At 72.8% G+C, this 113,317-nt stretch carries 99 protein-coding genes and 1 pseudogene (1 of these 100 running past the window's edge); 60 read left to right on the top strand and 40 right to left on the bottom strand.

The genetic code is table 11. The features are described 5' to 3' along the window. Positions 1-180, top strand: partial view of an ATP-binding protein gene (locus ACIRS4_RS21355; protein ID WP_404198109.1) — the final stretch only. The gene continues 1,149 nt to the left of window position 1, outside the view; only the last 180 of its 1,329 coding nucleotides appear in the window; its start codon lies off the left edge, out of view; it ends in the stop codon at positions 178-180. Positions 181-186: 6 nt separating this feature from the next. Here ACIRS4_RS21355 and ACIRS4_RS21350 read toward each other — a convergent pair whose 3' ends face one another. Next, on the bottom strand, positions 187-552 hold the full coding sequence (locus ACIRS4_RS21350; protein WP_404198106.1) for a CAP domain-containing protein: 366 nt from the start codon (positions 550-552) through the stop codon (positions 187-189). Between ACIRS4_RS21350 and ACIRS4_RS21345 the strand changes: the two genes are divergently transcribed. Further along, positions 536-868 (top strand): hypothetical protein, encoded by a 333-nt coding sequence (locus ACIRS4_RS21345; RefSeq protein ID WP_404198103.1) that lies wholly within the window; start codon positions 536-538, stop codon positions 866-868. The two genes, ACIRS4_RS21350 and ACIRS4_RS21345, sit on opposite strands and share 17 nt — an antisense overlap. 537 nt (positions 869-1,405) lie before the next feature. Here the strand turns inward: ACIRS4_RS21345 and serC are convergent. Next, positions 1,406-2,524, bottom strand: coding sequence for a phosphoserine transaminase (gene serC / locus ACIRS4_RS21340; RefSeq protein WP_404198100.1), 1,119 nt, complete (start codon positions 2,522-2,524; stop codon positions 1,406-1,408). Positions 2,525-2,645: 121 nt separating this feature from the next. Here serC and ACIRS4_RS21335 point away from each other — a divergent pair, with 121 nt between their 5' ends. The 9 genes from ACIRS4_RS21335 to ACIRS4_RS21295 all read left to right on the top strand — a co-directional run bounded on the left by ACIRS4_RS21335 (position 2,646) and on the right by ACIRS4_RS21295 (position 15,357). Then, the gene (locus ACIRS4_RS21335) at positions 2,646-5,555 is read left to right on the top strand and encodes an FAD-binding and (Fe-S)-binding domain-containing protein (RefSeq protein WP_404198097.1); all 2,910 of its coding nucleotides are present in this window, start codon (positions 2,646-2,648) and stop codon (positions 5,553-5,555) included. A gap of 180 nt (positions 5,556-5,735) precedes the next feature. Beyond that, positions 5,736-6,662, top strand: coding sequence for an EamA family transporter (locus ACIRS4_RS21330; protein WP_404198154.1), 927 nt, complete (start codon positions 5,736-5,738; stop codon positions 6,660-6,662). A gap of 143 nt (positions 6,663-6,805) precedes the next feature. Next, positions 6,806-7,615, top strand: a complete 810-nt coding sequence (locus tag ACIRS4_RS21325) for a TIGR03084 family metal-binding protein (RefSeq protein WP_404198094.1) — start codon at positions 6,806-6,808, stop codon at positions 7,613-7,615. Then, complete coding sequence (locus tag ACIRS4_RS21320; protein WP_404198091.1) at positions 7,612-9,291, top strand: acyclic terpene utilization AtuA family protein; 1,680 nt, start codon at positions 7,612-7,614, stop codon at positions 9,289-9,291. The genes ACIRS4_RS21325 and ACIRS4_RS21320 overlap by 4 nt, the downstream gene beginning before the upstream one ends. Beyond that, positions 9,288-10,886 carry an acyl-CoA carboxylase subunit beta gene (locus ACIRS4_RS21315; RefSeq protein ID WP_404198088.1) on the top strand — a complete coding sequence of 533 codons (1,599 nt, stop codon included), beginning with the start codon at positions 9,288-9,290 and terminating at the stop codon, positions 10,884-10,886. Before ACIRS4_RS21320 ends, ACIRS4_RS21315 begins: the two co-directional genes overlap by 4 nt. Positions 10,887-10,897: 11 nt before the next feature. Then, entirely contained in the window at positions 10,898-12,745 is a 1,848-nt protein-coding gene (locus ACIRS4_RS21310) for a biotin carboxylase N-terminal domain-containing protein (RefSeq protein ID WP_404198086.1), read from the top strand. 80 nt (positions 12,746-12,825) lie between these two features. Next, positions 12,826-13,956, top strand: a complete 1,131-nt coding sequence (locus ACIRS4_RS21305) for an acyl-CoA dehydrogenase family protein (protein WP_404198083.1) — start codon at positions 12,826-12,828, stop codon at positions 13,954-13,956. Positions 13,957-14,008: 52 nt separating this feature from the next. Continuing rightward, on the top strand, positions 14,009-14,752 hold the full coding sequence (locus ACIRS4_RS21300) for an enoyl-CoA hydratase family protein (protein ID WP_404198081.1): 744 nt from the start codon (positions 14,009-14,011) through the stop codon (positions 14,750-14,752). Next, on the top strand, positions 14,740-15,357 hold the full coding sequence (locus ACIRS4_RS21295; RefSeq protein ID WP_404198079.1) for a TetR/AcrR family transcriptional regulator: 618 nt from the start codon (positions 14,740-14,742) through the stop codon (positions 15,355-15,357). Before ACIRS4_RS21300 ends, ACIRS4_RS21295 begins: the two co-directional genes overlap by 13 nt. An 18-nt stretch (positions 15,358-15,375) precedes the next feature. On the opposite strand, the gene pdxH is transcribed toward ACIRS4_RS21295, so the two are convergent. Beyond that, on the bottom strand, positions 15,376-16,005 hold the full coding sequence (gene pdxH / locus ACIRS4_RS21290) for a pyridoxamine 5'-phosphate oxidase (protein WP_404198152.1): 630 nt from the start codon (positions 16,003-16,005) through the stop codon (positions 15,376-15,378). 324 nt (positions 16,006-16,329) lie between these two features. On the opposite strand from pdxH, the gene ACIRS4_RS21285 reads away from it, so the two are divergent. The 3 genes from ACIRS4_RS21285 (at position 16,330) to ACIRS4_RS21275 (ending at position 19,850) form a co-directional block, all read left to right on the top strand. Next, positions 16,330-17,430: a citrate synthase 2 gene (locus ACIRS4_RS21285; protein ID WP_404198077.1), complete on the top strand. Its 1,101-nt coding sequence runs from the start codon at positions 16,330-16,332 to the stop codon at positions 17,428-17,430. Between the two features lie 371 nt (positions 17,431-17,801). After that, positions 17,802-18,266, top strand: coding sequence for a GNAT family N-acetyltransferase (locus ACIRS4_RS21280; RefSeq protein ID WP_404198074.1), 465 nt, complete (start codon positions 17,802-17,804; stop codon positions 18,264-18,266). A 129-nt stretch (positions 18,267-18,395) separates the two neighbouring features. Then, positions 18,396-19,850 carry a PAS domain-containing protein gene (locus ACIRS4_RS21275; protein ID WP_404198071.1) on the top strand — a complete coding sequence of 485 codons (1,455 nt, stop codon included), beginning with the start codon at positions 18,396-18,398 and terminating at the stop codon, positions 19,848-19,850. Positions 19,851-19,964: 114 nt separating this feature from the next. On the opposite strand, the gene ACIRS4_RS21270 is transcribed toward ACIRS4_RS21275, so the two are convergent. Continuing rightward, positions 19,965-20,720 (bottom strand): SIS domain-containing protein, encoded by a 756-nt coding sequence (locus ACIRS4_RS21270; protein WP_404198069.1) that lies wholly within the window; start codon positions 20,718-20,720, stop codon positions 19,965-19,967. A 280-nt stretch (positions 20,721-21,000) separates the two neighbouring features. Between ACIRS4_RS21270 and ACIRS4_RS21265 the strand changes: the two genes are divergently transcribed. Continuing rightward, the gene (locus ACIRS4_RS21265) at positions 21,001-21,693 is read left to right on the top strand and encodes a metal-dependent transcriptional regulator (protein ID WP_404198066.1); all 693 of its coding nucleotides are present in this window, start codon (positions 21,001-21,003) and stop codon (positions 21,691-21,693) included. A 511-nt stretch (positions 21,694-22,204) separates the two neighbouring features. Then, entirely contained in the window at positions 22,205-23,140 is a 936-nt protein-coding gene (locus tag ACIRS4_RS21260; protein ID WP_404198063.1) for an alpha/beta fold hydrolase, read from the top strand. Positions 23,141-23,373: 233 nt separating this feature from the next. Here ACIRS4_RS21260 and ACIRS4_RS21255 read toward each other — a convergent pair whose 3' ends face one another. The 3 genes from ACIRS4_RS21255 to ACIRS4_RS21245 are packed head-to-tail and all read right to left on the bottom strand — an operon-like array spanning position 23,374 to position 26,473. After that, positions 23,374-24,960: a transporter gene (locus ACIRS4_RS21255; RefSeq protein ID WP_404198061.1), complete on the bottom strand. Its 1,587-nt coding sequence runs from the start codon at positions 24,958-24,960 to the stop codon at positions 23,374-23,376. Positions 24,961-24,965: 5 nt separating this feature from the next. Next, a complete protein-coding gene (locus tag ACIRS4_RS21250; RefSeq protein ID WP_404198058.1) occupies positions 24,966-25,757 on the bottom strand; it encodes an ABC transporter ATP-binding protein in 792 nt (263 codons plus the stop codon). A gap of 53 nt (positions 25,758-25,810) precedes the next feature. Continuing rightward, positions 25,811-26,473, bottom strand: a complete 663-nt coding sequence (locus ACIRS4_RS21245; RefSeq protein WP_404198055.1) for a bifunctional DNA primase/polymerase — start codon at positions 26,471-26,473, stop codon at positions 25,811-25,813. Between the two features lie 316 nt (positions 26,474-26,789). Between ACIRS4_RS21245 and ACIRS4_RS21240 the strand changes: the two genes are divergently transcribed. Continuing rightward, positions 26,790-28,175, top strand: coding sequence for a transcriptional regulator (locus ACIRS4_RS21240; protein WP_404198052.1), 1,386 nt, complete (start codon positions 26,790-26,792; stop codon positions 28,173-28,175). A gap of 214 nt (positions 28,176-28,389) precedes the next feature. Further along, positions 28,390-30,126 carry a hypothetical protein gene (locus ACIRS4_RS21235; RefSeq protein WP_404198050.1) on the top strand — a complete coding sequence of 579 codons (1,737 nt, stop codon included), beginning with the start codon at positions 28,390-28,392 and terminating at the stop codon, positions 30,124-30,126. A gap of 108 nt (positions 30,127-30,234) precedes the next feature. Here the strand turns inward: ACIRS4_RS21235 and ACIRS4_RS21230 are convergent, their stop codons facing one another. Then, the gene (locus tag ACIRS4_RS21230) at positions 30,235-31,551 is read right to left on the bottom strand and encodes an ABC transporter substrate-binding protein (protein WP_404198047.1); all 1,317 of its coding nucleotides are present in this window, start codon (positions 31,549-31,551) and stop codon (positions 30,235-30,237) included. 174 nt (positions 31,552-31,725) lie between these two features. Between ACIRS4_RS21230 and ACIRS4_RS21225 the strand changes: the two genes are divergently transcribed. Together ACIRS4_RS21225 and purU are read left to right on the top strand one after the other, a co-directional pair. Then, complete coding sequence (locus tag ACIRS4_RS21225) at positions 31,726-32,172, top strand: hypothetical protein (protein ID WP_404198044.1); 447 nt, start codon at positions 31,726-31,728, stop codon at positions 32,170-32,172. Between the two features lie 178 nt (positions 32,173-32,350). Beyond that, entirely contained in the window at positions 32,351-33,235 is an 885-nt protein-coding gene (gene purU, locus ACIRS4_RS21220) for a formyltetrahydrofolate deformylase (RefSeq protein ID WP_404198041.1), read from the top strand. 66 nt (positions 33,236-33,301) lie between these two features. On the opposite strand, the gene ACIRS4_RS21215 is transcribed toward purU, so the two are convergent. Beyond that, a complete protein-coding gene (locus tag ACIRS4_RS21215; protein ID WP_404198038.1) occupies positions 33,302-34,549 on the bottom strand; it encodes a zf-HC2 domain-containing protein in 1,248 nt (415 codons plus the stop codon). Further along, positions 34,546-35,112 (bottom strand): RNA polymerase sigma factor, encoded by a 567-nt coding sequence (locus ACIRS4_RS21210; protein ID WP_404198149.1) that lies wholly within the window; start codon positions 35,110-35,112, stop codon positions 34,546-34,548. The genes ACIRS4_RS21215 and ACIRS4_RS21210 overlap by 4 nt, the downstream gene beginning before the upstream one ends. 399 nt (positions 35,113-35,511) lie before the next feature. Between ACIRS4_RS21210 and ACIRS4_RS21205 the strand changes: the two genes are divergently transcribed. Both ACIRS4_RS21205 and ACIRS4_RS21200 read left to right on the top strand, forming a co-directional pair. After that, entirely contained in the window at positions 35,512-35,892 is a 381-nt protein-coding gene (locus ACIRS4_RS21205) for an STAS domain-containing protein (RefSeq protein WP_404198036.1), read from the top strand. 185 nt (positions 35,893-36,077) lie between these two features. Then, a complete protein-coding gene (locus ACIRS4_RS21200) occupies positions 36,078-36,590 on the top strand; it encodes an EF-hand domain-containing protein (protein WP_404198033.1) in 513 nt (170 codons plus the stop codon). A 22-nt stretch (positions 36,591-36,612) separates the two neighbouring features. Here ACIRS4_RS21200 and ACIRS4_RS21195 read toward each other — a convergent pair whose 3' ends face one another. Then, on the bottom strand, positions 36,613-38,142 hold the full coding sequence (locus tag ACIRS4_RS21195; RefSeq protein WP_404198031.1) for a class I adenylate-forming enzyme family protein: 1,530 nt from the start codon (positions 38,140-38,142) through the stop codon (positions 36,613-36,615). Positions 38,143-38,362: 220 nt separating this feature from the next. On the opposite strand from ACIRS4_RS21195, the gene ACIRS4_RS21190 reads away from it, so the two are divergent. The 4 genes from ACIRS4_RS21190 (at position 38,363) to ACIRS4_RS21175 (ending at position 42,666) form a co-directional block, all read left to right on the top strand. Continuing rightward, positions 38,363-39,580 (top strand): amidohydrolase family protein, encoded by a 1,218-nt coding sequence (locus ACIRS4_RS21190; protein ID WP_404198028.1) that lies wholly within the window; start codon positions 38,363-38,365, stop codon positions 39,578-39,580. Between the two features lie 5 nt (positions 39,581-39,585). Further along, positions 39,586-40,722 carry an acyl-CoA dehydrogenase family protein gene (locus ACIRS4_RS21185; RefSeq protein ID WP_404198026.1) on the top strand — a complete coding sequence of 379 codons (1,137 nt, stop codon included), beginning with the start codon at positions 39,586-39,588 and terminating at the stop codon, positions 40,720-40,722. 1 nt (position 40,723) lies between these two features. Then, entirely contained in the window at positions 40,724-41,605 is an 882-nt protein-coding gene (locus ACIRS4_RS21180) for an acyl-CoA dehydrogenase family protein (protein ID WP_404198023.1), read from the top strand. Between the two features lie 557 nt (positions 41,606-42,162). Beyond that, positions 42,163-42,666 (top strand): ATP-binding protein, encoded by a 504-nt coding sequence (locus ACIRS4_RS21175; RefSeq protein WP_404198147.1) that lies wholly within the window; start codon positions 42,163-42,165, stop codon positions 42,664-42,666. A 378-nt stretch (positions 42,667-43,044) separates the two neighbouring features. Here ACIRS4_RS21175 and ACIRS4_RS21170 read toward each other — a convergent pair whose 3' ends face one another. After that, positions 43,045-43,980: a cyclase family protein gene (locus tag ACIRS4_RS21170; protein WP_404198021.1), complete on the bottom strand. Its 936-nt coding sequence runs from the start codon at positions 43,978-43,980 to the stop codon at positions 43,045-43,047. An 85-nt stretch (positions 43,981-44,065) separates the two neighbouring features. Between ACIRS4_RS21170 and ACIRS4_RS21165 the strand changes: the two genes are divergently transcribed. Genes ACIRS4_RS21165 through ACIRS4_RS21145 form a run of 5 tightly spaced genes read left to right on the top strand, consistent with a single transcriptional unit; the run spans position 44,066 to position 47,518 of the window. Beyond that, positions 44,066-44,977: an SDR family oxidoreductase gene (locus ACIRS4_RS21165; RefSeq protein WP_404198018.1), complete on the top strand. Its 912-nt coding sequence runs from the start codon at positions 44,066-44,068 to the stop codon at positions 44,975-44,977. Then, positions 44,974-45,159 carry a hypothetical protein gene (locus ACIRS4_RS21160; RefSeq protein ID WP_404198015.1) on the top strand — a complete coding sequence of 62 codons (186 nt, stop codon included), beginning with the start codon at positions 44,974-44,976 and terminating at the stop codon, positions 45,157-45,159. Before ACIRS4_RS21165 ends, ACIRS4_RS21160 begins: the two co-directional genes overlap by 4 nt. Then, positions 45,156-45,281, top strand: coding sequence for a hypothetical protein (locus ACIRS4_RS21155; protein WP_404198012.1), 126 nt, complete (start codon positions 45,156-45,158; stop codon positions 45,279-45,281). The genes ACIRS4_RS21160 and ACIRS4_RS21155 overlap by 4 nt, the downstream gene beginning before the upstream one ends. 36 nt (positions 45,282-45,317) lie before the next feature. Then, on the top strand, positions 45,318-46,469 hold the full coding sequence (locus ACIRS4_RS21150) for an acyl-CoA dehydrogenase family protein (RefSeq protein ID WP_404198009.1): 1,152 nt from the start codon (positions 45,318-45,320) through the stop codon (positions 46,467-46,469). Then, positions 46,469-47,518, top strand: a complete 1,050-nt coding sequence (locus ACIRS4_RS21145; protein WP_404198006.1) for a Zn-dependent alcohol dehydrogenase — start codon at positions 46,469-46,471, stop codon at positions 47,516-47,518. The genes ACIRS4_RS21150 and ACIRS4_RS21145 overlap by 1 nt, the downstream gene beginning before the upstream one ends. On the opposite strand, the gene ACIRS4_RS21140 is transcribed toward ACIRS4_RS21145, so the two are convergent. Continuing rightward, on the bottom strand, positions 47,508-48,509 hold the full coding sequence (locus tag ACIRS4_RS21140; RefSeq protein WP_404198004.1) for a GlxA family transcriptional regulator: 1,002 nt from the start codon (positions 48,507-48,509) through the stop codon (positions 47,508-47,510). The two genes, ACIRS4_RS21145 and ACIRS4_RS21140, sit on opposite strands and share 11 nt — an antisense overlap. A 71-nt stretch (positions 48,510-48,580) precedes the next feature. Here ACIRS4_RS21140 and ACIRS4_RS21135 point away from each other — a divergent pair, with 71 nt between their 5' ends. Next, a complete protein-coding gene (locus tag ACIRS4_RS21135) occupies positions 48,581-49,888 on the top strand; it encodes an MFS transporter (protein ID WP_404198001.1) in 1,308 nt (435 codons plus the stop codon). A 13-nt stretch (positions 49,889-49,901) separates the two neighbouring features. On the opposite strand, the gene ACIRS4_RS21130 is transcribed toward ACIRS4_RS21135, so the two are convergent. After that, positions 49,902-50,675 carry a maleylpyruvate isomerase family mycothiol-dependent enzyme gene (locus ACIRS4_RS21130; RefSeq protein WP_404197998.1) on the bottom strand — a complete coding sequence of 258 codons (774 nt, stop codon included), beginning with the start codon at positions 50,673-50,675 and terminating at the stop codon, positions 49,902-49,904. A gap of 91 nt (positions 50,676-50,766) precedes the next feature. Next, a complete protein-coding gene (locus tag ACIRS4_RS21125; protein WP_404198144.1) occupies positions 50,767-51,351 on the bottom strand; it encodes a flavin reductase family protein in 585 nt (194 codons plus the stop codon). An 81-nt stretch (positions 51,352-51,432) separates the two neighbouring features. Here ACIRS4_RS21125 and ACIRS4_RS21120 point away from each other — a divergent pair, with 81 nt between their 5' ends. Next, positions 51,433-52,353, top strand: coding sequence for a hypothetical protein (locus tag ACIRS4_RS21120; RefSeq protein WP_404197996.1), 921 nt, complete (start codon positions 51,433-51,435; stop codon positions 52,351-52,353). Between the two features lie 3 nt (positions 52,354-52,356). Here the strand turns inward: ACIRS4_RS21120 and ACIRS4_RS21115 are convergent, their stop codons facing one another. From ACIRS4_RS21115 to ACIRS4_RS21100, 4 genes are all read right to left on the bottom strand, one after another. Next, positions 52,357-53,202 (bottom strand): enoyl-CoA hydratase/isomerase family protein, encoded by an 846-nt coding sequence (locus tag ACIRS4_RS21115; protein ID WP_404197993.1) that lies wholly within the window; start codon positions 53,200-53,202, stop codon positions 52,357-52,359. A 7-nt stretch (positions 53,203-53,209) separates the two neighbouring features. Next, positions 53,210-55,435 (bottom strand): acetate--CoA ligase family protein, encoded by a 2,226-nt coding sequence (locus tag ACIRS4_RS21110; RefSeq protein ID WP_404197990.1) that lies wholly within the window; start codon positions 55,433-55,435, stop codon positions 53,210-53,212. A 144-nt stretch (positions 55,436-55,579) separates the two neighbouring features. After that, a complete protein-coding gene (locus tag ACIRS4_RS21105; RefSeq protein ID WP_404197988.1) occupies positions 55,580-57,106 on the bottom strand; it encodes a flavin monoamine oxidase family protein in 1,527 nt (508 codons plus the stop codon). Between the two features lie 207 nt (positions 57,107-57,313). After that, positions 57,314-58,513, bottom strand: coding sequence for a flavin-containing monooxygenase (locus ACIRS4_RS21100; protein ID WP_404197986.1), 1,200 nt, complete (start codon positions 58,511-58,513; stop codon positions 57,314-57,316). 190 nt (positions 58,514-58,703) lie between these two features. On the opposite strand from ACIRS4_RS21100, the gene ACIRS4_RS21095 reads away from it, so the two are divergent. From ACIRS4_RS21095 to ACIRS4_RS21075, 5 genes are all read left to right on the top strand, one after another. Next, positions 58,704-59,153: a DoxX family protein gene (locus tag ACIRS4_RS21095; RefSeq protein ID WP_404197983.1), complete on the top strand. Its 450-nt coding sequence runs from the start codon at positions 58,704-58,706 to the stop codon at positions 59,151-59,153. A 1-nt stretch (position 59,154) separates the two neighbouring features. Continuing rightward, positions 59,155-59,568: a Zn-ribbon domain-containing OB-fold protein gene (locus ACIRS4_RS21090; RefSeq protein WP_404197981.1), complete on the top strand. Its 414-nt coding sequence runs from the start codon at positions 59,155-59,157 to the stop codon at positions 59,566-59,568. Between the two features lie 4 nt (positions 59,569-59,572). After that, the gene (locus ACIRS4_RS21085) at positions 59,573-60,163 is read left to right on the top strand and encodes a GNAT family N-acetyltransferase (protein ID WP_404197979.1); all 591 of its coding nucleotides are present in this window, start codon (positions 59,573-59,575) and stop codon (positions 60,161-60,163) included. 165 nt (positions 60,164-60,328) lie between these two features. Continuing rightward, positions 60,329-61,426, top strand: a complete 1,098-nt coding sequence (locus tag ACIRS4_RS21080) for a hypothetical protein (protein ID WP_404197976.1) — start codon at positions 60,329-60,331, stop codon at positions 61,424-61,426. A 197-nt stretch (positions 61,427-61,623) separates the two neighbouring features. Continuing rightward, positions 61,624-61,962: a helix-turn-helix domain-containing protein gene (locus ACIRS4_RS21075; RefSeq protein ID WP_404197973.1), complete on the top strand. Its 339-nt coding sequence runs from the start codon at positions 61,624-61,626 to the stop codon at positions 61,960-61,962. Between the two features lie 119 nt (positions 61,963-62,081). Here the strand turns inward: ACIRS4_RS21075 and ACIRS4_RS21070 are convergent, their stop codons facing one another. From ACIRS4_RS21070 to ACIRS4_RS21060, 3 genes are all read right to left on the bottom strand, one after another. Then, complete coding sequence (locus ACIRS4_RS21070; protein ID WP_404197970.1) at positions 62,082-65,087, bottom strand: protease pro-enzyme activation domain-containing protein; 3,006 nt, start codon at positions 65,085-65,087, stop codon at positions 62,082-62,084. Between the two features lie 336 nt (positions 65,088-65,423). Further along, positions 65,424-66,122 (bottom strand): pyridoxal 5'-phosphate synthase, encoded by a 699-nt coding sequence (locus ACIRS4_RS21065; RefSeq protein WP_404197968.1) that lies wholly within the window; start codon positions 66,120-66,122, stop codon positions 65,424-65,426. A 56-nt stretch (positions 66,123-66,178) separates the two neighbouring features. Further along, entirely contained in the window at positions 66,179-67,354 is a 1,176-nt protein-coding gene (locus ACIRS4_RS21060) for a thiolase C-terminal domain-containing protein (RefSeq protein WP_404197965.1), read from the bottom strand. Between the two features lie 148 nt (positions 67,355-67,502). On the opposite strand from ACIRS4_RS21060, the gene ACIRS4_RS21055 reads away from it, so the two are divergent. Beyond that, positions 67,503-68,747, top strand: a complete 1,245-nt coding sequence (locus ACIRS4_RS21055; RefSeq protein WP_404197962.1) for an acyl-CoA dehydrogenase family protein — start codon at positions 67,503-67,505, stop codon at positions 68,745-68,747. Further along, positions 68,744-69,232, top strand: coding sequence for a nitroreductase/quinone reductase family protein (locus ACIRS4_RS21050; protein ID WP_404197959.1), 489 nt, complete (start codon positions 68,744-68,746; stop codon positions 69,230-69,232). Before ACIRS4_RS21055 ends, ACIRS4_RS21050 begins: the two co-directional genes overlap by 4 nt. A gap of 7 nt (positions 69,233-69,239) precedes the next feature. On the opposite strand, the gene ACIRS4_RS21045 is transcribed toward ACIRS4_RS21050, so the two are convergent. After that, on the bottom strand, positions 69,240-69,857 hold the full coding sequence (locus tag ACIRS4_RS21045; RefSeq protein WP_404197957.1) for a LysE family translocator: 618 nt from the start codon (positions 69,855-69,857) through the stop codon (positions 69,240-69,242). Between the two features lie 82 nt (positions 69,858-69,939). Here ACIRS4_RS21045 and ACIRS4_RS21040 point away from each other — a divergent pair, with 82 nt between their 5' ends. After that, entirely contained in the window at positions 69,940-70,392 is a 453-nt protein-coding gene (locus tag ACIRS4_RS21040; RefSeq protein WP_404197955.1) for an Lrp/AsnC family transcriptional regulator, read from the top strand. 176 nt (positions 70,393-70,568) lie between these two features. Here the strand turns inward: ACIRS4_RS21040 and ACIRS4_RS21035 are convergent, their stop codons facing one another. Continuing rightward, on the bottom strand, positions 70,569-71,204 hold the full coding sequence (locus ACIRS4_RS21035) for a TetR family transcriptional regulator (protein ID WP_404198141.1): 636 nt from the start codon (positions 71,202-71,204) through the stop codon (positions 70,569-70,571). Between the two features lie 134 nt (positions 71,205-71,338). On the opposite strand from ACIRS4_RS21035, the gene ACIRS4_RS21030 reads away from it, so the two are divergent. Further along, entirely contained in the window at positions 71,339-72,082 is a 744-nt protein-coding gene (locus ACIRS4_RS21030; protein ID WP_404197953.1) for a VOC family protein, read from the top strand. 204 nt (positions 72,083-72,286) lie between these two features. Then, positions 72,287-74,620 (top strand): PQQ-binding-like beta-propeller repeat protein, encoded by a 2,334-nt coding sequence (locus ACIRS4_RS21025; RefSeq protein ID WP_404197950.1) that lies wholly within the window; start codon positions 72,287-72,289, stop codon positions 74,618-74,620. Positions 74,621-74,630: 10 nt separating this feature from the next. Here ACIRS4_RS21025 and ACIRS4_RS21020 read toward each other — a convergent pair whose 3' ends face one another. Genes ACIRS4_RS21020 through ACIRS4_RS21010 form a run of 3 tightly spaced genes read right to left on the bottom strand, consistent with a single transcriptional unit; the run spans position 74,631 to position 76,985 of the window. After that, on the bottom strand, positions 74,631-75,404 hold the full coding sequence (locus tag ACIRS4_RS21020) for an enoyl-CoA hydratase/isomerase family protein (RefSeq protein ID WP_404197948.1): 774 nt from the start codon (positions 75,402-75,404) through the stop codon (positions 74,631-74,633). Continuing rightward, positions 75,401-75,817: a Zn-ribbon domain-containing OB-fold protein gene (locus ACIRS4_RS21015; protein ID WP_404197946.1), complete on the bottom strand. Its 417-nt coding sequence runs from the start codon at positions 75,815-75,817 to the stop codon at positions 75,401-75,403. The genes ACIRS4_RS21020 and ACIRS4_RS21015 overlap by 4 nt, the downstream gene beginning before the upstream one ends. Positions 75,818-75,827: 10 nt before the next feature. Then, a complete protein-coding gene (locus ACIRS4_RS21010) occupies positions 75,828-76,985 on the bottom strand; it encodes a lipid-transfer protein (RefSeq protein ID WP_404197943.1) in 1,158 nt (385 codons plus the stop codon). A 94-nt stretch (positions 76,986-77,079) separates the two neighbouring features. Between ACIRS4_RS21010 and ACIRS4_RS21005 the strand changes: the two genes are divergently transcribed. Next, a complete protein-coding gene (locus ACIRS4_RS21005; RefSeq protein WP_404197940.1) occupies positions 77,080-78,702 on the top strand; it encodes a FadD3 family acyl-CoA ligase in 1,623 nt (540 codons plus the stop codon). A gap of 116 nt (positions 78,703-78,818) precedes the next feature. Here the strand turns inward: ACIRS4_RS21005 and ACIRS4_RS21000 are convergent, their stop codons facing one another. Next, positions 78,819-79,067 (bottom strand): hypothetical protein, encoded by a 249-nt coding sequence (locus ACIRS4_RS21000; RefSeq protein WP_404197937.1) that lies wholly within the window; start codon positions 79,065-79,067, stop codon positions 78,819-78,821. Positions 79,068-79,270: 203 nt separating this feature from the next. After that, the gene (locus ACIRS4_RS20995) at positions 79,271-82,243 is read right to left on the bottom strand and encodes a BTAD domain-containing putative transcriptional regulator (RefSeq protein WP_404197934.1); all 2,973 of its coding nucleotides are present in this window, start codon (positions 82,241-82,243) and stop codon (positions 79,271-79,273) included. A gap of 242 nt (positions 82,244-82,485) precedes the next feature. Here ACIRS4_RS20995 and ACIRS4_RS20990 point away from each other — a divergent pair, with 242 nt between their 5' ends. From ACIRS4_RS20990 to ACIRS4_RS20965, 6 genes are all read left to right on the top strand, one after another. Continuing rightward, on the top strand, positions 82,486-83,739 hold the full coding sequence (locus ACIRS4_RS20990) for an amidohydrolase family protein (protein WP_404197931.1): 1,254 nt from the start codon (positions 82,486-82,488) through the stop codon (positions 83,737-83,739). Continuing rightward, the gene (locus ACIRS4_RS20985) at positions 83,736-84,692 is read left to right on the top strand and encodes a TIGR03619 family F420-dependent LLM class oxidoreductase (RefSeq protein ID WP_404197929.1); all 957 of its coding nucleotides are present in this window, start codon (positions 83,736-83,738) and stop codon (positions 84,690-84,692) included. Before ACIRS4_RS20990 ends, ACIRS4_RS20985 begins: the two co-directional genes overlap by 4 nt. A gap of 9 nt (positions 84,693-84,701) precedes the next feature. After that, positions 84,702-85,472 carry an SDR family NAD(P)-dependent oxidoreductase gene (locus ACIRS4_RS20980; protein ID WP_404197927.1) on the top strand — a complete coding sequence of 257 codons (771 nt, stop codon included), beginning with the start codon at positions 84,702-84,704 and terminating at the stop codon, positions 85,470-85,472. A 124-nt stretch (positions 85,473-85,596) separates the two neighbouring features. Continuing rightward, positions 85,597-86,715 carry an LLM class flavin-dependent oxidoreductase gene (locus tag ACIRS4_RS20975; RefSeq protein WP_404197925.1) on the top strand — a complete coding sequence of 373 codons (1,119 nt, stop codon included), beginning with the start codon at positions 85,597-85,599 and terminating at the stop codon, positions 86,713-86,715. 112 nt (positions 86,716-86,827) lie between these two features. Next, complete coding sequence (locus ACIRS4_RS20970) at positions 86,828-88,558, top strand: amidohydrolase family protein (RefSeq protein ID WP_404197922.1); 1,731 nt, start codon at positions 86,828-86,830, stop codon at positions 88,556-88,558. 35 nt (positions 88,559-88,593) lie between these two features. Next, complete coding sequence (locus ACIRS4_RS20965) at positions 88,594-90,045, top strand: aldehyde dehydrogenase family protein (RefSeq protein WP_404197920.1); 1,452 nt, start codon at positions 88,594-88,596, stop codon at positions 90,043-90,045. A 16-nt stretch (positions 90,046-90,061) separates the two neighbouring features. Here ACIRS4_RS20965 and ACIRS4_RS20960 read toward each other — a convergent pair whose 3' ends face one another. Together ACIRS4_RS20960 and ACIRS4_RS20955 are read right to left on the bottom strand one after the other, a co-directional pair. Next, on the bottom strand, positions 90,062-90,361 hold the full coding sequence (locus ACIRS4_RS20960; RefSeq protein ID WP_404197917.1) for a type II toxin-antitoxin system PemK/MazF family toxin: 300 nt from the start codon (positions 90,359-90,361) through the stop codon (positions 90,062-90,064). Beyond that, the gene (locus ACIRS4_RS20955) at positions 90,358-90,588 is read right to left on the bottom strand and encodes a hypothetical protein (RefSeq protein ID WP_404197915.1); all 231 of its coding nucleotides are present in this window, start codon (positions 90,586-90,588) and stop codon (positions 90,358-90,360) included. Before ACIRS4_RS20955 ends, ACIRS4_RS20960 begins: the two co-directional genes overlap by 4 nt. 45 nt (positions 90,589-90,633) lie before the next feature. On the opposite strand from ACIRS4_RS20955, the gene ACIRS4_RS20950 reads away from it, so the two are divergent. Beyond that, a complete protein-coding gene (locus ACIRS4_RS20950; protein WP_404197912.1) occupies positions 90,634-91,467 on the top strand; it encodes an endonuclease/exonuclease/phosphatase family protein in 834 nt (277 codons plus the stop codon). A 56-nt stretch (positions 91,468-91,523) separates the two neighbouring features. After that, positions 91,524-91,814, top strand: a pseudogene (locus ACIRS4_RS20945) (hypothetical protein); the annotation flags it as partial. Between the two features lie 79 nt (positions 91,815-91,893). Here ACIRS4_RS20945 and ACIRS4_RS20940 read toward each other — a convergent pair. The 4 genes from ACIRS4_RS20940 to ACIRS4_RS20925 form a co-directional block, all read right to left on the bottom strand. Continuing rightward, positions 91,894-92,439 (bottom strand): hypothetical protein, encoded by a 546-nt coding sequence (locus ACIRS4_RS20940; RefSeq protein ID WP_404197911.1) that lies wholly within the window; start codon positions 92,437-92,439, stop codon positions 91,894-91,896. Between the two features lie 78 nt (positions 92,440-92,517). Continuing rightward, on the bottom strand, positions 92,518-93,321 hold the full coding sequence (locus ACIRS4_RS20935; protein ID WP_404197908.1) for a hypothetical protein: 804 nt from the start codon (positions 93,319-93,321) through the stop codon (positions 92,518-92,520). 9 nt (positions 93,322-93,330) lie between these two features. After that, the gene (locus tag ACIRS4_RS20930) at positions 93,331-94,002 is read right to left on the bottom strand and encodes a hypothetical protein (RefSeq protein ID WP_404197906.1); all 672 of its coding nucleotides are present in this window, start codon (positions 94,000-94,002) and stop codon (positions 93,331-93,333) included. Between the two features lie 192 nt (positions 94,003-94,194). After that, positions 94,195-95,682, bottom strand: coding sequence for a CehA/McbA family metallohydrolase (locus ACIRS4_RS20925; protein WP_404198139.1), 1,488 nt, complete (start codon positions 95,680-95,682; stop codon positions 94,195-94,197). Between the two features lie 92 nt (positions 95,683-95,774). Here ACIRS4_RS20925 and ACIRS4_RS20920 point away from each other — a divergent pair, with 92 nt between their 5' ends. The 4 genes from ACIRS4_RS20920 (at position 95,775) to ACIRS4_RS20905 (ending at position 101,298) form a co-directional block, all read left to right on the top strand. Then, positions 95,775-96,641 (top strand): LLM class F420-dependent oxidoreductase, encoded by an 867-nt coding sequence (locus ACIRS4_RS20920; RefSeq protein WP_404197903.1) that lies wholly within the window; start codon positions 95,775-95,777, stop codon positions 96,639-96,641. Between the two features lie 68 nt (positions 96,642-96,709). Next, positions 96,710-99,322 carry a bifunctional FO biosynthesis protein CofGH gene (locus tag ACIRS4_RS20915; RefSeq protein WP_404197901.1) on the top strand — a complete coding sequence of 871 codons (2,613 nt, stop codon included), beginning with the start codon at positions 96,710-96,712 and terminating at the stop codon, positions 99,320-99,322. Positions 99,323-99,467: 145 nt separating this feature from the next. Next, positions 99,468-100,043, top strand: a complete 576-nt coding sequence (locus tag ACIRS4_RS20910; protein WP_404197898.1) for a hypothetical protein — start codon at positions 99,468-99,470, stop codon at positions 100,041-100,043. A 130-nt stretch (positions 100,044-100,173) separates the two neighbouring features. Beyond that, positions 100,174-101,298 (top strand): ADP-ribosylglycohydrolase family protein, encoded by a 1,125-nt coding sequence (locus ACIRS4_RS20905; RefSeq protein ID WP_404197896.1) that lies wholly within the window; start codon positions 100,174-100,176, stop codon positions 101,296-101,298. 70 nt (positions 101,299-101,368) lie between these two features. Here the strand turns inward: ACIRS4_RS20905 and ACIRS4_RS20900 are convergent, their stop codons facing one another. Beyond that, a complete protein-coding gene (locus ACIRS4_RS20900) occupies positions 101,369-102,931 on the bottom strand; it encodes a sodium:solute symporter family protein (RefSeq protein WP_404197894.1) in 1,563 nt (520 codons plus the stop codon). A gap of 139 nt (positions 102,932-103,070) precedes the next feature. Beyond that, positions 103,071-103,856: an SDR family oxidoreductase gene (locus tag ACIRS4_RS20895; RefSeq protein ID WP_404197892.1), complete on the bottom strand. Its 786-nt coding sequence runs from the start codon at positions 103,854-103,856 to the stop codon at positions 103,071-103,073. Between the two features lie 89 nt (positions 103,857-103,945). On the opposite strand from ACIRS4_RS20895, the gene ACIRS4_RS20890 reads away from it, so the two are divergent. Then, positions 103,946-104,785 carry a hypothetical protein gene (locus ACIRS4_RS20890; protein WP_404197889.1) on the top strand — a complete coding sequence of 280 codons (840 nt, stop codon included), beginning with the start codon at positions 103,946-103,948 and terminating at the stop codon, positions 104,783-104,785. 53 nt (positions 104,786-104,838) lie between these two features. Here the strand turns inward: ACIRS4_RS20890 and ACIRS4_RS20885 are convergent, their stop codons facing one another. Together ACIRS4_RS20885 and ACIRS4_RS20880 are read right to left on the bottom strand one after the other, a co-directional pair. After that, positions 104,839-106,758 (bottom strand): MFS transporter, encoded by a 1,920-nt coding sequence (locus ACIRS4_RS20885; RefSeq protein ID WP_404197887.1) that lies wholly within the window; start codon positions 106,756-106,758, stop codon positions 104,839-104,841. 172 nt (positions 106,759-106,930) lie between these two features. Then, entirely contained in the window at positions 106,931-109,504 is a 2,574-nt protein-coding gene (locus ACIRS4_RS20880; RefSeq protein WP_404197884.1) for a D-alanyl-D-alanine carboxypeptidase, read from the bottom strand. 238 nt (positions 109,505-109,742) lie between these two features. Here ACIRS4_RS20880 and ACIRS4_RS20875 point away from each other — a divergent pair, with 238 nt between their 5' ends. The 3 genes from ACIRS4_RS20875 (at position 109,743) to ACIRS4_RS20865 (ending at position 112,121) form a co-directional block, all read left to right on the top strand. Then, on the top strand, positions 109,743-110,498 hold the full coding sequence (locus ACIRS4_RS20875; protein ID WP_404197882.1) for a GPP34 family phosphoprotein: 756 nt from the start codon (positions 109,743-109,745) through the stop codon (positions 110,496-110,498). A gap of 322 nt (positions 110,499-110,820) precedes the next feature. Beyond that, positions 110,821-111,678, top strand: coding sequence for a helix-turn-helix transcriptional regulator (locus tag ACIRS4_RS20870; protein WP_358797350.1), 858 nt, complete (start codon positions 110,821-110,823; stop codon positions 111,676-111,678). Positions 111,679-111,929: 251 nt separating this feature from the next. After that, positions 111,930-112,121 carry a DUF397 domain-containing protein gene (locus ACIRS4_RS20865; protein WP_351091464.1) on the top strand — a complete coding sequence of 64 codons (192 nt, stop codon included), beginning with the start codon at positions 111,930-111,932 and terminating at the stop codon, positions 112,119-112,121. A 150-nt stretch (positions 112,122-112,271) separates the two neighbouring features. On the opposite strand, the gene ACIRS4_RS20860 is transcribed toward ACIRS4_RS20865, so the two are convergent. Then, on the bottom strand, positions 112,272-112,775 hold the full coding sequence (locus ACIRS4_RS20860) for a glutathione peroxidase (protein WP_404197879.1): 504 nt from the start codon (positions 112,773-112,775) through the stop codon (positions 112,272-112,274). Positions 112,776-113,317 lie beyond the last annotated feature (542 nt).

Below are 113,317 nucleotides of genomic sequence, written 5' to 3'. Positions count from 1 at the left end.
GCGCTCACGCGGGGTGTGAGCGTCGGAGGTTCGACGGGTCTGGGCCTGGACATCGTGGCCCGGGCGTCCCAGGCGGCGGACGGCGAACTGACGATCACCCGGGCGCCCTTGGGAGGCGCCCGGGTGCGGGTGTCGTTCGTGCTGGCCGACGCGGGCGGGGCCGGCGGCGGGGTTCGGTGAGCGGGGTCAGCGACGGGCGCCGAAGTCCTGCGTCCACCAGGGGCCGCCGTCGCCGAAGTGGACGCCCACGCCCAGCTCCTTGAAGGAGCAGTTCAGTATGTTCGCGCGGTGCCCGGGGCTGTTCATCCAGGACTTCATCACCGAGGCGGCGTCCGCCTGGCCCCGGGCTATGTTCTCGCCCAGGGTCGACCACTGGTACCCCGCGGCCTCGACCCGGGTCGTCATCGTCGAACCGTCGGGGCCGGTGTGGGACATCACGCCGCTGCTCGCCATGACGTCGCTGTAATCGTCGGCGGCCCGGGTGAGCCGGTCGTTCGCCGTGACCGGCGAGCAGCCCGCCGCGGCCCGCTCCTTGTTGACCAGCGCGAGCACCTGGGCCTCGGGCCCGCCACCGGACTCCGAACCCGACCCGGAGTCCGGTTGGGTGCTGTCCGGCCGCGCGCCGCCGGAACCGCTCGCCGACCCGCCGCCGCTGCTCTTCGCCGTCGTCCTCACAGGTGCCTTCGACACGGGGACGGTCGTCTTCCGTGGACGGATGGTCGGGCTCGCCGATTGCTTCCGCCTCTCCTTCGGCTTCGCGCTCGGCGAGCTGCTCGCCGTGGTGCTCGCCGTGGTGCTCGGGCTCGCCGAAGCAGAGACGAGCGGCGCCGCACTGTCGGCGGCGTCCCCGGCGCCCGGCGTCCTGTGAGTGCTGTTCGCAACCACACGGTCCGAGGCGTCGCCGTCCTCGCCGCTGACGACCGCCACGGTGATCCCGACGCCTACGAGCGCAGCGACGGCTCCCATGGCCAGCGCGGAACGCGTCTTCGGCCCACCGCGGGGGCGGGCGGGGATGCGGGACGGGCGAGCGGCTCGGCGGGAACCCATGCAGGACACCTCGGTCTGTCGGTCGGCTGACTCGGTCCCCTGACCGGTGGCCGCGACCGCGGCCACCGGACCTGTGAGGGGTGTTCGAGAGCCTAGGACCAGGCCGGGGCGGAGAGTTGTGTTCGAAGGCCATCTTCAAGAAGCCTTAAGAGAGCCGCCAAAGTCCGCTGAGAAACGGTGACCGTGGGCGCGCCGACAGGAGCGCAGGGCGGCGAGTTCCCTCTCCCGGAGGGAACGCCGTGGTGGCGCCGGCTGGGTGCAGAAGTGCGGCAGCGCCGTGTCCGCGAGACCCCCGCGGACACGGCGAAGGGCGCCCGGTGCCGTTCACCGAGCGCCCTTCGTCGTGGTGCCGTGCGGGTTACAGCTTCTCGATCACGTAGTCGACGCACTTCGTCAGGGCCTCGACGTCCGCGGGGTCGATCGCCGGGAACATCGCGACGCGCAGCTGGTTGCGGCCGAGCTTGCGGTAGGGCTCGGTGTCGACGATGCCGTTGGCGCGCAGGACCTTGGCGACGGCGGCGGCGTCCACCTCGTCGGTGAAGTCGATCGTGCCGATGACGGCCGAGCGCTTGGCCGGGTCGGTGACGAACGGGTCGGCGTACTTGACGTCCTCGGCCCAGCCGTAGAGCGTGCGGGCCGAGGTCGCCGTGCGGCGCACCGACCAGTCCAGGCCGCCCTGGCCGTTGATCCACTCGAGCTGCTGGTTCAGCAGGAAGAGGGTCGACAGGGCCGGGGTGTTGTACGTCTGGTTCTTGCGGGAGTTGTCGATCGCCGTCGGGAGCGAGAAGAACTCCGGGACGTGGCGGCCGGAGGCGTGGACGCGCTCCGCGCGCTCGATCGCGGCCGGGGAGAAGACGCCGATCCACAGGCCGCCGTCGGAGGCGAAGGACTTCTGCGGGGCGAAGTAGTAGACGTCCGTCTCGGCGATGTCGACGGGGAGGCCGCCGGCGCCGGAGGTGGCGTCCACCAGGACCAGCGCGCCCTCGTCGGCGCCCTGCACCCGCCGGATGGGGGCGGCGACGCCGGTGGAGGTCTCGTTGTGGGTGAAGGCGTAGACGTCGACGCCGGCCTCGGCCTCGGGCTCGGGGTGCGTGCCCGGGTCGGAGGAGATGACGGTGGGCTCGGCGAGCCAGGGGGCCAGCTTGGCGGCCTTGGCGAACTTCGAGCTGAACTCGCCGAAGCTGAGGTGCTGGGACTTGTTCTCGATCAGGCCGTGGGTCGCGATGTCCCAGAAGGCGGTGGAGCCGCCGTTGCCGAGGATCACCTCGTATCCGTCCGGGACCTGGAACAGCTCGGAGATTCCCTCGCGCACCTGGCCGACCAGGTTCTTGACCGGGGCCTGGCGGTGGGAGGTGCCGAGGAGTGAGGTACCGGTGGCGGCCAGGGCGTCCAGCGCCTCGATCCGCACCTTGGAGGGGCCCGCGCCGAATCGACCGTCGGCGGGCTTGATGTCAGCAGGAATCTGGATCTCAGCCACGCAGGCGAGCGTAGCCGTTTCCGTAAACGCGGGCGAAACGTCGTCCGTCGGGTGAGACGAGAATCCGGGGGCGAGCATGGTCCTTGGAACTCAGGTGCGGACGGGCTGATTGGCTGGGCGGATGTCGGATCTCGAGGACGAACTGCGCAGGGCCGTCAGGGGTGACGTCGGGTTCGACGTCGCCTCCCGGGCGCTGGTCACCATGGACGCCTCCAACTACCGCCGTGTCCCTCTCGGCGTCGTCGCCCCGCGCGACGCCGACGACGTCGCGGCCGTGCTGGAGGTGTGCCGGGAGCGCGGGGTGCCCGTGGTGCCGCGCGGCGGGGGCACGTCGATCGCCGGGCAGGCCACCGGAGTCGGGGTGGTGCTGGACTTCACCCGGCACATGAACCGGCTTCTCTCGCTGGAGGCGGGCGCGCGCACCGCCGTCGTCCAGCCGGGGCTGGTCCTCGACCGGCTCCAGGACGCTGCCGCGCCGCACGGGCTGCGCTTCGGGCCCGACCCGTCCACGCACAGCCGCTGCACGCTCGGCGGGATGATCGGCAACAACTCCTGCGGCTCGCACTCGGTGGCCTGGGGCACGACGGCGGACAGCGTGCGCGAGCTGGACGTGGTGACCGCGCGGGGCGAGCGGCTGCGGCTCGGGCGCGGGTGGAGCGGGGCGCCGGACGGCCTGCGGCAACTCGTCGACGGTGAGCTGGCACGGTTGCGCACCGGCTTCCCCGAGCTGCCCCGCCGTATCTCCGGGTACGCGCTGGACGCCCTGCTGCCGGAGAACGGCGCCGACGTGGCCCGCTCCTTCTGCGGCTCGGAAGGCACGCTGGGCGTGCTCACCCAGGCCGTCGTGAGCCTCGTCGAAGCGCCACGCGCGTGTGCGCTCGCGGTGCTCGGGTACGCCGACGAGACCGCCGCCGCCGAGGCCGCGGCCGGGCTGCTGGAGTACGGGCCGCTGACGGTCGAGGGCATGGCGGCCGACCTGGTGCCGTCGCCTGTGGGACTGCCGCGGGGCGGGGCCTGGCTGTTCGTGGAGACGGGCGGGGACTCGGCGGGTGAGGCACGCACGCGTGCGGAGGCCATCGTGCGGGCGGCGGACGTCGTGGACGCCGCGGTCGTGACGGACGAGGCCGGGCAGCGGGCCCTGTGGCGCGTCCGTGAGGACGCCAGCGGCACGGCCACCCGGATGCCGGACGGCTCGGAGGCCTGGCCCGGCTGGGAGGACTGCGCGGTCCCCCCGGCCCGGCTCGGCGCGTACTTGCGCGACTTCCGGGCGCTGCTCGCCGCGCACGGCCTGCGCGGCGCCCCGTACGGGCACTTCGGGGACGGCTGCATCCACGTCCGCATCGACTTCGACCTGCTCGGCGCGGTGGGCGTGGCGCGCTTCCGCCGCTTCTCCGAGGAACTGGCCGGGCTGGTCACGGCCCACGGCGGCTCCCTGTCGGGCGAGCACGGCGACGGACAGGCGCGGGCGGAACTGCTGCCGGTGATGTACGGCGCGGACATGGTCGCCCTCTTCGAACGGGCGAAGGGGGTGTGGGACCCCGACGACCTGCTCAACCCGGGGATGCTGGTACGGCCCGCGCCACTGGACTCCGGTCTGCGCTTCTCCGTCCTGCCCCGCGAGCCCGTCGACGTGGCCTTCGGCTACCCCGGGGACGGCGGCGACTTCTCGGCGGCGGTCCGGCGCTGCGTCGGCGTCGCCAAGTGCCGTACGACGACGGCGTCCGGGCCCGCCGTGATGTGCCCCTCCTTCCGCGTCACCGGCGAGGAACAGCACTCCACGCGCGGGCGTGCGCGACTGCTGCACGAGATGCTGGCGGGCGAGCTGGTGACCGACGGCTGGCGCTCTCAGGAGGTGCGGGAGGCGCTGGATCTGTGCCTGTCCTGCAAGGGCTGCCGCTCGGACTGCCCGGTCGGGGTCGACATGGCCACGTACAAGGCGGAGTTCCTGCACCACCACTACGCGGGCCGGCGGCGCCCCGCCGCGCACTACAGCATGGGCCGGCTCCCGGTGTGGCTGCGCTGGGCGAGCCGCACGCGCGCGGTGGCGCTGTTCAACGCGCTGGCCTCGACGGGGCCGGTCGCGTGGGCGGTGAAACGGGCGGGCGGCATCGCGCCGGAGCGGACGATCCCACGGCTGGCGCGGGAGACGTTCAGCCGCTGGTGGCGGCGCAGGCGTCCCGCTCCCGGCGCGGGCGATCTCGTCGTGCTGTGGCCGGACACCTTCACCGAGCATCTCTCGCCGTCCGTCGGCCGGGCGGCGGTCCGGGTGCTGGAGGCGGCGGGGCTGCGGGTCGTTCCGCCGCCGACGCTGCGAATGCGCGGCCGGCCCGTCGGCGACGCCCGCTCCCGCTCTGCCCTGCGGCTGTTGACGGCCCGCCGGGGGCGCGTCTGCTGCGGGCTGACGTACGTCTCCACCGGGCAGCTCGACCACGCGCGCGTGGTGCTGCGCCGCACGCTCGACCTGATGGAACCGGTGCTGGAGACGGCGGTTCCGGTCGTCGTCCTGGAGCCGAGCTGTGCGGCCGCCCTGCGCACCGACCTGCCGGACCTGCTGCCCGACGACCCGCGCGCGGCGCGCCTCGCCGCCCGGGTCCTCACCTTCGCGGAGACCTTGGAGCGCCACGCCCCCGACTGGACGCCGCCGCACCTGGACCGCCCGGCGGTCGGCCAGACCCACTGCCACCAGCACGCGGTGCTGGGCGACGCCCCCGACCGCCGCCTGCGCGAGGCCGCGGGCCTCACCGGCGAGCTGGCGGGCGGCTGCTGCGGCCTGGCCGGCGACTTCGGCTTCCAGAAGGGGCACTTCGAGGTCTCGGAGCGCTGCGCGCAGGAGCAGCTCCTGCCCGCCGTGCGCGAGGCTCCCCCGGGGGCGGCGGTCCTGGCGGACGGCTACTCCTGCCGGACCCAGCTGGAACAGCTGGCGGGAGTACGGGGGCGGCATCTGGCGGAGGTGCTGGCGGAGGCGTTGGAGGGGGCGTCCGGTGAGGGGATGTCCGGCACGTCCGGGACTTCCGAGGCGTCCGGGATCTGAGATGACGGAGTGACAGCGGCTAATCCGCTTCACACTCCTGTCCTGGTCCATTACCGTGGACTTGAAAGTACATCTTGCTGAACGCATGCGCCCCGTCGCCCCGTGTCGTCGCCGTCGGCGTCGGCGCTCTTCCCGAGCCGAGATCCAGGACCGCCCGTGAGCACCTCCGACACCGCCGCCATGTCGACCTCGTCGTCCCGGTCCGCCTCCGCCTCCCCGGGGGCGGGCGTCGGGCCGGGCGGGCGCTGGGGATCCTTCGGGCCCGTCGGGCTCGTGCTCGCCGGGGGTGTGTCCGTGCAGTTCGGGGGCGCGCTCGCGGTGACCTTGATGCCCAGGGCGGGTGCGCTGGGCGTGGTGGCGCTGAGGCTGCTGGTGGCGGCCGTCGTGCTGCTCGCCGTCTGCCGGCCGCGGCTGCGCGGGCACTCGCGGGCCGACTGGGCCACCGTCGTCGTCTTCGGTGTCACCATGGCCGCGATGAACGGCCTCTTCTACCAGGCGGTCGCCCGCATTCCGCTGGGTCCGGCGGTCACCCTCGAAGTCCTCGGCCCGCTCGCCCTGTCCGTCCTGGCCTCGCGCCGCGCCGTCAACCTCGTCTGGGCCGCGCTGGCCCTCGCGGGCGTCTTCCTGCTCGGCGGCGGCGGTTTCGGCGACCTCGACCCGGCGGGCGTCGCGTTCGCCCTGGGCGCGGGCGTGATGTGGGCGGCGTACATCGTCTTCAGTGCCCGCACGGGCCGTCGCTTCCCGCAGGCCGACGGTCTGGCGCTGGCCATGGGGGTGGGCGCGCTGCTCTTCGTGCCGCTGGGGCTCGCCGAGTCCGGCGCCAAGCTCCTCGACCCGGTGACGCTGGGGCTCGGGGCCGCCGTGGCGCTGCTGTCCTCCGTCATGCCGTACACCCTCGAACTGCTCGCCCTGCGCCGCCTGCCCGCCTCCACGTTCGCGGTCCTGATGAGCCTGGAGCCCGCCCTCGCCGCCCTGTCCGGCTTCCTGGTCCTCGACCAGGCGCTCTCCGCCGCGCAGGCCGCCGCGATCGCCCTGGTCGTCGCCGCGAGCATGGGGGCCGTGCGAACCCAGGTGGGGCGCGTCAAGACTGCTGTGCCGGAGGCGTGAGGCGCGGCTTTCCATGACCGGCGTGCCGCACGCGTGCGTGCGGCACGCCGTCCTGTGTCGGGGTGCCCCACCCGTGTGGGCGTGTGCGGCAAATAATGCAAGCATGCTTGCTTGTTTATCCGCCCGCTGCCATGCTCCTCCCCATGGCCGACCCCACGCCCGTGCTAGCCGACCTGCGTGCCGAGAGCGACGAACTCGACCTGATGGTGGCCGAGTTGACGTCCGATCAGTGGACGCTCCCGACGCCCTCCCCCGGTTGGACCGTCGCCCACCAGATCGCGCACCTCGCCTGGACCGACCGTTCCTCCCTGCTGGCCGCGACCGACCAGGCCGCCTTCGCCCGTGAGGTGGAGAAGGCGCTGGCGGAGCCCGGCGACTTCGTGGACAACGGCGCGAACGAGGGGGCCGGGAAACCGCCCGCACAGTTGCTCGCGGACTGGCGGGCCGGGCGGGCCGCCCTGCAGGACGCCCTGGCGGCGGTTCCCGAGGGCGCGCGTCTGCCCTGGTACGGCCCGCCGATGACCGCCGCCTCCATGGCCACCGCCCGGCTCATGGAGACCTGGGCCCACGCCCGCGACGTGGCGGACGCGCTGGGCGTGACGCCCGATCCCACCGACCGGCTCCGGCACATCGTCCGCCTCGGCGTCCGCACCCGTGACTTCTCCTTCGGCGTGCACGGGCTGTCCGTGCCGTTCGAGGAGTTCCGCGTCGAACTCTCCGGTCCCGGAGGAGAGTTGTGGACGTACGGCCCCGAGGACGCCGCCGACCGCGTCACCGGCCCCGCACTCGACTTCTGCCTCCTGGTCACCCAGCGCGCCCACCGCGCCGACCTGGCCCTGCGCGCCGACGGTCCCGACGCCGACCGCTGGCTGGACGTCGCGCAGGCCTTCGCGGGCCCGCCCGGCGCCGGCCGCCCGCCGAAGACGGACGGCGGGAAGGAACCGGTCCGGTGACCGCGCCGCTGCGCGTCGGCAACGCCTCCGGCTTCTACGGCGACCGCTTCGACGCCCTGCGCGAGATGCTCACCGGCGGTGAACTCGACGTCCTCACCGGCGACTACCTCGCCGAACTCACCATGCTGATCCTCGGCCGGGACCGGCTGAAGGACCCCGGCGCCGGTTACGCCCGCACTTTCCTGCGCCAGCTCGAGGAGTGCCTCGGCCTCGCGCACGACCGGCGCGTCCGCGTCGTCGCCAACGCCGGCGGCCTCAACCCGGCCGGACTCGCCGACGCCGTGCGCGAGCTCGCCGACCGCCTGGGCGTCCCCGTGCGGGTCGCCCACGTCGAGGGGGACGACCTCGGCGTCCGCCATCCCGACAGCCTCACCGCCCACGCCTACCTCGGCGGCTTCGGCATCGCCGCCTGCCTGAGGGAGGGCGCCGACATCGTGGTCACCGGGCGGGTGACCGACGCGGCGCTGGTCACCGGGCCGGCCGCCGCCCACTTCGGCTGGGCGCCGACGGACTTCGACCGGCTCGCGGGAGCCGTCGTCGCCGGGCATGTGCTGGAGTGCGGCACGCAGGCCACCGGCGGCAACCACGCCTTCTTCCGCGCGGGCGACGTCCGCCGCCCCGGTTTCCCGCTCGCCGAGCTCCACGCCGACGGCGGCAGCGTCATCACCAAGCACCCGGGGACGGGCGGCTTCGTCGACGTCGGCACGGTGACCGCCCAGCTGCTGTACGAGACCGGCGGCGCCCGGTACGCGGGACCTGACGTCACCGCCCGCCTGGACACCGTACGGCTCACCCAGGACGGGCCGGACCGGGTGCGGATCGACGGCGTGCGCGGCGAGGCCCCGCCGCCGGCCCTGAAGGTCGGCCTCAGCCGGATCGGCGGCCACCGCAACGAGGTCGTCTTCGTGCTCACCGGCCTCGACATCGAGGCGAAGGCGGCGCTGGTGCGGGAGCAGATGGGGGATGTGTTCGAGAAGGCGCGCCCGCAGGAGGTGGACTGGCAGCTCGTCCGCACCGACCGCGCCGACGCCGACACCGAGGAGGGGGCGAGCGCGCTGCTTCGGCTCGTCGTCCGCGACCCGGACGAGGCCGTCGTCGGACGCGCGCTGACCGGCGCGGCCGTCGAGCTCGCCCTGGCGAGCTACCCCGGCTTCCACGTCCTCGCCCCGCCCGGCAGGGGCTCCCCCTACGGGGTGTTCGAGGCCGCGTACGTCCCGCAGGACACGGTGTACCACACGGCCGTCCTCGACGACGGACGCCGCGTCCCGGTGCCCCCGCCGGCCCTCACCCTCGCCCTCGACGCCGTACCGCAGCCGCCCCTGCCCGACCCCCTCCCCGCCGGACCCGCGAGGAAGGCCCCCCTGGGGCTCGTCGCCGGGGCCCGCAGCGGGGACAAGGGCGGGGACGCGAACGCCGGGGTGTGGGTGCGCACGGACGAGGCCTGGCGGTGGCTCGTCCACACGCTGACCGTCGACCGGTTCCGGCAGCTGATCCCGGAGAGCGCCCGGCTGACCGTCACCCGGCACGTCCTGCCCGAGCTGCGCGCCCTGAACTTCGTCGTCGAGGGCCTCCTGGGCGCCGGCGCCGCCTCCCGGCACCGCTTCGACCCTCAGGCCAAGGCCCTCGGCGAATGGCTGCGCTCCCGCCACCTGGACATCCCGGAGGTCCTGCTGTGACCGTCCTGCCGTCGGCGCTGGATCCCCACGGCCCCGACTTCCGCGCCCACCGCGAGGCGATGCTCGCCAAGCTCGACCAGCTGACCGCCGAGCACGCCAAGGCGCTCGCGGGCGGCGGCGAGAAGTACGTCGCCCGGCACCGCGCGCGCGGCAAACTCCTCGCCCGGGAGCGCGTCGAGCTGCTCCTCGACCCCGACACTCCGTTCCTGGAGCTGTCGCCGCTGGCCGCGTGGGGCAGCGACCACGCCGTCGGCGCCTCGCTCGTCACGGGCATCGGGGTCGTCGAGGGCGTGGAGTGCATGATCACGGCCAACGACCCGACCGTGCGCGGCGGCGCGAGCAACCCGTGGTCGCTGAAGAAGGCCCTGCGGGCGAACGACATCGCGCTCGCCAACCGGCTGCCCTGCGTCAGCCTGGTGGAGTCGGGCGGCGCCGACCTGCCCTCCCAGAAGGAGATCTTCATCCCGGGCGGGGCCGTCTTCCGCGACCTGACCCGGCTGTCCGCCGCCGGCATCCCGACCGTCGCCGTCGTCTTCGGCAACTCCACCGCCGGGGGCGCGTACATCCCCGGCATGTCCGACCACGTGATCATGGTCAAGGAGCGGGCGAAGGTGTTCCTCGGCGGGCCGCCGCTGGTGAAGATGGCCACCGGCGAGGAGAGCGACGACGAGTCACTGGGCGGCGCGGAGATGCACGCGCGCGTGTCGGGCCTCGCCGACCACTTCGCCGTCGACGAACCGGACGCGCTGCGGCAGGCACGCCGCGTGGTGGCGCGCCTCAACCACCGCAAGGCGTACGAGGATCCCGGCCCGGCCGTCCCGCCCGAGTACGACCCCGAAGAGCTCCTGGGGATCGTCCCCGGCGACCTGCGCACGCCCTTCGACCCGCGCGAGGTGATCGCCCGGATCGTCGACGCCTCCGACTTCGACGAGTTCAAGCCCCTGTACGGGACGAGCCTGGTCACCGGGTGGGCCACCCTGCACGGCTATCCCGTCGGCATCCTGGCGAACGCCCGGGGCGTGCTGTTCAGCGAGGAGTCGCAGAAGGCCGCCCAGTTCATCCAGCTCGCCAACCAGCGCGACATCCCGCTGCTCTTCCTGCACAACACCACGGGCTACATGGTCGGCAGGGAGTACGAGCAGGGCGGCATCATCAAACACGGCGCGATGATGATCAACGCGGTGTCCAACTCGCGCGTGCCGCACCTGTCCGTGCTCATGGGCGCCTCGTACGGCGCCGGGCACTACGGGATGTGCGGGCGGGCCTACGACCCGCGCTTCCTGTTCGCCTGGCCCAGCGCCAAGTCGGCCGTCATGGGCCCCCAGCAGCTCGCCGGGGTGCTCTCCATCGTCGCCCGCCAGTCGGCCGCCGCGAAGGGACAGCCCTACGACGAGGACTCCGACGCCGCGCTGCGCGCCATGGTGGAGCAGCAGATCGAGTCGGAGTCGCTGCCGATGTTCCTGTCGGGGCGGCTGTACGACGACGGCGTCATCGACCCGCGCGACACCCGCACCGTCCTCGGGCTGTGCCTGTCCGCCGTCCACACCGCGCCGTACGAGGGCGCGCGCGGCGGCTTCGGCGTCTTCCGGATGTGAGGGGAACTCCAGTGATCGCTTCTCTGCTGGTCGCCAACCGGGGCGAGATCGCCTGCCGCGTCTTCCGCACCTGCCGGGAGCGGGGCATCCGGACGGTCGCCGTGCACTCGGACGCGGACGAGGACGCACTGCACACACGCGTGGCCGACGCGGCCGTACGGCTGCCGGGCTCGGCGCCCGCCGACACCTATCTGCGGGCCGACCTGATCGTGAAGGCGGCCGTGACGGCGGGCGTGGACGCCGTGCACCCCGGATACGGCTTCCTCTCGGAGAACGCCGGCTTCGCGCGCGCGGTCCTGGACGCCGGCCTGGTCTGGATCGGGCCGCCGCCCGAGGCGATCGAGGCGATGGCCTCCAAGACGCGCGCCAAGGCGCTCATGGGCCTGCCCCCGCTGAGCGCGGACGCGCTGACGGACGCCGACCTCCCGGTGCTGGTGAAGGCGGCCGCCGGCGGCGGCGGGCGCGGCATGCGCGTCGTACGCCGCATGGAGGACCTTCACGGCGCCCTGGAGGCCGCGCGCACGGAGGCGGCGAGCGCCTTCGGCGACGGCGAGGTGTTCGTCGAGCCGTACGTCGTCGACGGCCGTCATGTGGAGGTGCAGGTCCTCGCCGACGCGCACGGCACGGTGTGGACGCTCGGCACGCGCGACTGCTCGCTCCAGCGCCGCCACCAGAAAGTGATCGAGGAGGCCCCGGCGCCCGGCCTCCCCGACGCGCTCACGCGGGAGCTCGGCACCCTCGCCGTCCGGGCGGCGCGCGCGGTGGACTACGTCGGCGCGGGCACCGTCGAGTTCCTCGTCGCCGACGGCAGGGCGCACTTCCTGGAGATGAACACCCGCCTCCAGGTGGAACACCCCGTCACGGAGGCGTTGTTCGGGCTGGACCTGGTCGCCGAGCAGATCCGCGTCGCCGAAGGAGACGCCCTCTCCGCCGAGCCACCGCGCGCGCGTGGCCACGCCGTGGAGGCCCGCCTCTACGCCGAGGACCCGGCGGCCGGCTGGACGCCCCAGACCGGCGTCCTGCACCGCCTCGCCCTCCCCGACGCCGTCCGCCTGGACACCGGCTACGCCGACGGCGACACGATCGGCGTCCACTACGACCCGATGCTCGCCAAGGTCGTCGCGCACGCCCCCACGCGCGCGGAGGCCCTCCGCACCCTGGCGGGGGCGCTGGAGCGGGCCACGATCCACGGTCCGGTGACCAACCGCGACCTGCTCGTCCGCTCCCTGCGGCACGAGGAGTTCGCCTCCGCCCGCATGGACACGGGCTTCTACGACCGCCATCTCGCCTCGCTCACCGAACCGGCTTTCGACCCGCACGCCCCGCTCGCGGCGGCCCTCGCCGAAGCCCACGGCCGCTCCCGCTTCGGCGGCTGGCGCAACCTGCCGTCACAGCCGCAGATCAAGCGGTACGCGGTGGGCGGCGAGGAGCACGAGGTCCGCTACCACCACACCCGGGGCGGCCTGGCGGCGGACGGTGTGCGGGTCGTGCACGCCGACGCGGGCCTGGTGGTCCTGGAGGCCGGCGGCGTCCGGCGCAGGTTCGAGGTCGCCAGGTACGGCGACCAGGTCCACGTCAACGCCACGACCCTCACGGCCCTGCCCCGCTTCCCCGCCCCGACCGCCGACCGAGCCCCGGGCTCCCTGCTGGCCCCCATGCCGGGCACGGTCGTCAAGGTCGCGGACGGTCTCATCACCGGATCGAGTGTCCGCACCGGTGAACCGCTGGTCTGGCTCGAAGCGATGAAGATGCAACACGTCATCGCATCCCCGACAACGGGCACGGTGACAGCCCTGCAAGTGACGGCAGGGCAACAGGTTGAGCTCGGTGCCCTCTTGGCGGTGGTCGACAGCCCTTAGGGGCGCGGGGCCGTATCGATATGCGGCTCCGCCGCGCGAGCCCGACCAGCCACGACGACGCCGCACACGAAGGAGCCACAGTGACCGACCTCATCGAGTCCGAAGAGCACAAAGCCCTCCGCAAGGCCGTCGCGTCCTTCGCCAAGGACCATCCCGACGTGGGAAACCGGACCCTCTGGCAGGAAGCAGCCAAGCTCGGCTTCATCTCCGTCAACCTGCCGGAGGCATACGGCGGCGGCGGTGGCGGCATCGCCGAACTCTCCCTCGTCCTCGAGGAGCTCGGCGCCGCGGGCAACCCCCTCCTGATGATGATCGTCTCCCCGGCGATCTGCGGGACGGTCATCGCCCGCTTCGGCACCGAAGCCCAGAAACAGCAGTGGCTGCCCGCCCTCGCGGACGGCTCACGCCTCATGGCCTTCGGCATCACGGAGCCCGACGCCGGCTCCAACAGCCACCGCATCACCACCACGGCCCGCCGCGACGGCCCGGACTGGCTGCTCACGGGCCGCAAGGTGTTCGTCTCCGGCGTGGACATCGCGGACGCGACCCTCGTCGTCGGCCGCACCGAGGACGCCCGCACCGGCAGGCTCAAGCCCTGCCTGTTCATCGTCCCGCGAGACGCGCCCGGCTTCACCCGCCGCATGATCGACATGGAACTGCACAGCGAGGAGAAGCAGTTCGAGCTGGTCCTCGACGAGGTCCGGCTGCCCGCCGACGCCCTCGTCGGCGACGAGGACGCGGGCCTGCTCCAGCTGTTCGCCGGCCTCAACCCGGAGCGGATCATGACGGCCGCCTTCGCGATCGGCATGGGCCGCCACGCCCTCGCCAAGGCGATCGCCTACGCGCGCGAACGCACGGTCTGGGATGCCCCCATCGGCGCCCACCAGGCCATCGCCCACCCTCTCGCACAGGCCCACATCGAACTGGAACTGGCCCGTCTGATGATGCAGAAGGCGGCCCGCCTGTACGACGCGGGCGACGACGCCGGTGCGGGCGAGGCCGCCAACATGGCGAAGTACGCGGCCGGGGAAGCCTGTGTGAAGGCGGTCGACCAGGCCGTGCACACCCTCGGCGGCAACGGCCTCACGCGCGAGTTCGGCCTCGCCCGGCTGATAGCGGCCGCGCGCGTGGCTCGTATCGCCCCGGTGAGCCGGGAGATGATCCTCAACTACGTCTCCCATCAGACCCTGGGCCTGCCCAAGTCGTACTGACCAGCTCGCGGTCGCGCCGTCCGCGGCGCCGGCAGCTCAGGGAGGAACGCACATGACACCGCTGATCGGCCGCACCCGCGCGCGGGGCGTGGAGACCCTCAGCCTCGACTCCCCGCACACCCGCAACGCCCTCTCACACGCGCTGGTGGCCGAACTGACCGACGCGCTGAAGCGGTGCGGCGAGGACCCCGGCGTACGGGCCGTCCTGCTCACCCACACCGGCAACACCTTCTGCGCGGGCGCCGACCTGCGCGACCCGCCGCCCGCCGAGGCGTTCACCGGCCTGCTGGAGCTGATCGTCCGACTGCCCAAGCCCGTCGTGGCCCGCGTCGACGGCCACGTGAGGGCGGGCGGCCTCGGGCTGCTCGGCGCCTGCGACCTGGCCGTCGCCTCCGCCGCGGCGACGTTCGCGTTCACCGAGGTCCGCGTCGGCGTCGCCCCCGCCGTCATCGCGCTGCCGCTGAGACCCCGCGTCGACCCGCGCGCCCTGGCCCGCTACTGCCTCACCGGCGAGCGGTTCGACGCGCGGGAGGCGGCCCGCATCGGCCTCGTCACCGCCGCCGCGGGCGAGGAGGGCCCGGACGAGGCCCTCGCCCCCGTCCTCGACGGCCTGCGCCGGGCCGCCCCACACGCCCTGGCCAGGACGAAGGAACTGCTCACGGTTAAGGTGCTGGAGGCCTTCACCGAGGACGCGGGCGGGATGAGCCGGCTCACGGCCTCGCTGTTCTCCCAGCCCGACGCACGCGAGGGGATGACGGCCTTCCTCGAACGACGGGATCCCGCATGGGTGCTGTGAGCACGGCCGACCGTGTCCCGGGCGACCGCGCCCCCAAACAGGACCGCAGCCGCGCCACCCGGCAGCGGCTCCTGGAAGCCGCCGTGGCCTGCCTCGCCGAACGCGGCTGGGCGGGCTCCACGGTCTCCGTCGTCGCCGAACGCGCCGGCGTCTCCCGCGGCGCAGCCCAGCACCACTTCCCCACCCGCGAGGATCTCTTCACCGCCGCCGTCGAGTACGTCGCCGAGGAACGCTCCACCGCCCTGCGCGCCCTGTTCCCCGAGGGCGCGGCAGGCGACCGGCGGTCCGTCGTGGCCGCCCTCGTCGACCTCTACACCGGCCCGCTCTTCCGAGCCGCTCTCCACCTCTGGGTCGCCGCCTCCGACGAGGAACAGCTGCGGCCCCGTGTGACCGAACTGGAGGCCCGCGTAGGCCGCGAGACCCACCGCATCGCCGTCCAGCTCCTCGGCGCCGACGAGTCCCGCCCCGGCGTGCGCGAGACCGTGCAGGGCCTGCTGGACATGGCCCGCGGCCTCGGCCTGGCCAACCTCCTCACCGACGACACCGCCCGCCGCGAACGGGTGGTGGCGCAGTGGGCGGCGCTCCTGGCGGAGGCGCTGCGCTGAACGGGCCGCCGCGGGTGCTCAGGGGCTGAGCCGCTCCAGCCGCCAGCCGCCGTCCGCCTCCACGACGTACCGCAGGCGGTCGTGCAGGCGGTTCTCGCGGCCCTGCCAGAACTCCACCGACTCCGGCGCCACCCGGAAGCCGCCCCAGTGCGGCGGCACCGGCACCTGGTCGCCCTCGGGATAGCGGGCCGCCAGCGCGGCGTACGCGGCGTCCAGACCGGAACGGCCGTCGATCACCGAGGACTGGGCGCTGGCCCACGCGCCCAGCTGGGAGCCGTGCGGCCGGGTGCGGAAGTAGGCGGCGGTCTCGTCCCTTCCCGTGCGCCGGGCCACGCCCCGCACGATGACCTGCCGGGCCATCGGATGCCACGGGAAGAGCAGGGAGACGTACGGGTTCTCCGCGAGATCGCGGGCCTTGCGGGAGTCGTAGTTGGTGTAGAAGACGAAGCCCTGTTCGTCGAAGTTCTTCAGCAGCACCGTGCGGGAGCTGGGCCGGCCCTCGGCGTCCGCGGTGGAGACCACCATGGCGTTCGGCTCGAACAGGTGGGCCTCGGCCGCCGCCTGCTTGAACCAGCGCGCGAACTGCTCCACGGGCGTGGCGGCCAGATCGGCCTCGGCCAGGCCCTCGGCCCGGTACTGCTTGCGCATGGAGGCGGGATCGGGGGAGGCGGCGTCTGCTGCGTTCACATGGTCATCCTGCCGTATGACCGGCCGGCCCACAGGAGGTGGCACTGAGTGCCGTGAGGGCTCCCCAAAGGTGACACTCGGGGATATGGTGCAGATGCGCCCCGGTGGGGTGACCCGACGCCGCACGGGGCATCACCGGGGTGACCGCCCTGGACCGCGAGCCCCGCACGGGACCGTGGATCCGTCGGCGCCGCCGTCGCGCACAACCGCATGCCGTGCACACCGTCCGTACCGTCATCGCACTGCCGTCACCGCACTGCCGTCCACATCACGAGGAGCCGCCTGATGTCCGACTTCGTACCCGGGCTCGAAGGAGTCGTCGCGTTCGAGACGGAGATCGCCGAACCGGACAAGGAGGGCGGCGCCCTCCGCTACCGGGGCGTCGACATCGAGGACCTGGTCGGCCACGTCTCGTTCGGCAACGTCTGGGGCCTCCTCGTCGACGGCGCCTTCAACCCCGGCCTGCCGCCCGCCGAGCCCTTCCCCATCCCCGTCCACTCCGGCGACATCCGCGTCGACGTCCAGTCCGCGCTGGCCATGCTCGCCCCCGTGTGGGGACTGAAACCGCTCCTCGACATCGACGCCGAGCAGGCCCGCGAGGACCTCGCCCGCGCCGCCGTCATGGCGCTGTCCTACGTCGCCCAGTCGGCCCGCGGCCAGGGCCGCGCCATGGTGCCGCAGCGGGAGATCGACAAGGCGCAGTCCGTCGTCGAACGCTTCATGATCCGGTGGCGCGGCGAACCCGACCCCAAGCACGTCGCCGCCGTCGACGCCTACTGGACCTCCGCCGCCGAGCACGGTATGAACGCGTCCACTTTCACGGCCCGCGTCATCGCCTCCACCGGCGCCGACGTCGCCGCCGCCCTTTCCGGGGCCGTCGGCGCCATGTCCGGCCCCCTCCACGGCGGCGCGCCCTCCCGCGTCCTCGGCATGATCGAGGAGATCGAACGCACGGGCGACGCCGAGGCCTACGTCAAGCAGGCCCTCGACAAGGGCGAACGCCTCATGGGCTTCGGCCACCGCGTCTACCGCGCCGAAGACCCCCGCGCGCGTGTGCTGCGCCGCACCGCCCGCGAACTGGGCGCCCCGCGCTTCGAGATCGCCGAGGCCCTGGAGAAGGCCGCCCTGGCGGAGCTCCACGCCCGTCGGCCCGACCGGGTGCTCGCGACGAACGTCGAGTTCTGGGCCGCGATCATCCTGGACTTCGCCGAGGTCCCGGCGCACATGTTCACCTCGATGTTCACCTGCGCCCGCACGGCCGGCTGGTCGGCGCACATCCTGGAACAGAAGCGCACGGGCCGCCTGGTCCGCCCCTCGGCCCGCTACACCGGGCCCGGAGTCCGCGGCCCCCAGGAGATCGAGGGCTACGGCGACATCGCCCACTAGCGGGCGCCGCTCCCTGAAACGCAGACGACCCGCGAGTCTGGTCCTCCCTTGGGAGGGCCGGCCGGACGTACCGGCGACTCGCGGGTCGGGTGACTGCGTGGAACTGGCCGGCTGCGCGCGTCTCACACGCGCTGGTCCGGCACCGCACTGAAGCGGGGCGACGGGCCGCTAGCCCGCAGCCACCTCCGACGTCCGGTGTGCATACATGCTCCGAACCACCTCCTTTCCTCGGTGCGACCACACTAAAAAAGCGCCCGGTGCGGCTTCAAGTCTTTTTTCGAGAAGTCGACGGCGACGCCCTCCGACCGTCCTCCCTCCCGCGGTGGACCGAACGCGTTGACGCGCGGGGTGCGACGCGGTTCCCTACCGGGGTGAGCGATCTTCGAAGCGATGTCCTGCGCGTGGAGCCCGTCGAGGGCGAGGCCATGCTGGAGCAGTGGCGGCACGTCCACAACCTGATCGTGCCGCCCGCCGCCCTGACCCTGGACGAGGTACGCGCGCGTGCCGAGCGCTACCGGCTGGAGAACTCCTACGCCGGCGACGTCCTCGTCGGCTGCACGACCGTCCGCCCGCCCGCAGCCGGCGGTGAGGAGGCCGTGGCCACCGTCATCGCGCGCGTGCTGCCCCCGTACCGCCGGCGGGGGTACGGCGCCGCCCTCTACGACCGCGCGCTCGCCCACGCGCGCGAGCTCGGCGCCCGGACGGTCGAGACATGTGTGCTGGCCGCCAACGAGGACGGTCTGCGGTTCGCGCTGGCGCGCGGGTTCGCCGAGACCGAGCGGTACACGCTCGACGGCGAGAGCGACGTATGGGTCGACCTGAGGCTGGCCGGGTAGCGCGGGACGCTGGTGTGGCGGGGTCCTGACGCAGGCGGCGATTCCTCCGCGAACTTGCGGGAACCATATGTGCGCTGCGTCACGTTCAAGTTGAATGAGGGCACGTGAGCGAACCTGCAGGGGGTTCAGGTGAGTGCTTCCCGGCGTAGTGGGACCACCGACGAGTTGGGACCGGACGAGCCCGAGCGGCCCGGCCCGGACGGCTCCGACCTGCTCGCCGCCCTCCTCGACGGGATGGACGCGGCCCTGTGCGCCTTCGACGCCGACGGGGTCGTCACCCACTGGAACCGCGAGGCCGAGCGCATCCTCGGCTGGAGCGCGCGTGAGGCCGTGGGCCGTCGCGGCTTCGCCGGCTGGGCGGTCCGGGAGGCGGACGCCGCGGAGGTCGAGAGCCGTCTGACGTCCGCGATGCACGCGCCGGGCCGCCAGGTGCACGAGTTCGCGCTGCTGACCAAGGACGGCGGCCGGGTCCTCGTCCGCACCCAGTCCGCCGCCGTCCACGGCCCCGACGGCAAGCCGGCCGGCCTGTACTGCGCGTTCAGCGAGGTGCACGCGCAGATCGACCTGGAGCGTTCCATCGCGCTCAGCGAGGCGCTGCTCGAGGACGCGTCCTGGGGCGTCGTCCTCGTCGACGCCGATCTGCGTCCCGCCGTCGTCAACGCGCACGCCGCCCGCGCGCTCGGCACGGGCCGTACGACCGTCCTGGGCCGCCCGCTGGGCGACCTGCTCACGCGGGGCGTGGAGGAGCTGGAGAACGCGCTGACGCACGTCCTCGCCGAGGGCGCCCCGCCCGCCCCCGCCGAGATGTGGGTGGGGGTGCGCTCACCGGAGGGCGAGAAACGGCGCTGCTGGCGGAGCGGCTTCCTGCGGCTGGCGTCACCGCTCGCGGAGGAGCCGGTGCCGCTCGGGGTGGGCTGGCTGTTCCAGGACGTCACCGACGCCAAGCTGGGCGAGCAGGAGGCGGCGCTGCTGCGGTTCCGCTCCAACCAGTCGCACCGGGCGGCCCGCGCGGCCGCCGAGTGCGAGGACCCGGCGGAGGCGGCCACCGTGCACCTCGACTTCGCGCTCGCCGGGTTCGCCGACCACGCCGTGATCGACCGCGTCGAGGGGCCGCCCGCGGCCGACGGCGAGTCGAGCGGCGGCGGGAGCGGTAGCGGGGCTCTGCGACTGGTGCGGGTCGCGGCCACCCCCTCGGGCGGGCCCGGACCCAGCGCGCTCACCGACCACGCGGGGCTGCCCGTGCGCTATGCCGCCGGCCACCCGGCCCTCCAGTGCGTGGCGCGGGCCGGCTCGGTGCGGGCGTCGGCGGGGACGGTGGCGGCGGACGAGGCGCACGAGTGGGCACGCACGCGTCAGTGGCCCGAGGACACCGTCCACGCCCTGTGCGCGGTGCTGCGCAGCAGGGGGCGCACCCTGGGCGTCGTGACGTTCCTGCGGGGCGCGGGCCGCAGCCCCTTCGAACGCTCGGACGCGACGTACGCGGAGGACGTGGCCGTGCGGATAGCGGCGTCGCTGGACCTCGCGGGGGCGACGGGCGCGGGCGCCGGGGGAGCGGTGGGGGGCGTCGAGGACGGGATCGCCTGACGAGGCCGGCCACGCGCGGTCAGGAACGACCGGCCTGTGCGAACCGCGCAGCAACAACAGCCGCAGGTCCGAGCCCGGCCGACCGCGTGAAGGCGGTCAGGGGCGCGGGCGGGCTCAGCGGCGGTAGAAGATCCGGTCGCGATACTGCTCCATCACCCGGCTGTTCCACTCGTGGCCGCCGTCCACGTTCCCGGAGCGCAGCAGCGGGGGCTCGACACCGCGGTCGGCGAGGGCCGCGGCCGCCGTGGCCATGACGGCCTGCAGCAGGGCCGTGGTCACGACCGTGGAGGCGGGCGCGAAGGGCGCCGGGACGCTGTCGTGGGTCAGCTCGGCGTCCCCGACCGCGATCTTGGAGTCCAGGACGAGGTCGCAGTGGTCCTTCAGGAACGTCCCCGAGGCGTGCCGGGACTTCGTCTCCTCGGTGTACGCCAAAGAGGTGACGCCGATGACCTTCACGCCCAGGGCGCGCGCGTTGAGGGCCATCTCCACGGGCAGGGCGTTGCGGCCGGACAGGGAGATGATCACCAGGGCGTCGCCCGCGCGGACGGGCGAGGTGTCGAGCACGGCGGCCGCGAGGCCGTCGACGCGCTCCAGGGCCGAGCCGAGCGTGGCCGGGGTGACGTCGACGCTCACGGTGCCGGGGACGGCGAGCAGGTTCATCAGGGCGAGGCCGCCGGCACGGTAGACGACGTCCTGGGCGGCCAGGGAGGAGTGGCCCGCGCCGAAGGCGAAGAGGCGGCCGCCGGAGACGACGGTGTCGGCGAGGAGAGCGCCGGCGGCCTCGATGTTCGCCGCGTTCTCGTCGCGGACGCGGCGCAGCAGCGCGATCGCCGCGTCGAAGAACTGTGCGGCGGGCGTGCGGTCGCTCATCCGAGGGTCCCTTTTGCCGTATCGAGTGGTGCGTGGTGGTGCATGGCGATGCGTGGGGTGCGAGGCGCGGTGGACGGAGGTCGGCGCCCGCCCGCAGTGTCGCGGATCACGGTGCGGTCTGGACCAGTGCGGTGTCAATACGACGCGGGGAAGGCGGACGCGGGGTTCTCGTTTCGGGCTGGGCGGCACGGTTGTCGGTGGTATCCGGCAGAATTGAAGTCAGGGCCAGCGCACGCGCCGGAGCCGTCCAGCCTTCGGCAGAGTCAATCGAGGGGCACGTATGTCCGGACTGATCGACACCACGGAGATGTATCTCCGCACCATCCTCGAGCTGGAGGAGGAAGGTGTGGTCCCCATGCGCGCCCGGATCGCCGAGCGGCTCGACCAGAGCGGGCCGACGGTCAGCCAGACGGTGGCGCGCATGGAGCGCGACGGCCTGGTCTCCGTGGCCAGCGACCGGCATCTGGAGCTGACCGACGAGGGCCGTCGGCTGGCCACGCGCGTGATGCGCAAGCACCGCCTCGCCGAGTGCCTCCTCGTCGACGTGATCGGCCTGGAGTGGGAGCAGGTCCACGCCGAGGCCTGCCGCTGGGAGCACGTGATGAGCGAGGCCGTCGAGCGCCGTGTGCTCGAACTGCTCCGGCACCCCACCGAGTCGCCCTACGGCAACCCCATCCCGGGGCTCGAGGAGCTGGGCGAGAAGGACGGCGCCGACCCGTTCCTGGACGAGGGGATGGTGTCCCTCGCCGACCTCGACCCGGGCACGGAGGGCAAGACCGTCGTCGTGCGCCGGATCGGTGAGCCCATCCAGACGGACGCGCAGCTGATGTACACGCTGCGCCGCGCCGGTGTGCAGCCCGGCTCGGTGGTGAGCGTGACGGGGTCGGCCGGCGGTGTGCTCGTGGGCAGCGGCGGCGAGGCGGCCGAGCTGGCGTCGGACGTCGCCTCCCACGTGTTCGTCGCCAAGCGCTGAGGCACTGTCGGCGCGGGCCGTCGGCGAGTGCTGAGCCTTGGTCAATTTCTGGTGTCACAGGGGCCGTTGAGGCGCGAGTGGATGTCGCCGGATCGGGGATCGCCTGTGTCGAATCGCAGCGCGCCGACGCCGCGCGTGCCACCCTGTCGCGTGAGGCATGACCTGAGGGGGCGGGATGGTGTGCCGCAGTCGACAGGAGGGCCCCGGCGCCGTGTGGCGCCGGGGCCTGTCCTCCCCTGTTCTGACCCGGAGCCCCGAGCTCTCAGGGTCATTCCCCGCGGACCGTTTTCCCCGAGCGGTCCGCCCCCCCGCTGAAGATCTCCCCTCGGTCAGGGCGATCAATCCTTGAGCGAGGTCACTCGAACGAGGGGTGTTGCTCGCGGAAGAACCAATTCTCGAATAAGCATTCGATAATGTGCGGGTGACGGAGTGAATGACGGCGCGCAGGGTGATGCGTGAGGGTAGGCAGCGGTAGCGGCAGCACAGCGGAGCTAGGGGGGTGCCAGAACGTATGGCGCGACGCATCGACGTGACCGGAGCGGACGGCGTACGCCTGTCCGCCTGGGAGTTCGGTGACCCGCCCAAGGGCGACCCCCCGGACCATGTACCGGAACTCATGATTCCGGCCCAGTCGCCGGCCGCGACAGGTGTGGGCAAGGGGCCGGGGCCGGGGGCGGGCTCCGGGGTCCTGTTACTGCACGGCCTGATGGGCCGTGCCTCGCACTGGGCGTCCACCGCCCGCTGGCTGGCCGAACGGCATCGGGCCATCGCCCTCGACCAGCGCGGTCACGGCCGGAGCGAGAAGCCCCCGCAGGCCGCCGCCTACACCCGTGAGGCGTACGTCGAGGACGCCGAGGCCGCTCTCGAACAGCTCGGCCTCGCCCCCGCGGTCCTCATCGGCCACGCCATGGGGGCGCTGACCGCCTGGCAGCTCGCCGCCAAGCGGCCCGATCTCGTCGCCGGCGTGGTCATCTGCGACATGCGGGCTTCCGCGCTCGGCGCGGCCTCGCAGCGGGAGTGGGCCGACTGGTTCAAGTCCTGGCCCGTCCCCTTCGCCACCCTCGCCGACGTCCGCAAGTGGTTCGGCGAGGACGATCCCTGGGTGGAGCGCCCCAACCCGGCGCGGGGCGAGTTCTACGCCGAGGTGATGCACGAGTCCGCCGACGGCTGGGAGCCCGTGTTCGATCCCGAGCAGATGCTGAAGTCCCGTGAGACGTGGGTCTTCGACGCGCACTGGGAGGAGCTCACACAGGTGCGGTGCCCGGCCCTCGTGGTGCGCGGGCTCGACGGTGAGCTGGGGCGGGCGGAGGCGCAGGAGATGGTGCGGGTGCTGCCGCGCGGGGAGTACGCCGAGGTCGCCGACGCGGGTCATCTCGTCCACTACGACCAGCCGGCGTCCTGGCGGACGGCGATCGAGCCGTTCCTGGAAGGGGTGCTCACTCGGTAGCGAACGGGGGCCTTCTCGTGGGCGGGTGCGGTTCGGGTCGTGGGGGCTGGTCGCGCGGTTCCCCGCGCCCCTTGGGCGGTTGGGCTTGCCCTTTGTCGGGAGTGGTCCCACGTGCGGTGGGCGGGTGCGGGTTGTGGGGGTGGGGTCGCGTGGTTTCCCGCGCCCTTGGGTTGGCTGGGCTTGGCCCTTGTCGGAAGTGAGCCCGAGTACAGGGCGACTTCCAGTTCCCGGTTTCAGCCCTTGCTCACCGCCGTGAGGATCTCCGGCAGGCGGGCCGCCGTGTGGGGGGCTGCCAGGCGCAGGCCCAGCAGGGTGAGCGCCGTTCCGTAGGCCGCGCCTGCCGGCAGCAGCGCCCAGGTCCACGCGTCGCCGCCGGCGCTGACGTTCAGCCAGATCGTCGCCGCGATGACCGGGGCGCACAGCAGCGCGGCGGCGACCATGCCGCCGAAGACGGCGATCCAGGCCAGGCCCGTCTGCCCGGGGGCCACGTTCTTGTAGCCCTCCTGGGGGATGGAGTAGGGGAAGCGGGCGGAGGTCCACGCCCCGGTCGCCAGCATCGCGCCGAGCAGCGCGAACGACAGCCCCAGCGCCTCGGGCAGCTTCGCCCAGTCGCCGAGCAGCGCCGTCGTCAGGGCGGTCACGCCCGTCGCGTACGGCAGGGTGATCACCAGCAGCGCGAGGGCACGCCCGCGCAGCTCGACGTACGCGTCCCGGGCCGAGGACACGGTCATCGCGACCATCCAGAACGCGGACGTGTCCTGCCCGAACTGGTTGTACATCTGGATGCCGAGCATCCCGGCGGCGAAGCAGGCGAAGTAGATCGAGCCGGTGCCCTGGACCGCGTTGAAGACGGGCACGATCAGCCCGATGGCCAGCGAGGACACCCACGCCGCCTTCGTCTTGGGGTCGCGCCAGACGTAGCGCAGGCTGCGCTCCACGACCGCGCCGGTACGCCCGTCCGGCAGCACCCGGCCCGCCCTCGGGTCCCGCCCGGCCCGCCGGCCCCCGGCGGACGGCTCGGCGGCCTGGAGGGTGGAGCCGTCGGGCGCGGTCATCAGCCGGGTCAGGCTCCGCGACCACAGCGTCACCAGAGCCGCCAGCGCGCCCGCGGTCACCACGAGCCGCGCCGCCGCGACGCCGTACGAGCCCTCGCTCGCCGCGTCCACCGCGCCGATCGCGGAGGCGGGCGGCGCCCAGGCCAGCACCCGCGCCACCGGATCGAGCGGCCCGAGCCCGGCCGTGCCGAGCCGTTGTGCGCCGAAGTTGACGACCTGCGCCCCGACCGCGATCACCAGGCCGCTCAGCACCGCCAGATCGCGGCCCTTGCGGCTGGTCAGCAGGCGGATGTTCGCCGCGGCGACGGCCCGCGCCAGCGCCACGCACACCAGCAGCCCCAGTCCGACGCCGAGCACGGCCGTCCCGTACGCCACCGCCCCGTGCGCCACGGCGATCGCCGAGCCCAGCAGCGTCAGCGCCGTGAACAGCGGCCCGATGCCCACCAGGGAGGCCGCGAGCAGCGCCCGCACCAGTGGGCGCGGCCGCAGCGGCAGCATCACCAGCCGGGTCGGGTCGAGCGTCTCGTCGCCGCTGGGGAAGAACAGCGGCATCACGGCCCAGCCGAGTCCCAGCACGGCCACCAGCGACACTCCGAGCGACGCCGCGTGCGCGTGCCCCCGCAGCGCGATCAGTCCGACGAACTGGAGCACGGCGAACAGCAGCACGACGACCGCGGAGGCGACGTACGCGGCCCGCCGGCCCCCGGACTGCCGCAGCCCGTTGCGCAACAGCGACAGCTTCAGCCGTACGACGACGGCGGTCACGTCGGTCACCGTGCGCCGCCGCCCAGCCAGTCGAGGTCGGCGGCGGCGTCCCGGCCGTGTGCGCCGACGAGTTCGAGGAACGCCTGCTGGAGCGAGGGGGCGCAACCGCGCACCTCCTCCAGCGGGCCGTGGGCGCGGATCCGTCCCGCCGCCATCACGGCCACCCAGTCGCACAGCGACTCGACCAGTTCCATGACATGGGAGGAGAACACCACGGTCGCGCCGGAGGCGGTGTAGCGCTCCAGCACACGCCGGATGGTCTGCGCGGACACCGGGTCCACGCCTTCGAACGGCTCGTCCAGGAAGAGCACTTCGGGGTTGTGCAGCAGCGCCGCCGCGAGCCCGATCTTCTTCCGCATGCCCGTCGAGTAGTCCACGACGAGCTTGTGCCGGGCCCCGGCGAGGTCGAGGACGTCGAGCAGCTGACCGGCCCGCTTGTCCACCTCGGCGCCCGGCAGGCCACGCAACCGGCCGCTGTAGCCGAGCAGTTCGCTCCCGGACAGCCGCTCGAACAGCCGCAGTCCCTCGGGCAGCACACCGATCCTGGCCTTCACCTCGACCGGATCGCGCCACACGTCGTGTCCGACGACCTCGACGCTTCCCTGGTCGGGCCGCAGCAGCCCGGTGACCATGGAGAGCGTGGTGGTCTTCCCGGCTCCGTTGGGACCGACCAGTCCGATGAACTTCCCGGCGGGCAGATCGAGATCGATCCCGGCCACGGCGACCTGCTGCCCGAAGCGCTTCCAGAGTCCGCGCACACGGACAGCGGCGCCGGCGACGACTGCATCGGAGGTCATGCCAGAACTCTAGGCTGTGACAGCCGACTTCAGCGGACCGGAAGGCCGCGCCCTCAGCGCTCCCGCCCGCACGCGTAGGCCAGCGGCGAGATCAACTCCTCCGCGTCCGGCAGCCATCGGTTCGCCGGCGTCGGACGGCAGGCCCACTGCACGGCCCCGCGGGACCCGAACCGGGTGGGCGGCGCGGCCACGTACGTCCCCTCGCCCCACGCGAGGAGATCGAGCGAGGTCAGGGACCAGCCCAGCGCGCGGACCAGCCCCGGCACCTTCGCCGATGTACCCGGCAGGACGAAGAACTGCATCCGCCGGTCGGGCGTCAGCGTCACCGGCCCCAGCGTCGACCCCATCCGCTCCATGCGCGCCAGCGCCAGGAACCCGGCCGTCTCCGGCACGGAGATCGCGTCGAAGGTCCGCCCCGTGGGCAGCAGGATCGACGCCGCCGGCTGCTGCTGCCACATGCGCCGGGCGACGGTCGCGCTGCCCGTCGCCTGGGCCGCCCAGTCGGGGCGCGCGGGGTGCGCGCCGGGTGCCGGACACGCGGTGTCGGCGCAGGAACAGCGCTGCACCCCGTCGACGGCTTCCAGCCAGGTGCCGGGGGCCACGTCCCAGTGACGCTCCTCGACGTAGCGAACTGCGGTCTCCAGCAGCGATTCTCCGCGCTGCTTCGGGATCTGGGTGGCTTCGGCGCCCGCGATGGTCTCTTCCACGACGAGCACAACTCCGGGCGTCACCAGGGGTTACGCCCGCCCGCGTGCGCGGGGGAGGAGCACCGGCCCCCCGTTCGGGGCGCACAGGTGCATGTGCGGGGGCGCGCGGCAGGAACGGGCGCGGAAGCGGGTAGTGACGTTCGGGGGTCGGCTTCCGTCCGAAAGGGCCCCGCACCCGGCAATCCTCACATGCCTCGCATTTTCGCCGTGCGAGCGGGGCATCGATCTTCACGGCCGGAAACATCCGGTGGAAGAGACGTCAACTCGGAGCGCGGTAAGGCGCAGCCGCCGCACGCGAGCCGCCAAGACACAGGGGGTAGTGCCCATGGCCGCAAGGCCTCTCGTCGCACGGCAGCCGAACGAACGGCTGCAGGCGCTCATCCAGGAGGCGGGGTGCTCGAACGCCGGACTCGCCCGCCGCGTCAACATGTGCGGTGCGGAACACGGCCTCGACCTGCGCTACGACAAGACGTCCGTGGCGCGTTGGCTGCGCGGGCAGCAACCGCGTGGCCGCGCCCCCGCGATCATCGCCGAGGCGCTCGGCCGCAAACTCGGCCGTACGGTCACGATCGACGAGATCGGGATGGCCAACGGCAAGAATCTCGCGTCCGGCGTCGGCCTCCAGTTCTCCCCCACGGTGCTGGGCGCCATCGAGCAGGTCTGCGAACTGTGGCGAAGCGACGTGGGGCGCCGGGACTTCCTGTCCGGCGCGTCCGTGGCCGCCTCGGCGCTCGTCGAGCCCAGCCGGGACTGGCTGATCTCGTCCGCCGACGCCCAGGTGGCGCGTACGGCGGGCCCGCGGGTGGGCCTGTCCGACGTGGGGGCGGTGCGGGCGATGACCCAGGCGCTCGTCGACCTCGACCACCAGTACGGCAGCGGGCATGTGCGCCCGGTCGTCGTGCACTACCTCAACAGCGTCGTCTCGGGGCTCCTCGCCGGTTCCTACCGGGAGGCCGTCGGGCGTGAACTCTTCGCGTCGGTCGCCCGGTTGACGGAGCTGGCCGGCTACATGGCCGTCGACACCGGTCAACCCGGCCTCGCCCAGCGCTACTACATCCAGGCCCTGCGTCTCGCGCAGGCCGCCGGCGACCGCGGCTACGGCGGGTACGTGCTCGCCGCCTCCATGAGCCACCTCGCCGCGCAGCTCGGGAACCCGCGGGAGATCGCGCAGTTGGCACGGGCGGCGCAGGAGGGCGCACGCGGGCGGGCCACCCCGCGCGCGGAGTCGATGTTCCACGCCGCCGAGGCCCGCGGGCACGCGCTGATGGGCGACGTGCGGGCGGCCCAGACGGCGTCCGCGCGGGCGGTGTCGGCGCTGGAGGCGGCCGATCCGGGGTCGGGGGACGATCCGCCGTGGATCGCCCACTTCGATCAGGCCTACCTCGCCGACGAACTGGCCCACTGCCACCGGGACCTCGGCCAGGCCGAGGCGGCGGCGCGCTGCGCGGAACAGTCCCTGGCCGGGCATCCGGAGAGCCGGGCCCGCCGCCGGGCCATCGGCTATGTGCTGTTGGCCACGGCGCAGGTGCTCAAGCGGGAGGTCGAGGAGGCCTGCGCGACCGGCCTGAAGGCGGTGGAACTGCTCGAGACGCTCCGCTCCAACCGGGGCGCGGAGTACCTGGAGGACCTCCAGCAGCGGCTGGAGCCGTTCCGGGAGGAGGCGGTGGTCAGGGAGTTCGGAGCACGTCTGGACCTGCAGACCGCCGCCTGAACGGACGGGGCGCCGTGGCGTGAACGGGTCCTCGCCGAAAGGGGAAGCGGCCCTTCGTCGCGCGGGGCGCGGCGGACGCAGCGCACGGCGCTCCGGTTCTGTTACCGACGTCACTGGGAGGCACATCACGTTCTGAGCTGCGTGGCACGGGATTCCGGGAACCCGGTAGCGTGAGCCGACGATTGACGAAGGTCCCCCATTCGTAGGAGTCCCGGTGACGCAGAGTGGACAGGGCGAGGAGCCCTCGGCGCGGCCCGCGCACGAAGGCATCGTGCTGCCCTCCGACGGCGGGGAGCCCCTGCTGCCGGGAATGACGAACGCTTCCTATTCCAGACCCCGCCCGCACGAGCAGCAGCAGCCTTCGGCGTCCGCCCCGGGCGGCGGTCAGACCTGGGGCCAGCCCTGGGGCCCGGAGCAGCAGCAGGCGGGGCAGGGCTGGCCGCTCCCGGCGGACCAGCAGCAGTGGGGCGCGCCGCAGGGCGCCGGCCCCGACGCGTGGACGCAGCAGTCCACCGACGGCGCCGGCGCGTCCCGCCCGGCCGGCGCGGGTCCCCTGCCCCCGGAGGGCGCCCCGGCCCCGTCCTACGGGCACGGCATGCCCGGCGCCCCGCTGCCGCCCGCCTCCGCCGACGAGGGCGCGACGCAGTACATGCCTCCGGTCCCGGGCGGTGATCACCGAGCCTCCTACCCGCCGCCGGCTTCCGCCGAAGAAGGCGCGACGCAGTACATACCGCCGGTCCCGGGCGGCCACAGCGCATCCTTCCCGCCGCCCGCCTCGGCGGACGAGGGGGCGACGCAGTACATGCCTCCGGTCCCGGGCGGCGATCACCGCACCTCCTACCCGCAGCCCGCCGCGGCCGAAGAGGGCGCGACCCAGTACATACCGCCCGTCCCGTCCGGCTCCGCCGACGAGGGGGCGACGCAGTACATCCCGCCGGTCCGCCCGGGCGCCATGCCGCCCGAGACACCGTCGGAGTCCACCCACTACCTGGGCCGCGCGAGCGCCTCCCCGGACGCCGAGGCCACTCAGTACATTCCGCCCGTCACCGGCCAGGGGCCGTACGGCGGCGGCGCCGGCGGCGCGGACCGGCAGCAGCCGCCCGCCGGGTTCGAGAACCTCTTCCGGAACGGCCCCGCCGGCGACGACCCGGTCGGCGGCTCCACACAGCAGATGCCCCGCATCTCCGAGCCGGAGGGCGCCGGGCACGGCTACCCCGCCGCCCCGCAGCCCTCCTACACCCCGCCCGGCGACGGCTCCGGCGGCCGACGCGGCGGGCGCGACGAGGACCACGGGCGTGGACGTAGCAGCCGTACCGGCTCGCGGCTGCCGATGATCGCGGCGATCGGCGTGGGCATCGCCGTCCTCGGGGTCGGCGCGGGCGCGCTGCTCGGGGCCGGCGGCGACGGCGGCGGCGACAAGGGCGACGACAACAAGACCGTCGCCGCGTCCGCGCCCGCCACCGAGGGCTCCGCCTCGGCATCCGCCGACGGGGCCGAACAGCAGGCCATCGCGCTGGACAAGCTGCTCGCGGACAGCGGCAGCAGCCGGGCCACCGTGATCAGCGCGGTGGCCGACGTCAAGGCGTGCACCGATCTCGCGCAGGCGGCCACGGATCTGCGGGGCGCGGCGCAGCAGCGCAACCAGCTGGTGACAAAGCTGTCCGCCCTGAGTGTGGACCAGCTGCCGAACCACGCCGCGCTGACCGACGCCCTGACCAAGGCGTGGCAGGCGTCGGCGTCCGCCGACGACCACTACGCGGCCTGGGCCGACCAGGTCGCCGGCGACAAGAAGCGGAACTGCAAGAAGGGGCAGGCCCGCAGCACGCCCCAGACGCAGGCCGGCAACCGGGCGAGCGGCACCGCCAGCACCCAGAAGACGCGGGCCGCGAAGGTGTGGAACGAGATCGCGCGGAAGTACGGCCTGACGGAGCGCCAGCCCGTCCAGCTCTGAGGGCCCTGACGGCCCTGACGGCTCGACGGCCCTGACGGCTCGACGGTCGCGACGCCGGCGGGAGCCATGCCCCTGTCGGGGCCGACGGGCTCATGGGGCAGGCGCCCCTCAGTCCACCTCGGCCTTCTCCATGGTCGTCGTCACGTCGACGAAGCCGGGCTTCGCCGCGACCAGCCGGCCCCGCCGCACCGTCTGCAGGGTCACATGGGCGTTGACCAGGCGCGGAAGGCCGATCGAGGCGAGCTTGTCACTGAACTGCCACCGCAGCGTCGGCGTGAGCTCGCCGGTGTCGATCCTCAGCCCGTCGTCCAGGGCGCCCCGTACGGTGGAGGCGCTCACCTCGCCGTCGCCGAGCGACTCCACGACCGCGCGCAGCACCGCGTAGGCGATCCAGGTGGTCTGCACGCCGGTGTCCGCCGCGTCGATCCGGGTGTCGGAGAAGGCGCTCTCGCTGATCACCTTCTTCATGCCGTCCCAGCGGGGATCGCTCGCCGCCGGGTACCAGCCGGTGACGTAGGCCCCCTCGAACGCGCTGGACGCGCCGCCGGTGGAGTTGACGACCGTCTGGTCGACGCTGCCGAGCACGGTGGCGGTGCGCACGGCGGCGTAGTCGTCGCGGGTGCGGCGGAAGGAGTCCATGAAGGTGGCGGTGCGGTCGCCGAGGGCGGGGATCACACAGCCCTTCTCCTCCTTGCCGCCGGTCGCCTCCTTCAGCGCCTTCTCGGCCTGGGCGGAGTACTCGGCGGAGTCCTCGGGGGCCCGCTGGTCCTCGGCCGAGTCGTGTCCGCCCGTGGTCAGGCCGGCGTCGAGCATGGGCGGCAGGGCGTCGCCCGCGATGGTGTCGGGGCGGACCAGCGCGACCGGACCGCAGTTCCCGGCGAGTTCCTTGCCGAGCCCGGCGAGCAGCGCGGGCTGGCCTCCGTTGACCGGATAGGACAGAGGGCTGGTGAACTCGGCGTTCGTGACGCCGTAGCCGCCGATGTAGGGGATGCCGGCGCCTTCCAGATGCGGGAAGAAGGAGTCGGAGCGCTGGCTGTAGGAGCCGACGACGGCCACCGCCTCCTCCTTCACGGCCCGCCGGGCGCACTTCGCCGCGTCCACGGCGGTGTTGTGGTCGTTGCAGGTCAGGACGGTGAGCTTGCGGCCGCCGATGCCGCCGTTCGCGTTGACCCAACGGGCGTAAGCGAGGGCGAAGGCGGGCATCCCGGGCTTGTTGGTCGCGCCGGTGCCCTCGGGCGCCCAGGTCATGACGACGATCGGGCCGTCCCCGGAACCCCCCGTGGTTCCGGGGACCACCCCGCAGCCGGCGAGGAGCGACGCACAGCCCGCCAGGGCGCCCGCCGCGAGGACGGCGGCCCTGGTGGAGCCGGTGAAGCGGGGGAGCCTGGGGAGGAAGGTGCTTCGCGTGCGTCGCCTGCCGGTCATGGCTCCGCACGATTCCGTCACACGGCCAACCCCGGAGTGACCCTTGGTCGACGTCTGGTGACGCGGAGGTGAATTACAGGGGCCCGAGAAGCGCGGAGGACGGAGAACGTACGATCGACGACCGTGCAACAAGGTTCGGAGAACTCTTCCCGTCGCGGCCGTCGCTCCTCCACCATGGGCGGCATGCCACTGAACGACATGCCGTGGTGGCGCTGGCGCAGCAATGTGCGCTCCGCGCTGCACATGCTCTCCGACCCGGTGTTCCAGCGGGACGTCTGGCTGGCCGGGGTGGACGGCTACGGTGACGTCACCGACGCCGTGTACCGCCTGGTCGAGGACACCTGGCTCGACAACTGGTCCGCCGAGAAGTACGTCGGCACGATCTTCCGTGACTCCCAGGAGGCGGCGCTCGTCGACACCGCGGTGCTGCGCGTGCTGCGGATCATGCACCAGGTCGGGCCGGACGCGCCGGTCTCCGCGTACGTGGAGCACCCCGGCTGGCCGGAGGCGGTGCGGGCGGCACGCGACGCGCACGTCCGGATGGCGGCGGCGGACGGCGAGGACGCGGACGCGCCCCCGCGCACGCTCGAGGTGCTGCGCATCATGACCAGGTCGGCGTAGCTCCGCCCTGCCCGTCGGCTCCGCCCTGCCCGTCGGCTTCGCCCGGTCCACCCGCGGCTTCGCCCGGTCCCCCCACGGTTCGCCCGGACCGTCTGGTTCGTCCGGTCCGTCCCGCCCCTCCTGCTCGTCCTGCGGACGGATGCCGGGCCTTCCAGGCCCTCGTGAGACCCTGTGCTGCATGAATGAGCAGTCCACCCGAGCCTCGGCGAGCCTTGCCGACCAGTACGTCCTCACCCTGTCCTGCCCGGACAAGCAGGGCATCGTGCACGCCGTGTCGAGCTACCTCTTCATGACCGGCTGCAACATCGAGGACAGCCAGCAGTTCGGCGACCACGACACGGGACTGTTCTTCATGCGCGTCCACTTCTCGGCGGAGGCGCCGGTGACCGTGGACAAGCTCCGGGCGAGCTTCGCGGCGATCGGCGACTCCTTCCACATGGACTGGAAGATCAACCGGGCCGACGAGAAGATGCGCATCGTCCTGATGGTCAGCAAGTTCGGGCACTGCCTGAACGACCTGCTGTTCCGCGCGCGGATCGGCGCGCTGCCGGTGGAGATCGCGGCGGTGGTGTCCAACCACACCGACTACGCCGAGCTGGTGGCCTCGTACGACATTCCCTTCCACCACATCGCGGTGACGCGGGAGAACAAGTCCGAGGCGGAGGCCCAGCTTCTGGAGATCGTCCGCGGGGAGAACGTCGAGCTGGTCGTCCTCGCCCGGTACATGCAGGTGCTGTCGGACGACCTGTGCAAGCAGCTGAGCGGGCGGATCATCAACATCCACCACTCCTTCCTGCCGAGCTTCAAGGGCGCGAAGCCGTACCACCAGGCGCACGCCCGGGGCGTGAAGCTCATCGGCGCGACGGCGCACTATGTGACGGCCGACCTCGACGAGGGGCCGATCATCGAGCAGGAGGTCGAGCGGGTCGGCCACGACGTCACCCCGGACCAGCTGGTCGCGGTGGGGCGGGACGTGGAGTGCCAGGCGCTGGCGCGGGCCGTGAAGTGGCACGCGGAGCGGCGGATCCTCCTCAACGGCCGCCGCACGGTGGTGTTCGCCTGACACCCCGCCCACCGACCGGCCTCCGGCCTCCGGTCTTCGGCCGGTGCGGCCGGTGGGCGGCCCGTCCTACATCCGGCTCAGGCTCGCCGCGGCGAACAGCAGCTCCCTGATCGCCGAGCGGTCCCCCAGCTGCCCCGCCGCCGCCTCCTCCGGCGGCACATGGCCCGCCGCCAGCCGGCAGAACTCCACGTCGTCCAGCGCCACGTGGGCCACCTCGTGGTCGGCGGAGCCCACCGCCGCGGGGGAGTCCAGCGGGATCAGCCACTGCCCGCCGCCCTCGCCCTCGATCTCCAGGCGGAGGCTGCGGCCGGGACGGCCGGCGGCCACCAGGTGCCGTCGGGCGCCGGGGGCCGACAGCCCCGCCCGGCGGCGCGCGGCGAGGGCCTTCGGCAGCATCCGCGCCGCGAGGTCGATCATGCCGTGCAGATGGCGCGGCGCGGGCGGGGCGTACGGGTAGTCGACGGCGTCGGCGATGTCCTCCGCGTGCACCCAGCACTCGAAGGCCCGGTCGAGCAGCGCGTCCCGGATGGGCAGTTCGAAGTGGCCGTACGACACCGGCAGCGCACCGGGGGTCGGTCCGGTGAAGGAGACGGTGCGCACGACGGCGTGGGTCTGCTCCCGCCATGGGCCGCGCACCGAACGCGTCGGCGGGAAGTGCGAGGCCTCCCAGAAGGCCTCGGTCCGCGCGGCCGGGGTGCGGACGGCCACCCGGGCGCGGTCGGCGCCCGAGTCGGCCCTCGCGGCCGCCGTCCTGCGGTCGTGGTCCGGGCCGCCGCCCGAGCGCAGCGGGTCCTGAAGGCCGAGCGCGGCGGCGACCAGTCCGTCCACGGCGATCAGGTGGGCGATGACCCCGGCCACGGTCGTGCGGCGGCTGGTCGCGCCCTCGCCGCGGAACCAGCGCAGCCGCACGGGCGCGTGCCACTCGGCGTCCCCGAAGTCCTGGAGCAGCGCGTCCAGGCGCGCGGTCTCCGCGTCGTACGACGACGCCCAGACCGGCACCGGGACGCGGGGCGGCCGCCGGTCCAGGCAGGCGTCGAGGACGCGGGTGCGCAGGGCGGGGTCGAGGTCGAGGCTCTCGGGGCGCTGGAGCAGGCCGACCGCCTCGCGCAGCCGCAGTGCCTCGTCGGCGCAGGGCCCGCACTCGCCGAGGTGCTCCTCGACGGCCGCGGTCTCCTCCGCCGAGCAGGCCGCCAGCGCCCAGGCGCCCAGCATCGACTTCAGCACCGGGTGCTCCAGCGGCGGCGGGGGCGGCGACGCCCGGCCGTCCGGGCCGGGGCGCGTGCCGACGCGCGGGGCGTCGTGCGGGCCGGTCATGCCGCGCCCCCGTATCCGGGCGGCGCGCCGGGGGCGGTGACGTCCGGGGTGGTGGCGTCGTGCGCGGTGGACAGCAGCTGCAGGCCGAGGCGGAGGCGGCGGCGGGCCTCGTCCTCGGTGACGCCGAGGTCGGCGGCGGTCTGGTGGTAGTCACGGCGCTGGAAGTAGGCCAGTTCCAGGGCGGCGCGCAGCGGGGCCGGCATGGACTGGACGATGTAGTCGGCGCGGGCGGCGACGGAGGCGTGACGGACCTTGTTCTCCACGTCCTCCCGCTGCTCGGTGGTGCCGGGGCCGCCGTCGCCGAGGGCTTCTGTCTCGGTGGCGCGCAGCCGTCGCACGGCGAGGCGGTGGGTCAGGGAGGCCACCCAGGTGCGCAACGGGCCCTGCTGAGGGTCGTAGGCCTCGGGATGCTCCCAGACGTGGGCGAAGACCTCGCGGGTGATGCCGTCGGCGGCCCGCTCGTCTCCGAGCACGCGGTGGGCGAGTCCGTGCACGAGCGAAGCGAACCGGTCATAAAGCTCACCGAGGGCGGCGGCCTCTCCGTGCGCAAGTCGCTGCTGCATCGTGCGGTCCCAGCGGGGCAGTGTGTCCTTCTCCACCCTGCGACCCCCTCGCCCGTGCTCCGTTCGGCGTCCTTGCCGAGATGTTCTTGTCCAGCGTGCGTCCCCCGTCAGCCCGAATGTAGTCGGCACACCGGCCGACGCACGCCCCTTTGTCGCAATGTGCGCCCCCTGTCGCGCCGGGGGTGGTAAAGGGGCGTCAGCGGCTCGGGTCGGTCCCTCCCGCCTCTGATCGAGTTCGACCACACCTGCTGCAGTACGTTCGAACGGGACCCAAAGCGACTGAATCCGGCCTCTCTTCTTTATGGGCAGTTTTCTGTGCGGAGTTTCGGGGAACGGGCCGCTGGGCAGCCGCGCTGCGAGGAAGCGAAGGGACAGCTTCCGTTTCGGCGACTGAAGGGCGTGGTGGTGGCTTTCAAAGTGAGCGGCGTCGAGCGCGGCGGATGGGCCGTGCTCCATGTCTCCGGCGAACTGGATCTGGTGACGTCACCGGTGCTGCGTCAGCGGGTGCACGACGAAGTGGCCGAGGGCCGGCACAGCCTCGTCCTCGACCTCTCCGAGGTGCACTTCTGCGATTCGAGCGGCGTCGGAGTCCTGATCGCCTCCCGCCGCCTCATCCGCTCCTGCCGGGGCAGGCTGCGCCTGATCCTGCCGGCGCGCGGCGCCGAGGAGCACTCCCACGTCAACCGGGTGCTCGGCGCGCTGGGAGTGCGCCGCCTCTTCGACGTGTACGGCGACGTCCAGGCGGCCGTGGACGACGGAACCGAGCCCCTGTCCGCCTGACGCGCGCGCCTGAGGGGTCCTCGCGCCCGACGGTGAGTCACCTCACGGCGCTGCCACACGTTTGTCCCGAATTCACCCCGGTTCAGGCACAACCGCCGCCTTCCCGTACCCGGGGCGTCACCGGCGTCGTACGCTCCCTGCCGACAAGCACCCGCACGCGACGACGTAAGGCGGCCCGAGAAGACATGGTCAGCAGCGAGTACGAGCGCAGGATCGCCGGCCGGTTCGCCACCTTCGACCAGGACGGCAACGGCTACATCAGCCGCGAGGACTTCGCGGCGGCGGCCAAGGCGCTGCTCACCGAGTTCGACACCCCGGCCCGCTCCGACAAGGGGCAGGCCCTGTACACCGGCGCCGAGGCGTTCTGGCAGGGCATGGCGGGGATGGCGGACCGTGACGGCGACCAGCGCATCACGCGCGAGGAGTTCGTCGGCGGCGCGGTCAAGCGACTGCGCGACAACCCCGAACGGTTCGGCGAGATCGCCCGCCCGTTCCTGCACGCGGCCCTGGCCGTGGCCGGTGCCGACGCCGACGGAGCGGCCGCTGTGGAGGACACCGTGCGGGTGCTGACCTGCCTGGGCGTGCCCGGACAGGCCGCGCGTGCCGTCGCCGCCGCCCTGGACGCGGACACCGACGGCCGGGTCCTGGAGACGGACGTCGTCCCGGCCTTCGCCCGCTACTTCACGGTCCCCGAGTAGCCCCGGACGCCGGCCGCCCTCTTCACGGCGTGCGCGGTGCGGCCGAGAACCGCTCCCGCAGCTTGTACTTCAGCACCTTGCGCAGCGTCTCGTTGCGAGGCAGGGCGTCCACCACCTCCAGCTGCTCGGGCAGCTTGTGCGGCGACAGCCCTTCCGCGCGCAGGTGGGCCGTCACCGCGTCCAGGGTCAGCGCGCCCGCGTCCGCCGCACGGTCCGCCGCCGGTTCGACCACCGCGCACACCCGCTCCCCGCGTTCGGGGTCCGGCAGTCCGATCACCGCCACGTCGCCCACCGCCGGGTGGGTGTGCAGCAGGTCCTCGATCTCCTTGGCCGACACGTTCTCCCCCTTGCGGATGATCACGTCCTTCAGCCGGCCGGTGAGCACGAGATGGCCGCTGCCGGTCACCCGGCCCAGGTCCCCGGTGCGCAGGAAGCCCTCCTCGTCGAAGGCCTCGGCTGTCTGCGCGGGGTCGAGGTAGCCCCGGCAGACCGCCTCCCCGCGCAGCCGCACCTCCCCGTCGGGCGCGACCCGTATCTCCATGCCCCGCGGCGGCCGTCCCTCCGTCGTCGCCAGGTTCTCCGGGGTGTCGTCGGGCGAGCCCATGGTGATCATCGGCACCTCGGTCATCCCGTACCCGTGGGTGAGCTGGACGCCCATCTCGCGCACCACGGCGTGGTACAGCTCCGGAGGCTTGGGCGCGCCCCCGCCCGCGAGCAGCCGCAGCGAGGGGATCACGGGGGCGCCGGGACGCTTGCGCTGCTCGGCCAGGAACATCGAGTAGAACGCCGTGGAACCGCCCGCCACCGTCACCCGGTGCCGCCGGTACTCCGCCAGCGCGTCCGGCATCGCGAACTGCTCGAACATCACCGCCGGGAAGCCGTACAGCAGCAGCATGACCGTGTAGTCGGGGCCGGCGATGTGCGCGTACGGGAAGGCCATCGAGCCGACGTCGCCTGCGGTGAGGCGCAGCGCGTGGGCGAGGCAGGAGCCGCCCGCGATCAGCGAACGGTCGGTGTGCAGCACGCCCTTGGGGTCGGAGGTGGTCCCCGAGGTCCAGTAGATCCAGCGTACGGACGTGCCGTCGGAGGGTGGGGCGGGCAGCACGGCCGGGTCGCCCTCGGGCAGGTCGTCGTAGGCCTCGAAGACGCCCTTCGCGCCCAGGCGGCGCGCCATCTCGCCGTGGTCGAAACCCCGCCACACGCCGGGCACGGCGAAGTACTCCGCTTTGGACTCGCGCAGCGCGAAGCCGACCTCGCGGTCCCGGTAGAACGGGATGACCGGGCTCTGCACGGCGCCCAGCCGGGCCAGCGCGAAGGTCAGCACGGCCGTCTCGAGGCGGGTGGGGAGCTGCCAGGCGACGACCGTGCCAGGGCGTACGCCCATGCCGTACAGGCCGGCCGCGGTGCGCTCGGCGCGCTCGCGCAGCCCGCCGAAGGTCAGGGCGCGGTCGCCCTGGAGGAGGACCGGGCGGTCGGGGGTGAGGGCGGCGCGGCGGTCGAGCAGGTCCCAGAGAGTGCGGGACGCGCTCAGGGCGTGGGCGGTATCGGTCACGGCGGCCCCCTCAAGAACTGACGGACAGTCAGATTGTGGGCAGAGCGTAGGGCTCGTCGCCTTGTCGGTCCAGGGGTCGCGGACTAGCCTGCTGGGCAGAACAGATCTGACGGGCCATCAGATGACGTGCCCGCCGGACCACGCCCGTCGGACCACGGCCCGCGGACCCGGCCGTGGCACCTGCGGCCTTTCAGCACGCGTCCGCCAGGCGGAGGGGACCATGACCGAACTGCCCCGCATCATCAGCGTCGACGACCACGTGATCGAGCCCGCGCACCTCTTCGAGACCTGGCTGCCGCGCAAGTACCACGACCGCGGCCCGAAGCCCCTCACGGCCGGGATCGGGGAGCTGGCGTACGTGGGCGGCAAGTACCGGATCACGATGGACCCCGACGGTCCGCCCACCGACTGGTGGATTTACGAGGACCTCCAGTTCCCGTACAAGCGCAACATCGCCGCCGTCGGCTTCGACCGCGACGAGATGACGCTGGAGGGCATCACGCGCGCGGAGATGCGACGCGGCTGCTGGGACCCCGGGGCGCGGCTCGCGGACATGGACCTCAACCACGTCGAGGGCAGCCTCTGCTTCCCGACCTTCCCGCGTTTTTGCGGCCAGACCTTCGCCGAGGCGCACGACAAGGAGGTCGCGCTCGCCTGCGTGCGCGCCTACAACGACTGGATGGTCGAGGAGTGGTGCGGGGACAGCGGCGGCCGGCTGATCCCGCTGTGCCTGATCCCGCTGTGGGACGTCGAGCTGGCCGTGGCGGAGATCCGGCGCAACGCCGGGCGCGGCGTGCGCGCGGTGACCTTCTCGGAGATCCCCACCTACCTGGGCCTGCCCTCCATTCACTCCGGCTACTGGGACCCGTTCTTCGCGGTGTGCCAGGAGACAGGCACGGTCGTCAACATGCACATCGGCTCCAGCAGCCAGATGCCCGCCGCCTCACCGGACGCGCCGCCCGCCGTCCAGGCCTCGCTGAGCTTCAACAACGCCATGGCCTCGATGATGGACTTCCTCTTCAGCGGCGTGCTGGTGAAGTTCCCGGCCCTCAAACTCGCCTACTCCGAAGGCCAGATGGGCTGGATTCCCTACGCCCTGGAGCGCGCCGACGACGTCTGGGCGGAGCACCGCGCCTGGGGCGGGGTCCGCGACATCGTCCCCGAGCCGCCGTCGACGTACTACTACCGGCAGATCTTCTGCTGCTTCTTCCGTGACAAGCACGGCGTGGCGTCCCTGGACGTCGTCGGACGGGACAACGCCACCTTCGAGACGGACTACCCGCACGTCGACTCGACCTTCCCGCACACCAAGGACGTCGCCCTCGACCATGTGAAGGGCCTGGACGACGAGACCGTCTACAAGCTGATGCGGGGCAACGCCATCCGCATGCTCGGCCTGGACCTCGACCGCGACCGCCGTCCCGACCGCTCGGGGTGACGCCGATGGACCTCGCGGACACCCCGCAGGAGGCCGAGTTCCGGGCCCGGCTGCGGGAATGGCTGGCCAAGGCGCTCCCTACGCTGCCCCCCAAGCCCTCCCCGGACGACTGGCCGGCCCGCAGGGCCTACGACCTCGGCTGGCAGCGCATGCTGTACGACGCCGGGTACGCGCACGTGCACTGGGACGCCTCCCCCACCGTACGGCTGATCTTCCTGGAGGAGACGGAGGAGGCGGGCGCGCCCTACGTCGGCGCGGGCTTCGTCGGACTGCTGCACGCCGGGCCGACCATCGCCGCCGAGGGCACCGCGGCCCAGCGGGAGCGCTGGCTGGCGCCGATCCTGCGCGGCGAGGAGGTCTGGTGCCAGGGCTTCAGCGAACCCGACGCCGGCTCCGACCTGGCGGCACTGCGCACACGCGCGCGACGCGACGGCGACGTCTACGTGGTGAACGGCTCCAAGATCTGGACCTCGCACGCCGAGGTCGCCGACTGGTGCGAACTGCTGGTGCGCACCGACCCGGCGGCTCCCCGGCACCGGGGCATCACCTGGCTCGCGCTGCCGATGGACGCCCCCGGCGTCACCGTACGGCCGCTGCGGACGCTCGCCGGATCCGCCGAGTTCGCGGAGGTGTTCCTCGACGACGTGCGCGTGCCCGTCGCCAACCGGGTGGGGGAGGAGAACGACGGCTGGCGGGTGACGATGGTGACGCTGTCCTTCGAACGCGGTACGGCGTTCGCGGGAGAGGTGGTGGCCTGCCGGCGCACCCTCGGCGAACTCGCCCGCGAGGCGCGCCGCAACGGCCGCTGGGACGACCCCGCCCTTAGAAGACGGCTCGGCAGGCTCCACGCCGAGCTGCGGGCGCTGTGGCGGCTCACCCAGTGGAACGTGAGCGAGGCGGAGGCCTCGGGCGGCGGGGCGCCCGGCACGGGCGGCTCGGTCTTCAAGCTCGGCTACTCGCACACGCGCCAGGAGCTCTACGACGCGGCGGCCGACGTCCTCGGCGACGACGCCCTCGACCTGGAGCGGCCCTGGGTCCTGGACCGGCTCTCCTCCCTCTCGTACACCATCGCCGCCGGGACCTCGCAGATCCAGCGCAACATCGTGGGCGAGCGGATCCTCGGCCTGCCGAAGGGAGGCTGACGTGCGTTTCCTGCTGACGCGGGACCAGCGGGACCTGCGAGGCGGCGTACGGGAGCTGCTGGCGCGACGCTTCGGCCCCGAGGAGCTGCGCGCGGCGGTGTCCCGGCCCGGGCTGGACCGCCGGCTGTGGCGGGACCTCGGGGCGGCCGGCTTCTTCGCGCTCCGGCTGCCCGAGGCGGACGGCGGCGTCGGACTGGGCCTGCCCGAAGCGGTGCTGGCCTTCGAGGAGGCCGGCCGCGCCCTGCTGCCCGGCCCGCTGGCGGCCACCTTTCTCGCGGCGGGTGAGGTGCCCGGCGCGGCGACCGGCGAGAGGGTGGTCACCGCGGTCGACGGCGGCCTGGTGGAGTGGCTGGCCGAGGCGGACGTCGTCATGGGCGACGCTGAGGGCGCGGAACCCCTGCGGTCGGTGGACCCGCTGACCCCTCTGCACCGGACGCCGGGAGGCCGCCGCCCGGCCCCCGATCCCGTCGCCGTCCTCCTCACCGCCGCCGAGCAGCTCGGCACGGCCACGCGCGCGTGCGAGCTCGCCGTGCGACACGCGCGGACGCGCGAGCAGTTCGGGCGGCCCGTGGGCGCCTTCCAGGCCGTCAAACACCTCTGCGCGGATCTGCTGGTGCGCGTGGAGGTGGCCCGGGCCGCGGTGTACGCGGCCGCCGTCACCGCCGGACCGGCCGATGTCGCGGCGGCCCGGCTGCTCGCCGACGAGGCAGCCGTGCGCGGAGCTCGCGACTGCCTCCAGGTGTTCGGCGGGATGGGATTCACCTGGGAGGCGGAGGTTCATCTGCTGCTGAAGCGCTCCTGGGTGCGCACGAGACGTACGGGGGGCGGTACGGAGAGTGAGGAAGCCCTCGCCGAGGACCTGCTGGCGACGCCGGGGCGCTAGCCGCCGCAGGCCTCCTGCCTGCGGTGATATGCAGGCGCGGGGTGCATCGCGCGGTGTGTGTCACTGATCGTGGCAAGTCATCGTCACGGAATGTGAGATTCGGTTGTGTCCGATCGGTGACCCGTCACGGCCCGGAGTCGGGTGGTCGCTCCGGTACCTTCTGTGAGATGCGAGTTGCCGTGAGCGCGGATCGTGCCGGCCGAGCCCCTGGGGCGACGCCGGGGACGGGGGTGCGCACCGCTGCTCGCAGGGCGGACGGCCGTCACGGCCCTGTCCGTTCGACTCCCCGCGATGAGCGTCGCACAGTATGCCGCACGGGTACTCCTTCGCGCTGGAATATGCCCGAAGCGCTTGTTGAGGTGACTGTACGTCAACCAAGCTGTCTCTCAAGGGATTCACGTTCCGTCACTCTGCCCCTGACTGTTGTTCTGGTCATGCAGAAAATGGCTACGATCGTGGCCCTCGTCGTCATGGTCCTCGCGTGGCTTGCGTGGCTCACGTGGCGCGCGGCCATGTGTCCGCCGGTTCGGATGGTGTGAGCGGTGCAGGTGCTTCAAGTGCAGCTGGAGATCCGGCCCGACCCCACTGAGGTGGGTCGCGCCCGCAGGTGGGCCCGTACGCGCCTCGCCGGGTCCGGGATAGAGGCCGACGAGCCGCTCGCCGAGACGCTGATCCTCCTCGTCTCCGAGCTGGTCACCAACGCCGTGGTCCACACGGGCTGTCCGGCCGTCCTGAGGCTCTCGCTGCCGGGCGCGGCGGTCGGGGCCCCGGAGGGCGCCGACGGGCCGTGGGAGGGCGTCGTACGCCTGGAGGTGGCCGACAGCAGCGACCGCGCCCCCGTCCCCCGCTGCGTGGGCGACGACGCCACGGGCGGCCGCGGACTGGCCCTCGTGGACTGCCTCGCGGACCGCTGGGGCTGGAGCGTCGAGGGTCCCGGCAAGCGCATCTGGTGCGAACTCGACCGCTGCGCGGCGCCGGGGCCGGACGCGGGTCCGACGGGCGGGACGGCGACGGTCTGTCAGAAACCGTCGTACGGGGGGATCGCGTACGAAGCCGTGTGACCCGCGGGGTGCGGAGCCCCGTACGGCCGGTGCGCGGTGTCAGAGGATGTGGCGCGTGCGTCCCCGTCGGGCTTCGGTGCGCCCGGGCGTGCTTCCGTGCGCGCCCACCACAAATGGGGTGCAAGTAACAAATCGCCGATCGGGTGTTGACGTCACGTGTCCGTTTGATCACGCTTGTGGTCAGCGATTCGCCGTGAGGGGACGACGAGGGCATCGGTGACGGAGGCCCTCGACGAGTGCGGATCGCCGATTCGGCGTCGGAGCCCTCAGGGCCGAGGGGAACCGAGGGGAGGGTACGCCGAGTCGGATGGTGGCGCGCGGTGCCGTGCTCGGGGCGGGCAGCGGCGCGCCACCATCCGTCGAACCTCCCGGGCCGCCCTAGAGGATCGCCACCGGCGCCACCGGGGTTCCGGTCCCGCCGACGAACGGCTCGGGCATTGCCGACAGCAGGAACGCATAGCGCGCCTCTTCTCCACAGGCTGTGGACAACTCCTCGAGATTCCAGTTCTGCCCCTGGAGCATCCCCATCTCCACCAGATCGAGGGCGTGCACGGGCAGCCACAGGTCGTCGATCTCCGGCGGGAAGATCTCGAACGTGAGGGTGTCGTCGGCCACGGCGGCCACATCGCGCGCGTGGAACCACTCGGGAGTGCGCAGCGACAGCCCCGGCGAGGGATGCGCGTACCCGTGCTTGTCCCCGGCCAGGTAGAGCCGCATCTGCCCGGTCCGCACCAGGACGATGTCTCCGGCCCGCACCCGCGTCCCCGCCAGCTCCTCGGCCGCCTCCAGGTCCTCGGGCGTGACCGCGTGACCGCCGGCCAGCCGGTCGACGCCACGCGCGCGTGCCACGTCCAGCAGCACTCCGCGCGAGACGACGTGCCGCGCCTTGTCGATGCCGCTGAACTCCGCGCCGCCGTGCGGGGTGATGGTGCCGGCCGGGCGGCCGTTGTAGAGCTTGCCGGAGTGCGAGACATGGGTCAGCGCGTCCCAGTGGGTGGCCGCCTGGAGGCCCATCGTCACGGCGTCGTCGCTGCACGCCACCGAGCCCGGCCCGAAGATCTCCTGGTTGATCTGCACCATGGTGTGCAGCGGGTTGACCCGCCCCGGGATCATCCCCGTCTGCACGCCGTCCTCCCGCAGGGGGAGGGCGAGCGGGACCCGGCGGCCCGTGCGGACCTCGGCCGCCGCCGCCCGCACGACCTCGTCGGTGATCAGGTTCAGAGTGCCGATCTCGTCGTCGTCCCCCCAGCGCCCCCAGTTGTTGACGCGCTTGGCGATGTCCTGGAACGCCGGATGGAGCGAGGGCAGTGCCATTCGTGCCTCCCCGGGGCTTGTCCCCGACTGAGTGACGGGCCCTAAAATCTAACGGTCCGTCAGAAACTGCGGGAAGGGGCCCGGCGTGGGGAACTTCTTGAGCGGCAAGGTCGTCGCCGTCACCGGCGCGGGACGAGGCATCGGACGGGCGGTGGCGCTCGCGGCGGCGGCCGAGGGGGCGCGGGTCGTCGTCAACGACTACGGCGTCTCGGTGGCCGGCGCCTCACCCACCAGCGAGATCGCCGAAGCCGTCGTCAAGGAGATCGAGGCGGCCGGCGGGGAGGCCGTCGCCGTCGCCGACGACATCTCCACGATGGCGGGCGGACAACGCGTCGTGGACACGGCCACGGAGTCCTACGGGCGGCTCGACGGGGTCGTCTGCGTCGCCGGCATCCTGCGGGAGCGGATGCTGTTCAACATGACCGAGGAGGAGTGGGACCCGGTCGTCGCCACCCACCTCAAGGGCACGTTCACCGTGTTCCGGGCGGCCTCGGCGGTCATGCGGGCCCAGCGGTCCGGCACGCTCATCGGCTTCACCAGCGGCAACCACCAGGGCTCCGTCTCGCAGGCCAACTACAGCGCGGCCAAGGGCGGCGTCATCTCGCTGGTGCGCAGCGCGGCGCTGGGCCTGCACAAGTACGGGGTGACCGCCAACGCGGTGGCTCCCGTGGCCCGTACCCGGATGTCGGCGGGAGTGCCGACGGAACTCGCGGAGATCGGCGAGCCGGAGGACGTCGCCGCCATGGTGACTTTCCTCTTGTCGGACCGCGCACGCGGCCTGGGGATAACCGGCCAGGTCTACACGGTCGCCGGTGAGAAGATCGCGGTGTGGGCGCAGCCCCGCGAACTCCGCTCGGCCTACGCCTCGGACGGCTGGACGCCGGAGCGGATCGGCCAGGCGCTGGCAGGAGCGGTGGGGTCGGACCCCATGCCGATGCTGGAACGCCTGCAGGAAATGGCCCGTGCAGCGGCGGAGGGAGCGCGGCCCAACGCATGAGCGGGGAGCTGCGGGCGGGTGAGGGGGTGGCCTCGAGGAAAGCCGGCGGCGAGCCGTCCCTCACCGTCATGCGGAACGGGTCGGTGCTCACCGGCTCCCCCTCCGGCTCACGGCCGACCGCCGGCGAAGTGCCGTCGTCCGATCCCCTCGGCCGGCACCCGGCGATCGGCTGGACGCCGTGATCGACGACCTGCTCGGCCATCCGTGCGAGCGAAGTGAAGGCGACGACGCCGACGCGGCCCTGGCGCGCCTCTGGGCGGCGGTGGTCGCGCCCGCACGACGCACCGCACATCGACATGCGTGAGCGGGGCCGTGTGGCCCCCCGGCTGGAGGAGGCAGCGTGGACTTCGGGTTTGCCGCGGCTGATGACGAGTTCCGGGAGAGTGCGCGGGCGTGGCTGGCCGCGCACGTCGGCGGACAGGCCGACCGGCGCGGCTGGGAACGGACCCTCGGGAGCGCCGGCTGGATCGGGCTCGGCTGGGCGGAAGGGGGATACGGCAACCGGACCGCCACCCTCACCCAACAGGTCGCGTGGGCCGAGGAGTACGCGCGGTCGGGCGCCCCGCCCCGGTCCGGGCACATCGGGGAGAACCTGCTCGCGCCGACCCTCGTCGCGCACGGCAGCGCCGGCCAGAAGCGCCGCTTCCTGCCGGCGATCGCCGCCGGGGAGGAACTGTGGTGCCAGGGGTACAGCGAGCCGGGCGCGGGCTCGGACCTCGCGGGTGTGCGCACGCGTGCCGAGCGGACGGCCGACGGCGACTACCGCGTCACCGGGCAGAAGATCTGGACATCCCTCGCCCACGAGGCCGACTGGTGCTTCGTGCTGGCCCGCAGCGACCCGGAGTCCACCCGCCATCACGGGCTGACCTTCCTTCTCGTGCCCATGGACCAGCCCGGGCGGATCGAGGTGCGGCCCATCCGGCAGATGACCGGCACGAGCGAGTTCAACGAGGTCTTCTTCGACGGGGCGCACGCCCGCGCGGAGCACGTGGTGGGCGGCGCCGGCGACGGCTGGCGGGTCGCCATGGGACTGCTCGGTTTCGAGCGGGGGGTCTCGACGCTGGCCCAGCAGATCGGGTTCGCCGAGGAGTTGGGGCGCGTGGTGCGCACGGCTGTGGATACGGGCGCCGCCGACGATCCCGTCGTCCGCGCCCGGATCGTGGAGCTGTGGGCCGAGCTGCGGGCGATGCGGTGGAACGCGCTGCGCACGCTCGGCGGCTCGGGCGGGCCGGGCGCGCCCAGTGTGGCCAAGCTGCTGTGGGCGGGCTGGCACCAGCGGCTCGGGGAGCTCGCGGTGGAGGTGCGGGGCGCGGCCGCGGGGGTGGGTCCGGCCGACTGGTCGCCCGCCGCGCCGTACGAACTCGACGAGTCACAGCACTTGTTCCTGTTCTCCCGGGCCGACACGATCTACGGCGGCTCCGACCAGATCCAGCGCACGATCATCGCCGAGCGGGTGCTCGGCCTTCCCAGAGAACCCAAGGGAGTCGTCTGATGCGTGGCGTGGTGTTCGACGGGAAGCGGGCGGAGGTCGTCGACGATCTCGTGGTCCGCGATCCCGGCCCCGGGGAGGTGCTCGTGGCGGTGTCGGCGGCCGGGCTGTGCCACAGCGACCTGTCGGTGGTCGACGGGACGATCCCCTTCCCGGCGCCGGCGGTGCTGGGGCACGAGGGCGCCGGGGTGGTGGAAGCGGTCGGCGCCGGGGTCGCCCATGTGGCTCCCGGGGACCATGTGGCCCTGTCCACGCTCGCCAACTGCGGGACGTGCGCCGACTGCGACCGGGGGCGGCCGACGATGTGCCGGCGGGCCATCGGGCGGCCGGGGCGGCCGTTCACGCGCGCGGGGCGGCCGGTGTTCCAGTTCGCGTCGAACTCCGCCTTCGCCGAGCGGACAGTGGTGAAGGCCGTGCAGGCGGTGCGGATACCGCAGGACGTCCCCCTGACGTCCGCCGCGCTGATCGGCTGCGGGGTGCTGACCGGCGTGGGGGCCGTCCTCAACCGCGCGCGTGTGGACCGCGGGGAGTCCGTCGTCGTGATCGGGACGGGCGGCATAGGACTCAATGTGCTGCAGGGCGCGCGGATCGCGGGCGCGGGGCGGATCGTCGCCGTGGACGCCAACCCGGCGAAGGAGGCGGTGGCGCGGCGGTTCGGGGCCACCGACTTCCTGGCTTCGGCTGAGGGCGTGCGGGACCTGCTGCCGACCGGGGCGGACCATGTGTTCGAGTGCGTGGGGCGGGTGGAGCTGATCCGGCAGGCGATCGACCTGCTCGACCGCCACGGCCAGGCGGTGCTGCTCGGCGTGCCGCCGGCGACCGCCGAGGCGTCCTTCCTCGTCTCGTCGCTCTACCTGGACAAGTCGATCCTGGGCTGCCGCTACGGCTCCTCCCGCCCCCAGCGGGACATCGCGCTGTACGCCGCGCTGTACCGCGAGGGGCGGCTGCTGCTGGACGAACTCGTGACCCGGACCTACCCGGTCGAGGACTTCGAGAAGGCGGCGACGGACGCGGAGGCGGGGCGGGTGGCGAGGGCGGTGCTCACGTTCTGAGGGCGGCGCCGGTCCGGAACGTCCGCCGGTAGGCGGTCGGGGTGACGCCGAGCGCCGTCTGGAGGTGCTGGCGCATCGACTGGGCGGTGCCGAAGCCGGCGTCGTGGGCCACCTGGTCGACGGAGAGGTCGGTGGACTCCAGCAGGTGCCGGGCCCGTTCCACACGCTGCCGGGTGAGCCACTGGCCGGGGCTGACGCCGACCTCCTCGCGGAAGCGGCGGGTGAAGGTGCGTACCGACATGGACTCCTGAGCGGCCATGTCCCGCAGCTGGAGCGGCTCGTGGAGGCGGCCGAGGGCCCAGGCGCGGGCGCCGGTCGTGGTCGCCTGCTGGGGGTCGGGCATGGGCCGCTCGATGTACTGCGCCTGTCCGCCGTCGCGGTGCGGCGGGACGACCGTGCGGCGGGCGACCTCGTTGGCGACGGCGGTGCCGTGGTCGCGGCGCACCATGTGCAGGCACAGGTCGATCCCGGCGGCGACCCCGGCGGAGGTGAGGACGTCGCCGTCGTCGATGAACAGGACGTCCGGGTCGACCTTGATCCGCGGGAAGAGGCGCTGGAGGCGGTCGGCGTCGGCCCAGTGCGTGGTCGCCGGGCGGCCGTCGAGGCGGCCGGCGGCGGCGAGGACGTAGACGCCGGTGCAGATGGAGGCGAGACGCGTGCCGGGGCGGATGTGGCCGAGTGCGGCGGCCAGGTCCTCCGTCAGCACGCCCTCCTCGAAGACGGGGCCCAGCTCGTAGGAGGCCGGCACGATCACCGTGTCGGCGGTGGCGAGCGCATGCGGTCCGTGCTCGACATGGATCGCGAAGTCGGCGTCGGTCTCGACCGGTCCGGGCGGGCGGATCGAGCAGGTGAGGACCTCGTACAGATGCCGGCCCGCGGCGTCCTTGGGGCGGCCGAAGATGCGGTGCGGGATGCCCAGCTCGAAGGGGAGCAGGCCGTCCAGGGCGAGGACGACGACGCGGTGGGGGCGGAAGCCCGAGGCCGTTTCCATGGCCCGATCCTAACGAATGCTGTCTTTCGGGCCACTCGATGTGCGCGACGCCGTACCCGAAGCTCTATGGCGTGACCCGGACAATCGAAGTGCTCGCCGCCGCAGAAGACCTGAAGCCCACCCGCGGGCGTGTCCACCGTGCCTGGTTCGTCGCCGCCGTCACGTTCGTGACGATCATCGGGGCGGCGGCCTTCCGCTCGGTCCCGGGGCTGCTCATCGACCCGCTGCACGAGGAGTACGGCTGGTCGCACGGCACGATCGGCGCTGCCGTCTCGGTCAACCTCGCGCTGTACGGGCTCACCGCGCCGTTCGCGGCGGCGCTGATGGACCGCTTCGGCATCCGCCGGGTGGTGGCCGTCGCCCTGACGGTGATCGCGGCCGGCTCCGGACTGACGGTGTTCATGACCTCGGCCTGGCAACTGCTGCTGTGCTGGGGCCTGTTGGTGGGGGCCGGCTCGGGGGCGATGGCGCTGGCCTTCGCCGCGACGGTCACCGATCGCTGGTTCACCGAGCGGCGGGGCCTGGTCAGCGGCATCCTCACCGCGGCCTCCGCCTCCGGCCAGCTGATCTTCCTGCCGCTGCTGTCCTGGCTGGTCACACACTACGACTGGCGTCCGGCGGCGCTGACGGTCGCCCTGGCGGCCCTCGTGGTCGTGCCCTTCGTCTGGCTCCTGCTGCGCGACCATCCGGCCGACGTGGGCCTGAAGCCCTACGGCGCGCGGGAGTTCGTCCCGAAGCCCGCGCCGGTGACGGGCGCCGCGCGCAGGGCGGTCTCCGTCCTCCTCTCCGCCGTGCGCACCGGCCCCTTCTGGCTGCTGGCCGGCACCTTCGCGATCTGCGGGGCCTCGACCAACGGCCTGGTGCAGACCCACTTCGTGCCCGCCGCCCACGACCACGGCATGCCCGTCACGGCCGCCGCCTCGCTCCTCGCGGTCATCGGCGTCTTCGACGTCGTCGGCACGATCGCCTCCGGCTGGTTCACCGACCGCTTCGACTCCCGCCGCCTGCTGGCGGTGTACTACGCGCTGCGCGGCCTCTCCCTGCTCTTCCTGCCCATGCTGCTCGCGCCGTCCGTCCACCTGCCGATGGTCTTCTTCATCGTCTTCTACGGCCTCGACTGGGTCGCCACCGTCCCGCCCACCCTGGCCCTGTGCCGCGAGCAGTACGGCGACGACAGCGCCATCGTCTTCGGCTGGGTCCTCGCCGCCCACCAGGTCGGCGCGGCCCTGATCGCCTTCCTCGGCGGCGTCGCCCGAGACGTCTTCGGCACCTACGACATGGTCTGGTACGCGTCCGGCGCACTGTGCGCGGCGGCCGCCCTGATGGCCCTGGTGATCCGTAGGAGGCCGGAGGCGGGGGCGCGAGCAGCGCGCGGGTGAGCCGCTCGCTCGTCTACGGCGCTGTGAAGAGCATCGGGAAGCGCAGGCCGAGCCACGGTCTGCGGCCCCAGGCGACGACTTTGCCGCGGGTCATGACGGTGGGGGCGCTCCAGCGGCCCAGGGCGAGGAGGAGGAAGGCGACGGGGTCGATGGCGATCGTGCAGTCGGGGCGCCGGGGCGGGGTGTCGGTGACCGTGGGCACGCCGTCCGCGAAGGTGACGGCGAAGCGGTCGGGGCCGATCCGCAACAGGTAGCACGCACGGTGGCCGGCCGCGCCGGCGTTCACGACACGCGGCATGGCCAGTCGCATGAAGGGCAGCGTGAACGCGACCACTTCCCGGTCGACCATGTGCGGCCCGCGCAGCGCGACCGCGATGTCGTATCCGTGCCCGAGCAGGTGTGTGAGCAGGTACGAGCCCAGGGTGGCCATGTCCATCGGCCCCATCGGCGTCAGCACCGCCTCCCGCGGACCGCGGCCGGCCGCGGCCGCGACGAAGTCCCGGGCCCTGTCCGCGATCTCCGCGCCGAGGACCGCCGGGTCCCGCTGCGGGTGGACGGCCAGAGCGGCACGGTTGGCCGCCGCGAGACCGCTCGCCGTCCCGTCGCCGTAGGGACGGTCCTCGCCGGCCCCGATGTCCGCCATCAGCCTTCCCGCCAGCGCGAGGTGCGCCGCCGCCTCCCCCACCGTCCACTCCGCGCCTGGCAACGGCGTTTGTGGGTCGGCCCCCGCCTGCAGCAGCGCCGCGATCCGGTCGGCAGTGGCGACGATGGCGTCCTCAGGTGTCATGAGCACGATCGTGTCCGCCGCTCGGAGGTCCTGTCCAGTGCCCTGTCCGTCCCGTTTCCCGCCTGAAGGGGGCGACAGCAGGGGCGGGTGGTCAGAGGAAGCGGCCCCGGTGGAACAGCAGCGGCGGTTCGTCCGACCCTGAGGTGCCCAGGGCGTTCACCCTGCCCACGACGATCAGGTGATCGCCTCCGGTGTGGACCGCGTGGATCGTGCAGTCGATCCAGGCGGCGGCGCCGGTGAGACGGGGTGAGCCGGTGGTGGGGGCGGGGTCGTGGGCGACGCCCGCGAACTTGTCGGCGCCGCTCACCGCGAAGGCCCGGCACAGGCCGGCCTGGTCCGCGCTCAGCACGTTCACGCAGAACACGCCCGCGCGAGCGATCCGCGGCCAGGTCGTGGACGTGCGGCCGACCATGAACGCGACGAGTGGCGGGTCGAGGGAGAGGGACGCGAACGACTGGCAGGCGAAGCCGGCGGGCGCGTCCTCGTCGGCGCCGGCCGGCGCCGTGATGATCGTGACGCCCGTCGCGAACGTGCCCAGCACGCGCCGGAACTCGCCCTGGTCCACCGGCGCCCGTTCGTCCTCGCGGACGCAGCGCAACTCGGGCCGGGGGTGCGCCTCCACCGGCCGGCTCCCGAGGTGGCGGACTGCGGCGGCCGCCATGCCTGCGTGTCCCATCATGTCGCCATTGAAGCTGACGGGCCATCAGATGGGAAGGGCGCTGCGGGGAGGTCCGGCGGTGACTTCTACGCTGCTCGCATGGGGTGGGCGAGTGTGCGGCGCGGGGCGGGTTCAGGGTGGGCGGGGCCCGAATCGACCGCGGCCGTGGCAGCGGGGGCGGCGCAGCTTCCGGCGGTGTTCGCGCTGCTGTTCTGGCAGGCGCTGGCCACCGATCCCTACGGCGCGGGCCTCGGCCCGGCGTTCGGGCTGCTCTGTCTGTTCCTCTTCGCGCCGGTGCTGCTGCCGGTGCTGGGCCTGCTGCACGCGTGGGCGCAGATCCTGCCGGGGGCCGTCGTCGCCGACGTCGTGCTGCGCCGCGTCCCCTGGCCCCGGTGGGCGCGCCGTCTGCTGGGCGTGACGCTCGCCGGCGCGGTGTGGGCCGGCGGGGGGGCCGTGTGGGCGGGGTTGTCCTTCCCGGTCACGGTCGCCTGCCTCGCCGCCCTCGGTGTGGTGCCGGTGCTCGCGATGGAGTACGCGCGCGTGCGGCCGAAGAGCGACTGGGGCCTGTGGTGGCGGGCCGCGGGCGCCTCCGTCGTGCTGTTCGTCCTCGCCCTCGTCGGCGGGCCCGTGGCCACGGCGGTGGGCCTCATCGAGGAGTACGAGCCACCCGCGCTGTCCGTCGAACGGGTCGCCGGGGTCTGGCGCGGCGAGGACGGGGCCGTGCTGGAGCTGCTTCCGGGCGGCCGGGCGGAGTTGACGCGTATGCCGGGCGAGCCGAGCTTCCGGACGACCGCGGACTTCGCGGTGTGCGACGGCGCCGGGAGCTGGCGGCTGGAGCCGGGTCGCGTACGGGACAGCGTGGTCGTCCGCCTCGCCGTCGACGGGGCGGGCGAGGGGGAGGACGGCTGTCGTGAGGAGACGGTCTGGTCTTCCGGGGGGACGGAGCGGTCGCCGGAGCTGTTCGTGTTCTTCGGGGATCCGGACTCGAGCAGTCCGCGGATCCTGAGGCGGGATACCTGAGCCTCAACGCCCCCGGAACCGCGCCTGGCGCCGCTGCGCGAAGCTCGCCACGCCTTCCTGGGCGTCCGCCGTCGTCATGTTGATCTCCTGGGCGGCCGCTTCCGCCGCGAAGGCGGTGGCGCGGTCGGTGTCCAGGGACGCGTTGACGAGCTGCTTGGTCAGAGCGAGGGCGCGGGTGGGGCCGCCGGCCAGACGCTCCGCCCAGGCGCGGGCCGTCTTGTCCAGCTCGGCGTCCGGCACGACCCGGTTGACCAGGCCGAGGCGTTCGGCGTCGGCCGCGGTGACGGCGTCGCCGAAGAACATCAGTTCCTTGGCGCGGTGAGGGCCGACGAGCCGGGGCAGGAGGTAGGCGCCGCCGGCGTCGGGGACGAGGCCGCGGCGGACGAACACCTCGATGAAGCGCGCCGACTCCGCCGCCAGGACCAGGTCGCAGGCGAGGGCGAGGTGCGCGCCGAGGCCGGCCGCGGTGCCGTTCACCGCCGCGATCACCGGCTTCTCGCAGTCCAGCACGGCGGCGATGAGACGCTGCGCGCCGAGCCGGAGGGTCCGGGTCACGTCGCCGGGGATTCGCTCCCCGGCCGCCGTCCCGCCCCCGCCCCGCAGGTCCGCGCCCGCGCAGAAGCCCCGTCCGGTCCCGGTGAGGACGACCGCCCGGACCTCCGGGTCGGCGGAGGCGTCCGCGAGGTGCTGGATCAGGCGTTCGCGCTGGTCAGGGGTGACGGCGTTGAGCGCCTCGGGGCGGTTGAGGGTGAGGGTCGAGACGTGGTTGTCAGTGGCGTGCAGTACCAATGAGTCAGCGGATCTTTCCGGCTTGTCCGTCCAAGTGGATTCATCGGGGGAATTGTCCATGCCCATCTCAGCGACACACCGCCAACGCGTCCAGCGCCACCGCGCCCTGCCCGCGGGGCAGCACCATCAGCGGGTTGATGTCCAGTTCGGCCAGGTCGTCGCCCAGTTCGAGAGCCATGTGCTGCACCCGCAGGACGACTTCGACGAGCGCGTCCAGGTCCGCGGGCGGGCGGCCCCGGACGCCGTCCAGCAGGGCCCGCCCGCGCAGTTCGCCGAGCATGGCGCGGGCCTGGTCCTCGCCGAAGGGCGGCACACGGACGGCCGCGTCCCGCAGCACCTCCACCAGGACGCCGCCCAGCCCGACCGTCACTGTCGGCCCGAACAGGTCGTCCTGAGTGACGCCGACGACCATCTCCACGCCCCGCTCGACCATCTGGCAGACCAGGACGCCGTCCAGGGCGACGCCCTCGTAGCGGGCGATGTCGGTCAGCTCGCGGTAGGCGTCGCGGACCTGGCTGGCCGAGGTGAGGCCGATCTTCACCAGGCCCAGCTCGGTCTTGTGGGCGATCTGCGCGCCGGACGCCTTCATCACCACCGGGTAGCCGACCGGCCCCGCCGCCCGCACCGCCGCCGCGGCGCTGGTCACCAGCTGCTCGCGCGGTACGCGTATGCCGTACGCGCGAAGGAGCTGCTTCGCCGCGTGCTCGCTCAGCTGCTGCCCCGGCCGCATCAGCATCCGCGTCTTGCGGAAGGACGGGGAGGGGGTGCGTGGCGCCTGGTCGAAGGGGGAGCGGTAGTCCCGTACGAAGCGGTGGTGGTCCAGATGGGCGCGGACGGCGGTGAGGCAGCCCGAGACCGTGCGGAAGGTCGCCACCCGGGAGGAGCCGAGCAGGACGTCCCGGTAGGCGGACTCGGTACCGACCGGCGAGCCCCACACCACGCAGACCAGCTTGTCCGTGGTCTCGGCCGCGTCGACCAGGTCCCGCACCAGCCGGTCGCTGAGCGGCGGGAAGGGGCCGGTGATGGGACAGATCAGCACGCCGATCCCAGGATCGGCGAGGATCGCGTCGATGATCTCGCGGCCCCGTTCGTCGCCGACCGGGTGCCCGCCGTTGTCGACCGGGTTGGAGACGTTCAGGTACTCCGGTATCCACTGGTGCAGCTCGGCCTGCTTGGCGGCGGACAGCTCGGGCAGCCGCAGGCCGGCCGCCGTCGCCAGGTCGGCCGTGTGCGCGCCGGTGCCGCCGGAGATGGCGTACACCGCCACGCCGTCCGCGCGCGGGGGCTTCGCCCGGGCCAGCAGGGCCGCGGTGTCCTGGAGTTCGTCCAGCCCGTCGACGCGGATCACACCGTACTGGCGCATCGCCGCGTCCACGACGTCGTCCGCGCCGGTCAGCTTGCCGGTGTGGGTGGCGGCGGTGCGCGCGCCCACCTCGGTGCGGCCGACCTTGACCGCGACGACCGGGACCCCGCGCCGGGCGGCCCGGTCGGCGGCGAGCAGAAAGGCACGGCCGTCCTTGAGGCCCTCGACGTAGCAGGCGATCGCTCCGACCTCGGGCTGCTCGGCGAAGTAGGAGAGGAAGTCGGCGGTCTCCAGATCGGCCTCGTTGCCGGTCGGCGCCCAGTGGGAGAGGCGGACGCCGAGCTCCTGGAGCGCGAAGACGGGGCGGCCCTGGTGGCCGGACTGGGTGATCAGCGCGATGGCCGGACCGGCGAGGTCGTCCCGGAACCGTTCGAAGGCGTTGAGGTTGGTGTTGGGGCCCAGCAAGCGCATCCCGGAGCGGGCCACGGCCGCCGCGAGCCGGTCCTGCGCCTGAGCGCCCTCCGCGCCCGTCTCCGCGAACCCGGAGGCGAAGACCACCGCGAACTTCACCTTCGTCTCGGCGAGTTCCTCGATCACCGGCAGCGGGTCGGCGACCAGCAGCACCGCCAGGTCGACCTGCTCGGGCAGGTCGGCGACGGACGGCACGCAGGGGATGCCGAAGACACTCGCGCGGGTGGGGTGCACCGGATGCAGCCGGGCCCCCACCCGCTCCGCCCAGGCGGCCAGTTGCCGGGTGATGCCGGTGTTCGGCCGGCCTTCGGCGTCCGAGGCCCCGATCACCGCGACGGACTCGGGGCGGAAGAACCGGTCCAGATCGGGAACGGCCTGGTACAGCGGGCGTCCGCTGACATCGAGGTCGTCCGCGTCGGCGGACCGGCCGTGGACGGCGGGCCCGGGGCGTTCCTCGCAGGCGAGGACCCGGGCCCGGCGGGAGTCGGTGGTGAGGGTGCCGTGGGTTGATCCAAGCATGGGCCCGCCCGCTCCTGTGTGACTGCCAAGTAACTGACGAACTGTCAGGTTACAGAACTGACGGTCTGTCAGGAATGGGCTTGCACGGAGGAGATGCCCCCTTCGCGGCGGGCCGCGAAACCGGCGGTGTCGCGGCCCCGGGCGTCACCGCGCCGCCAGTACCTCCCGGGCCACCCGCTCGCCCGAGCGCACCGCTCCGTCCATGAAGCCCATCCAGTGCGTGGACGTCTCGGTTCCGGCCCAGTGGATGCCGCCCACGGGGGCGCGCAGGGCCGGGCCGTACTGGGTGAGCACGCCGGGCGGGGCGATGGAGACCGGGCCGCCTCGGGTGTAGCCCTCGTTGTTCCAGCGCTGGAGCACGAAGGAGGTCGGGTTGGCGGCCTTCTCGCCGAAGTACGTCGTGTAGTCCTTCAGCACCGCCGCCCTGACCTCCGCCTCGCTCGCCGCGTCCAGGGCCCGCGCCTTGTCGGCCTCGATGAAGCCCATCAGCGCGCCGTAGGAGGCGTCGGGCGGGGAGTTGTCGAAGGTGGAGCTGATCACGCCGGTGTCGCTGACGACCTGGCCGTTGAGGCCGTCGGCCCGCCAGAAGGGGGTGTCGTAGATCGCGATGGCCTTGCCGACGGAGGCCATCGGCATGCGCTGGGTGAGCTGGTCGCGGGCGGCCGGCAGAAGGGGGTCGTAGGAGATACGGGCCGCGAGGGGCGGGGGCAGGGCGACGACGACGCGGTCGGCGGTGACCGTCGTGCCGTCGGCGCTCACCACGTACCGGTTGCCGGAGCGGGAGATGGAGCGCACCGGGCTGTTCAGCACCACCCGGTCGCCGAGTGTGGCGGCGAGCTTGACCGGCAGCAGCTGGGAGCCGCCGACGAAGCGCAGCTCCTGGGCGCCGTTCGCGGTCTCGGTGAGGCGTTCCAGAGTGCCCGGGGTGGAGGGGTTGCCGGCGGCCGCGATGTAGAAGAGGACGAACAGGAAGGACAGTTCGCGGGGCTCGGCCGAGAAGATCGACGTGCAGGCCACGTCGAGGAGGAACTTCGCCGAGGGGACCACCGCGTTGGCGCGCAGCCAGGTCTCGAAGGTCTGCCGGTCCCACTCCGCGGCCTTCGCGGCGGTCCAGGGCGCGTCGACCGGCACCTGCTTGGCCAGGTCGTCCAGGCTGGCCTGCACGATCGCGGCGTTGGCGAGCCCGGCCGCGTCGATCGGCGGGACCGAGCCGAGCAGTCCGTCGGTGGCGTACGGGGTCCTCTTGCCGTCCTTGTAGAGGAGGTTCTTGCCGCTGTTGTAGGTGGCGAAGGTGGCCACGCCGAGGGAGTCGGCGAGCGCCTTCACGCGGTCCTGGGTCGGGCCGATGAACTCACCGCCGCCCTCGGTGACTCCGCCGCCGGCCAGCGGCAGGCCCATCACCCGGCCGCCGACGCGGTCGCGGGCCTCCAGGACGACGACCTTCTTCCCCGCCGCCACGAGATCGCGGGCCGCGGTGAGGCCGGCGAGACCTGCGCCGACGATCGCGACGTCCACGTCCCGCGCGGCCGCGGTCGCCGTGCCGGCGGCGGCCGCGGTGAGAGCGGTAGCGCCGGCGGTGGCTCCCGCGGCCACGGCGGCGGTGCGGCCGAGCAGGGAGCGGCGGGAGAGGGCTGCGCCGGAACCGGGGGAGAGCTGTCTTTCACTTGCCACGTGCGTCCTCCGTCGAGGGGGTGGTGCCCGGAAAGGTGAACAGGGCTCACATTCTGGCTCCGCACGGAGGCACGGGACAACGCTCCCGTCACATCGAAGTCATCTGTAACGGGCAGCTATGGCAATGGAGTTGAGGTTGAGGGCGAGGGTGCAATCGGCTGGGGCGGCGGGGTCGGCCGAGGTTGACGGTCGACCCCGGTGGCGGGGTCAGCCCAGATGGCGGCGGACCGCCTTCGCTATCCGTTCCGCGTCCAGGCCGACCTCGCGCAGGGTGCCGCTGATCGGGGTGGTGAAGCCGGTGAAGTACAGGCCCGGCGCGTCCTTCGGGGCACGGCCGCCGTGGGCGAGTGGCCGGCCCCGCTCGTCGAGCACGCCGAGGTGCCCTACGAGATCCTCCAGCGCCCGCTCGTACCCGGTCGCGGCGATGACGGCGTCCGCCTCGACGCGGGAGCCGTCGACGAGGACGACCTTGCCGTCCTCGAAGCCTTCCACGGCGGCCACGATCTCCACCTTCCCGGCGCGCACCGCGTCGATGAGGCCGACGTCCTGCACCGGGATCGCCCCCTGCCTGGCCCGGGTGTAGAGCCCGGTGTCGGGACGCGGCAGCCCGTGCGCCGACAGGTCGGGGACGCTCGCCTTCGCCATCACCCGGGAGAGCCGGTCCACCAGCCCCACCGGCAGCCGGCGCACGAGGATGCCGCTGTACTGGGCGGCCCAGCCGGCGGTGGACCGGCGCACGATGTGCGGGACGGTCCGCACCGCCAGCCGGACCCGTGCCGCGCCGCGCTCCACCAGGTCAACGGCGATCTCGGCACCCGTGTTGCCGACGCCGACGACGAGGACGTCCCGGCCGGCGTACGGAGCGCCGTCGCGGTAGTCGGACGCGTGCACGAGCTCGCCGGGGTAGTCCGCCAGGCCCGGCCAGTCGGGCAGGGAAGGGGTGTGGTTGTAGCCGGTGGCGACGACGACCGCCGCTCCGGTCAGCTCCCGCCCGCCGGAGGCGCGCAGCAGCCAGCCGGTCCCGTCGGGGGAACGCTCGACGCGGGAGACCTCGACGCCGGTGACGAGCTCCAGGTCGTGGTGCTCGGCGTACTTCTCCAGGTAGCGCACCACGTCGTCCCGGGCGACCCACCGCCCGAAGCGGCGCGGCAGCGCGAGGCCCGGCAGCGCCGACAGCCGCCGGGTGGTGTGCAGATGCAGCCGGTCGTAGTGCCGGCGCCAGGACGTGCCGACCCGGTCCGCCTTCTCCACGACGACCGCGCGTATCCCCCGCTCGCGCAGCGCGTACGCGGCGGCGAGGCCGCCGGGGCCGCCGCCGATGACGTAGACGGGGCGGTCGGCGTGGTTCCCGGATTCGCTGCCGGAAGCGTGTGCGGTGGTGTGCTCGGGTGGTGCGGAGTCGGCCATGAGCGGGAGCGTAATCACGCAAATCGTTGATGGGTCTCGGTCAAGACCGGAATTGGTTGCGGATCGATCACGCTTGGGGAAGGTCTGCGTGAAGCGTGTGCCGTCAGCCGTCCGTTCGTGGACGTGATGCGGTGACGCGGGCGTTTCCGCGGCCTTCCCCACCCCCCTGATCTGACGTACCGTCAGATTCATGGACACGATCTGGCTCACCGGTGCGCAATGGCTGGCCGTGCTGCGGATCGGGCTCGGCCTGTGGTGGCTGGAGAGCTGGCGGCACAAGGACAGGAAGGGCTGGTTCGAGCGCGGTACGGGCATCGCGTGGGCGGCGGACGTGGCGGCCCGGCATCGCTGGAACGCCGTACGGTCGGGCTTCGAGAAGGTGGTGGCCCCGAGACCGCGAGTGATGGCGCACGTGGTCGTCCACGCCGAACTGGCGCTCGGACTAGGGCTGGTCGCGGGTTTCCTGACCCCGATCGCGCTGGTGGGCGGGCTGCTGCTCAACCTCCTCTACTTCACCCTCATGATCCACGACTGGGCCGAGCAGGGGCAGAACGCGATGATGGCGCTGATCTCCGCGGTGGCGCTGTTCGCGATGGCGTGGCAGACGTGGTCGCTGGACAGCGCGCTGGGGTGGTTCTGAGATGGGCGCGGCGGCCGAGGGCCGGTACGACGTCCCCGACGCCGACGCCTTCACGCGCGTGTACTGGGACGCGGCGGCGCGGGGCCGGCTGCTGATCCGCCGCTGTGCGGCCTGCGCGCGGGCTCACCACTACCCGCGGGAGTTCTGCCCGTACTGCTGGAGCGACGACGTGAGTTGGGAGGACGCGAGCGGCCGGGCGACCCTCTACACCTGGTCCGTCGTCCACCGCAACGATCTGCCGCCCTTCGGGGAGCGGACGCCGTACGTCGCGGCGGTGGTCGATCTGGCGGAGGGGCCGCGGATGGCCACGGAGATCGTCGGCCCGGGGGAGCTGTCCGCGGGGGCGGAGCTCAAGGTGACCTTCAGGGAGGGCGTGCCGGTGTTCCGCCGCGCGGACACTCCCGGTGTTCAATGACCGGATGACCGAGATACGCGTGCCGCACTCCGTCCTGCCCGCATCCGGCCTGCACGGTCACGGCCTTCTCCTGCGCGCCTGGGACCCGGACGCCGAGGCCGACGTGGACGCCTGGCTGCGCGGCCACCAGGACCCCGAGTTCCTGCGCTGGAACACGCCGCTGCGGGACATCACCGACGCCGGGGACGCCCGGGAGGCACTGCGGTCGAAGGCCGCGCAGGCGGTGGCCGGCACCGGCGCCGCCTTCTGTGTCACGGACGCCGGTGACGGGACGGTCCTCGGCCAGATCGGGCTGAACTCCCTCGACACCGTGCAGAGCGTCGCCAACGTCGGCTACTGGGTGCTGCCCGAGGCGCGGGGCCGCCAGGTGGCCACCCGCTCCCTGCGGCTGACGGCGAGCTGGGCGTTCGATGAACTCGGTCTGCACCGAATGGAGTTGGGTCATGCCGTGGGGCACGAGGCGTCCTGCCGGGTCGCCGAGCGGTGCGGCTTCCCGTACGAGGGGACCCTGCGCGGGGCGATGTGGGAGGCGGGTCGCAGGGACGCCTGGCGGGACGTTCACCGCCACGGCCGCCTGTCGACGGACCGGGAGTAAGTCCTTTATGGATTCCTGATGTTGAGCGGGGCACTCTCTGATCGACGCGTTGTGATCAGGGGGGAGAGCGCGATGGGTGAGCCTGAAGTGCCCGTGTTTCCGCAGGCGGTTGCTTTCGGTCGGATCAGGTGGTCGGCTGCGGCCGCTTGCTGTCTGGCCACTCTGGTGCACGTCGGAACGGCTGGTCTGCTGGTCGGCGGCCTGCTGCTCGTCGTTCTCGGTTGGAGCACTGTGGTGCAGCCGTTGATCGGCTTGTTGATGATCGGGCTCGCCGCCCAGATGCGGCCCCGCTTCGGCGGCCCCGGACCCGACCTGCCCACGCTCGGACGAAACGACGCGCCGTCGCTGTTCGCCCTGCTGGACTCGATCGCTGACGCCGCCCGGGTGCGGCGCATCGACATCGTCCAGCTCAGCGGGGACTTCTCCGTACGGCTCTCCCTCACGGGCATCCGGCGCAGACGGTGCCTGGAGTTGGGCCTGCCGCTGTGGCAGACGTTCACCCCGCAACAGCGCGTCGCCGCCGTCGCCCACGAGGTGGGGCACTTCGCGGCAGGCGACATCCGGCGCGGCACCCTGGTCGGCACAGCCTTCGGCGCCTTGAGGGGTGGGGCTGAACTGACACGATTCCAGGCACTGTCGGAGCCGGTTTTCAAGGTGTCCGCCACCTCGCGGCGCGCGGACGAGACGACTGTCGCGGCGAGCCGTTTCACCGCCCGTGGAAGCCGGAACTGGATCATGTGGTTGCCCGGCCTGCTGGTGCGGGGCACGACGCGGCTGCTGGCCAGGCTCACCCGGTCCGGCTCGCTGCACGTCGAGTTCCGGGCCGACGAGGTCGCCGCCCGGATAGCGTCCACCCAGGCGGTGGAATCCGTCCTGCGCGACCGTCGGCTGGCCCACGCCGTCGGCTCCGAAGTGCACCGGCTGGCGGTGAGGGCCCGCACGTTCGGCCACCGGAGTACGGCCGCGAGCACCGAGCGGGAGTTCTGGGACCGGGTCGCGGCGCACGCCCATGCACTGCCCCACCGCACGGGAGACGGCCCCGAGGGCACCCTCCACGCCGACCCCGAGCAGCCCACACGCCACCAGGTCGAGGACTGCGCCCTCGTACCCGACTCCCAGCGCCTCGCCCGGCTCACCCGCACCGACGCCCAGCCCGCCACGATCATGCTCGACACCCCCCTGGCCGACGCGATCGCCGAGGAACTGTCCGCCCCGGGAAGCCGGTTGGCAAGAAAGGTCATCCGAGACTGCGTCACCACGTGACGTACCCGCTACAGAAGATCGATGCTGCCGCACTCTCCTCGACCGTTCACGTAAGAGTGACGGCAACGGCCAACGGGAGGCATCGCCTTGCGTGACTTCAAATGTTCGCGGAGTGATCCAGCCCTACGTGATCGAGTCGGAGCCTGAGGTGCAGGCGTGGCTGGCGGGCTTGACGCTCGCGGGTTTCGGGAGGACCTGTGAGCCACACACGCTGGAAGTCGTCGCGGGAACGGGAAGCCGGCGCGAGCCGTGCCGAGCCCCCGGACGTGGTCGCGGAGCGGGAGCAGATCCGGCTTGCGTATGCGTTGGGGCAACTGGTGCACGACCGCCGGGTGGCCCTCGGGCTGACGCAGTCCGCGTTGGGCCGGCGTCTTGGGATGACCGAGGACGAGGTGGAGAGCGTGGAGCTCGGCGGAATGCCTCCCCTCACCGCAGACCTGCTGGTCAGGCTCGCGGCCGCCCTAGACGTCTCGGTCGGCCTTCACGTCGTCTCCGAGGGGCGCAACACGGTGGTGTTCGAAGAACGTGCGGCCTGAGCCGACCCGGTCGGTCGAGCAGCGCGCAGGCGCCCCGCCCGTCACACAAAAGGCCCCGCCCCCGCCGCTCGGAAGCGGTGGGGGCGGGGCCCTTCGGTGAGCGTGTCACGCGGGGTCGGTCAGAGGTAGTACCCGAACAGGTCCGCGATCACGTGTGCGCTGCCGGCGTTCGGACGGAAGTCGATCTTTCCGTTGACGACCGGCACGGTCACCAGGTTGGCCACGGTCTGGCCGGCGGTCCAGTTGAGGTTGGACGCGTTCGGCAGGGTGGTTCCGTCGGGCCAGACGGTCAGGAAGCCGTTGGTCGTCGGGGCGGTGACGGTCACGTTGAGGACCACGGCCTTGGCGTTCGCCAGGGTGTGGCCGTCGTTGATGTTCAGCACCAGGTTGGTGCCGCCGGGCACCGGCGTGTTGCGGGCCGTGCCGAGGGCGTACCGGGTGTCGAGCAGTCGGCTCGGGCCCGCGGTGTGGAAGGACGAGCCCTCCGACGTGGACGAGAAGTAGCCGAAGACGTCCGCGATGAAGTGCACGGTGCCGGTGCCGGCGTTGTACAGGTTCACCTTGCCGTCGGGACCGATGGGCAGGACGACCATGTTCGGACGGGTCTGGCCCGTGAGCCAGTTGATGTTCGACGCGGTCGGCTGGGTCGCACCGCTCGGGTACGAGATCAGGTGACCGGTCGAGGTCGGCGCGGTCGCCGTGACGTTGAGGACCACGGCGGTGGCGCCCGAAGCCGGCACGCCGCCGGCGCCCGCGACCTGGAGGGACACCGTGCCCTTGCCGGCGACCGGGGTCTTGCCCGGGACGCCGATGGCGTTGCGGGTGTCGAGGATCCGGGCCGGGCCCTTGGCCAGGTAGGTGCTGCCGCCGGCCTCGGTGGAGTAGTAACCGGACACGTCGGCGATGAAGTGCGTGGTGCCGGCGCCGGCGTTGAAGAGGTCGATCGAGCCGTCCTTGCCGACCGGGACGGTCACCAGGTTCGGGACGATCTGGCCCTTCAGCCAGTTCATGTTGGACGAGGACGGGCGGGTGGTGCCGCTCGGGTAGGCGATCAGGAAACCGGACGCGGTCGGCGAGACGGCCGTGACGTTGACGACGACGGCGGTGACGCCGGTCGCCGGGACGCCGCCGACGCCCGCCACCTTCAGCTTGACGGTGCCGTTCGCGGCGACCGGGTTGGTGCCGGCGCGGCCGATGCCGTAGCGGGTGTCGAGGACACGGGCCGGGGTCAGCGCGTTGAACGTGCTGGCCGGGGAGGCCGGGACGGCCTGGCACAGACCCTTGACGATCTCGCGGCCGTTCGGGGTGCCGAGGCCGGTCGCGAGGTCGTAGCCGGTGCCGGCCTGGTAGGAGCCGCTGACGTTGCCGGAGGCCGTCACGTTGTTGTTGCCGGTGGTGACGTCACGGAACGCGGTGCCCGGGAGCTGGTACAGCGCGGAGTGGACGTAGCCGACCGAGCCGTTGGCCTGGCAGGCGAGGTCCTGGTCGGCCTGCGCCATGAGCGCGGCCCACACCGGGGCGGCGCCGCTGGTGCCGCCGATGATGTTCCAGTACTGGGTGCCGTCGCTGTCGTGACCGAAGGCGACCGGGTAGCCGGTGGCCGGGTCGCCGACGCCGGAGACGTCCGGCACCTGGCGGCAGACCTTGCCGGACGCGGCGGCGCAGAGGTTGCTGTAGCCGGCGCCGGTGCGGTTCTGGAAGCCGTCGCTCGCCAGCTGGATGCGCCGGGAGACACCGCCGCCCGAGCCGTTCCAGGTGGTCTGGTTGGTGACCGCGGTCCGCATGGTGGTGCCGCCGACGCCGAGGACGTACGGCGAGCTGGCCGGGTTGTCGGTGACCAGCTGGTTCGCGTTGGGCGCGTCGTATTCGGGGCTGTAGCAGCCGCTGGAGCCGCTGTCGCCGGAGGCGGCGACGACGGTCTGGCCCTGGGCGGCCGCCTGCTGGAAGATCAGGTTCTCGGCGTCGAGGACCTCGTTCGGGGTGTTCAGCTCACAGCTGCCCCAGCTGACCGAGACGACCTTCGCGCGGTTCTCGTTGACGATCCGGCGGAAGGTCTCGGTGCCCTGGTCCCAGGTGTTCTCGCCTTGGTAGACGAGGATCTTCGACTGCGGGGCGAGGCCGACGATGGTCTCGACGTCCAGCGCGGTCTCCAGGCCTACACCGGTGTAGAGGTCGGCCGGCTCCTGAGGACCGCTGCCCACCCGCACCGAGCTGACCGGGACCTTCGTGCCGTGGCACGCCTGGTAGCTGTTGATGTCCCGCAGGTCGTAGTTCTCCAGCGAGTAGACGGCGATGGTGGTGCCCGTCTGCACGTTGGGCTGGTCCGCCATGTTGTAGGCCGAGGCCAGCGACTTGGCGCTCCAGTAGTCCTGCTTGTCGTAGGCCGGCTGGGAGCCGCCGTCGGAGGACGCGTACAGGTCGCTGATGGACTTGCACATCGTCGGCGTGGTGCCGGTCAGCCGGGACTGACGCGCGCCGTCGCTCGTCACGGCGGTCCGCTGCGCGCGGGCCGCGCTCTTCGCACCGGTGTTGCGCGGCTCGTACGAGGCGAGCGTGCTCAGGCCGACCACACCGCGGACGTCGTCCGCGACCGTGCCGTCGAACTGCGGGGCGCGGGTGTTGGTGAGGCCGGTGTCGCCGTCCTTCAGCTTGTAGCCGTCGAACTCGGTGGAGAAGGCCTTCGACGCTTCGGCGACCGTCGTGCGCACCGGCAGGGTGAGCCCGTCGGAGCCCAGCTCGCCGACCGTGAGGCCCTTGTCCTCCAGCTCGGCGCGGACCTTCCGGACGGTCTGCGGCAGCGCGCCGAAGACCTTCGCGAACTCGCCCGTGCCGAGGTACCGGCGGTAGTTCGGCGACTTGGGGTCGGACACCTCGGCGACGAAACGGCTCAGCGCCGCCGGGTCACGGGGCTCCAGGACGACGCTCAGGTCGAGCGACTTTCCGGCCGCCGGGTCGGCCGCGCGAACGGCGCCCTGCGGAATCTTCGGCGCGGAACCGACCCGCTGGGGGGCCGGCTCGTTGTTCGTGGTCGCGTACGACAACGGGGTCATGGTCGCGGTCACGGCCAGGGCGGCGACGGTCGCCGCACTCCACCTGAACGCCTTCTCACGGGCGGTTCGGCCCATGCACACTCCTTCTCGCGGTCCCTGTCGCCCGGTCAGGGCGCGGGTGGGTGAGACCGCGGAAGGGGCGCGTCCGTGCGGACGTGCGGGCGCGGAACTGCGCGCACGCGGGCACGGCGAAAGCGTGAAGAGTCGGTTCACTGGGGTCGGGCGCGATGAGCCCGGACAGGACGACCTACGTGAGCCCCCCCGGCGGTGTCACCGCTCCCACGCGGCGGACGACAGCCAGAAGTGAATCTTTACGCGTCGTCAGTGAGACCGCTATGAGGGGGGAGTGGTTTTTATCTGACCGTGATCAGACAAACTAGAACATCCACGGACATTGATCGTCTCTTGTGGTCAAGGCCACAGCAGTTCCCTGACCCAGGACGCGTCCTCGCGGGCCGTGCCGCCCCCCGGGGCCGCGCCTTCCCGCCGGTACCTGAGGCGCAGATGCCGCCGCCCCGCGTCCCCCTGGAAGAACTCCGCCTCCTCCGGCCGCAGCCGGTACAGCGTCCAGGTCGGCGAGGGGGCGGCCGGCTCCCGGCGGGCGCGCTCCCAGGCCGCCTCCGACTCCCTCGCCAGTTCCTCGGGCGACGCCAGGACCTCGCTCTGCCGGCCCGTCAGCGCGGCGGCCAGCGCGCCGGTCGAGCGGGCGTGCAGATCCGCCTGGGACTCGGCGGACGGCGACGCCTCGACCGGACCGCGCAGCCGGACCTGGCGTCCCAGGACGGGCCAGTAGAAGGTGAGCGCCGCGTAGGGGCGGACGGCGAGGGAGCGGCCCTTCGTGCTGGTCGCGTGACTCGCGAAGGACCAGCCGTCGGCGTCGGCGCCGTGCAGCATGACGATCCGGGCGTCCGGCAGCCCCTCCTCGTCGGCGGTCGAGAGGGTCATCGTGTGCGGTTCCCGCTCGCCCGCCGCGACCACCTCGCCGAACCACGCCGTGAACAGCGTGAGCGGATCGGCGGGCGCCACCCCCGGGTCGAAGGCCGGCAGCTCGGTCACCGCCGGGTCCCACACCCGCAGCGACCTCAGCAGTTCGTGAAGATCCGTTGCCATGCCGCGAGTATCGCCCGCGCGCTCCCGAAGGGGCCCGCGTCCGGGCCGGGCGGCTCTCACTCCCGGCCGAGGACCACCGTTCCCGAGGAGCAGAACCATCCGCCGGTGCCCGAGGCCACGCCCAGGCGGGGAGGGCCGCCGTCCCGCCCGCGCACCTGCCGCGCCCCCGCCTCGCCGCGCAGCTGCCGTACCGCCTCCACCAGCAGGAACAGGCCGCGCATCCCGGGGTGCTGGGCCGACAGGCCGCCGCCGTCGGTGTTGACCGGCAGCTCCCCGCCCTCGACCCTGAGCCGGCCCTTCTCCACGAACGCCCCGCCCTCGCCCTTCCCGCAGAAGCCGAGGTCCTCCAGGGTCACCAGCGTCATGTAGGTGAACGCGTCGTAGATCTGCGCGAAGTCCATCTCCGCCGGACCCACCCCGGCCCGCTCGAAGGCCAGGCGCCCGCTGACCGCCGCCGGGGAGACGGTGAAGTCGTCCCACTCCGTCATGCTCGCGTGCGAGACGTGCTCGCCGGCCCCGAGGATCCAGACGGGGGCGGTGCGGCAGTCCCGTACGTACTCCTCGGCGGCCAGCAGGACCGCCGCGCCGCCGTCGGAGCGCAGACAGCAGTGCAGCTTGGTGAACGGGTCGGCGATCATCGGGCCGGACAGGACGTCGTCCACAGTGACCGGGGTGCGGAACATCGCGTCGGGGTTGAGGGCCGCGTTGGCGCGGGCCTGGACGGCGACCTCGGCCAACTGCTCGATCGTCGTGCCGTGTTCGAGCATATGGCGGCGCGCGGCCATCGCGTACTTGGCGATCAGGGTGTGGCCGTAGGGGACTTCGAACTGGAGCGGGCCGCGGGCGCCGAACGCGAACGTGCCGGTCCGCCGGCCCGCCCGGATGTCGGCGCGGGCGGTGGAGCCGTAGGCGAGCAGGACGGCGTTCGCGTGCCCGGCCGCGATCGCGTCGGCGGCGTGGGCCGCCATGACCTCCCACGTGGACCCGCCGACGGAGGTGGAGTCGACCCAAGTGGGCCGCAGGCCCAGGTAGTCGGCCACCTCCACGGGCGCGAGGGCGCCGAGGCCCGCGGAGGCGAACCCGTCGACGCGGGCGCGGTCCAGTCCCGCGTCCGCGAGCGCGCGGCGGGCCGCCTGGGCGTGCAGGGCGTACGGGGTCGCGTCGTCCACCCGGCCGCAGTCGGAGAGGGCCGCGCCGACCACGGCGACCCTGCGAGAGCTGACGGTCACCATAAATCTGACGGTACATCAGAAACGTGGACCAGGGCAGGCGTCGTCGCTCTGGGCATCCCCGGCTGCCCGTCCTAACATGACGCACCGTCAGATTCGGAGCTGTCCGGACAGGGCGTCCGGAGGGGGCGTCCGGAGGGGAGTGCCGTCCATGGACCCCAGCTTCACCGCCGAACAGGACGAGATCCGCCGCACCCTGCGGGAACTGCTCTGCAAGCGCTGCGGCCCCCACGAGCTGCGGGCCGCCCTCGACACCCCCGCCGGCCACGACCCCGCCCTGTGGACCGCGCTCGCCGACCAGCTCGGTCTGCCCGGCCTCGCCCTCCCGGAGGAGTACGGCGGCGTCGGCTGCCCGGTCACCGACCTCGCGCTCGCCTGCGAGGAGACCGGCCGCGCCCTCGCCCCCTCCCCGCTCCTCGCCACCTCCGTCCTCACCGCCCCGCTGATCCTCGCCCTCGGCGACGACGCCCAGCGGGCCGCCCTCCTTCCGCGTCTCGCCTCCGGCGACCTCACCGCCGCCCTCGCCGTCCCCGGCCCCGCCCTGGCCACCGCCCTCGGGCTGACCGGCGGCAACGACGGCGACTGGGCGGGCGGCGGACGCGCGGGCGGCGTCCAGGCCCGCCGGTCGGGCGGCGTCCAGGCCCGCGGGTCGGGCGGCGGGGGAGACGACGGTGAGCGGGACGGCGGTGGAGGCTGGCGGCTGTACGGGGAGGCGGCGCAGGTCCTCGACGGGCACAGCGCCGGTCTGCTGCTCGTCGCCGCCCGCACGGGCGGATACGTCCGCTCCCGCACCCTCCTCTTCCTCGTCCCGGGGGACGCCCCCGGTCTCGTCCGCACCCGGCAGACCGCGCTGGACGCGACCCGGCCGCAGGGGCGCGTGCAACTGCGCGACGTGGAAGCGGCGCTGCTGGGGGACGAGGACGGCGAGCAGGTGCCGCCGGCCCTCCTGCGGCTCGGCGACCATGCCGCCGCCGTCCTCGCCTGCGAGGCCGTCGGGGCGGCGGGCCGCGTGCTGGAGCGCACCGTCGAGTACGTCGGGCAGCGCGAGCAGTTCGGCCGGGCCGTCGGCTCCTTCCAGGCCGTCCAGCACCGCCTGGCCGACGTCCATGTGCAGGTCCAGGCCGCCCGCTCCGCCGCCTACTACGCCGCCTGGGCGACGCCCCGGGGCGAGCGGGTCGGCGGGCTCGCCCTCGCCCAGGCCCTCAAGGCCCAGCGCATCGCCGCCGCGGAGGCCGTCCAGCTGCACGGCGGCATCGGTTTCACCTGGGAGCACGACGCCCACCTGTACTTCAAGCGGGCCGCGGGCGACGACCTGCTCTTCGGGCCGGCGCACCGGCTGCGCGCCCGCGCCGCCGACGAGGCCCGCGTCTTCGGGCGGACGGAGGAGACGGCGTGATCGGCGTACGGCTCGTGCAGAAGATGTCCTCGGCCCCGGCGTTCGCCAAGGTCGCGCCGCATGTCATCCCCGCCCTGGACCGTGCCGTCCACCGGCTCACCCGGGGGAAGGTGCTGCTCAGCGCGCAGATGCTGCCCGGGGTCGTCCTCACCGCCACCGGCGCGCGCAGCGGGCGGCCCCGTCGGACGCCCCTCGCCTGCATGCCCGAGGAGGGCGGACGGAGCTGGCTGCTGGTCGGCTCCAACTTCGGCCGCCCCGGCCACCCCGCCTGGACCGCCAACCTCCTCGCCCACCCCGACGCCGAGATCAGCTTCAAGGGCGCCGACCTCCCCGTGACGGCCCGGCTGCTGACGGGGCGGGAGCGGGCGGCGGCCTGGCAGGCGGCGCTGGCGTTCTGGCCGCCGTACGCGACGTACCAGGCGCGGGTGGAACGCGAGATCCGCCTGTTCCGGATCACTCTCAGGGACGGCCCGGACGCTGTGTAGAGGACGCTCAGAAGGCGTGCTGGAGCAGCAGGAACGCCCCGATCCCCAGCATCGCCGCCCCCGAGGTGCGGGTGACCGCGCGGGCGGCGGCCGGGCGCGCGCCGAGCAGTGTGCGGGCCAGGACGCCCACCGTCAGGTAGACGGCGGCGCAGCACGCCATGTGCAGGATGCCGAGCGCGGCGGTCTGCGCCGGGACCGGCAGGGACGCGTCCCGGGTGACGAGGAACTGGGGCAGCACCGACAGGTAGAGCAGCAGGCCCTTGGGGTTCAGGCCGCTGATCGCCGCCCCGCGCAGGAAGACGCGCCGTCCGCCCTCGCTCGCGGGCGCTTCCCCCGCCTCCGGCACCGCGGGCCGGCGCAGCACGCTCCATCCCAGCCACACCAGGTACCCCGCGCCCGCGACCGTCAGCGCGGTGAGCAGCGCGGGCGAGCCGGCCACCAGCACCGCCAGACCCGCCGCGGCCAGGGCGGTGTGCAGGGCGTAGCCGCCGACCAGGCCGCCCACGGCGGCGGCGACCGAGCGGCCGCGCAGTCCGGCGGCGATCACGTACGCCCAGTCGGCGCCCGGCACGCACACCAGCAGCAGGTCGACGAGGAGGAAGGAGAGCAGGGTTCCCGAGTCCATGAAGGGGACATTAGTGTCGATACGGGCGAAGGTGTTCCCGGAGTTTTCCCAGAAAGCGCGTGCTTGAAGAAAGATCTGCGCCATGGACGACGTGGACCGGAAGATTCTTGCCGAGCTGCAGCAGGACGGGCGGCTGACCGTGACGGAGCTGGCCGCGCGGGTGCGGCTGAGCGTCTCGCCCTGCCACCGGCGGCTGCGGGAGCTGGAACGGTCGGGCGCGATCAGCCGGTACCGCGCTGTCGTGGATCCGGCCGCGGTGGGACTGAGCTTCGAGGCGCTGGTCTTCGTCTCGATGCGGCAGGAGGACCGGGACACCGTCGCCGAGTTCGAGCGGGCCGTCGGCGAGGTGGAGCACGTCCTGGACGCGCAGCGGCTGTTCGGCGAGCCGGACTATCTGCTCCGGGTGGCCACCGCCGATCTCGGGGCCTTCCAGAGGCTCTACGACGAGCGGCTGGCGACCCTGCCGGGGGTGCAGCGGCTGACGTCCACGCTCGTGATGAAGCACGTCGTGCAGGACCGCCCGTTGCCGGCCTGACCACGCGTCCACCCGCGCACAATCGCACATCCGCGCAGACGCACGTCACACACCCGATGAGGACCGCACAGGACCGAACATCCCCCTCACACGGCCGCAGGCGGTGGCCCACCCGGGGTGGACCACCGCCTGCGTGACAGGACTTGGGGCATCGATGCGGGAGTGCTACAAGGGCGCTACTTCGTGGGCTTCTTGCCGGTGATGCCCAGGTGCACCAACAGCGCCAGGTTCGGCTTGAGTTCGGCCTGCTTGACGCCCCAGGTCTGGAAACCCTTCTGGTGCGAGGCGACCGCCGCGAGCATCGCGACGATCGACCCCGCGATCGCGGCCGGGTTCACGTCCTTGTCGACCCGGCCCTTGGCCTGCAACTCGGCGACGGCGTCCGAAAGGGAGTTGTTCACCGAGTTGAGGATCTTCATACGGAGTTTGTAGAAGCGTTTGTCGCCTTCGGCCGCGCCGAGGTCGACGACGCGCAGGATCGCGTCGTTCCTCCGCCAGAACTCCAGGAAGCCGTCGACGAGTTCCTGGGCCGTCTGCCAGCCGGCCTTGCCGACCCAGGACCGCCCTTCGAGCAGCTCGGTCAACCCGGCTCCCTCGGCGGCCATTTGCTCGGCGATCTCGAGGACGGCGCCCTCGACGTCGGGGAAGTACTGGTAGAACGTCGCGGGCGAAGTGCCCGCCCTCCGGGCGACGTCGATGACCTTGACGTCCCGGTAGGGGGAGGAGCTGAGCATCTCGCTGAGGCAGTCGAGCAGCTTCTGCCGCGTCGCCTGCCCGCGCCGACCGGCCACGCGGCCGTCGACGGTACGCACTTGTCCTGTCATGCCGTCAGCTTACCGAGGGGTGATCGGAGCGCTATTCGGCCGACTGCAAATGGGGTGCGAGGGGGTGCGGAGGCGGGTGTGCCTGGTCTGCGGCCTGCGGACGGCGCGGTTAGTTTGGCAGCATGGCCGAAAACAGGGCATCGGTGTACGCGGCGGGCGTCACGGAGGGCGTCCCCTGCTGGGTGGACGCGCAGCTTCCCGACGTGGGCGCGGGCAAGCGGTTCTACGGCGAGCTCTTCGGGTGGGCGTTCCAGGAGCCCGGGACGGCGTACGGCGCCACCGTGTGGGCCCGGCTGGACGGCGAGCCCGTCGCCGGCCTCGCGCACAAGACGGACGGCCGTATGCCCACCGTGTGGACGGTGTACTTCGCGACGCCGGACGCCGGGGCCACCGTCCGCCGGGTGCAGGCGGCCGGCGGGCAGGTGATCATGGCGCCCTACCCGGTCGACGACCTGGGCCGGGCCGCCCTCGCCGCCGACCCGGAGGGCGCCGTCTTCGGCCTGTGGCAGCCCGGCGTCCACCGCGGGTTCGGCGTCCGGCACCGGCCCGGCGCGTTCGCCTGGGCGCAGCTGTACGCCCGGGACACCGAGACGGCCAACGCCTTCTACGGGCATCTCTTCCACGAGGCGTTGTTCGGGCCCGGCGCGGAACCCGACTTCGGGCGGGCGCCGGTGACCGACGTCTTCTCCGAGATGATGCCGCCGCACTTCCTCGTCCACTTCGGTGTGGAGGACTGCGAGGCGGCTCTCGGCACGGTGACCCGGCTCGGCGGCCGGGTGCAGGCGGGGCCGTTCACCGCGTCGTACGGAACGGTGGCCGTCGTCACCGACAATCAAGGGGCGTCGTTCGCGGTTCTGGAGCGCTGAGCTGTAGCTTTTGCCCGGGAATGGCGTTGGACACCCCGTTTGTCGCCGGGTTCGCAACCGGTGGCCGGGCCAGGAAGAATCGGGGTGCGTGCCGCCACGGCGGTGCGGTGGTGAGACGCTGCACGGGGCCGCGTACACAAATGGGCTGCACGGGGTCGCGTACACACACGGGTGGCGTGGCTCGCACGGGGAGGTGGCAGGCAAGTGGTGGATCAGCTGACGCAGCACGATCCGCGGCGGATCGGGCCGTTCGAGGTGCTGGGACGGCTGGGGGCCGGCGGCATGGGGCTGGTCTATCTCGCGCGGTCGGCCTCGGGCCGGCGCGTGGCGATCAAGACGGTCCGGACCGAGCTCGCCGAGGACCAGCTCTTCCGCGTGCGTTTCACCCGCGAGGTGGAGGCGGCGCGTGCGGTCTCCGGCTTCTACACGGCCGCCGTCGTCGACGCCGATCCCCGCGCGGCCGTGCCCTGGCTGGCCACCGCCTACGTGCCCGCGCCCTCCCTCGAGGAGATAGTGAACGAGTGCGGGCCGCTGCCGGCCCAGGCGGTGCGGTGGCTGGCGGCGGGCGTGGCCGAGGCGCTCCAGTCCATCCACGGCGCAGGGCTCGTCCACCGGGACCTGAAGCCGTCCAACGTCCTCGTCGTCGAGGACGGCCCCCGGGTGATCGACTTCGGTATCGCCTCCGGAGTGTCGAACACGCGTTTGACGATGACGAACGTGGCGGTCGGCACGCCCGCGTACATGTCCCCCGAGCAGGCGAAGGACTCGCGCAGCGTCACCGGCGCGAGCGATGTGTTCTCGCTCGGCTCCATGCTGGTCTTCGCGGCCACCGGTCACCCGCCGTTCCACGGCGCGAACCCCGTCGAGACGGTCTTCATGCTGCTGCGCGAGGAGCCCGACTTCGACGGGCTCCCGGACGAGCTGCGTCCGCTGATCGACTCCTGCATGCAGATGGACGCGACGGGCCGCCCCAACCCGGCCGACCTCCAGGCCCAGCTGGCCCCGCACCTCTTCGGCTCCGGCTCCGACGACAGCGGCACGGCGTCGGCGTGGCTGCCCGAGAAGGCGGTCGCCCTCATCGAGACACGGCGCGGCGGCCGCCCGGCGAAACCGGTGCCCAGCCCCGCCCGGCCGGCCCTGCCGCCCCCGCCGCCGCCCTCGCACGACCCGGTGGTCCTCTCCCGCCCCGCGACCGCCGCCCCCGGCACCGGCCCGGTCCGGCTGCCGGGCGCCGCCGTGCCGATCGGCCCCGGGCCGCGCGTCGCCGACGTCCGCGCCACCGCCGCCGTCAAGGCGCCCCTGCCCGAGCCCGGCCTGGTCGCCTCCTGGGCCCGGCCCCGCCCCGGCGTCAACGGCGCCGACCCGGCAGCCCTGCCGGCCGCCCCGCCCGCGCCCGCGGAGACCCCGGCCGGCTGGCGCCCCTGGCGTTTCCGCATGTCGAACGATGTGTGGGGCACCCCGTCCGTCGCCGGCGACCTCGTCTACGTCACCTCCTTCGAGGTGCACGCGCTGGACGTGGCGACCGGGCGACGGCGCTTCAAGACCCGGGACGTGGCCTGGTCGACGGCGGTCGCCGACGGCCGCGTCCACGCCTCCGACGGCCCCACCCTGTTCGCCCTCGACGCCCGTGAGGGCACCGACCTGTGGCGGCTGCCGACCGACGGCTGGGTGTACTGCCTCAAGGCCGAGCGGGGCACCGTCGTCACCGGCACCCGCGGCGGCGGCGTCCAGGCCTGGGAGGCCTCCACCGGCCAGAAGCTGTGGGAGGTGACCGGCTGCCAGACCGACTTCGAGTCCCCGGAGGCCGGCCCCGCCCTGCACGACGGCACCGTCTACATCTGGCAGGACGCCCGGCTGCGCGCCCTGGACGCCCGAACGGGCGACGAGCGCTGGTCGTACCCCATCGGCGACATGGCGTCCTGCGGCGGCGTCCCCGTCCGCGTCACGGCCGCCCCCGACGGCCATGTCTACCTCTCCGCCGGCACCCGCGTCCTCGCCGTCGACGTGGCGAGCGGGATGGTGCGCTGGCACTTCGAGGCCCCGGCGGTCTTCCTCTCCCCGCCCGCGTTCGTGCCCGGCCCGGCGGTGACCGGCGGCGGCGTGTACCTCGCCGACTACCTCGGCACGGTCTACGCCCTCGACGCCGCCGACGGCCGCGACCGCTGGCGCATCGCCACCGAGGCCCGCTCCTCCATCGACCCGGTGCTGGTCGCCGGCGGTCACGTCCACGTCGGCAGCGGCAAGGGCCTCTACACCCTCGACGCGGTCACGGGCACGCCCAAGTGGCGCTTCCAGGCGGGCGGCGACATCGTGGGCGCCCCCGCGGTCGCCGAGGGCCGCATCCACTTCGGCTCCACCGACCACCTCCTGTACACCCTCAAGGCCGACGACGGCCGCCTCCGCTGGAAACTCGCCACCGGCGGCGAGATCACCGGCTCCCCGGTCGTCCGCGACGGAGTCGTCTACGCCTGCAGCAAGGACCGCTGCGTCTACGCCCTGGACGCGGAGAAGGGCACGGGCACGTCGAGGACGACCTGACCGGGCCCGCTCACCGCACCCGGTACCCCCCGGCCCGGCGGTCCCTGAACAGGTCCGCCTGACGCTCCGGGGGCAGGTTGCCCAGGGTGACGAGGTGGGGGGCCTCGGCGAAGGCCGCGGCACGGGAAGGGGACCGGGTCGCCCAGAGGGCCCTCACCGTGCCCTGGACGGCGGTGGGCGGCAGGCCGGCGAGCGTGGCGGCGTGGGTCAGGGCCGTGGGCAACGCCTCGCCGGGTTCGGTGAGTTCGGAGACCAGGCCGATGTCGTGGGCGCGGCGCGCGGAGAGGCGTTCGGCGGCGCCCATGAGCGTCATCCGGGCGACCTCCCCGTAGGGCATCCGCTGCGCCATCAGCGCCGACTCGTAGGCGCTGACCATCCCGTACGTGGTGTGCGGGTCGAAGAAGACCGCGTCGGCGCCGGCGACGAGGAACTCGCACTCGCCCAGCAGGTAGAACGCGCCGCCGCAGGCCATGCCCTCCACCGCGCCGAGGACCGGCTTCCACAGGTCGTTCGCCTTCGGGCCGACGGTGAGGAGCGGATCGTCCTGCATGTACGGCGAGGTGGGCTGGGGCACGACGACGTCCCGGTCGATGCCGGTGCAGAACGCCCTCCGGCCCGCGCCGGTGAGGACGACCGCGCGCACCGAGTCGTCGAACCGCAGCTCCCGCCACACCTCCCGCAGCCGCTCGCACATGTCGAGGTCGATGGCGTTGAGCCGGTCCGGCCGGTCGAGGGTGACGACGGCGACGCCGGTGTCCTCGTCGCGGGACAGCAGCACGCTCACGGCCGCTCCAGGACCCACTGGGGCAGGCCGCCCTCGGGGAAGACGGCCCGCACCCGGGCGCCGATGCGCAGCCGGGCGGGGTCGAGCGAGTCCAGGGGCGCCCCGGGTTCGGTCACCAGGTTGCCGACCAGCCGGATTCTCGGCGCCTCGGCCAGCTCCACCACGACGACGTTGTACGGGGCGTGGGCGGCGTAGTCGGGCAGCAGCGGCGGGTGCGGGACGACGAACGACCACAGGCGCCCGCGCCCGTCGGTGCGCCGCCACCGGCTCGCGAAGGACTGGCAGTGCGGGCAGCAGGGGCGGGGCGGGAAACGGGGCTCGCCGCAGTCGGCGCAGGCCTGGACGCGGAGTTCGCCCCGGGCGGCGTGAGCCCAGAAGGGGGCGCCGTCGGCGTCGACGACCGGTTCGAGCATCTCGGACTCCTCAGTTCCTGAGCAGCAGCGCGGAGGTCGGGACTCCCTCGCCCGCGGTGACGAGGCAGGTGGATGCGCCGGGGACCTGGGCGGTGCTGGTCCCGCGGAGCTGCTTGACGCCCTCGTTGATGAGGTTGAAGCCGTGGACGTACGCCTCCGACAGCCCACCCCCGCCGGTGTTGACGGGCAGCCGCCCGCCCGTCTCCAGCGCGCCGCCCTCGGTGAACGCGCCGCCCTCGCCCCGCCCGCAGAAGCCGTACCCCTCCAGGGACAGCGGCACGAGCGGGGTGAACGCGTCGTAGATCTGGGCGACATCGACGTCCTGCGGGGTGAAGTCGGCGTGTTTCCACAGGTGCCGGGCGGCGGCCCAGGCGGGGCCGGTGAGCGGGTCGTCGTTCCAGTAGTTGACCATGCCGTGGTGCTGGGCGGGCAGACCCTGGGCGGCGGAGTGCACGTACACGGGTCGCTGCCGGCAGTCCAGGGCGCGCTCACGGCTCACCACCACGCACGCCAACGCCCCGTCCGTCTCCAGGCAGTTGTCGTAGAGGCACAGGGGTTCGCTGATCCAGCGGGCGGTCATGTACGACTCCCGGGTGAGGGGCCGCTCGTACATGATCGCGGCGGGGTTCTGGTTGGCGCGGTTGCGGCAGGCGAGGGCGACGTTGAAGAGGTGGTCGCGGGTCGCGCCGTACTCGTGCATGTAACGGCGGGCGAGCATGGCGATCTCGTCGACGGGCCGCAGCAGACCGTAGGGCCGCGTCCATTGGGCGGGCGTGGGGAGCTGCACGGCGGTGTTGGTCCACGGCCGGGGCCCGCTGCCCCTCTTCCGCGAGCGCCACGCGACCCCGACCGACGCCTGTCCGGAGGCGATCGCGGCGGCGAGGTGGGCGACGGTCGCGCAGGAGCCGCCGCCGCCGTAGGGGACGCGGGAGAAGTAGGTGAGGTCCCCGAAGCCGACGGCCTTCGCGAGCTCGACCTCGTCGGTCTCCTCCATGGTGTAGGAGGCGAGCGCGTCCACCTCGCCGGGGGCGATCCCGGCGTCGTCGAGCGCGGTGAGGACGGCGCGGCAGGCGAGCGTCTTCTCGTCCTCGGGCAGGCGCTTGGCGAAGGGCGTCTGGCCGATGCCGACGACGGCGGTGGCGTCCTTGAGTCCTGGTGCTCCGGGCATGCGCGCACACCTCCGCGGAGGACGGATCGAGCTGACAGACCGTCAGGTTACAGCTAATCTGACGGTCAGTCAGCTACTGTGCCGGGGAGGCGTCATGGGCCGTGACGTGGAGTGGGAGACGATCCCGGAGCTGGTCCGGTGGGCTGCCGGGCGGTACGCGGACGCCGAGGCGGTGGTGGAGGGCCGTACGCGCGTCTCCTACGCCGAGTTGGGCGCCCGCGTGGAGCGTTCGGCTGCGGCCTGCCTCGCGACGGGGGTGGAGCCCGGCGACCGGGTGGCGATCTGGGCGCCCAACTCCCTCGACTGGATGGTCGCGGCGCTCGGAGCGGTGTCGGCGGGCGCGGTCCTCGTCCCGCTGAACACACGCTTCAAGGGCGGCGAGGCGGCCGATGTGCTCAGGCGCAGCGGCGCGCGGCTGCTGTTCGTGACCGGCACGTTCCTCGGGACCTCGTACGTGGCGTCGCTGCGGCGGGCGGCCGGTGAGGGGCCGGGGGAGGGGCCGCTGCCCGGGCTGCCCGCGCTGCGCGAGGTGGTGGTGCTGTCCCAGGACGCGCCCGTCGGCTTCCGCACCTGGAAGGACTTCCTCGCGGGCGGGGAGGGGGTGGGTGCGGCCGAGGTCCGGTCGAGGGCGGAGGCGGTGGCCGGTCACTGGCCCTCGGACATCGTCTTCACCTCCGGCACGACCGGCCGCCCCAAGGGTGCGGTGATCACCCACGCGCAGACGCTGCGGGCGTACGACATCTGGTCCGAGCTGGCCGGACTGCGCCGGGGCGACCGCTACCTCGTCGTGAACCCCTTCTTCCACACCTTCGGCTACAAGGCGGGCGTCATCGCCTGTCTGACGCGGGGCGCGACGATGATCCCGCAGCCGGTGTTCAACGTGGAGACGGTGCTGGCGAACGTCGCGTCGGAGCGGGTGTCGGTGCTGCCGGGCCCGCCGACCCTCCACCAGTCCCTCCTGGACCACCCGTCCCGGGACGCCTACGACCTCTCCGCGCTGCGGCTGGTGGTGACCGGTGCGGCGGTGGTGCCGCTGCGGCTGGTGGAACGGCTGCGGGGCGAGCTGGGCGTGGCCACCGTGCTCACGGCGTACGGCCTGTCCGAGGCGAGCGGCATCGTCACGATGTGCCGCCGGGGCGACGAGCCGGCGGTGATCGCCTCGACGTCCGGCCGGGCGATCCCCGGCGCGGAGGTGCGGGTGGTTTCCGCCGGGGGCGCGGTGCTCGGCCCCGGGGTCCCCGGGGAGGTCCTGGTCCGGGGCTTCAACGTCATGCGCGGCTACTACGAGGACGAGGCGGCCACGGCGGAGGTGCTGGACGAGGACGGCTGGCTGCGCACCGGCGACGTGGGCGTCCTGGACGCCGAGGGCAACCTCCGCATCACCGACCGCATCAAGGACATGTTCATCGTCGGCGGTTTCAACGCCTATCCGGCGGAGATCGAGCAACTCCTCGGCCTGCACCCCGATGTGGCCGACGTCGCGGTGATCGGCGTCCCGGACGCCCGCCTCGGCGAGGTGGGCAAGGCCTACGTGGTCCGCCGTCCCGGCGCACCGCTGACCGCCGACGACCTGATCGCCTGGTCCCGCAGGGAGATGGCGAACTACAAGGTGCCCCGAGCGGTCGAGTTCGTACGGGAACTGCCACGCAACGCGAGCGGGAAGGTGGTCAAGGGTGAGCTGCGGGAGGGCGCTCGGACCCCCGTCCGCATCGAGTGACCGAGCGGTACTTCACCGCTCGCAGGGCGTCCGAGTGGTCGCGCTCTGACGGGCACACGTCGGCCGCGGTGGCGCCCCCTCCTCGCCACCGCGGCCGAACTCCCCCGTCGAGGTGCCTACTCGGCGCGCTCAGTGGTGGCGTGGTTCTCCATCGTGCGGACGTCGGCGACACCACCGGTGGCGTGGTTCTCCATCGTGCGGACGTCGGCGACGCCGCCGGTCGCGTGGTTCTCCATCGTGCGGACGTCGGCGACGCCGCCCGTGGCGTGGTTCTCCAGCGTCGTGACGGCCGGCTTCTCGCCCGTGGCGTGGTTCTCCGCCGGCGTGGCGACGGGCTGCGCCGCGCTCTTCTGCTGCTCACTCATGATGTGACTCCTCAGGGACGGGACCGGGTCCGTGACGCCCGTCCAGCGACTCCCCCGCGGGTCGCTGGACGGGCGTTCGGGGCGCCCACCCTAGTGGTGGGGACCGACATCGACCCGCCTGCCCCCCGACGCGCCGGATCGACGTGCGACGAGCCTGCCGGACGGCGATAAACGAACGATGAATGCGCCGGACCAGGACCTTTTCAGGCCGCCGCGGCGGGGGTCAGCAGCGCCCTGACCCCGTCGGTCTCCGGCGAGCCCAGTTGCTCGAAGACGGCGAGCGCCTCCTGCCAGCAGGCCCGCGCCCGGTCCGACTGCCCGAGACCCCGCAGGCTGCGCCCGAGCACCGTCAGCACGTTGGCGCGCCGCCACTCGCCCCCGATGCCCCGCAGCACGGAGAGGGAGTGCTCGGCCATGGCCGCCGCCTGCGCGGACCGGTGCGCGGCGAGATGGACCTCGGCCATGCGGAAGATGGTCATGCCCTCCCAGAGCCGCTGGCGGCACTCCCGGAAGACGTCCAGCGCGTCGTCGAGACAGCTGACGGCCTCCTCCAGCTGAGCGGCCTGCGTCAAGGCGAGGCCCAGCGCGTAGCGGGCGTTCGCGCCCCGCAGGGAGTGCCCCAGCCTGTCGTAGATGGCGACGCCCTCCCGGGCCAGCGCCACGGCGCCCGAGGTGCGGCCGGTGGCCAGCAGGATTCTCGACATGTTGCACAGCGCGCTGGCCTCGCCCGGCCGGTTGCCGTCGGCCCGGTAGTTGGCGATGGCCTCGTTCAGATGGGCCTCGCCGTCACCGTGGCGGCCCTGGTAGAGGGCGATGATCCCGCGGTCGTTCGGGGTGCAGCCGCTCGGCAGCGGATCCTGGGTGACGCGCGTCAACTCCATGACCTGGGCGGCCTCTTCGTCGGCCTGCGTGAAACGGCCGGCGACGATGTGCACGTTGGTGATGGCCATCCGGGCCCGGCCTTCCGTGCGCGGATCGCCCACGGCCCGCGCGGCCTCGCGTGCGGCGGCCGCCGACACCTCGTAGTCACGGGCGTTGGCCCCCGACTCCGCGAGGTCCTTGGCGGCCCACAGCAGGTCCGTGGCCCGCCGCAGCCGTTCGTCGCCGAGCGACTGGCGCACGCAGGCGAGCAGGCAGTCCGCTTCCGTGTACAGCCAGTCCAGCGCGGCGGCGGCCTCGGCGAAGTGCAGCCCCGGGTACTCCGTCCCCGCCAGATGGTCCACCAGCCGGTCGCCGGGCCGCTCGATGGCGTAGACCCCCGCCGCCGTCGCCAGGTAGAAGTCCAGCAGACGCGACATCGCCGCCTTCCGCTCGCCGGGCGGCTGTTCGTCCCGCTCCGCGCACGCACGCGCGTAGAGGCGGACCAGATCGTGGAAGCGGTAGCGTCCCGGAGCCGCCGACTCCAGCAGGGAGGTGTCGACGAGGGACTCGAGCAGGTCCTCCGTGTCCTCCGGCGTCAGGTCGAGGACGGCCGCCGCAGCCGTCAGGGAGATGTCGGGGCCGTCCGCCAGACCGAGGAGGCGGAAGGCGCGGGCCTGGGCCGGCTCCAGCTGACCGTAGCCGAGTTCGAAGGTCGCCTTGACCGCGAGGTCGCCGGCCTGGAGCTCGTCCAGACGCCGCCGCTCGTCGGCGAGCTTCACCGCGAGGACGGACACCGTCCACGTGCGGCGGGCGGCCAGCCGCGACGCGGCGATACGGATCGCCAACGGCAGGAAACCGCACGCCGCGACGACGTCCAGCGCGGCCTCCCGCTCCGCCGTCACCCGCTCCTCGCCCACGATCTTCGTGAACAGCGACAGCGCCTCGTCGGGCGACATCACGTCCAGGTCGACCAGATGAGCGCCCGCGAGTCCCACCATCCGCACCCGGGAGGTCACCAGGGCCGCGCACCCCTCGGTGCCCGGCAGCAGCGGACGCACCTGCGCCGCGTCCTTGGCGTTGTCCAGCAGGACCAGCACCCGTCGCCCGTCCAGCGCCGACCGGTACAACGCCGCCCGCTCCTCCAGGGAGTCGGGCACCGCCGAGTCCGCCGTGCCGAGGGCACGCAGGAAGGCGCCGAGGACCGTCACCGGCTCGGCCGCCCGCGCGCCGGCGCCCTGGAGATCGACGTACAACTGGCCGTCGGGGAAGGCGGACCGCGCCTGGTGGGCGACGTGCACGGCCAGCGTCGTCTTGCCGACGCCGCCGATGCCCGCCAGCGCCGACACGGCCATCACCCGGCCCTCACCGCCGCCCTGCGGCCCCGACGCCCCCGCCAGCGCCTCGCTCAGCTCCGTCACGAAGGCCGCCCGGCCCGTGAAGTCCGGGACATTCGCAGGGAGTTGCGCGGGCCGCACCCGCACCACCGCCGCCTCCGTGACGGCCGCCGGCTCCGCCAGCTCCGGATCGGCCTGGAGGATACGGCGCTGCAGCTCACGCAGGCCGGGGCGCGGATCCACACCCAGCTCCTCGGCGAGCAGCCGCCGCGTGTCCGCGTACACCGCGAGCGCCTCCGCCTGCCGGCCGCTGCGGTACAGCGCCAGCATCAGCAGCTCACGGAAGCGCTCGCGCAGCGGATGCGCCGCTGTCAGCGCGGTCAGCTCCGAGACCGCCTCGGCGTGGCAACCCTGCTCCAGGTCCATGTCCAGCCGGGTTTCGAGGAGTTGGAGCCGCCACTCCTCCAGGCGGACGCGCTGCGCCTCCGCATACGGGCCCGGCACCCCGGCCAGCGCCTCGCCGTCCCACAGCGCCAGCGCCCGGTTCAGCGTCTCCCGCGCCTGCCGGAGATCCCCGGCCCCGCGCGCCTTCTCGGCCTCGGCGGACAGCTCCTGAGCTGCCGTCAGATCCAGCGAACCGTCGGCCGGGGTGCGCACCGCGTACCCGCCCGACTCGCTCACCAGAACACCGGGGTCCAGCGCCTTGCGCAGCCGGGAGGCGTACGTCCGCACCGCCGCCAGCGCCTGCGACGGCGGTTCCTCGCCCCATAGCGCGTCGATCAGCTCGGCGGCCGTCGCCGTACGTCCCTCGCGCAGCAACAGGGCGGCGAGAAGCGCGCGTTGCTGAGGAGATCCGGTCGCCAGCGACTGATCGCCGCGCCAGGCCCGCACCGGACCCAGCACGTCGAAGCGCAACGCCGCGGGCTCCTCGGAGGAGCCGGGGCGTCTTGGCTCCGGTGCGCGCGGTACACCCTCGTTCATCGGGGTCCCCCTAGGCATCATGACCGACCAGGTCAGTTTGCCCTGTCCGTGCCGGAACCGTCAGCCGGGGGCGACGCCGATCACGGACCGGCACACGGAAGCGACACACCCGTGACACATCCTCCGCACGTGAACGCCCGCGAACCGGCTCCGCCCCCGCGCGGCCATCGCCCGCGATCGTGTGCGAAACCGTGCCGCACACCATTGCTGACGGGCCGTCAGATCGGCGCTACCGTGCCCCCATGGAGACATTGGAGACCTTGGAGACCGGCGAGAGCTTCCCGCGGATCATCTCCGTCGACGACCACACCGTCGAACCCCCCACCGTCTGGCAGGACCGCCTCCCCAAGAGGTACCTGGACACCGGACCCCGCGTCGTCCGCGCCCCGCTGAAGGAGATGACCTTCCTCGGCGGCCGCTTCAAGCCCGTCATGGGCGCGCCCGGCGACGAGGGCCCCGTCGGCGACTGGTGGGTCTACGAGGACCTGCACCGCCCCCTCACCCGCCTCGACACCGCCGTCGGCTTCAGCCGGGACGAGATCAAGCTGGAGGTCATCACCTACGAGCAGATGCGCCCCGGCTCCTACGACGTCCCCTCCCGTCTCGCCGACATGGACGTCAACCACGTCCAGTCCGCCGTCTGCTTCCCCACCTTCCCCCGCTTCTGCGGCCAGACCTTCACCGAGGCCGCCGACCGCGAGCTCGGCCTGCTGTGCGTGCGCGCCTACAACGACTGGATGGTGGAGGAGTGGTGCGGCCCGCAGGCGCGCGGCCGGCTGATCCCGCTCACCCTCATCCCCCTGTGGGACGCCGAGCTGGCCGCCGCCGAGGTCCGCCGCAACGCCGCGCGCGGGGTCCGCGCGGTCGCCTTCTCCGAGATACCCCCGCACCTCGGCCTGCCCTCCGTCCACACCGACGACTGGGACCCCTTCCTCGCCGCCTGCGACGAGACCGGCGCCGTCGTCGCCATGCACATCGGCTCCTCCAGTCGTATGCCCTCCACCTCCGCCGACGCCCCGCCCGCCGTCGGCTCCACCATCACCTTCGCCAATTGCTGCTTCTCGATGGTCGACTGGCTGATGAGCGGCAAGTTCGAACGCTTCCCCGGCCTGAAGGTGATGTACGCGGAGGGGCAGATCGGCTGGATCCCCTACATCCTGGAGCGCGCCGACGTCGTCTGGGAGGAGAACCGCGGCTGGGGAGGCGTGGCCGACAAGGTCCACCGCCCGCCGTCGGAGCTGTTCGCCGAGCACGTGTACGGCTGCTTCTTCGACGACGCGTTCGGCCTGCGGAACCTGGACGCGATCGGCGTCCGGAACGTGCTGTACGAGACCGACTACCCGCACTCCGACTCCACCTGGCCGAAGTCGCGCGAGGTCGGCGAGGCGCAGATGGGCCACCTGGACCCCCACGTCGTCGAACGGATCGTCCGGGGCAACGCGATCGACCTGCTGGGGCTGACGCGGGACGGTCTGTGGCCGGGCGGCGCCCGGTGAGCCTCGCCTACGGCATCCAGCTCCCCGTCCAGTCCCAGTCCGCCCTGTACGCCGAGCGCTGGGAGGCCGACGCCGGCCCCGCCGACCTGGTCGCCGTCGCCCGCGCCGCGGACCGCGCCGGCTTCTCCTACGTCGCCTGCTGCGACCATGTCGCCGTCCCGCGCCGGCTCGCGTCCGCGATGGGCACGATCTGGTACGACCCCGTGGCCACCCTCGCCCACCTCGCCGCCGTCACCGAACGGGTCCGCCTGCTCAGCCATGTCGCGATCGTCGGCCTGCGGCACCCGCTGGTCATCGCCAAGCAGTACGCCACCCTCGATCACCTCAGCGGCGGTCGGCTGATCCTCGGTGTCGGCGCGGGGCACGTACCGGAGGAGTTCGAGGCGCTCGGCGTCGACTTCACGAGCCGGGGAGCCGTCCTCGACGAGTGCGTCGACGCGCTCAGGGCGGCGCTCGGCCCCGAGGAGTACCCCGTACACCACGGAAAGGCGTACGACTTCGAAGGGCTCGGCCAGCGTCCCCGGCCCGCCCAGCCGCGCGTGCCCCTCTGGGTCGGCGGCTCCTCCCCGGCCGCCGTACGCCGCGCCGCCCTCAGGGGCGACGGCTGGCTGCCGCAGGGGGACCCGCGCGACCGGCTGATCGCGCAGATCGAGCGCATCCGGGGCCTGCGGGCGAGCGCGGGCCTCGACGCCCCGTTCACCGTGGGGGCCATCACCGAGCCCCTCTACGTCGGCACGCCCGCCTGGGACGTGGGCCGCCGCACCCTCACCGGCCCGCCGCAGGCGCTCGCCGCCTCCCTGCGGGAGTACCGCGCCATGGGCGTGGACCAGATCCAGGTCCGCTTCCGCTGCCGTTCCCGCACCGAACTCACCGACCAGATCGAGGCGTTCGGAGCCGACGTGGCCCCGCACCTCGACGCCGGCCCCCGACCCGGCATCGCCGCACACCCCTGAGGAGACACCATGGGCAAGCTGGACGGACGTGTCGTGCTCGTCACCGGCGGCGCGCGCGGGCAGGGGGAGCAGGAGGCGCGGTTGTTCGCGGCGGAGGGCGCGCGGGTCGTCGTCGCCGACGTCCTCGACGAGCAGGGGCAGGCGCTGGCCGACGAGATCGGGGCACTGTACGCCCACCTCGACGTCCGCGAGGAGGACAGCTGGCGGCACACGCTCGACACCGCGCAGCGGGCGTACGGCCGGGTCGACGGCCTCGTCAACAACGCCGGCATCCTGCGGTTCAACGCCCTCACCGACACGCCCCTCGACGAGTTCATGGAGGTGGTCCGGGTCAACCAGGCCGGCTGCTTCCTGGGCGTGCGGACGGTGGCCCCGGCCATGGCCGACGGCGGCACCATCGTGAACACGGCCTCCTACGCCGGGCTGACCGGGATGGCGGCCGTGGGCGCGTACGCGGCGACCAAGCACGCGATCGTCGGGCTCACCCGGGTCGCCGCCCTGGAACTGGCACCGCGCGGCATCCGCGTCAACGCGATGTGCCCCGGGGCCATCGACACGCCGATGTCGAACCCGGCCGCCCTGGACCCGGCCGCGGACGCCGAGGAGACCGCCAAGGCGCTCGACGGGCTGTACCGCAAGCTCGTGCCGCTGGGCCGGATCGGCCGCCCGGAGGAGGTGGCCCGGCTGGCGCTGTTCCTCACCTCGGACGACTCCTCCTACATCACCGGGCAGCCCTTCGTGATCGACGGGGGATGGCTGGCCGGAGTCAGCATTATCTGACGATCAGTCAGGTCATGAGGGTGCGGCTATTGACGGTGCGAGGGGGCGGTGCCACAGTCGGCGGCAAGCTGATCTGACGCATCGTCAGAAAAGGGAATCGGTGACCTGGGGACGGTGAACCTCCTTGGAATTCGGGCTCTTTGTACAGGGATACGTCGGCAAGCGCGCGGAGACCGACCCGCTCGCCGAGCACAAGGCGCTGATGGAGGAGACCGAGTACGTCATCCAGGCGGACAAGTCCGGCTTCAAGTACGCCTGGGCGTCCGAGCACCACTTCCTGGAGGAGTACTCACACCTCTCCGCCAACGACGTCTTCCTCGGCTACCTCGCCCACGCGACGGACCGCATCCATCTGGGTTCAGGCATCTTCAACCCGCTGGCCCAGGTCAACCACCCCGTCAAGGTGGCCGAGAAGGTGGCCATGCTCGACCACCTCTCCGAGGGCCGCTTCGAGTTCGGCAGCGGTCGCGGGGCGGGCTCCCACGAGATCCTCGGGTTCATCCCCGGCGTGACCGACATGAACTACACCAAGGAGATCTGGGAAGAGACCATCGCCGAGTTCCCCAAGATGTGGCTCCAGGACGAGTACGCCGGATTCCAGGGCAAGCACTGGCAGCTCCCGCCCAGGAAGGTCCTGCCCAAGCCGTACGGCTCGTCCCACCCGGCGATGTGGTACGCGGCCGGCTCCCCGCCCTCGTACGCGATGGCCGCACGCAAGGGCCTCGGCGTGCTGGGCTTCAGCATCCAGAAGGTCTCCGACATGGAGTGGGTGCTGGAGCAGTACAAGACGGCGATCGTGAACGCGGAGCCCGTCGGGGACTTCGTCAACGACAACGTGATGGTGACGACGACCGCGATCTGCGCGCCCACCCACGACGAGGCGATCCGGATCGCCGCCTCCGGCGGGCTGCACTACCTGCCCTCGTTGGTCTTCCGCTACCACGACACCTTCCCTCGGCCCGAGGGCTTCCCGGAGTGGCCGCAGACGCTGCCCGAGTACACCCCGGAGTTCGTGGAGCTGCTGGTGGAGGAGGAGCTGCTGATCTGCGGGGACCCGGACGAGGTGCTGCGGCAGTGCAAGCGGTGGGAGCAGGCCGGGGCCGACCAGCTCAGTTTCGGACTGCCTGTCGGGGTGCCGAAGGAGGAGACGCTGCAGACGATCCGGCTGATCGGGGAGCACGTGATCCCGAAGATCGACACGGATCCGGTGCACCGGACTTCGCGGTTCCGGCAGAGCGCCTGATCGCCGAGGTGCTGCGGGTCGTCCGGCGGCCGCGGGCCGCACGGCGCTGGTCGCGCAGTTCCCCGCACCCCTTCACGGCGTAGTACGCAACGGAGTTGAGGAGGAAGCCTCCATGCTCGATCACGTCATCAGGGGCGCGACCGTCGTCGACGGGACGGGCGGCCCCGCCCGGGTCGCCGACGTCGGGATACGGGACGGGCGGATCGCGGTCGTCGGCGACGTCACCGAGGAGGCGAGGTCCGTCGAGGACGCCACCGGGCTCGTCCTCGCCCCCGGTTTCGTCGACCCGCACACCCACTACGACGCCCAGCTGTTCTGGGACCCCTACGCCACGCCCTCGTTGAACCACGGGGTCACCACGGTCGCCGCCGGGAACTGCGGGTTCACGCTCGCGCCGCTCAACCCGGAGCGGCCCGCCGACGCCGACTACACGCGCCGCATGATGTCCAAGGTCGAGGGCATGTCGCTGGTCGCGCTGGAGGAGGGCGCGCCCTGGAGCTGGCACAGCTTCGGGGAGTACCTGGACGCGCTGGAGGGGCGGATCGCCGTCAACGCCGGCTTCATGGTGGGGCATTGCGCGCTGCGGCGGTACGTGATGGGGCCGGACGCGGTCGGCGGGCAGCCCAGCGAGGAACAACTCGACCGGATCGTCCAGCTGTTGCACGAGGCCATGGACGCCGGAGCGTGGGGCGTCTCCACCACCCAGTCCTCGACCCACTCCGACGGCGACGGACAGCCGGTCGCCTCCCGGCACGCCCGCCCCCGGGAACTGCTCGCGCTGGCCCGCGCCGTCGGGGAGCACGAGGGCACGCAGATCGAGGCGATCGTCGCGGGCTGCCTCGACCAGTTCAGCGACGCCGAGATCGACCTGTTCGTGGAGATGAGCGCGACGGCCGGACGCCCCCTGAACTGGAACGTCCTCACCGTCGACGCGGCCGTGCCGGAGCGGGTGCCCCGCCAGCTGGCGGCGAGCGAGCGGGCGCGGAAGGCCGGCGGCCGGGTGGTGGCCCTGACCATGCCGATCCTCACCCCGATGAACATGTCCCTGGGCACGTTCTGCGCCCTCAACCTCATCCCCGGCTGGGGGCAGGTCCTCGCGCTGCCGGTCCCGGAGCGGATCGAGAAGCTGCGGGATCCGTCTGTCCGGGCGGAGATGCTGCGGCGCGCCGAATCCAAGGAGGCGGGCGTCTTCCGGCGGCTGGCCGACTTCGGGCGGTACGTCATCGGCGACACCTACAGCGAGGCGAACCGGGGGCTGAGCGGCCGGGTGGTGCGCGACATCGCGGCGGAACGAGGGCTGGACCCGTTCGCGTGCCTGGTCGAGATCTGCGCCGCCGACGGACTGCGGACGGTGCTGTGGCCGATGCCGACGGACAACGACCCGGCGTCGTGGGCGCTCAGAGCGGAGACCTGGCAGCACGAGGACGTGCTGCTGGGCGGCTCGGACGCGGGCGCGCACCTGGACCGCATGTGCGGAGCGCCGTACACGACCCGGTTCCTCGGCGACTGTCTGCGCGGGCGCCGGCTCGTCGCTCTGGAACAGGCGGTGAAGATGCTCACCGACGACCCCGCGCGGCTGTTCGGCCTGCGGGAGAGGGGCCGGATCGAGGAGGGCTTCCATGCCGACCTGGTCCTGTTCGACCCGGAGCGGATCGACGCGGGCACGGCCACCCTGGTGCACGACCTGCCGGGAGACAGTCCGCGGCTGGACTCCAAGGCGCTGGGCGTGCGGGCGGTGTGGGTCAACGGGGTCGCCGCGATCCGCGACGACGTGGTGACCGGGGCGGTGCCGGGCAGGGTGCTGCGCTCGGGCCGCGACACACGGACGGTGGCGACGAAGTGAGTCGGGGATCCGGGCCGTCCGCGGGCGACGGCCGAGTGAGCGAGGGGCAGCGGCTGTTCGTCGGCGGTGCGTGGGTCGAACCGGACGGCGGCCACTACGCGGTGACCGACCCCGCGACCGAGGAGAGGGTCGGCTGGGCTCCGGAGGCCTCACGGGAGCAGGTGCTCGAGGCCTGCGCCGCGGCCCGCGAGGCCTTCGGTCCCTGGTCGCGGACGGCCCCCGAGGAGCGGGCGGCGGTGCTGGCCAGGGCCGCGGACGTCATCCGCGGCCACCTCGTGCCGTACACCGAACTGGCCCGCGCCGAGACGGGCGCGACGACAGGGACCGCGCGGGCGATGCAGGTGGGCGTCGGGGCGGCCCGCTTCCGCCGGTACGCGCGCGTGGAGCCCGCCGAGTGGGCCATACCGCCGCAGATCAACGAGGCCGGCCCGATGGGGAAGGCCGGCGTGACGGGCGCGCTGGCCGTACGCCAGCCGGTCGGCGTCGTCACCTGCGTCACCTCGTACAACAATCCGTGGGCGAACCCGGCGGGCAAGGTGGCCCCGGCGCTGGCCATGGGCAACACGGTGGTGGTGAAGCCGGCCCCGCAGGACCCGCTGTCCGTCTACCGCATGGCGGAGGCGCTGGAGGCGGCGGGGGCGCCGAGGGGCGTGGTGAACGTCGTCTCCGGCCGCGCGGTGGAGGTCGGTGAGACGGCGGTGTCCTCGCCGGACGTCGACATGGTGAGCTTCACCGGTTCCACGGCGGTCGGGCAGCGCATCGCCGAGGAGTGCGGGCGCTCCATGAAGCGGCAGTTGATGGAGCTGGGCGGCAAGGGCGCGGCGGTCGTCCTCGACGACGCGGACGTGAGGTCGGCGGTGGCCGGTATCGGCACCACGTTCTCCTTCTACAGCGGCCAGATCTGCACCGCCCCGACCCGCGTCCTGGCCCAACGGGGCGTGTACGACCGGCTGGTGGAGGGTCTGGCGGCGTACGCGGGCCGGCTGAAGGTGGGCGACCCGAGCGAACCGGACACCGTCGTCGGCCCGTTGATCTCCGCCGCTCACCGCGACCGTGTGGAGTCGTACGTCGAACTGGGCCGCAAGGAGGGCGCGGTGGTCGTCTCCGGCGGCGAACGTCCGCCGCTGGAGCGCGGGTTCTACGTGGCCCCGACTCTCCTGGCCGACTGCACGAACGACATGCGGGTCGCCCGGGAGGAGATCTTCGGCCCGGTGGTCGTGGTGATCCCCTTCGACGACGAGGAGGAGGGGGTGGCCCTGGCCAACGACAGCGACTACGGCCTGATCGACTACGTCTGGTCCGCCGACGTGGCGAGGGCCTTCCGCGTCGCCCGCCGCCTCCGCGCCGGCGGCGTGGGAGTCAACACGGTCGCCCGCAACATGGAAGCCCCCTTCGGCGGCTTCAAGAAGAGCGGCGTGGGCCGCGACGTCGGCTCCTACGCCCTGCACGCGTACAGCGAGGTGCAGGCGATCGTCTGGCCGGGCTGAGAACCGCTGCCGGCGGTCACAGATCGAGAACGGCGCGAAGCCCGATCTCTACCGCCTCCATCACCCGCTCCTCCACAGGGCCCAGATCGTGGGTGAAGCGGGTGGCGGCCAGCGTCCGGAACTCACCCAGCACGACGGTGCCGGAGGAGGGGGAGCTCACGGGGATGTCCACCAGTGTGGCCTCGCGCACCTGCTGTGGGTAGATCAACACGCAGGTCGCCGACTTGTGCTGGTCGTTGAGGACGTCCGAGGAGACCACCAGGACGTGCGCCGGACCACCGGCGAAGCGCAGTTCGTAGACGTGCCCGCGCCTCATCGCCCCGCCATCCGGCCCCACCGCTCCAGCGTGGCCTCTTCATTCTCGCCGGGCTCCGCGACCGTGGCCGTGATGTCGGCTTCGGCGCGCACCCGCGCCGACCTCTGCAGTTCCTCGGCGAGCATCTGCTGACGCAGTATGCGCGCCGTGTAGGCGGAGGCGTTGCCCTTGGCCTTCACGAAGGCCGCCACATCGTCCGGCAGGCTCATCGTCATGTTAATCGTCATGCAGGCATCATACGATGCTCATGTGCCGTGGGGCGGAGGCTGTCGATGAGGGTCGTGACATGGAATCTGTGGTGGCGCTTCGGGCCGTGGGAGGCGCGGCAGAAGGCGATCTTGTCCGTGCTGCGCGACCTGCGCCCCGACGTGGTCGGACTGCAGGAGGTGTGGGCCGCCGGCGGTGAGAACCAGGCGGAGTGGCTCGCCGGCGAGCTCGGCCTGCACTGGGCCTGGGGACCGTCGCCGTCCCCCGAGCGGTGGCGGCGCCGGATCGGGGACGCGTCCGTCGACGTCGGCAACGCGGTGCTGAGCCGCTGGCCCGTGATCGAGCGGGAGGTGCTCGAACTGCCCGCGCCGGCCGACCTGGCCGACGGCCGCACCGCCCTGTACGCCCGCCTCGCCGCCCCCGCCCTTGACGTCCCGTTCTTCACCGCCCACCTCTCCTCGGCCCCGGCGGCCGCCGCGGTACGCCGTCAACAGGTCTTGGCGCTCGCCGGGTTCGTCGCCCGGCACCGAGGCGACACCCTCTTCCCGCCCGTCGTCACCGGGGACTTCAACTCCTTCCCCGACTCCGACGCGGTGCGCCTGTTCGGCGGCTACAAGACCGAGCCCGCCGTGCCCGGCCAAGTCCTGTACGACGCCTGGGAGTACGCCGACCCCACGGCTCCCTCTGCGACCTGGACCCCCGAAAACCCTCACGCGGCACGGCTTCTGGAGCCGCCCGCCCGCATCGACTACATCCACGTCGGCCCGCCGGGACCCTCCGGCGAGGGCCACGTCCGCGACGTCCGCCGCGTCGGCCACGGTCCGGTGGACGGCGTGTGGCCCTCGGACCACGCGGGGGTCCTCGCCGACCTGGCGGCGGACGGGGTCGACGGCTGCTGACGGGGGCGAGGAGGGCGGCGACGGCCTCAGCCGGCAAGCGGCGAGCCGCGCAAGCACTCAATCACGCCCGGTTCGACCACGCCGTCTCGCGCGTCGACATCGTCCCGCCCACCGAAGCCATCGCACGCCACGCCGGTAAGCTCCTTGCCACAGCCGGGCTCCACGGCCACAGACATGCCCTCGAGGCCATCGTCGTGGCCACCTCGATCACGTCACCCCCGCCCGTGACCATCCTGACCTCGGACCCCGAGGGCCTGCTGGTGCTGGTGCTGGTGCTGGTGCTGGTGCTGGTGCTGGTGCTGGTGCTGGTGCTGGGCGGTCCGGGCGTCCGTGTGATCAAGGTCTGACGCGGTTCGGCCCTGGGCCGGCTGACTTTCCGTAGCGCCGGGGCGCCAGACGTGGCTTGGGCACCCCCTCGCGGCCGTCTCAGCCGGGTGTCTCACGCCAGTAGCGCGGGCACTTCGTCGTGGCCGCCTTCGCCCGGTTGGCGTCGACGACCTCGCGCATACGGGTCAGCTCCGCCCCGCTGGACGCGTCCGCCTCCAGGTCCTCGCGGGCCGGGACGACGAGCAGCAGGTGTCGCCCCTTGGCGAACGGCTCTTCCACCTGGGCGACGGAGGGGTCGACGAGGTCGAGTTCGACCGTGTCAGCGCCCCGATCGGGCTTGATCCAGTGGTTCACGGCGAACCTCAGCAGCACCCGGCCCGGCCGGGAAGCCGGGCGGACGTCGAGCACGTCACCCTCGGCGATCAGGCGTGCGCAGGCGATGCCCTCGGCGTAGGTCTGGCCCTGACCGCCCGCGTCCTGCGTGGTGGTGTCGTCGGCCGGCCGGTCCTGGGACCACGTGGTCAGCAGGGCCGCGCAGAGGGCGGCCACGGCGGCCAGGCCGACGGCGGCCGCCAGGGCGGGCCGTGTCCGGCGCGGGCGCGTGGCGCGTTCGCGCTGCTGCTCCGACAGGGGCGGCTTGCGCATGTCGACGTTCCTCCCTCGCCTCGTACGACTGTGACGCGGCCGCCCCGGGGAACGTTCACCCCGGGGCGGCCGCGTGCCTCAGTCGCAGGCGGCGCTGCCGCCGGCCGTCCTCGACGCGGACCCGAACTCCTGCGGCGCCGCAGGAGCGGCCGCCTTGAGCTCGCTCACCAGCGCGCTCGCCGATCCGCCGGCCAGCTGCTCCTCGAGACCGAAGTCCGGGGTGTCGTCCGAGGCGGAGGCGGCGGCCGCGGGCGAACCGCCCTGCTGACGCACCACGCGTCCCGCTTCCTCCCCGTTGCCGAGGATCCCCTCGTCGAAGGGGATCTCGGACCCCTCGCCCAGCCCGAGCCACTTGCCGGGCGTCCGGCCGTCGCCCTCGGCGCAGCGCGGGCCCTGCCAGACGATCGCCATCACGTAGGAGTGGCCGGTCTCCACACGCGGACGCTCCTCCAGCACCATCTTGCGCCGCTTGTCGGTGTCGCCGTCGCTGAACTGCCAGCCGGCGGCGTTGTACTCCCAGGTCTGCGGCGCCTTCTGCGGGGCGGCGGCACGCGACCACAGCACCTTGTCCACCCGCAGTCTCACCTGCCTGCCGACGATCCCCTCACCGCGTTCGGTCTCGCCGCGGCTCGGCGCGAGCTCCCGTTCGGACACGGCCGAGACCACGACGACGTGGTCGGCGTACGTCACCCAGTCCTGGGCCGTCGTGCTGGGAAGGCGATCGGAGGCGTGGCCCACGATCACCCCGTCGCCGAGGGCCTGTCCGCGGTGGTCCCCGGCCGCGGCCGACGACCCGCCGGAGGGGCTGACGACGGCGGCCGTGACGACGGCCGTGAGGGCCGCGCCGGTGACGGCGGCGGCGATACGTGCCAGGCGTCTCACAGGGCCTCCCTAGAACTGGCCGTTGATGTTGTCACGGTTGTTGGCTCCCAGCCCGACGTTGGACCCGACCGGCGTGACCAGGCAGCCGAGCCGGCTGTCGGTGTTGGACAGGATGGGGTCGGCCTGCTTGCCGTGGGTGAGCCCGATGGCGTGGCCGGTCTCGTGACAGGTCAGCCCACGGGTGTACGAGCCGGGGCCGCGCAGGCGGACGTACTGCTGGTCGCACTCGAACTCCGCGTTGTCCACAGCGTCGTTGCACCAGGTGACACCGTCGGCGGTGGAGGGGACGCCCGCGTCGCACTCCTGGTAGACGATGTCCGTCTCGGCACTGCCCTCGAACGTGGGCGACGAGTCGTAGCTGATGGTGAGATCGGTGGGCGAGTAGTCGCTGCCCATGGTCGTGGTCACCGCGTTCTTGTCCTCGGACTCCAGCTCGCACACCGGACCGTTGCTGTCCATGTAATAGGTGACGGTGGCGTTGTCCGTGCGGCAGCTCAGCCTGCCGTCCCCGCCCTCGGGGTCGTTGAAGCAGGCGAGGTTGTTGTTCGCCGTCGGGTGCATGTTGTCGGTGACCGCGGCCCACGCGATTCCGGCGGAGACGCCCACCGCGAGCGTGGTGACTATTCCGGCGAATATCAGCGCCGGGCGGCGACGTCTGCTTTTCCTGTCGAGAACGGGCACACAAGTCCCTTCGGAGTGCTGTCACTTGAGAGTCACTTGAGCGAGTCGCTTGAGTGATCGTGCACACGCCAAAGGAAAACAAAACCCAGGGGCATCAATGGTTTTCACTGAAAACAGAAAAGTGGAATACGAGGTTCTTGTTCCGCTTGCCGGAAGGGTGATGTCAAGAGCTTTTCCCGTCGAAGGGGTGCTTCACTTCCACCCCAGGAACACCGGATTCGTCAGCGCGGCCATCACTCCCGGCACCGGCCCCGCCGCCGTCTCGTGCCGCACCTCGGCACGCACGTACGCCGCGTGCGAGGGCGTCGTGCGCCACTCCACGACATCCCTGCCCGACACCGGCAGCGGGCCGCCGGTGAACAGCACCCCCTGGTCGGTCACGAAGCGGACCGTGCAGCGGGGGGCGCCCGCCACTTCCAGGCGGACGGTCACCGGGGTGTCCCGGTCCCCCTGGAGTCGCTCCCCGATGCCCGCCGTCGTGCCCCGCGCGTCGGCCGCCGTGAAGGTCAGCGACAGCCTGCCCGACTCGGCCACGTACGACCGGCCGGCCCGGAGGCCTGCCAGGACGGCCCGCCGGGTCAGGTCGTCGGCCAGGACCACCGTCTGCGGCCGTCCCACCGCGTCCGGGGCGCGGTGCGCGTCGCTGCCGCCCATCGCCGGGAGCCACTCCCGCCGGCCCGTCCCCGACACCAGCCTCGCGTCCCAGTCCGCCAGTGCCGTCTCGTCGTCCGGTGTGTACGGCCCGTTCCACACCTCCACCGCGTCCGCCTCGGCGTAGCCGAACCGCCAGCCGCAGCCGACGCACGGGGCGTACGGGTGGGCCGGGACGACCAGGCCGCCCGCCTCGCGGATCTGCCGGGCGAACCGGCCGAAGCGGTCGTCGCGGGCCCGGTGCCGCCAGTCGACGAAGGTGCCGGGGTCCGTGCCCACGGCCAGGGCGTGGCCGTTGCGCGTGGTGACCTCCTCACCCAGCAGGACCAGCAGGTCGTCGCCGGCCGCGTCCGCCCAGGCGCCGTGCCCCGCATGGGTGTTGTGCTCCGAGGTGTTGACGAAGTCCAGGCCCGCCGCACGGGCCAGGGCGGCGATCTCACCGGGTGTACGGCGGCCGTCGGAGTGCCAGGAGTGCAGATGGCAGTCGCCCCGGTACCACGCCCGGCCCCGGCCCCGCGCCCGCTCCGGCGGGTACACCGGCCGGGGGGTCTCCCCCCGCTCGCCGAAGGTCAGCGTGACCGTCAGCTCGTACGACAGGCCCGGCGGGGCCACCGTGCAGGGGCCCAGCGCCACCTGCCACGTCCCCTCGCGCACGGGACCGGCGACATATCCGGGCGTCGCCTCGTCCGCGCGGAGGAAGAACTCCGTGCGGGCGCCTCCCGACCAGCCCCGGAAGCCCTTCCCGCCGAGCTCGGCGCCCCGCTCGTCGAAGACGCCGACGTCGAGAGCGTTGCCGGGCGTGCCCGGCGGGACGGACGGGCGGTCGTAGGTGTACGCCACCCTGAACTCCGCCACCCCCGCGGGGACTTCGACGGGGACGTACACATAGTCGGGGGCGCCGGCGGGCAATGTGCCCCGCACGGTCCTCGTCACCCGCTCATGACCGCCGCCGGCCGGGGAGAAGCCCACTCTTGAGAGCCTACGGCGGCCGTCGTCACGTGAGCACTCCCCGCCTTGAGCAGCCGTGATGCCGACCGGTCGGTATGGACAGTCATCCCTTCCGGCGGTACAGATGAGGGGGACTCCCGCATCGCCGCGTCGGACGAGACGAAAGGCCCCTCATGCGCATCGCCGTCACCATCTTCCTCACCGATGAGACGATCACCCCCACCCGCCTCGCCCGTGAGCTGGAGCAACGCGGGTTCGCCGGCCTCTATCTGCCCGAGCACACGCACATCCCGGTGGAGCGGAGCACGCCCTACCCCGCCGGCGGCGACCTGCCCCGCGAGTACGGCCGCACCCTGGACCCCTTCGTCGCCCTCGGCCAGGCGGCGGCCGTGACGCAGGACCTCGGCCTGGGCACCGGCATCACGCTCGTCGCCCAGCACGACCCGATCGACCTCGCCAAGCAGATCGCGACCCTGGACCACCTGTCCGGCGGACGGTTCACCCTCGGCCTCGGCTACGGGTGGAACGTCGAGGAGGCCGCCGACCACGGAGTGGAGTGGCGCACTCGCCGTGAACTCGTCCGGGACCGGATGGCGTTGATGCGCGCCCTGTGGTCGGCGCGGCCCACCGCCCACGAGGGCCCCTACGCCTCCGTCCGCGCCAGCGAGGCCCACCCCAAGCCCGTTCAGCAGCCGCGCGGCCCGGTCGTCGGCCCCCGCACCCTGATCGGCGGGGCGGCGGGACCCAAGCTGTTCGCCCACATCAGCGAGTACGCCGACGGCTGGCTGCCGATCGGCGGGCGCGGCCTGTCCGGGTCGCTGCCCGTGCTGCGCGCCGCCTGGGCCGACGTCGGCCGCGATCCGTCCGCGCTCCAGGTCGTCCCGTACGCCGTCCAGCCGTCCCCGGGCAAGCTCGCGTACTACGCCGACCTGGGCATCGAGGAGGTCGTGCTGCAGCTGCCCCCGGCGGGCGAGTCGGACGTCCTCAAGCTGCTCGACGACTGCGCCCGGTACCTCCCCGCCGCCGGCGCCACCGCGTGAGGCCGGACGGTGAGGGCGTAAGCGGGCGTCCCCCTCGGCCCTGATCAGCGCGAACGTATGCTCAAGAGATGACGAATTCCGCGACCTCCGGAACCGGACCCGCCGACCGCCCCGGCGGCGCAGGACCCACCGAGAACTCCCTGCGTCGCGCCCTCAAACGTGCCCGGGACGGCGTCGCCCTCGACGTCTCCGAGGCCGCGGTCCTGCTCCAGGCCCGCGGCGCGCACCTGGAGGACCTGGCCGCGTCCGCCGCCCGCGTCCGTGACGCGGGCCTGGAGGCGGCCGGCCGCCCCGGCGTCATCACCTACTCCAAGAGCGTCTTCATCCCCCTCACCCGGCTGTGCCGGGACAAGTGCCACTACTGCACCTTCGTCACCGTCCCCGGCAAGCTCCGCCGCGCCGGGCACGGCATGTTCATGTCCCCGGACGAGGTCCTCGACATCGCCCGCAAGGGCGCGGCCCTCGGCTGCAAGGAAGCCCTGATCACCCTCGGCGACAAGCCGGAGGACCGCTGGCCCGAGGCCCGCGAGTGGCTCGACGCGCACGGCTACGACGACACCATCGCCTACGTCCGCGCCGTCTCCATCCGCATCCTGGAGGAGACGGGGCTGCTGCCCCACCTCAACCCGGGCGTGATGTCCTGGACCGACTTCCAGCGGCTCAAGCCCGTCGCGCCCAGCATGGGCATGATGCTGGAGACGACCGCGACCCGCCTGTGGTCGGAGCCCGGCGGCCCCCACCACGGCTCCCCGGACAAGGAGCCCGCCGTACGGCTGCGCGTCCTGGAGGACGCCGGCCGCTCCTCCGTGCCGTTCACCTCCGGCGTCCTCATCGGGATCGGCGAGACCTACGAGGAGCGCGCCGAGTCGCTGTTCGCGCTGCGCAAGGTCTCGCGCGCCTACCACGGGATACAGGAACTGATCATCCAGAACTTCCGCGCCAAGCCGGACACCGCGATGCGCGGCATGCCGGACGCGGAACTCGACGAACTGGTCGCCACGGTGGCCGTCGCCCGGCACATCATGGGCCCGAGCGCCTGCCTCCAGGCGCCGCCCAACCTCGTCGACTCCGAGTACGAACGCCTCATCGGCGCCGGCATCGACGACTGGGGCGGCGTCTCGCCCCTCACCATCGACCACGTCAACCCCGAACGCCCCTGGCCGCAGATCGAGGAGCTCGCCGCGAAGTCGGAGGCCGCCGGCTTCACCCTGCGCGAACGGCTGTGCGTGTACCCGGAGTTCGTCCAGCGCGGCGAGCCCTGGCTGGACCCGCGGCTGCGGCCGCACGTACGGGCGCTGGCCGACCCCGCGACCGGGCTCGCGCGTCCGGACGCCGTCGTCGAGGGACTCCCCTGGCAGGAGCCCGAGGAGGCCTTCGAGGCGTCCGGCCGCACCGACCTGCACCGCACCATCGACACCGACGGCCGCACCTTTGACCGGCGTGACGACTTCGACGAGGTCTACGGCGACTGGGCCGCCCTGCGCGAGGCCGCCGCCCCCGGCATGGTCCCGCAGCGCATCGACACCGACGTACGGCAGGCGCTGGCGACGGCGGCCGACGACCCGACCCGGCTCACCGACGAGGAGGCCCTCGCCCTCCTGCACGCGGACGGGCCCGCCCTGGACGCCCTGTGCCGAGTCGCCGACGACGTACGCAAGTCGGCGGTCGGCGACGACGTCACCTACATCGTCACCCGCAACATCAACTTCACCAACGTCTGCTACACCGGCTGCCGTTTCTGCGCCTTCGCGCAGCGCCGCACCGACGCCGACGCCTACACCCTCTCCCTGGAGCAGGTCGCCGACCGCGCCCGGCAGGCCTGGGACGTGGGCGCGGTGGAGGTCTGCATGCAGGGCGGCATCCACCCCGACCTGCCCGGCACCGCCTACTTCGACATCGCCAGGGCGGTCAAGGAACGCGTCCCCGGCATGCACGTGCACGCCTTCTCGCCGATGGAGGTCGTCAACGGCGCGACCCGCACCGGCATGTCGATCCGCGAGTGGCTGACGGCGGCGAAGGAGGCCGGCCTCGACTCCGTGCCCGGCACGGCCGCCGAGATCCTCGACGACGAGGTCCGCTGGATCCTGACCAAGGGCAAGCTGCCCACGGCCACCTGGATCGAGGTCATCACCACCGCCCACGAACTGGGCATCCGCTCCTCCTCGACGATGATGTACGGCCACGTCGACCAGCCGCGGCACTGGCTCGGCCATCTGCGCACCCTGGCCGGCATCCAGCAACGCACCGGCGGATTCACGGAGTTCGTGACCCTCCCCTTCATCCACACCAACGCCCCGGTCTACCTCGCGGGCATCGCCCGCCCCGGCCCGACGACACGGGACAACCGGGCGGTCACCGCGATGGCCCGCCTCCTGCTGCACCCCTGGATCCCCAACATCCAGACCAGCTGGGTCAAGCTGGGCACGGAGGGCGCGGCGGAGATGCTCCGCTCCGGGGCGAACGACCTCGGCGGCACGCTGATGGAGGAGACCATCTCCCGGATGGCGGGCTCCTCCTACGGCTCCTACAAGTCGGTCAAGGACCTGATCGCCGTCGCCGACGCGGCCGGCCGCCCCTCCCGCCCCCGCACCACCCTGTACGGCGAGGTCCCCGAGGAACGGCGGCGCGCGGCCACCGCCTCCGACGGCCATCTGCCGGAACTGCTGCCGGTGTTGGACTGAGAGTCCCCCGCGGACCGCGCGATCCGACGCCGGGCCGGCCGAGGTTCCGGCGTCGGGTGCGGGCCGGGGGACGGGAACCGGGGGGCGGGAACCGCACAGTACGATGATCGGGCCCCGGAGGACGGGGCCCCGTACCTGAGGAGATGTGCCCGTGGCTGCCCGACGGCTTCCCTCGTGGGCCTGGGTCACCGGTCTCACGGCCGGCGCGATCGTCGCCGTCGGCGCGCTGACGCTGCAGGCCGACAAGGGGGAGCGGCCGGCGGTGACGGCGGCCAAGCCCTCCGCGTCGGCCTCCGCGAGCGCCCGGCCCCCGGCGTCCGCGCCGTCCGCCCCGGCGAAGGCCGCCGTGCCCGAGGACTCCGGCACGGGCCGCCGTGTCGTCTACTCCCTCCAGCAGCGCCGCGTCTGGCTGGTCGACGCCGACGACGCGGCCCGCCGCACCTTCCTCGTCTGGCCGGGCACCGTGGACCCCGATCCCGGCAACTACACGATCTCCCTGCGCAAGGAAGCCACCACCGGCTCCGACGGCGTCGAGATCGAGCACATCGTGTACTTCACCGTGAAGTCCGGCGTGAACATCGCCTTCTCCAACGCCGTCGACGGCGCGTCCCCGAACCCGGCCGCCGGCGCCCAGACCGGCGGCATCCGCATGGCCAAGGCCGACGGCTCGGCCCTGTGGGCGTTCGGCGCGACGGGCACGAAGGTGCGCGTCGTCAACTGAGCGCCTCGGTGACCGTGCCCGTTAGTGAGCGGGCAGGCCTCCGCTGTGCCGACCCTCCTCCTCTGCCGCTCCGGCCTCGTTCGATTACAGTGGCGAACGTCGTACGTACGGACGGTGCCGGGAGGACTTGGTGGGTGCGACAGCCGGCCCGGTCTGGGGCCGTACCGAACAGCAGGACTTCCGCAGCCGGGTGCGCGGCACGCTGCTGGGCGCCGCCGTGGGAGACGCCCTCGGCGCGTCCGTCGACCGGCTCGGCCTGGAGGAGATCCGGCAGGCCCACGGCCCCGAGGGCCTCGTCGACCTCGCCCCCGCCCACGGCCGCCGCGGCGCCGTCACCCACCTCACCCAGCTCAGCCTCTTCACCGTGGACGGCCTGATCCGCGCCCAGGTCCGCCGGGACACCGGCGCCTGGCACCCGCCGACCGACCTGCACCGGGCCTACCTCAGATGGGCGGCCACCCAGCGGGACTGGGGCCCCGACCTGCGCCGCAAGGACGACGGCTGGCTGGCCCACGAGGAGTGGCTGTACGTTCGCCGGGACCCGCCCCGCGCGCTGCTCCTCGGACTCGGCGACGAGGTGATGGGCACCCTGGAGGCGCCCAAGAGCCCCGACGAGACCGGCCCCGAGGCCGCCGCCCGGTCGGCCCCCTTCGGGCTGCTGGTCGGCTGGGAGCCGCAGCTCGTCGCCCAGCTCGCCGTCGAATGCGCGGCCCAGACCCACGGTCACCCCGTCGCGTACCTCGCCGCGGGCGCGTACGCCGTGACCGTGCACGCCCTCGCCCGCGGCGACAGCCTCGACGGCGCGGTGCAGCGGGCGCTCGCCGTGCTGGCCGCCCGCCCCGGGCACGAGCCGGTGTCGGAGGCGCTGCAGCACGCGCTCGGCGCGGTGCGGCAGGGGATGCCCGGCCCGGCGCGGGTGGCGGAGCTGGCGGGGGAGGGGACGGCGGCGGGAGCGCTGTCGGCGGCCGTGTACTGCGCCCTCGTCGCGGAGGACGTCCGGCACGGTCTGCGTCTCGCGGTGAACCACGGCGCCCGCTCGGCCCCGGCCGGAGCGCTGACCGGCGGGCTGCTCGGCGCGCTGCACGGCGAGACGGCCCTCCCGCCGGCCTGGGTGGCCGAGCTGGAGGGCCGTCCGACGATGCTGGAACTGTGCGACGACTTCGCGATGGAGATGACGCAGGGGCCGGCCCTGCACAGCCCTGCGGGGGCGTCTGCCGCTTGGCTGGCGCGGTACCCCCGGGGTGGGGTGGACTGAGCCCTGTCGGCGTCGCCGCCCGGGGGCTGCCGCCCCCGGGCCCCGCTTCGGCCCTGGACGGGCCGCGTCCTCAGGCTCCCCCGGCGGGGCTCGATGCGTCCAGCTCGCGTTCTGCCGCCGTCGTGCCCGTGTCGCTCCCGTCGCCGTTGACGCGGTCGATGATCGCCAGGCGTTCCGGGGTGTCCTCCGGCTTCAGGTAGCCGATCAGGATGTAGAGGACCAGGGAGACCGCCAGCGGTACCGAGACCTGGTACTGGAGGGGCACCCCGCCCTCGACGTTCCAGTTGATCGGGTAGTTGACCAGCCAGAAGGCGAGCAGGCCCATCGACCAGCTCGTCAGGGCCGCCGTCGGGCCGGAGCGGCGGAACGGGCGCAGCAGACCGAGCATCATCGGGATCGCCATCGGACCCATCAGCCCGGCCACCCACTTGATCACCACAGTGATGATGTCCTTGAACGTGGGGGAGTTGACCTGGGTCGCGGCCGCCATCGACAGCCCGAGGAAGACGACCGTGGCGATCCGGGCCACCCGCAGGCCCTGACCCTCGCTCCAGGTCCGCGCCCTGCGCCACACCACCGGCGCGCAGTCCCGGGTGAAGACGGCGGCGATGGCGTTGGCGTCGGAGGAGCACATGGCCATCGTGTGGGAGAAGAAGCCGACGATGACGAGACCCAACAGGCCGTGCGGCAGCAGCTGTTCGGTCATCAGGGCGTAGGAGTCGGAGCCGCCCGGCTTCTGCGACCTCACCAGCAGCGGCGACATCCACATGGGGAAGAACAGCACCAGCGGCCACACCAGCCACAGCACCGCCGACAGCCGCGCGGAGCGGGCGGCCTCCTGCGGGGTGGCCGTGGCCATGTACCGCTGGGCCTGGTTGAGCATGCCGCCGTTGTACTCGAAGAGCTTGATGAACAGGAACGCCAGCAGGAAGACCACGCCGTAGTCGCCGACCAGCGGCTCCCCGTGGCCCTTCATGGCCGGCTCGTCCCATGCGCTGACCGGGCCGAGGCCCTTGTCGTCGAGTTCCGCCAGAACCGCGACGAACATCGCCACACCCGCGAGGAGTTGGATGACGAACTGCCCCAACTCGGTGAGCGCGTCCGCCCACAGTCCGCCGATCGTGCAGTACACCGCCGTGATGCCGCCGGTGATCAGGATGCCCTGGTTGAGGGAGATGCCGGTGAAGACGGACAACAAGGTGGCGATCGCCGCCCACTTGGCGCCCACGTCCACGATCTTCAGCAGCATCCCGGACCAGGCCAGCGCCTGCTGCGTCTTCAGGTCGTAGCGGTTCTTCAGGTACTCCAACGGGGAAGCGACATGGAGACGCGAGCGCAGCCGGTTGATGCGGGGCGCGAAGAGCTTGGACCCGACGGCGATGCCGAGCGCGATGGGGAAGGACCAGGTGACGAAGGAGGTGACGCCGTAGGTGTAGGCGATCCCGGCGTACCCGGTGAACATGACCGCGCTGTAGCCCGACATGTGGTGCGAGATGCCCGACAGCCACCAGGGCATCCTGCCGCCGGCGGTGAAGAAGTCGCTGACGTCGTCCACGCGTTTGTGGGACCAGACGCCGATGGCGACCATCACGCCGAAGTAGCCGATGAGCACGGCCCAGTCGAGACCGTTCATGTGCGCCCTCCCAGGGATCAGCCCGGCGCTCATCGTGGGCGCTGTCGCGTGGACACGACAAGTAAGCGTAGGGTCAAAGGGAGGTAAAGGTATTCGTCATGGTGTCCGGTGTTCACTCACATGAACTAGCAGTGAGGGGTCACCGCATCAGCTCCCCCGCGTTGACCAGCAGCGACTGCCCGGTGATCGCCCGAGCCCGGTCCGACGCCAGGAACACCGCCGCGTCCGCCACGTCCGCGTCCGTGGCCAGCTCCGGCAGCGCCATCCGTTCCGCCAGCCGCCCGAGCACCACCTCCTCGGCCACACCCTCCGTCGCCGCCGTGAACTCGACGTACGCCCGCACCGGCGGCCCCCACATCCAGCCCGGCAGCACGGTGTTGACCCGGATCCGGGACGGCCCGAGCTCCCGCGCCAGCGAGTACATCGCGCTGGTCAGCGCCCCCTTCGACGCCGCGTACGCCGCCTGGCGCACCTGAGAGGGCGCGGCCACCGCCGACTGCGTCCCGATGAACACCACCGAACCGCCCCGCGCCCGCAGCCCGTCCAGGCAGGCCCGCGTCATCCGCAGCGACCCCAGCAGATTCACGTCGATGACCGACTGCCAGGTCGCGAAGTCCGCGTCCTGAAGCCCGCCGAAATAGGAGTCCCAGGCCGCCACGTGCACCACGGCGTCGATCCCGCCGAACCGCTCCAGCGCCAGCCCCGCCAGCGCCGCGCACTGCTCCTCGTCGGTGACGTCGGTCGCCCGGTACGCGGTGTGCGTCCCGTCCGGGTCGATCTCCGCCGCGCTCTTGGCGAGGTTCGCCTCGGTCCGCGCCCCGAGCACCGCGTCGCCGCCGTCCCGTACGACCGCGGCGGCGACCTGGTGACCGAGCCCGGCGCCGACTCCCGAGACGACGACGGTCTTGCCGGTGAGCAGGGACATCGGGACCTCCCGGGTCTGGCGCATCATCTGACGGGGCGTCAGAGTATGGGCGACCGCAGGAGGACGGAAGAGGACGGAAGGGGAACGCCATGAGCGAGGAGACCCGCAGCGAGACCTACGCCGAACTGGCCGCCGTCGGCCCCTACGGGGTCCACCCCGGCCACGCCCTGATCACCATGGTCGAACCCCACCCCGGCCATGAGTACGCCTACAACCGCTGGTACGAGGACGACCACTACTACGCCGGCGCGATGGCCATGCCCTGGATGTACGCGGGCCGACGCTGGGTCGCCACCCGCGACCTCCAACTCCTGCGCCTCCCCGAGAAGTCGGCGGTCGCCCAGCCCGTCACCGCCGGCTGCTACCTCTCCACCTACTGGATCACCGACGGCCGCTACGACGACCACATGCGCTGGACGGTCGCCATCAACAAGCGCCTCAACCGGGACGCCCGCGTCTACCGGGACCGCACCCACGTCTTCACCGCGTTCCAGGACCACGAGAGGACCGTCTACCGCGACGGCGCGGCGGGCCCCCGCGACTTCCACGCCCTGGACCACCCCTACACCGGACTGGTCCTCCAGGTCGTCGACGCCGACACCCCCGAGCAGCGCCCCGCCCTCCTGGACTGGCTGAGCACCCGCCTGCTCCCACGGCGTCTCGCCGCCTCACCGACGGCGATGGTGACGGTCTTCCGCCCGACCCCCCTCCCCGGCGACCGCATGACCTACGTCAAGCAGGTCGAGGGCGTCGGCACCCGTCTGACCCTGCTGTGGTTCCTGCAGAGCGACCCCAGGGACTGCTGGGACGCTCACTTCGCGGACCTGGAGACGGCGGTGGGGGAGTCGGGCCTCGGGCGGCTGGAACTGCTGGCGCCGTTCATCCCGACGGTCCCGGGAACGGACGCCCATGTGGCGGACCTGCGCTGACCGGCCCCGGGCGGCGACGCCCGCTCCGCCCGACGGTCACCGGAAGAGAAACGTCACCGCATCTCGTCCGGGCAAGGCGTCCCCCGGGGCAGCTCGTACGGCGCGGCGAGCCGGTACGTCCCCGCCCGCGGAGCGACCAGCATCGTCCACTTGTCGCCCTCCCTGTCCTCCTCGGTCTCGAAGAGGCACCCGTTGAGGTTGTCGTACGTCTTGGCCTCGCCCTCGGAGCGGTCCTTGGACGCCTGGGTCTCCTGCGGAGGCTCCAGCTTCTCGCCCTCCGAGTCGACGATGCTCAGCCACGGCGAGTAAGGGATCTTGATCAGCACCCGCCCCGCCTTCTGCACGTCGACCGTCAGCTCACCCTGCGCCGCCCGCTGCACGACCGCGTTCGGCTCGGCGAGGGACGCCGGGTCCTTCACCCGGAACAGCTGCCAGTTGGCGTCGCCCCAGATCTGTTCCAGGAACGGCAGCCCGCGCTGCAGCAGCGCCCGTTCCCGCTGCCCGCCGTCCCCGTCGGGCTCGTCCTTCGGCAGGACCACGAAGTGCACGGCCCACCGCTGGAGCCACTGGTGGTAGTTCGCGGAGTTGAGGGTGTCGTCGTAGAAGAGCGGGTTGCGCTTCATGTCGGCCTGGCGGTTCCAGCCGCGGGCCAGGTTGACGTACGGCGCGAGCGCGGACGCCTCGCGGTGCGAGCGGGCCGGGACGACCTCCACCCGGCCCCGCTCGGCGCCGACCTCCTGGAGTTCGTTGACGAGCGGCGCCAGCTCCCGCGCCCAGGACGCCCTCGGCGTCGTGTGGATGATGTCGTCGACCGTCTTGTAGCCGACGAAGCCGACGAACACGGCCGAGGTCAGCACGACCGCGTACCACTTGCGGGTCTTCGGGGCCGCGAACGGCAGCGCCGCCATCAGCACCACCCCCGCGAACAGCATCGCCAGCCGCGTGATGTTCGAGCCGATCTGCGAGCTCACGATCCACACCATGAGCACCGCGGTCCCGTACACCGCCGCCGTGATCCGTACGGTCGCCCAGTCCTGCGGGACGGCGGTGTAGACCACCACCGAGAACAGGATCGGCAGCACGGTCGAGCCGAACGACATCGGCTGGGTGCCGGAGAACGGGAACAGCCAGGCGGACAGCGCCACGATCACCGCCGGGGCGAGGCCCAGCGCCCACGCGCCCGGCCGCCGCTTCTGCAGGAACATCGCGACGGCGACCAGCCCCACGAACAGTCCCGCCACCGGCGAGCCCATGGTGGCGAGCGCGGCCAGCGGCGCCGCGCACAGCGCCTTCGCCCACCGCTTGTAGCGCCAGCGGTGCGGCCAGCAGAACACGACGGCGACCGCGCCGAGCGCGAACATGGTGCCGAGCCCGAAGGTGACCCGCCCCGAGATCGCGTTGCACAGCAGCCCGAACACGCCCGCCAGCGCAGGCGGCAGGGGGTCCCGCACCGGCCGGCAGCGCAGCAGGATCAGCGTCAGCAGCCCCGCCGAGATCGTCCCGGCGATCATCATCGTCGTACGGACGCCGAGCACGGACATCAGGTACGGCGACACCACGCTGTACGACACCGGGTGCATCCCGCCGTACCAGGCGAGGTTGTACGCGGAGTCGGGGTGCCGGCCGACGAACTCGGCCCACGCGTCCTGCGCCGCCAGGTCCCCGCCGCTGTTCGCGAACGTGAAGAACCAGATGACGTGGAGGAGGCCGGACAGCAGGGTCACGGACAGCACGAGATGCCGCCGGCACCACGCGCGCGCCCGCTCGGCGGCGCCGCTCGGGGAAGCGGCGGGCTCGGGGGCGGTCTTCTGCGGGGCGGCAGGCCCGGCGTCGGGTTTCACGGAATCACCGGAGGCGGGGTCGTCGTCGGGGGCGTCGGGGGCTGGGCCGGTGTCACGGTCGTGGTCGCCCGCCTGCGGCGCGGGCAGGCGCACCCGTGTGTCGTCGGCGCGTCTCGGCTCCGCAGTGGCCACCTGAAGGCACTCCCCGTGTCCCGTCTTCCCGTCCTCGGCGGCGTCGCGTTCGCGCCCGCTGCACGGCCGCGTCGCCACGACCGCCGACCTGTCCCGGTTCGGGACGCTAGCACGCACCCCGCCGGGCGGCTGCCCGACGGGGTGCGAGAGGGGGGTGTGAGCGGTGCGGGGCTCAGCTGACGCGCGTCAGCTTGTCCAGGAAGCCCGGCTCGCTCAGTTCCGACCGGAGCGCGACCGGGACCTTGACGGCCCCGCTGACGCCGTCGCCGACGGTGAGCGTGCCCACCTGGGTGCCCGCCTCGGCCGTGTGCGGAAGCTCGCCGGGGGCGAACGACAGCTTCACCGTCAGCCCGGCCCAGCCGACCGCCGAGACGTCCTCGGTCGCCACGACGGGCGTGTGGTGCCCCATCTTGTCGTCCACGTACCCGACGACGTCGCCCTTCTTGAGGATCTTCGACGAGGTCATCGCGTCCTGGGCGGCGAGCAGCGCGGTCTTGCTGACCGCGTTGACCGTGTCGATGATCGGCGAGGTGTGCTGGCCGAGGACCGCGCCCACCAGGGTGACGGTCTTCCCGCCCACCTCCTTGGTCGCGGCGAACAGCAGGTTGCCGCCGGCCTTGCTGGTGGACCCGGTCTTCAGGCCGATGGCGCTGTTGTACGGCACGAGCGTGTTGTAGTTGCGCCACTCCTTGCCGGTCGGGTCGAACCACTTCGGCAGTTTGGTGATCTCCACCAGGGCGGGGATCTTCACCAGTTCGTTGCCCAGCTTCACCTGGTCCGCGGCGGTGGAGACGGTGGTCTCCTTCAGCCCCGAGGCGTCGGTGTACGTCGTGTTCGTCATCCCCAGCTGCTTGGCGGTGGCGTTCATCTTGGCGATGAAGGCCGCCTCGTTGCCCGCGTCCCAACGGGCCAGCAGCCGGGCGATGTTGTTCGCCGAGGGGATCATCACGGCCGACAGGGCCTGACGCAGGGTGAGCTTGTCGCCCGCCTTGACGGTGTTGAGGGTGGACTCGCCGCCGCTGACGTCGTAGCCGCCCTCCTTCTCGGCGGTGGGGTCGACGGTGATGGCCGGCCCCTCCTCGCCCGACTTCAGCGTGTGGTCCTTGAGCACGACGTACGCCGTCATCGCCTTCGCCACCGAGCCGATGGCCACGGGCTTCTGGTCGCCGAAGCCGCTCATGGTGCCGATGCCTGTGACGTCCATCGAGCCCTGGCCCTCCCCGGGCCACGGCAGCGCCAGCTTGCCGCCTTCGAAGGTGTACGTCTCCTTCGCGGTGAGAGCCAGCGCGGGTGCCGGAAGCGGCCGCACGGCCTGCGCGATCGCAAACACGATCACCAGCAGCACGAGCAGCGGCGTCCAGATCTTGACCCGGCGGCCCAGCGTGCGCAGCGGGGTGGGCGGGGGCGGCGGGGTGTTGGTCAGCTCGGCCAGCAGGTCCAGCGGCGGCTTGGGCGGCAGCGGCTGCTGGGTGGTGCGCTCGGGGCCGATCTGCGGCACGACGGCGGTGGCGTCGGCGGCGGGCTTCGCGGGCTCGGCGGTCGGCCGGGGGGACGGCTGGGCGGCCGGCTTGGCGTCGGGCTTGGCGGCCGGCTTGGCCCGTTCGGGCGTGGGCTCGGCCGGGGCGGTGGCCGGCGGCTTGCGGGTGGAGGGGTCGTCGAGGGGCTTGAGCGCGACGAACTTGCTGGCGCGCTCGGGGGCGGCGTCGGCGTCGGACTTCGCCTCGCCGGGCTTCGGCTTGTCGGCGTCGGCCTTCGGCTTCTCGTCGGCCTTCGGCTTCCCGGCTTCGGCCTTCGGCTTGTCGGTGGCCGGCTTCTCGGCGTCCTGCTTCGCCTCGGACGCGGGCTCGGTGGCGTCGCCGCCCAGCTTCAGCATCGTGGTGGGCTGGTCCACGGCGGGCTTGGCGGACGGCATCTTGAAGATGGCGGTGGGCTGGTCGACGGGGGCGTCGGCGTCCGCACCGTCTTCGCCGGCCTTGGGGGACTTGGCGTCCTTGGCGTCCTTGGCGTCCGTGTCGTTCTCGGCGGCCTCGGGGGCGTCGTCGGTCTTGGCGGCCTCGGGCTCGTCGCCCTCGGAGGTCTCGTCCTTGGAGGCCTCGTCCTCGGAGGTCTCGCCGCCCTTGGGGGCCTCGTCCTCGTGGGCGTCGTCCGCCTCGTCCTTCGGAGCGGCCTCGTCCTCGGCCTTCGCCTCGTTCTTCGCGGCCCACTTGGGCGCGGCCTTGGCGACGGGCTTCGCCTCGGAGTCCTTCTCGGACTCCTCCCCGGCCTCGGACTCCTTCAGGGCCGCGGGCGACTCCTCGGTCTCGTCCGCTTCGTCCGCGTCCTGCGCGTCCTCCGCGCTCTCAGGGGCTTTCTCGGCCGTCTCCTCGTCCGCGGAGGCCACCCACTGGGCCACCGCGGCCCGCAGACGCTCGTCGCCGCTCCCGGAGCCGCCGGAGGCGCCGTCGGAGGCGCCGGCCTTCTCCGTGGAGCCCTCGGCCGCCTCCGAGGCGTCCTCAGCGGTCTCCCCGGCCTCTCCCCGCTCTTCCTGCCCGTCCTCGTCGGTCTTCAGCTCGCGGACGGAGAACACCCTTGTCGCCGTGTCCACCCCCCCGCGTGCCGCACTCGACGAACTCGACGCCTCGCCGTCACGCGCCGCCGCGACCCTGGGATCCCGCGCCTCGGGAACCGCGCCGGCGCTCCCCGACGTCGGTTCTGCCGACGACTCGCGCTGCTTCGACTTCGACTTGTCGGGGGACTCGCCCGCCACCGATGCCTCCTCATGTGCCGCACGCCCACCGCGCGCGCCTGCCGAACCGTGAACCGCCGCCCGGGACAGTGCTGTACGCACTGTCCGAACCATCTACCAGTGTCCTGGGTAGAGGCCTTGGCTCCTGCGGTAGACGAGAACGACATACCTACTGGTTCCACTACGAACCGGTCACGCACTCTCGACAGATGAATGTGAGAGGGGTCACCCTGTCATTCATCCACGCGGGGAGGCATGGATGGGCAGGAGCCGCAGAACACTTCCGGAGGAGCTTCTGCTGCTGGCATTGGACCCGACCACGGGTACCACTGCGCAGCCGCAGTCGCTCGACCTTGGTCTGGCCGGAGCACAGCTAGTGGAGCTGGCGCTGGCCGGACGGATAGCCCCAGACGGGGATCGTATCGCCGTGGTGTCCCCACGGCCGACTGGAGATCCGACTCTGGACTGCGCGTTGGAGTTGCTGCGAAGGCGCGGCGCTCCCGTACGGGCCGTCCACTGGATCGGCGGACCCCGGCTGGGGCTCCGTCAGACCTACCTCTCGCATCTGGAGCGGTGCGGCATGGTGCATGCCGTTGCGGGTCAGATGTGCGGGGTGCTGCCGACGACTCGCTACCAGGCGACCGACACGGCGATCAGCCGGGAGATCAGGGCCCGGCTGGACTCCGCGATCCGCACCGGCGTGCCGCCGGACCCGCGGACCGCGGCGCTCGCCGCGCTGGCGCACGCGGTCGGTCTCGGCAAGCACCTGTACCCGGGCAACGAGGGACGTTCGTCCCGCTCCCGGCTGCGGGACCTGATCAGGCACGACCCCATGGGCGGCCTCGTGGCGCACGCCGTGATGGACGTTCAGAACGGTGCGGCGGCCCAGCCGCGCCGGAGCCCGGCCCAGGCCGGCCGTCCGGCCGGACCGGGAGCGAGGACGGCCCCGGAGCCCGCCCGTGGCGTTCCGGCGCAGCCCCATCGAAGCGCCATGGCACGCGTCGTGGCCCACTGAGCACACCCGTGAGGGACGGTCGCGGGGATCCCCTTCATCCCCGTGAGACCCGTAGTACCCCCGTAGTACCGGTAGCAGGGCTGCAAGACCCGTAGTACCCGTGAGACCCGTTCGGGAGCCGCCGCGGCCCGCGCGGGGCGGTGACGCCGTACGTCCTTGTGGGACGTCCCTTCGGCGTCGCCGCCCCGCGCGGACGCATGTCCGGGGCAGTCGATCGCATATCCACCGTTTTCCAGCGGTGGAAAGCGCCTTGGTGGCAGTCTGCTCAACAGCAGATACGCAAAGTGTCAGATACAGGCATGCAGCCGGAGGTGCACGTCCCGTGGCGTCGAATGTCAATCCCACCGTCCGGCGGCGCCGGCTGGGGCAGGAGTTGCGCAAACTCCGCGAGGACAAGGGCATGACGGCGGAACAGGTCGCCGACCGCCTGCTCGTGTCGCAGTCGAAGATCAGCCGTCTGGAGAACGGCCGGCGCAGCATCAGCCAGCGTGACGTCCGCGACCTGTGCGGGGTGTACGAGGTCGAGGACCAGCGGATGGTCGACTCGCTGATGGAGATGGCCAAGGACTCCCGCCAGCAGGGCTGGTGGCACGCCTTCGGGGATGTCCCCTACAGCGTCTACATCGGCCTGGAGACCGACGCGGCGAGTCTGCGCGTGTACGACCCGCAGGTGGTGCCCGGCCTGCTGCAGACCCGCCAGTACGCCGAGACGCTGATCGCCGGCGCGCTGCCGGAGACCGCGCCGGCCGAGATCGACAAGCGGGTGCAGGTGCGGATGCGCCGTCAGGAACGGATCAGCGCCGAGGAGAACCCGCTGCGGCTGTGGACGGTGATGGACGAGGCGGCGCTGCGCCGTGTCGTGGGCGGCAGGTCCCTGATGCGGGATCAGCTGGAGCATCTCGTCGAGCAGTCCCAACTGCCGCACGTCACCGTGCAGGTGATCCCCTTCGACATGGGCGCGCACCCGGGCCTGAACGGCCAGTACGCGATCCTCGAGTTCCCCGACGCGTCCGACTCCAGCGTCGTCTACATCGAAGGCGTCACCAGCGATCTGTACCTGGAGAAGCCGAACGACGTCCAGAAGTACAGCGTGATGTACGAGCATCTGCGGGCGCAGGCGCTGAACGTGGAGCAGTCGCGGCAGTTCATCTCGCGGATCGCGAAGGAGTACGCGCAGTAGGGCTGTTGGCGGCCGCTGAAGGGCCGCCGGGTGGGGAAGGTCCCGCAGAGTACACCCCACCCGACCGGGATGGAAGTCTCATCTGGAATATGCCATCCGGTCGAGTGAATAGTCGCTTCGTACGTCGATGTCGGCGAGTAGCGTCGATCACGCCATCGGGCAACGCCGTTGGCGCAAACCGTTCCTGGGCTCGCGTTCCTGCCCGGGGGCGGCGACACAGCAACTCATCACACCGGCAATCCGGAGCAAAAATGGCAATTCGTCAGGGTGCCACGGACACGTGGACCAAGTCCTCCTACTCCACCGGCAACGGCGCGTGCGTCGAGATCAAGTCGCCGGTCGTCGCGGCCATGGCCGTGCGGGACTCCAAGGTCGAGAACGGGCCCGTGCTGGACTTCCCCGCCACCGCGTGGAACGTCTTCGTCGCCTCGGTCAAGGCGTAGTCTCCGGTCACGGCTCAGGGGGAGGACAGGTCCTGAACTCCTCGCCCCGTGCCGCGACCGGCCAAGCCCTCTCGACGAGCTCGCCGTCCTTGCCGAGGGGGCTCGGCTTGCGCCTTCGGCGCTCGGGGGTTCCCGGCCCGGGGACTCTTCTCAGCCCAGGTGCTTCTCGACGGCGGCGACGACCTCGGCGGACTCCGGCTCGGTCTGCGGCGAGAAACGGGCTACGACGGTGCCGTCCCGCCCGATGAGGAACTTCTCGAAGTTCCACCGGATGTCACCGGAGTGGCCCTCGGCGTCGGCGAAGCCCACGAGCCGCTCGTAGAGGGCGTGCCGGCCGTCCCCGTTCACCTCGACCTTCTCGGTCAGCGGGAAGGTCACGCCGTACGTGGCCGAGCAGAACTCGGCGATCTCCTCCGCGGAGCCCGGCTCCTGCCCGAGGAACTGGTTGCAGGGCACCCCGAGCACGGTGAAGTTCTGCTCGGCGTACCGTTCCTGGAGCCGCTCCAGCCCCGTGTACTGCGGCGTCAGGCCGCACTTGGAAGCGACGTTCACCACCAGCACGACCTGCCCGGCGTACCGCGAGAGCTCAGCGCCGCCTCCCTTGAGCGCACCGATCTCCACGTCGAGGGGCGAACCAACAGCATCAGTAGTCATGAGCGCGAGCCTAGACGCTCCGCTGGTCGAGCCCTCCACTCGACGTCCACCCTGGCTGCCTGGCCACCCCCGGCTGCTGGGCTGTCGCCCCGGCTGCCTGGCTCCAGCATCTGCCGGCACCGGGCCGCTTCCCGGCCCTCGCCGTGGTCGTGTCCGTGCCGAGCGGACTGCCGCGATGCGTTGTCGGCTCGCCGCCGCGCCGTCGTGGCCGGTCGCGCAGTTCCCCGCGCCCCTACCCGGCACTGCCGACCCCGGTGTCCACCCAGCACCCCCCAGCCGCAGACCACCGCACGCCCACCCAGCCGCGAGCTGCCGCGCGCCGCCCCCCCAGCCGCGGGCAGTCGTGCCGCTGGGGCGGCACGGGTGGGCGCGGCGGCACCCCGGCAGCGCCGGGCTGCGCGACCCACCCCCGAGCCTCAGCCGACCCGCACAACGCGCCCCCGGCGGCAGCCGACCCGCACAACGCGCCCCCGGCGGCAGCCGACCCGCACAACGCGCCCCCGGCGGCAGCCGACCCGCACAACGCGCCCCCGGCGGCAGCC

Origin of the sequence: Streptomyces sp. NPDC101166 (genome assembly GCF_044768125.1) — a bacterium.
Lineage (GTDB): Bacteria > Actinomycetota > Actinomycetes > Streptomycetales > Streptomycetaceae > Streptomyces.
The sequence above is the reverse complement of the archived record's forward strand: the minus strand, read 5'-3'. Positions and strand labels throughout refer to the sequence as shown.

What these genes read in the sequence shown, in the direction of transcription:
- ACIRS4_RS21170 (WP_404198021.1), bottom strand. Translation starts at nt 43,980, where the DNA reads ATGGCACTGCCCTCGCTCCATCCGGCGTTCCAGGACATCGCCAAGCGC.
- purU (WP_404198041.1), top strand. Translation starts at nt 32,351, where the DNA reads ATGAATGAGCAGTCCACCCGAGCCTCGGCGAGCCTTGCCGACCAGTAC.
- ACIRS4_RS21030 (WP_404197953.1), top strand. Translation starts at nt 71,339, where the DNA reads ATGGCCGAAAACAGGGCATCGGTGTACGCGGCGGGCGTCACGGAGGGC.
- ACIRS4_RS20940 (WP_404197911.1), bottom strand. Translation starts at nt 92,439, where the DNA reads ATGCGCAAGCCGCCCCTGTCGGAGCAGCAGCGCGAACGCGCCACGCGC.
- ACIRS4_RS21140 (WP_404198004.1), bottom strand. Translation starts at nt 48,509, where the DNA reads ATGGAAACGGCCTCGGGCTTCCGCCCCCACCGCGTCGTCGTCCTCGCC.
- ACIRS4_RS21110 (WP_404197990.1), bottom strand. Translation starts at nt 55,435, where the DNA reads ATGCTTGGATCAACCCACGGCACCCTCACCACCGACTCCCGCCGGGCC.
- ACIRS4_RS20875 (WP_404197882.1), top strand. Translation starts at nt 109,743, where the DNA reads ATGGGCAGGAGCCGCAGAACACTTCCGGAGGAGCTTCTGCTGCTGGCA.
- ACIRS4_RS20860 (WP_404197879.1), bottom strand. Translation starts at nt 112,775, where the DNA reads ATGACTACTGATGCTGTTGGTTCGCCCCTCGACGTGGAGATCGGTGCG.
- ACIRS4_RS20895 (WP_404197892.1), bottom strand. Translation starts at nt 103,856, where the DNA reads ATGTCCCTGCTCACCGGCAAGACCGTCGTCGTCTCGGGAGTCGGCGCC.
- ACIRS4_RS21045 (WP_404197957.1), bottom strand. Translation starts at nt 69,857, where the DNA reads ATGGACTCGGGAACCCTGCTCTCCTTCCTCCTCGTCGACCTGCTGCTG.
- ACIRS4_RS21260 (WP_404198063.1), top strand. Translation starts at nt 22,205, where the DNA reads ATGGCGCGACGCATCGACGTGACCGGAGCGGACGGCGTACGCCTGTCC.
- ACIRS4_RS21125 (WP_404198144.1), bottom strand. Translation starts at nt 51,351, where the DNA reads ATGGGACACGCAGGCATGGCGGCCGCCGCAGTCCGCCACCTCGGGAGC.
- ACIRS4_RS20955 (WP_404197915.1), bottom strand. Translation starts at nt 90,588, where the DNA reads ATGACGATTAACATGACGATGAGCCTGCCGGACGATGTGGCGGCCTTC.
- ACIRS4_RS21145 (WP_404198006.1), top strand. Translation starts at nt 46,469, where the DNA reads ATGCGTGGCGTGGTGTTCGACGGGAAGCGGGCGGAGGTCGTCGACGAT.
- ACIRS4_RS20995 (WP_404197934.1), bottom strand. Translation starts at nt 82,243, where the DNA reads ATGAACGAGGGTGTACCGCGCGCACCGGAGCCAAGACGCCCCGGCTCC.
- ACIRS4_RS21085 (WP_404197979.1), top strand. Translation starts at nt 59,573, where the DNA reads ATGACCGAGATACGCGTGCCGCACTCCGTCCTGCCCGCATCCGGCCTG.
- ACIRS4_RS21295 (WP_404198079.1), top strand. Translation starts at nt 14,740, where the DNA reads ATGGGTGCTGTGAGCACGGCCGACCGTGTCCCGGGCGACCGCGCCCCC.
- ACIRS4_RS20865 (WP_351091464.1), top strand. Translation starts at nt 111,930, where the DNA reads ATGGCAATTCGTCAGGGTGCCACGGACACGTGGACCAAGTCCTCCTAC.
- ACIRS4_RS21270 (WP_404198069.1), bottom strand. Translation starts at nt 20,720, where the DNA reads ATGAGCGACCGCACGCCCGCCGCACAGTTCTTCGACGCGGCGATCGCG.
- ACIRS4_RS21225 (WP_404198044.1), top strand. Translation starts at nt 31,726, where the DNA reads ATGGGCGGCATGCCACTGAACGACATGCCGTGGTGGCGCTGGCGCAGC.
- ACIRS4_RS21210 (WP_404198149.1), bottom strand. Translation starts at nt 35,112, where the DNA reads ATGCAGCAGCGACTTGCGCACGGAGAGGCCGCCGCCCTCGGTGAGCTT.
- ACIRS4_RS21160 (WP_404198015.1), top strand. Translation starts at nt 44,974, where the DNA reads ATGAGCGGGGAGCTGCGGGCGGGTGAGGGGGTGGCCTCGAGGAAAGCC.
- ACIRS4_RS20920 (WP_404197903.1), top strand. Translation starts at nt 95,775, where the DNA reads ATGCGCATCGCCGTCACCATCTTCCTCACCGATGAGACGATCACCCCC.
- ACIRS4_RS21130 (WP_404197998.1), bottom strand. Translation starts at nt 50,675, where the DNA reads ATGACACCTGAGGACGCCATCGTCGCCACTGCCGACCGGATCGCGGCG.
- ACIRS4_RS20915 (WP_404197901.1), top strand. Translation starts at nt 96,710, where the DNA reads ATGACGAATTCCGCGACCTCCGGAACCGGACCCGCCGACCGCCCCGGC.
- ACIRS4_RS21285 (WP_404198077.1), top strand. Translation starts at nt 16,330, where the DNA reads ATGTCCGACTTCGTACCCGGGCTCGAAGGAGTCGTCGCGTTCGAGACG.
- ACIRS4_RS21120 (WP_404197996.1), top strand. Translation starts at nt 51,433, where the DNA reads ATGGGGTGGGCGAGTGTGCGGCGCGGGGCGGGTTCAGGGTGGGCGGGG.
- ACIRS4_RS21330 (WP_404198154.1), top strand. Translation starts at nt 5,736, where the DNA reads ATGTCGACCTCGTCGTCCCGGTCCGCCTCCGCCTCCCCGGGGGCGGGC.
- ACIRS4_RS21230 (WP_404198047.1), bottom strand. Translation starts at nt 31,551, where the DNA reads ATGACCGGCAGGCGACGCACGCGAAGCACCTTCCTCCCCAGGCTCCCC.
- ACIRS4_RS21090 (WP_404197981.1), top strand. Translation starts at nt 59,155, where the DNA reads ATGGGCGCGGCGGCCGAGGGCCGGTACGACGTCCCCGACGCCGACGCC.
- ACIRS4_RS21335 (WP_404198097.1), top strand. Translation starts at nt 2,646, where the DNA reads ATGTCGGATCTCGAGGACGAACTGCGCAGGGCCGTCAGGGGTGACGTC.
- ACIRS4_RS21060 (WP_404197965.1), bottom strand. Translation starts at nt 67,354, where the DNA reads ATGGTGACCGTCAGCTCTCGCAGGGTCGCCGTGGTCGGCGCGGCCCTC.
- ACIRS4_RS21000 (WP_404197937.1), bottom strand. Translation starts at nt 79,067, where the DNA reads ATGAGTGAGCAGCAGAAGAGCGCGGCGCAGCCCGTCGCCACGCCGGCG.
- ACIRS4_RS21250 (WP_404198058.1), bottom strand. Translation starts at nt 25,757, where the DNA reads ATGACCTCCGATGCAGTCGTCGCCGGCGCCGCTGTCCGTGTGCGCGGA.
- ACIRS4_RS21065 (WP_404197968.1), bottom strand. Translation starts at nt 66,122, where the DNA reads ATGGCAACGGATCTTCACGAACTGCTGAGGTCGCTGCGGGTGTGGGAC.
- ACIRS4_RS21185 (WP_404198026.1), top strand. Translation starts at nt 39,586, where the DNA reads ATGGACCTCGCGGACACCCCGCAGGAGGCCGAGTTCCGGGCCCGGCTG.
- ACIRS4_RS21325 (WP_404198094.1), top strand. Translation starts at nt 6,806, where the DNA reads ATGGCCGACCCCACGCCCGTGCTAGCCGACCTGCGTGCCGAGAGCGAC.
- ACIRS4_RS21005 (WP_404197940.1), top strand. Translation starts at nt 77,080, where the DNA reads ATGGGCCGTGACGTGGAGTGGGAGACGATCCCGGAGCTGGTCCGGTGG.
- ACIRS4_RS21265 (WP_404198066.1), top strand. Translation starts at nt 21,001, where the DNA reads ATGTCCGGACTGATCGACACCACGGAGATGTATCTCCGCACCATCCTC.
- ACIRS4_RS21240 (WP_404198052.1), top strand. Translation starts at nt 26,790, where the DNA reads ATGGCCGCAAGGCCTCTCGTCGCACGGCAGCCGAACGAACGGCTGCAG.
- ACIRS4_RS21190 (WP_404198028.1), top strand. Translation starts at nt 38,363, where the DNA reads ATGACCGAACTGCCCCGCATCATCAGCGTCGACGACCACGTGATCGAG.
- ACIRS4_RS21015 (WP_404197946.1), bottom strand. Translation starts at nt 75,817, where the DNA reads ATGCTCGAACCGGTCGTCGACGCCGACGGCGCCCCCTTCTGGGCTCAC.
- ACIRS4_RS21215 (WP_404198038.1), bottom strand. Translation starts at nt 34,549, where the DNA reads ATGACCGGCCCGCACGACGCCCCGCGCGTCGGCACGCGCCCCGGCCCG.
- ACIRS4_RS21100 (WP_404197986.1), bottom strand. Translation starts at nt 58,513, where the DNA reads ATGGCCGACTCCGCACCACCCGAGCACACCACCGCACACGCTTCCGGC.
- ACIRS4_RS21300 (WP_404198081.1), top strand. Translation starts at nt 14,009, where the DNA reads ATGACACCGCTGATCGGCCGCACCCGCGCGCGGGGCGTGGAGACCCTC.
- ACIRS4_RS20970 (WP_404197922.1), top strand. Translation starts at nt 86,828, where the DNA reads ATGCTCGATCACGTCATCAGGGGCGCGACCGTCGTCGACGGGACGGGC.
- ACIRS4_RS21040 (WP_404197955.1), top strand. Translation starts at nt 69,940, where the DNA reads ATGGACGACGTGGACCGGAAGATTCTTGCCGAGCTGCAGCAGGACGGG.
- ACIRS4_RS20990 (WP_404197931.1), top strand. Translation starts at nt 82,486, where the DNA reads ATGGAGACATTGGAGACCTTGGAGACCGGCGAGAGCTTCCCGCGGATC.
- ACIRS4_RS21070 (WP_404197970.1), bottom strand. Translation starts at nt 65,087, where the DNA reads ATGGGCCGAACCGCCCGTGAGAAGGCGTTCAGGTGGAGTGCGGCGACC.
- ACIRS4_RS21095 (WP_404197983.1), top strand. Translation starts at nt 58,704, where the DNA reads ATGGACACGATCTGGCTCACCGGTGCGCAATGGCTGGCCGTGCTGCGG.
- pdxH (WP_404198152.1), bottom strand. Translation starts at nt 16,005, where the DNA reads ATGCGCAAGCAGTACCGGGCCGAGGGCCTGGCCGAGGCCGATCTGGCC.
- ACIRS4_RS21010 (WP_404197943.1), bottom strand. Translation starts at nt 76,985, where the DNA reads ATGCCCGGAGCACCAGGACTCAAGGACGCCACCGCCGTCGTCGGCATC.
- ACIRS4_RS21115 (WP_404197993.1), bottom strand. Translation starts at nt 53,202, where the DNA reads ATGGACAATTCCCCCGATGAATCCACTTGGACGGACAAGCCGGAAAGA.
- ACIRS4_RS20900 (WP_404197894.1), bottom strand. Translation starts at nt 102,931, where the DNA reads ATGAACGGTCTCGACTGGGCCGTGCTCATCGGCTACTTCGGCGTGATG.
- ACIRS4_RS20890 (WP_404197889.1), top strand. Translation starts at nt 103,946, where the DNA reads ATGAGCGAGGAGACCCGCAGCGAGACCTACGCCGAACTGGCCGCCGTC.
- ACIRS4_RS20960 (WP_404197917.1), bottom strand. Translation starts at nt 90,361, where the DNA reads ATGAGGCGCGGGCACGTCTACGAACTGCGCTTCGCCGGTGGTCCGGCG.
- ACIRS4_RS21200 (WP_404198033.1), top strand. Translation starts at nt 36,078, where the DNA reads ATGGTCAGCAGCGAGTACGAGCGCAGGATCGCCGGCCGGTTCGCCACC.
- ACIRS4_RS20980 (WP_404197927.1), top strand. Translation starts at nt 84,702, where the DNA reads ATGGGCAAGCTGGACGGACGTGTCGTGCTCGTCACCGGCGGCGCGCGC.
- ACIRS4_RS21055 (WP_404197962.1), top strand. Translation starts at nt 67,503, where the DNA reads ATGGACCCCAGCTTCACCGCCGAACAGGACGAGATCCGCCGCACCCTG.
- ACIRS4_RS20950 (WP_404197912.1), top strand. Translation starts at nt 90,634, where the DNA reads ATGAGGGTCGTGACATGGAATCTGTGGTGGCGCTTCGGGCCGTGGGAG.